The sequence below is a fragment of the Rhodobacterales bacterium HKCCA1288 genome (assembly GCA_015693905.1).
In the GTDB taxonomy this organism is placed as follows: Bacteria; Pseudomonadota; Alphaproteobacteria; order Rhodobacterales; family Rhodobacteraceae; genus M30B80.
In genome coordinates, this window is sequence record CP065161.1 from 57672 (window position 1) to 170951 (window position 113280).

The 113280-nt window shown below is 56.7% G+C and carries 115 protein-coding genes, 2 tRNA genes and 1 pseudogene (2 of these 118 running past the window's edge); 54 read left to right on the forward strand and 64 right to left on the reverse strand.

What is annotated here, in order from left to right:
* From ctaD to I3V23_00295, 3 genes are all read right to left on the reverse strand, one after another.
* Positions 1–1596 carry the 5' portion of a cytochrome c oxidase subunit I gene (ctaD, locus tag I3V23_00285; GenBank protein ID QPI85499.1) on the reverse strand. It extends 69 nt beyond the left edge of the window, so 1596 of the gene's 1665 nt are visible here — the first part of the coding sequence; it begins with the start codon at positions 1594–1596; its stop codon lies off the left edge, out of view.
* Positions 1597–1800: 204 nt separating this feature from the next.
* The gene (lipB, locus tag I3V23_00290; GenBank protein QPI85500.1) at positions 1801–2487 is read right to left on the reverse strand and encodes a lipoyl(octanoyl) transferase LipB; all 687 of its coding nucleotides are present in this window, start codon (positions 2485–2487) and stop codon (positions 1801–1803) included.
* A gap of 11 nt (positions 2488–2498) precedes the next feature.
* Positions 2499–3272 carry a LytTR family transcriptional regulator gene (locus tag I3V23_00295; protein QPI85501.1) on the reverse strand — a complete coding sequence of 258 codons (774 nt, stop codon included), beginning with the start codon at positions 3270–3272 and terminating at the stop codon, positions 2499–2501.
* A 104-nt stretch (positions 3273–3376) separates the two neighbouring features.
* Between I3V23_00295 and I3V23_00300 the strand changes: the two genes are divergently transcribed.
* From I3V23_00300 to I3V23_00310, 3 genes are all read left to right on the forward strand, one after another.
* Positions 3377–3910, forward strand: a complete 534-nt coding sequence (locus tag I3V23_00300; protein ID QPI85502.1) for a DUF2306 domain-containing protein — start codon at positions 3377–3379, stop codon at positions 3908–3910.
* A gap of 27 nt (positions 3911–3937) precedes the next feature.
* A tRNA-Leu gene (locus I3V23_00305) sits at positions 3938–4024 on the forward strand.
* A gap of 99 nt (positions 4025–4123) precedes the next feature.
* On the forward strand, positions 4124–5308 hold the full coding sequence (locus I3V23_00310) for a tyrosine-type recombinase/integrase (GenBank protein ID QPI86606.1): 1185 nt from the start codon (positions 4124–4126) through the stop codon (positions 5306–5308).
* A gap of 1373 nt (positions 5309–6681) precedes the next feature.
* On the opposite strand, the gene I3V23_00315 is transcribed toward I3V23_00310, so the two are convergent.
* On the reverse strand, positions 6682–7314 hold the full coding sequence (locus I3V23_00315) for a hypothetical protein (GenBank protein QPI85503.1): 633 nt from the start codon (positions 7312–7314) through the stop codon (positions 6682–6684).
* 225 nt (positions 7315–7539) lie between these two features.
* Between I3V23_00315 and I3V23_00320 the strand changes: the two genes are divergently transcribed.
* Positions 7540–10572, forward strand: a complete 3033-nt coding sequence (locus I3V23_00320; GenBank protein QPI85504.1) for a VCBS repeat-containing protein — start codon at positions 7540–7542, stop codon at positions 10570–10572.
* A gap of 1334 nt (positions 10573–11906) precedes the next feature.
* On the opposite strand, the gene I3V23_00325 is transcribed toward I3V23_00320, so the two are convergent.
* The gene (locus I3V23_00325; GenBank protein ID QPI85505.1) at positions 11907–13382 is read right to left on the reverse strand and encodes a glycosyltransferase family 4 protein; all 1476 of its coding nucleotides are present in this window, start codon (positions 13380–13382) and stop codon (positions 11907–11909) included.
* Between the two features lie 104 nt (positions 13383–13486).
* Between I3V23_00325 and I3V23_00330 the strand changes: the two genes are divergently transcribed.
* Positions 13487–14548: an IS630 family transposase gene (locus I3V23_00330; GenBank protein QPI86607.1), complete on the forward strand. Its 1062-nt coding sequence runs from the start codon at positions 13487–13489 to the stop codon at positions 14546–14548.
* Here I3V23_00330 and I3V23_00335 read toward each other — a convergent pair.
* From I3V23_00335 to glmU, 5 genes are all read right to left on the reverse strand, one after another.
* A complete protein-coding gene (locus tag I3V23_00335) occupies positions 14498–14713 on the reverse strand; it encodes a hypothetical protein (protein ID QPI85506.1) in 216 nt (71 codons plus the stop codon). The two genes, I3V23_00330 and I3V23_00335, sit on opposite strands and share 51 nt — an antisense overlap.
* On the reverse strand, positions 14706–15569 hold the full coding sequence (locus I3V23_00340) for a hypothetical protein (GenBank protein QPI85507.1): 864 nt from the start codon (positions 15567–15569) through the stop codon (positions 14706–14708). Before I3V23_00340 ends, I3V23_00335 begins: the two co-directional genes overlap by 8 nt.
* A 145-nt stretch (positions 15570–15714) precedes the next feature.
* Positions 15715–16953: an aspartate kinase gene (locus I3V23_00345; GenBank protein QPI85508.1), complete on the reverse strand. Its 1239-nt coding sequence runs from the start codon at positions 16951–16953 to the stop codon at positions 15715–15717.
* 68 nt (positions 16954–17021) lie between these two features.
* Entirely contained in the window at positions 17022–18830 is a 1809-nt protein-coding gene (gene glmS, locus I3V23_00350; GenBank protein QPI85509.1) for a glutamine--fructose-6-phosphate transaminase (isomerizing), read from the reverse strand.
* Between the two features lie 5 nt (positions 18831–18835).
* Complete coding sequence (gene glmU, locus I3V23_00355) at positions 18836–20188, reverse strand: bifunctional UDP-N-acetylglucosamine diphosphorylase/glucosamine-1-phosphate N-acetyltransferase GlmU (protein QPI85510.1); 1353 nt, start codon at positions 20186–20188, stop codon at positions 18836–18838.
* A gap of 174 nt (positions 20189–20362) precedes the next feature.
* Between glmU and I3V23_00360 the strand changes: the two genes are divergently transcribed.
* Together I3V23_00360 and I3V23_00365 are read left to right on the forward strand one after the other, a co-directional pair.
* Entirely contained in the window at positions 20363–21091 is a 729-nt protein-coding gene (locus tag I3V23_00360) for an HAD hydrolase-like protein (protein ID QPI85511.1), read from the forward strand.
* 41 nt (positions 21092–21132) lie between these two features.
* Positions 21133–22332 carry a DegT/DnrJ/EryC1/StrS family aminotransferase gene (locus tag I3V23_00365; GenBank protein QPI85512.1) on the forward strand — a complete coding sequence of 400 codons (1200 nt, stop codon included), beginning with the start codon at positions 21133–21135 and terminating at the stop codon, positions 22330–22332.
* Positions 22333–22336: 4 nt separating this feature from the next.
* Here I3V23_00365 and I3V23_00370 read toward each other — a convergent pair whose 3' ends face one another.
* Positions 22337–23707, reverse strand: coding sequence for a diguanylate cyclase (locus tag I3V23_00370; GenBank protein ID QPI85513.1), 1371 nt, complete (start codon positions 23705–23707; stop codon positions 22337–22339).
* Positions 23708–23867: 160 nt separating this feature from the next.
* On the opposite strand from I3V23_00370, the gene I3V23_00375 reads away from it, so the two are divergent.
* Positions 23868–24152 (forward strand): DUF3572 family protein, encoded by a 285-nt coding sequence (locus tag I3V23_00375; protein ID QPI85514.1) that lies wholly within the window; start codon positions 23868–23870, stop codon positions 24150–24152.
* 2 nt (positions 24153–24154) lie between these two features.
* Here I3V23_00375 and I3V23_00380 read toward each other — a convergent pair whose 3' ends face one another.
* Positions 24155–24616 carry a MarR family transcriptional regulator gene (locus I3V23_00380; protein QPI85515.1) on the reverse strand — a complete coding sequence of 154 codons (462 nt, stop codon included), beginning with the start codon at positions 24614–24616 and terminating at the stop codon, positions 24155–24157.
* Positions 24617–24720: 104 nt separating this feature from the next.
* Here I3V23_00380 and I3V23_00385 point away from each other — a divergent pair, with 104 nt between their 5' ends.
* The 4 genes from I3V23_00385 to I3V23_00400 all read left to right on the forward strand — a co-directional run bounded on the left by I3V23_00385 (position 24721) and on the right by I3V23_00400 (position 28852).
* Positions 24721–25422: an HAD family hydrolase gene (locus I3V23_00385; GenBank protein QPI85516.1), complete on the forward strand. Its 702-nt coding sequence runs from the start codon at positions 24721–24723 to the stop codon at positions 25420–25422.
* Between the two features lie 123 nt (positions 25423–25545).
* Positions 25546–27108, forward strand: coding sequence for a trimethylamine methyltransferase family protein (locus I3V23_00390; GenBank protein ID QPI85517.1), 1563 nt, complete (start codon positions 25546–25548; stop codon positions 27106–27108).
* 95 nt (positions 27109–27203) lie between these two features.
* Entirely contained in the window at positions 27204–27803 is a 600-nt protein-coding gene (locus I3V23_00395; GenBank protein ID QPI85518.1) for a heme NO-binding domain-containing protein, read from the forward strand.
* Positions 27800–28852: a diguanylate cyclase gene (locus I3V23_00400; protein QPI85519.1), complete on the forward strand. Its 1053-nt coding sequence runs from the start codon at positions 27800–27802 to the stop codon at positions 28850–28852. The genes I3V23_00395 and I3V23_00400 overlap by 4 nt, the downstream gene beginning before the upstream one ends.
* Here the strand turns inward: I3V23_00400 and I3V23_00405 are convergent.
* On the reverse strand, positions 28807–29403 hold the full coding sequence (locus I3V23_00405; protein ID QPI85520.1) for a peptidoglycan-binding protein: 597 nt from the start codon (positions 29401–29403) through the stop codon (positions 28807–28809). The two genes, I3V23_00400 and I3V23_00405, sit on opposite strands and share 46 nt — an antisense overlap.
* Positions 29404–29491: 88 nt before the next feature.
* Positions 29492–29854, reverse strand: coding sequence for a hypothetical protein (locus I3V23_00410; GenBank protein ID QPI85521.1), 363 nt, complete (start codon positions 29852–29854; stop codon positions 29492–29494).
* A gap of 147 nt (positions 29855–30001) precedes the next feature.
* Here I3V23_00410 and I3V23_00415 point away from each other — a divergent pair, with 147 nt between their 5' ends.
* From I3V23_00415 to I3V23_00425, 3 genes are all read left to right on the forward strand, one after another.
* On the forward strand, positions 30002–30325 hold the full coding sequence (locus I3V23_00415) for a 2Fe-2S iron-sulfur cluster binding domain-containing protein (protein QPI85522.1): 324 nt from the start codon (positions 30002–30004) through the stop codon (positions 30323–30325).
* Positions 30326–30474: 149 nt separating this feature from the next.
* Positions 30475–32253, forward strand: coding sequence for an aspartate--tRNA ligase (gene aspS / locus I3V23_00420; protein ID QPI85523.1), 1779 nt, complete (start codon positions 30475–30477; stop codon positions 32251–32253).
* A gap of 66 nt (positions 32254–32319) precedes the next feature.
* Complete coding sequence (locus I3V23_00425) at positions 32320–33030, forward strand: GNAT family N-acetyltransferase (GenBank protein QPI86608.1); 711 nt, start codon at positions 32320–32322, stop codon at positions 33028–33030.
* On the opposite strand, the gene I3V23_00430 is transcribed toward I3V23_00425, so the two are convergent.
* On the reverse strand, positions 33025–33720 hold the full coding sequence (locus tag I3V23_00430; GenBank protein ID QPI85524.1) for a response regulator: 696 nt from the start codon (positions 33718–33720) through the stop codon (positions 33025–33027). The genes I3V23_00425 and I3V23_00430 overlap by 6 nt on opposite strands.
* Positions 33721–33864: 144 nt before the next feature.
* Here I3V23_00430 and mce point away from each other — a divergent pair, with 144 nt between their 5' ends.
* Positions 33865–34269 (forward strand): methylmalonyl-CoA epimerase, encoded by a 405-nt coding sequence (gene mce / locus I3V23_00435; GenBank protein QPI85525.1) that lies wholly within the window; start codon positions 33865–33867, stop codon positions 34267–34269.
* On the forward strand, positions 34269–34556 hold the full coding sequence (locus I3V23_00440; GenBank protein QPI85526.1) for a DUF1467 family protein: 288 nt from the start codon (positions 34269–34271) through the stop codon (positions 34554–34556). Before mce ends, I3V23_00440 begins: the two co-directional genes overlap by 1 nt.
* Here the strand turns inward: I3V23_00440 and I3V23_00445 are convergent.
* The 5 genes from I3V23_00445 to tldD all read right to left on the reverse strand — a co-directional run bounded on the left by I3V23_00445 (position 34550) and on the right by tldD (position 41362).
* Positions 34550–35251 (reverse strand): EI24 domain-containing protein, encoded by a 702-nt coding sequence (locus tag I3V23_00445; protein QPI85527.1) that lies wholly within the window; start codon positions 35249–35251, stop codon positions 34550–34552. The two genes, I3V23_00440 and I3V23_00445, sit on opposite strands and share 7 nt — an antisense overlap.
* A gap of 78 nt (positions 35252–35329) precedes the next feature.
* Positions 35330–35923, reverse strand: a complete 594-nt coding sequence (locus I3V23_00450) for a nitroreductase (protein QPI85528.1) — start codon at positions 35921–35923, stop codon at positions 35330–35332.
* Positions 35920–38601, reverse strand: a complete 2682-nt coding sequence (gene topA, locus I3V23_00455) for a type I DNA topoisomerase (GenBank protein ID QPI85529.1) — start codon at positions 38599–38601, stop codon at positions 35920–35922. The genes I3V23_00450 and topA overlap by 4 nt, the downstream gene beginning before the upstream one ends.
* Positions 38602–38715: 114 nt before the next feature.
* The gene (dprA, locus tag I3V23_00460; GenBank protein ID QPI85530.1) at positions 38716–39891 is read right to left on the reverse strand and encodes a DNA-protecting protein DprA; all 1176 of its coding nucleotides are present in this window, start codon (positions 39889–39891) and stop codon (positions 38716–38718) included.
* A 46-nt stretch (positions 39892–39937) separates the two neighbouring features.
* On the reverse strand, positions 39938–41362 hold the full coding sequence (tldD, locus tag I3V23_00465; protein QPI85531.1) for a metalloprotease TldD: 1425 nt from the start codon (positions 41360–41362) through the stop codon (positions 39938–39940).
* A 227-nt stretch (positions 41363–41589) separates the two neighbouring features.
* Between tldD and coxB the strand changes: the two genes are divergently transcribed.
* From coxB to I3V23_00515, 10 genes are all read left to right on the forward strand, one after another.
* Positions 41590–42474 (forward strand): cytochrome c oxidase subunit II, encoded by an 885-nt coding sequence (gene coxB / locus I3V23_00470; protein QPI85532.1) that lies wholly within the window; start codon positions 41590–41592, stop codon positions 42472–42474.
* An 85-nt stretch (positions 42475–42559) separates the two neighbouring features.
* A complete protein-coding gene (locus I3V23_00475) occupies positions 42560–43528 on the forward strand; it encodes a protoheme IX farnesyltransferase (GenBank protein QPI85533.1) in 969 nt (322 codons plus the stop codon).
* Positions 43529–43531: 3 nt separating this feature from the next.
* Positions 43532–43741, forward strand: a complete 210-nt coding sequence (locus I3V23_00480) for a hypothetical protein (protein ID QPI85534.1) — start codon at positions 43532–43534, stop codon at positions 43739–43741.
* Positions 43738–44295: a cytochrome c oxidase assembly protein gene (locus I3V23_00485; GenBank protein ID QPI85535.1), complete on the forward strand. Its 558-nt coding sequence runs from the start codon at positions 43738–43740 to the stop codon at positions 44293–44295. Before I3V23_00480 ends, I3V23_00485 begins: the two co-directional genes overlap by 4 nt.
* A 23-nt stretch (positions 44296–44318) precedes the next feature.
* Positions 44319–45128 carry a cytochrome c oxidase subunit 3 gene (locus tag I3V23_00490; protein QPI85536.1) on the forward strand — a complete coding sequence of 270 codons (810 nt, stop codon included), beginning with the start codon at positions 44319–44321 and terminating at the stop codon, positions 45126–45128.
* Positions 45129–45219: 91 nt separating this feature from the next.
* Complete coding sequence (locus tag I3V23_00495; GenBank protein QPI85537.1) at positions 45220–45918, forward strand: SURF1 family protein; 699 nt, start codon at positions 45220–45222, stop codon at positions 45916–45918.
* A gap of 13 nt (positions 45919–45931) precedes the next feature.
* Positions 45932–47320: a threonine synthase gene (locus I3V23_00500; GenBank protein QPI85538.1), complete on the forward strand. Its 1389-nt coding sequence runs from the start codon at positions 45932–45934 to the stop codon at positions 47318–47320.
* Positions 47317–48579: an insulinase family protein gene (locus I3V23_00505; protein QPI85539.1), complete on the forward strand. Its 1263-nt coding sequence runs from the start codon at positions 47317–47319 to the stop codon at positions 48577–48579. The genes I3V23_00500 and I3V23_00505 overlap by 4 nt, the downstream gene beginning before the upstream one ends.
* Positions 48579–49163 carry a GNAT family N-acetyltransferase gene (locus I3V23_00510; GenBank protein QPI85540.1) on the forward strand — a complete coding sequence of 195 codons (585 nt, stop codon included), beginning with the start codon at positions 48579–48581 and terminating at the stop codon, positions 49161–49163. The genes I3V23_00505 and I3V23_00510 overlap by 1 nt, the downstream gene beginning before the upstream one ends.
* Before the next feature lie 27 nt (positions 49164–49190).
* Positions 49191–50603: an FAD-binding oxidoreductase gene (locus I3V23_00515; protein ID QPI85541.1), complete on the forward strand. Its 1413-nt coding sequence runs from the start codon at positions 49191–49193 to the stop codon at positions 50601–50603.
* Positions 50604–50609: 6 nt separating this feature from the next.
* Here I3V23_00515 and I3V23_00520 read toward each other — a convergent pair whose 3' ends face one another.
* A complete protein-coding gene (locus I3V23_00520) occupies positions 50610–51758 on the reverse strand; it encodes a flagellar motor switch protein FliG (protein QPI85542.1) in 1149 nt (382 codons plus the stop codon).
* Between the two features lie 174 nt (positions 51759–51932).
* Positions 51933–53234, reverse strand: a complete 1302-nt coding sequence (locus I3V23_00525; GenBank protein QPI85543.1) for an adenylosuccinate lyase — start codon at positions 53232–53234, stop codon at positions 51933–51935.
* A gap of 109 nt (positions 53235–53343) precedes the next feature.
* Between I3V23_00525 and I3V23_00530 the strand changes: the two genes are divergently transcribed.
* The gene (locus I3V23_00530) at positions 53344–53775 is read left to right on the forward strand and encodes a hypothetical protein (protein ID QPI85544.1); all 432 of its coding nucleotides are present in this window, start codon (positions 53344–53346) and stop codon (positions 53773–53775) included.
* Here I3V23_00530 and I3V23_00535 read toward each other — a convergent pair.
* Positions 53763–54170 (reverse strand): hypothetical protein, encoded by a 408-nt coding sequence (locus I3V23_00535; GenBank protein ID QPI85545.1) that lies wholly within the window; start codon positions 54168–54170, stop codon positions 53763–53765. The two genes, I3V23_00530 and I3V23_00535, sit on opposite strands and share 13 nt — an antisense overlap.
* A gap of 174 nt (positions 54171–54344) precedes the next feature.
* A complete protein-coding gene (locus I3V23_00540; protein ID QPI85546.1) occupies positions 54345–55547 on the reverse strand; it encodes a pyridoxal phosphate-dependent aminotransferase in 1203 nt (400 codons plus the stop codon).
* A 236-nt stretch (positions 55548–55783) separates the two neighbouring features.
* Between I3V23_00540 and I3V23_00545 the strand changes: the two genes are divergently transcribed.
* The 3 genes from I3V23_00545 to I3V23_00555 are packed head-to-tail and all read left to right on the forward strand — an operon-like array spanning position 55784 to position 57095.
* A complete protein-coding gene (locus tag I3V23_00545) occupies positions 55784–56212 on the forward strand; it encodes a helix-turn-helix transcriptional regulator (protein QPI85547.1) in 429 nt (142 codons plus the stop codon).
* A gap of 36 nt (positions 56213–56248) precedes the next feature.
* Entirely contained in the window at positions 56249–56539 is a 291-nt protein-coding gene (locus I3V23_00550) for a succinate dehydrogenase assembly factor 2 (GenBank protein QPI85548.1), read from the forward strand.
* 58 nt (positions 56540–56597) lie between these two features.
* Entirely contained in the window at positions 56598–57095 is a 498-nt protein-coding gene (locus I3V23_00555; protein ID QPI85549.1) for a MarR family transcriptional regulator, read from the forward strand.
* Here the strand turns inward: I3V23_00555 and I3V23_00560 are convergent, their stop codons facing one another.
* Genes I3V23_00560 through ccmA form a run of 5 tightly spaced genes read right to left on the reverse strand, consistent with a single transcriptional unit; the run spans position 57096 to position 59942 of the window.
* Positions 57096–57692 (reverse strand): DsbE family thiol:disulfide interchange protein, encoded by a 597-nt coding sequence (locus tag I3V23_00560; protein QPI85550.1) that lies wholly within the window; start codon positions 57690–57692, stop codon positions 57096–57098.
* On the reverse strand, positions 57692–57871 hold the full coding sequence (gene ccmD, locus I3V23_00565; GenBank protein QPI86609.1) for a heme exporter protein CcmD: 180 nt from the start codon (positions 57869–57871) through the stop codon (positions 57692–57694). Before ccmD ends, I3V23_00560 begins: the two co-directional genes overlap by 1 nt.
* 8 nt (positions 57872–57879) lie before the next feature.
* Positions 57880–58608, reverse strand: a complete 729-nt coding sequence (locus I3V23_00570; protein ID QPI85551.1) for a heme ABC transporter permease — start codon at positions 58606–58608, stop codon at positions 57880–57882.
* A 57-nt stretch (positions 58609–58665) separates the two neighbouring features.
* Positions 58666–59322, reverse strand: a complete 657-nt coding sequence (gene ccmB, locus I3V23_00575) for a heme exporter protein CcmB (protein QPI85552.1) — start codon at positions 59320–59322, stop codon at positions 58666–58668.
* Complete coding sequence (gene ccmA, locus I3V23_00580) at positions 59319–59942, reverse strand: heme ABC exporter ATP-binding protein CcmA (GenBank protein QPI85553.1); 624 nt, start codon at positions 59940–59942, stop codon at positions 59319–59321. Before ccmA ends, ccmB begins: the two co-directional genes overlap by 4 nt.
* A gap of 179 nt (positions 59943–60121) precedes the next feature.
* On the opposite strand from ccmA, the gene acnA reads away from it, so the two are divergent.
* Entirely contained in the window at positions 60122–62809 is a 2688-nt protein-coding gene (gene acnA / locus I3V23_00585; GenBank protein QPI85554.1) for an aconitate hydratase AcnA, read from the forward strand.
* A 48-nt stretch (positions 62810–62857) separates the two neighbouring features.
* On the opposite strand, the gene I3V23_00590 is transcribed toward acnA, so the two are convergent.
* Positions 62858–63712: a glycosyltransferase family 25 protein gene (locus I3V23_00590; protein QPI85555.1), complete on the reverse strand. Its 855-nt coding sequence runs from the start codon at positions 63710–63712 to the stop codon at positions 62858–62860.
* On the opposite strand from I3V23_00590, the gene I3V23_00595 reads away from it, so the two are divergent.
* From I3V23_00595 to I3V23_00620, 6 genes are all read left to right on the forward strand, one after another.
* Entirely contained in the window at positions 63711–64571 is an 861-nt protein-coding gene (locus tag I3V23_00595) for a glycosyltransferase family 25 protein (GenBank protein QPI85556.1), read from the forward strand. The genes I3V23_00590 and I3V23_00595 overlap by 2 nt on opposite strands.
* Positions 64572–64575: 4 nt before the next feature.
* Complete coding sequence (locus I3V23_00600; protein ID QPI85557.1) at positions 64576–65619, forward strand: glycosyltransferase; 1044 nt, start codon at positions 64576–64578, stop codon at positions 65617–65619.
* On the forward strand, positions 65616–66668 hold the full coding sequence (locus tag I3V23_00605; protein ID QPI85558.1) for a glycosyltransferase: 1053 nt from the start codon (positions 65616–65618) through the stop codon (positions 66666–66668). Before I3V23_00600 ends, I3V23_00605 begins: the two co-directional genes overlap by 4 nt.
* Positions 66665–67447: a glycosyltransferase family 25 protein gene (locus I3V23_00610; GenBank protein QPI85559.1), complete on the forward strand. Its 783-nt coding sequence runs from the start codon at positions 66665–66667 to the stop codon at positions 67445–67447. Before I3V23_00605 ends, I3V23_00610 begins: the two co-directional genes overlap by 4 nt.
* Positions 67444–67902: an isoprenylcysteine carboxylmethyltransferase family protein gene (locus I3V23_00615; protein QPI85560.1), complete on the forward strand. Its 459-nt coding sequence runs from the start codon at positions 67444–67446 to the stop codon at positions 67900–67902. The genes I3V23_00610 and I3V23_00615 overlap by 4 nt, the downstream gene beginning before the upstream one ends.
* A gap of 232 nt (positions 67903–68134) precedes the next feature.
* Positions 68135–68818, forward strand: coding sequence for a DUF1223 domain-containing protein (locus I3V23_00620; protein QPI86610.1), 684 nt, complete (start codon positions 68135–68137; stop codon positions 68816–68818).
* Positions 68819–68826: 8 nt separating this feature from the next.
* On the opposite strand, the gene I3V23_00625 is transcribed toward I3V23_00620, so the two are convergent.
* Entirely contained in the window at positions 68827–69768 is a 942-nt protein-coding gene (locus I3V23_00625; GenBank protein QPI85561.1) for a lysophospholipid acyltransferase family protein, read from the reverse strand.
* An 18-nt stretch (positions 69769–69786) separates the two neighbouring features.
* Positions 69787–70224 (reverse strand): TIGR01244 family phosphatase, encoded by a 438-nt coding sequence (locus I3V23_00630; protein ID QPI85562.1) that lies wholly within the window; start codon positions 70222–70224, stop codon positions 69787–69789.
* A gap of 155 nt (positions 70225–70379) precedes the next feature.
* Here I3V23_00630 and I3V23_00635 point away from each other — a divergent pair, with 155 nt between their 5' ends.
* A complete protein-coding gene (locus tag I3V23_00635) occupies positions 70380–70727 on the forward strand; it encodes a TraR/DksA family transcriptional regulator (protein ID QPI85563.1) in 348 nt (115 codons plus the stop codon).
* 10 nt (positions 70728–70737) lie between these two features.
* Here I3V23_00635 and I3V23_00640 read toward each other — a convergent pair whose 3' ends face one another.
* Positions 70738–70953, reverse strand: coding sequence for a hypothetical protein (locus I3V23_00640; GenBank protein QPI85564.1), 216 nt, complete (start codon positions 70951–70953; stop codon positions 70738–70740).
* A gap of 160 nt (positions 70954–71113) precedes the next feature.
* Between I3V23_00640 and I3V23_00645 the strand changes: the two genes are divergently transcribed.
* Positions 71114–71401, forward strand: coding sequence for a DUF2312 domain-containing protein (locus tag I3V23_00645; GenBank protein QPI85565.1), 288 nt, complete (start codon positions 71114–71116; stop codon positions 71399–71401).
* Here the strand turns inward: I3V23_00645 and I3V23_00650 are convergent.
* Positions 71398–72273: a hypothetical protein gene (locus I3V23_00650; protein QPI85566.1), complete on the reverse strand. Its 876-nt coding sequence runs from the start codon at positions 72271–72273 to the stop codon at positions 71398–71400. The genes I3V23_00645 and I3V23_00650 overlap by 4 nt on opposite strands.
* Before the next feature lie 165 nt (positions 72274–72438).
* Between I3V23_00650 and I3V23_00655 the strand changes: the two genes are divergently transcribed.
* Positions 72439–72514, forward strand: a tRNA-Thr gene (locus I3V23_00655).
* 152 nt (positions 72515–72666) lie between these two features.
* Here I3V23_00655 and iolB read toward each other — a convergent pair.
* The 13 genes from iolB to I3V23_00720 form a co-directional block, all read right to left on the reverse strand.
* A complete protein-coding gene (gene iolB / locus I3V23_00660) occupies positions 72667–73467 on the reverse strand; it encodes a 5-deoxy-glucuronate isomerase (protein ID QPI85567.1) in 801 nt (266 codons plus the stop codon).
* 26 nt (positions 73468–73493) lie between these two features.
* Entirely contained in the window at positions 73494–74378 is an 885-nt protein-coding gene (purU, locus tag I3V23_00665; GenBank protein ID QPI85568.1) for a formyltetrahydrofolate deformylase, read from the reverse strand.
* Between the two features lie 15 nt (positions 74379–74393).
* Positions 74394–75389, reverse strand: coding sequence for an inositol 2-dehydrogenase (gene iolG / locus I3V23_00670; protein QPI85569.1), 996 nt, complete (start codon positions 75387–75389; stop codon positions 74394–74396).
* A gap of 85 nt (positions 75390–75474) precedes the next feature.
* The gene (locus I3V23_00675) at positions 75475–76293 is read right to left on the reverse strand and encodes a 3-methyl-2-oxobutanoate hydroxymethyltransferase (protein QPI85570.1); all 819 of its coding nucleotides are present in this window, start codon (positions 76291–76293) and stop codon (positions 75475–75477) included.
* A 15-nt stretch (positions 76294–76308) separates the two neighbouring features.
* Positions 76309–77094, reverse strand: a complete 786-nt coding sequence (locus tag I3V23_00680; protein ID QPI85571.1) for a TIM barrel protein — start codon at positions 77092–77094, stop codon at positions 76309–76311.
* Positions 77095–77097: 3 nt separating this feature from the next.
* On the reverse strand, positions 77098–77409 hold the full coding sequence (locus I3V23_00685) for a Rieske 2Fe-2S domain-containing protein (GenBank protein ID QPI85572.1): 312 nt from the start codon (positions 77407–77409) through the stop codon (positions 77098–77100).
* Positions 77410–77460: 51 nt separating this feature from the next.
* Positions 77461–78420, reverse strand: coding sequence for a sugar phosphate isomerase/epimerase (locus I3V23_00690; GenBank protein ID QPI85573.1), 960 nt, complete (start codon positions 78418–78420; stop codon positions 77461–77463).
* Positions 78417–79421 (reverse strand): Gfo/Idh/MocA family oxidoreductase, encoded by a 1005-nt coding sequence (locus I3V23_00695; GenBank protein ID QPI85574.1) that lies wholly within the window; start codon positions 79419–79421, stop codon positions 78417–78419. The genes I3V23_00690 and I3V23_00695 overlap by 4 nt, the downstream gene beginning before the upstream one ends.
* 19 nt (positions 79422–79440) lie before the next feature.
* Complete coding sequence (locus tag I3V23_00700; GenBank protein ID QPI85575.1) at positions 79441–80229, reverse strand: sugar ABC transporter ATP-binding protein; 789 nt, start codon at positions 80227–80229, stop codon at positions 79441–79443.
* 25 nt (positions 80230–80254) lie between these two features.
* Positions 80255–81277, reverse strand: a complete 1023-nt coding sequence (locus I3V23_00705) for an ABC transporter permease (protein ID QPI85576.1) — start codon at positions 81275–81277, stop codon at positions 80255–80257.
* Positions 81278–81286: 9 nt separating this feature from the next.
* The gene (locus I3V23_00710; GenBank protein ID QPI85577.1) at positions 81287–82297 is read right to left on the reverse strand and encodes an ABC transporter permease; all 1011 of its coding nucleotides are present in this window, start codon (positions 82295–82297) and stop codon (positions 81287–81289) included.
* Positions 82298–82389: 92 nt separating this feature from the next.
* A complete protein-coding gene (locus tag I3V23_00715) occupies positions 82390–83361 on the reverse strand; it encodes a substrate-binding domain-containing protein (protein QPI85578.1) in 972 nt (323 codons plus the stop codon).
* 94 nt (positions 83362–83455) lie between these two features.
* Entirely contained in the window at positions 83456–84484 is a 1029-nt protein-coding gene (locus I3V23_00720; protein ID QPI85579.1) for a sterol desaturase family protein, read from the reverse strand.
* Between the two features lie 170 nt (positions 84485–84654).
* On the opposite strand from I3V23_00720, the gene I3V23_00725 reads away from it, so the two are divergent.
* On the forward strand, positions 84655–85689 hold the full coding sequence (locus I3V23_00725; GenBank protein QPI85580.1) for a LacI family DNA-binding transcriptional regulator: 1035 nt from the start codon (positions 84655–84657) through the stop codon (positions 85687–85689).
* Between the two features lie 6 nt (positions 85690–85695).
* Here the strand turns inward: I3V23_00725 and I3V23_00730 are convergent, their stop codons facing one another.
* The 5 genes and pseudogenes from I3V23_00730 to I3V23_00750 all read right to left on the reverse strand — a co-directional run bounded on the left by I3V23_00730 (position 85696) and on the right by I3V23_00750 (position 89634).
* Positions 85696–86382 (reverse strand): D-lyxose/D-mannose family sugar isomerase, encoded by a 687-nt coding sequence (locus tag I3V23_00730; protein ID QPI85581.1) that lies wholly within the window; start codon positions 86380–86382, stop codon positions 85696–85698.
* Positions 86379–87515 carry an N-acetylglucosamine-6-phosphate deacetylase gene (gene nagA, locus I3V23_00735; GenBank protein ID QPI85582.1) on the reverse strand — a complete coding sequence of 379 codons (1137 nt, stop codon included), beginning with the start codon at positions 87513–87515 and terminating at the stop codon, positions 86379–86381. Before nagA ends, I3V23_00730 begins: the two co-directional genes overlap by 4 nt.
* Positions 87512–88390: an ATPase gene (locus tag I3V23_00740; GenBank protein QPI86611.1), complete on the reverse strand. Its 879-nt coding sequence runs from the start codon at positions 88388–88390 to the stop codon at positions 87512–87514. Before I3V23_00740 ends, nagA begins: the two co-directional genes overlap by 4 nt.
* A 69-nt stretch (positions 88391–88459) precedes the next feature.
* Positions 88460–89065, reverse strand: coding sequence for an amino acid transporter (locus I3V23_00745; GenBank protein QPI85583.1), 606 nt, complete (start codon positions 89063–89065; stop codon positions 88460–88462).
* 110 nt (positions 89066–89175) lie between these two features.
* Positions 89176–89634: pseudogene (locus I3V23_00750) on the reverse strand (IS630 family transposase).
* On the opposite strand from I3V23_00750, the gene I3V23_00755 reads away from it, so the two are divergent.
* The gene (locus tag I3V23_00755) at positions 89608–90186 is read left to right on the forward strand and encodes an aminotransferase class I/II-fold pyridoxal phosphate-dependent enzyme (protein QPI86612.1); all 579 of its coding nucleotides are present in this window, start codon (positions 89608–89610) and stop codon (positions 90184–90186) included. The pseudogene I3V23_00750 and the gene I3V23_00755 overlap by 27 nt on opposite strands.
* Positions 90187–90261: 75 nt before the next feature.
* Positions 90262–91326, forward strand: a complete 1065-nt coding sequence (locus tag I3V23_00760; GenBank protein QPI85584.1) for a YeeE/YedE family protein — start codon at positions 90262–90264, stop codon at positions 91324–91326.
* Between the two features lie 5 nt (positions 91327–91331).
* Here I3V23_00760 and I3V23_00765 read toward each other — a convergent pair whose 3' ends face one another.
* The 7 genes from I3V23_00765 to I3V23_00795 all read right to left on the reverse strand — a co-directional run bounded on the left by I3V23_00765 (position 91332) and on the right by I3V23_00795 (position 99568).
* The gene (locus tag I3V23_00765) at positions 91332–92381 is read right to left on the reverse strand and encodes a betaine/proline/choline family ABC transporter ATP-binding protein (protein QPI85585.1); all 1050 of its coding nucleotides are present in this window, start codon (positions 92379–92381) and stop codon (positions 91332–91334) included.
* 25 nt (positions 92382–92406) lie between these two features.
* The gene (locus tag I3V23_00770) at positions 92407–93414 is read right to left on the reverse strand and encodes an ABC transporter permease subunit (GenBank protein QPI85586.1); all 1008 of its coding nucleotides are present in this window, start codon (positions 93412–93414) and stop codon (positions 92407–92409) included.
* 69 nt (positions 93415–93483) lie between these two features.
* Positions 93484–94449, reverse strand: coding sequence for a glycine/betaine ABC transporter substrate-binding protein (locus I3V23_00775; GenBank protein QPI85587.1), 966 nt, complete (start codon positions 94447–94449; stop codon positions 93484–93486).
* Between the two features lie 284 nt (positions 94450–94733).
* Positions 94734–95396 carry a DUF3726 domain-containing protein gene (locus tag I3V23_00780; protein ID QPI85588.1) on the reverse strand — a complete coding sequence of 221 codons (663 nt, stop codon included), beginning with the start codon at positions 95394–95396 and terminating at the stop codon, positions 94734–94736.
* Positions 95386–97059 (reverse strand): hypothetical protein, encoded by a 1674-nt coding sequence (locus tag I3V23_00785; protein QPI86613.1) that lies wholly within the window; start codon positions 97057–97059, stop codon positions 95386–95388. Before I3V23_00785 ends, I3V23_00780 begins: the two co-directional genes overlap by 11 nt.
* A gap of 23 nt (positions 97060–97082) precedes the next feature.
* Positions 97083–98105, reverse strand: coding sequence for a membrane dipeptidase (locus tag I3V23_00790; GenBank protein ID QPI86614.1), 1023 nt, complete (start codon positions 98103–98105; stop codon positions 97083–97085).
* A gap of 14 nt (positions 98106–98119) precedes the next feature.
* Positions 98120–99568, reverse strand: coding sequence for an aldehyde dehydrogenase family protein (locus I3V23_00795; protein ID QPI85589.1), 1449 nt, complete (start codon positions 99566–99568; stop codon positions 98120–98122).
* Positions 99569–99663: 95 nt separating this feature from the next.
* Between I3V23_00795 and I3V23_00800 the strand changes: the two genes are divergently transcribed.
* The 5 genes from I3V23_00800 (at position 99664) to I3V23_00820 (ending at position 104043) form a co-directional block, all read left to right on the forward strand.
* Positions 99664–100551, forward strand: coding sequence for a LysR family transcriptional regulator (locus tag I3V23_00800; protein QPI85590.1), 888 nt, complete (start codon positions 99664–99666; stop codon positions 100549–100551).
* Positions 100552–100583: 32 nt separating this feature from the next.
* Complete coding sequence (locus I3V23_00805) at positions 100584–101564, forward strand: Ldh family oxidoreductase (GenBank protein QPI85591.1); 981 nt, start codon at positions 100584–100586, stop codon at positions 101562–101564.
* A 26-nt stretch (positions 101565–101590) separates the two neighbouring features.
* Entirely contained in the window at positions 101591–102040 is a 450-nt protein-coding gene (locus I3V23_00810; GenBank protein ID QPI85592.1) for a YtoQ family protein, read from the forward strand.
* A gap of 111 nt (positions 102041–102151) precedes the next feature.
* Positions 102152–102979 carry a sulfite exporter TauE/SafE family protein gene (locus I3V23_00815; GenBank protein ID QPI85593.1) on the forward strand — a complete coding sequence of 276 codons (828 nt, stop codon included), beginning with the start codon at positions 102152–102154 and terminating at the stop codon, positions 102977–102979.
* Between the two features lie 293 nt (positions 102980–103272).
* On the forward strand, positions 103273–104043 hold the full coding sequence (locus tag I3V23_00820; GenBank protein QPI85594.1) for an aspartate/glutamate racemase family protein: 771 nt from the start codon (positions 103273–103275) through the stop codon (positions 104041–104043).
* Here I3V23_00820 and I3V23_00825 read toward each other — a convergent pair.
* Both I3V23_00825 and katG read right to left on the reverse strand, forming a co-directional pair.
* On the reverse strand, positions 104020–105201 hold the full coding sequence (locus I3V23_00825) for a hypothetical protein (GenBank protein ID QPI85595.1): 1182 nt from the start codon (positions 105199–105201) through the stop codon (positions 104020–104022). The genes I3V23_00820 and I3V23_00825 overlap by 24 nt on opposite strands.
* 93 nt (positions 105202–105294) lie before the next feature.
* The gene (gene katG, locus I3V23_00830) at positions 105295–107457 is read right to left on the reverse strand and encodes a catalase/peroxidase HPI (GenBank protein ID QPI85596.1); all 2163 of its coding nucleotides are present in this window, start codon (positions 107455–107457) and stop codon (positions 105295–105297) included.
* Between the two features lie 173 nt (positions 107458–107630).
* Here katG and I3V23_00835 point away from each other — a divergent pair, with 173 nt between their 5' ends.
* Complete coding sequence (locus I3V23_00835) at positions 107631–108566, forward strand: LysR family transcriptional regulator (GenBank protein ID QPI85597.1); 936 nt, start codon at positions 107631–107633, stop codon at positions 108564–108566.
* 63 nt (positions 108567–108629) lie between these two features.
* On the opposite strand, the gene I3V23_00840 is transcribed toward I3V23_00835, so the two are convergent.
* A complete protein-coding gene (locus tag I3V23_00840; GenBank protein QPI86615.1) occupies positions 108630–108836 on the reverse strand; it encodes a cold-shock protein in 207 nt (68 codons plus the stop codon).
* A gap of 175 nt (positions 108837–109011) precedes the next feature.
* On the opposite strand from I3V23_00840, the gene I3V23_00845 reads away from it, so the two are divergent.
* From I3V23_00845 to I3V23_00860, 4 genes are all read left to right on the forward strand, one after another.
* A complete protein-coding gene (locus tag I3V23_00845; GenBank protein QPI85598.1) occupies positions 109012–109467 on the forward strand; it encodes a DUF1499 domain-containing protein in 456 nt (151 codons plus the stop codon).
* Positions 109468–109512: 45 nt separating this feature from the next.
* Complete coding sequence (gene prfA / locus I3V23_00850; protein QPI85599.1) at positions 109513–110568, forward strand: peptide chain release factor 1; 1056 nt, start codon at positions 109513–109515, stop codon at positions 110566–110568.
* A 35-nt stretch (positions 110569–110603) separates the two neighbouring features.
* A complete protein-coding gene (prmC, locus tag I3V23_00855; GenBank protein ID QPI86616.1) occupies positions 110604–111416 on the forward strand; it encodes a peptide chain release factor N(5)-glutamine methyltransferase in 813 nt (270 codons plus the stop codon).
* A gap of 238 nt (positions 111417–111654) precedes the next feature.
* Positions 111655–112215 (forward strand): DUF4167 domain-containing protein, encoded by a 561-nt coding sequence (locus tag I3V23_00860; GenBank protein QPI85600.1) that lies wholly within the window; start codon positions 111655–111657, stop codon positions 112213–112215.
* A gap of 65 nt (positions 112216–112280) precedes the next feature.
* On the opposite strand, the gene rsmA is transcribed toward I3V23_00860, so the two are convergent.
* Both rsmA and pdxA read right to left on the reverse strand, forming a co-directional pair.
* On the reverse strand, positions 112281–113117 hold the full coding sequence (rsmA, locus tag I3V23_00865) for a 16S rRNA (adenine(1518)-N(6)/adenine(1519)-N(6))-dimethyltransferase RsmA (GenBank protein ID QPI85601.1): 837 nt from the start codon (positions 113115–113117) through the stop codon (positions 112281–112283).
* A protein-coding gene (pdxA, locus tag I3V23_00870; GenBank protein QPI85602.1) for a 4-hydroxythreonine-4-phosphate dehydrogenase PdxA crosses the window boundary here: on the reverse strand, positions 113114–113280 show its end. 820 nt of this gene lie beyond the right edge of the window; 167 of the gene's 987 nt are visible here — the last part of the coding sequence; its start codon lies beyond the right edge, outside the window; it ends in the stop codon at positions 113114–113116. The genes rsmA and pdxA overlap by 4 nt, the downstream gene beginning before the upstream one ends.

Consider the following 113280-nt stretch of genomic DNA (forward strand, 5'->3'; position numbering starts at 1 on the left):
GTTTGGCAATGTCCATTCCAAAGTATCGGCATGCTCGCCCCAGTAGGCAGGTTCGCTCAGTTTGCGGCCTGCAAGCAGGGTGTAGGCGACAATGCCAAGGAAGAAGAGGAAGGACGCGAATGCGATGAACGCACCGATCGAGCTGACATAGTTCCAGGTTGCAAATGCATCAGGATAATCGATGTAGCGGCGTGGCATGCCCTGACGACCCAAGAAGTGCTGTGGGAAGAAGGTCAGGTTTGCGCCGATGAAGAACAACCAGAAATGCAGCTTGCCCGCCCATTCAGGGTATTGGCGACCGGACATTTTGCCGATCCAGTAATAGATGCCTGCGAAGATACCGAAAACGGCACCCAAGCTCATCACATAGTGGAAATGCGCCACAACGTAGTAGGTGTCGTGATAAGCGCGGTCAACGCCCGCTTGGCTGAGCACAATCCCCGTTACACCGCCAACGGTGAACAGGAAGATAAAGCCAATCGCAAACAGCATTGGGGTTTCAAACGTCATCGACCCTTGCCACATCGTTGCAATCCACGAGAAGATTTTGACGCCTGTTGGCACCGCAATCACCATGGTTGCGACCATGAAATAGGCCTGCTGGTTCAGCGTCATGCCCGTTGTATACATGTGGTGCGCCCACACAACGAAGCCCAAGCCACCGATTGCGATCAACGCCCAAACCATCGGCAGATAGCCAAAGACGGGCTTGCGCGAGAAGGTCGAGATCACATGGCTGACAACGCCAAAGGCGGGCAGGATCACGATGTAAACCTCGGGGTGGCCGAAGAACCAGAAGATGTGCTGGAACAAGAGCGGGTCACCGCCGCCTGCCACATCAAAGAAGGTTGTGCCAAAGTTGCGGTCGGTCAGCAGCATGGTGATTGCGCCTGCCAAAACGGGCAAGGACAGCAAGAGCAACCAAGCGGTCACAAAAATCGACCATGCAAAAAGCGGCACTTTGAACAGGCTCATGCCAGGGGCGCGCATGTTGAGGAAAGTCGTGATAATGTTGATCGACCCCAAGATCGAGCTTGCACCCGAGACGTGAACCGCGAAGATCGCGAAATCCACCGCGCGGCTTGTGGGGGCATCTTGCCACGACAAGGGCGGGTAGAATGTCCAACCTGGGCCTGCACCACCATCCACGAACACTGCGCAGAAGGCCAAAGCCGTGCCTGCAACATAAAGCCAGTAGGACAGGTTGTTCAGACGGGGGAAGGCCATATCAGGCGCGCCGATCATCAGCGGCATGAAGAAGTTACCAAAACCACCGAACAGGGCAGGAATGACGACAAAGAACATCATCAATACGCCATGGCCCGTGATCAACACGTTCCACAAATGCCCATCAGGGGTACATTCGCCCGCTGCAGCTTGGCTCAAGACGCGTGCGCCTTCGGCACACATGTATTGAACGCCAGGCTCCATCAACTCGAGGCGCATGTAAACGGTGAAAGCAACCGATACGAGACCCACCAAACCTGCAGTGATGAGGTAGAGAATCCCGATATCTTTATGGTTTGTGGACATGAACCAGCGGGTAAAGAAGCCCGGCCGTTCGTGATCATGTCCAGAAATGGCTGCATCGGCCATGTCTGTCTCCTGTTCATAATTATGAGGGGCAGGGGTCTGGCCACCTGTCCCTTTGACGTTCCACTGACCCCCGTTCTAGTGCGCCTCGCGCGCGCGATCAATTGCGATCACGCCTTTGAGGTGGGAAAAATTGCCTCATGCCAGATCAGCAAGTTTCGCGCCGAAATCTTACGAAAATGGAAAAGGGGGCGGTTGCAATGATCTTTAGGGGTTAGCCGGGTCAGCCAGATCCGCGTCCTGCGTTGGCCCAAAGCGCCGTTCAAATTCTTGGCGCAAAGCGACATCAAGGTCATCCAAGCTCACGGGCGGGCCTAAATCCGCAAGGCTTGTCACGCCGTGATCACGGATCCCGCAAGGCACGATTCCCTCAAAATGGCTCAGGTCAGGATCGTGATTGATCGAGATGCCATGAAAGGACACCCATTTGCGCAAGCGAATCCCGATGGCTGCAATCTTGTCCTCACGCGGGCTGCCATCGGGCAGGGGGGCTTTGTCGGGCCGTGCAACCCAGACCCCAACACGCCCGTCCCGTATTTCGCCTCGCAGGTTAAAACTTGCGAGCGTGTCGATCACCCAATGTTCCAAATCTTCGACAAAACGGCGCACATCGCGGCCACGTTTGTTGAGGTCTAGCATAACGTAGATCACCCGCTGGCCTGGGCCGTGATAGGTATATTGCCCCCCGCGCCGAGCCGCATAGACAGGAAAACGATCGGGGTCCGTCAAATCTTCGGGCTTGGCCGAAGTGCCTGCGGTATATAGCGGCGGATGCTCCAACAGCCAAATTGCCTCGGCTGCAGTGCCTGCCGCAATTCTTTCAACCCGCGCCTCCATCATGCGGAGCGCGTCCTCATAGGGGGTCAGCCCATCCGATATGATCCAATCGACCATTGCGGCCTCCGTTAGCGCGGCAAAAGTCCCGCTTGTTTGATCGCAGCTATATGCGCGCGGCTGACGGGGATGTCATCCCCCATGCTGAGCTGCAAGAGAGTGCGCGCGCCAGTGCGGCGCACAGCTACCACCTGATCAAGCGCCACCCAATGCGAGCGATGCACTTGTAAACCTTGCGCAGGCGCAGCTTCGCGGATGGAATCCGCCAAGCGCAGCAAAGCCAATTTCTCCCCCTTGGTGGTGCGAATGCGGGTATAGTGATCCTCGGAGGAGAGGGCGACCAAGGCCCCGCGCTTGTCCAAAGGCAGGCGTGCAAGAATATTTGGCACACGCGGCTCTGATGGAGGCGCTTTTGAGACTTGACCTGAAATTGTTTGAAAAATGATCGTGATACTCAGCGCGATTGCCAAGAACTGTGCAAGCAATATTGGCCATTGCTCAAGCGCAGGCCAAAACCCGAAGCTGATCAGATTAAGCAAGGTGATCATAGGCGTTATCGCAAGGCCAGTGGCCAAGCCCACCACGACCAAGCAGATGGGTTTCGGCAGCCTTGAGGCCAGGCGGGGCCAGAGGGCGGCGTTGACCAAGAAACCGATTGAATAGGTCGTGCTTGCCATCATCACCCAATAGACAAAGCGCGGCACAAGGCCGAGCATTTCGCCCGTATTAAACGGCCCTAATATCGCCAATAAGGCCGCCACCGATCCCAGCGTCACAAGGGTCGGCAGTTTGGAAAACTGCGCCGCCCATTCACGAAGCGCGGATGACACTAGGGTGTTATTCACGAAGCAGACCTTGCGTTTGACGAAGCTTGGATTGAGGCGCACGCAGCCTTGGGTCAGTCATAGCCAATCGAAATGAATAAGCCAATATTTCAAAGGAAATCGCCATGACACTTGCCCCGTTTTTTGACGCGCCCATTTATATCCAACTTCATGCCAGCACCGCTGCGCTGGCGCTTATCCTTGGCCCTTTTGTGATCCTGCGCACCGCCCGTGACCGCCTGCACAAGGTGGGCGGCTACATTTGGGTTCTGGCGATGTTTGTGGTGGCGGTTTCCTCCTTTTGGATCACGGAATTTGGCCTTATCGGCCCCTTCAGCCCGATCCATCTTTTGTCGGCCTTTACGCTGTGGTCGCTTTGGGCGGGGATGCGCTATGCATTCGCGGGACGGATGGATTTGCATCGCAGGGTGTTTCAAAATCTCTATTGGCGCGGGCTGGTGATTGCGGGGCTGTTTAATTTTCTTCCGGGTCGTGCATTAAATCGGTCGGTCTTGCCCGATAGGGCCGATGCAGGCTGGCTTGTGATCGGGTTTGGCATGACCCTGATCTTGGGCGATATGGCCCTCCGCCATCGGCGCGCAATTTCTCTTGAGAGAAACGCGAAATTTGCCCTTGAGAAGCCCGCGCCCTTGGTCTAGAGAGCGTTTCACCAAGCCTCAGACAGTGCGGTCGTGGCGGAATTGGTAGACGCGCAGCGTTGAGGTCGCTGTGGGGTAACTCCCGTGGAAGTTCGAGTCTTCTCGACCGCACCATTCTCTTCACGTTCCACGCGAAGATCATGCGGCAACCATCAGATAACATTACGTAATCTTCAAGATGCCCGCTTGGGTGTTGTCTGAGTGTTGACCAAAATGCAGACCAAAAGAGTCCGTTACACATACAATCGTAAAGGCTATTTCTACTTCTCTCGTAGAGTGCCAGATGACCTCCTTCAGCATTACGATTGCCGCCGCATTGTTCAGTCTTTGAGAACCAAGCAGCCGTCAGAAGCGCGATCTCGTGCGGCATTGTTGGCGTCTAAGCTTGATGCATACTGGGCGCAGATGCGCTTGATGAATGCTGATATGCCCGGCAAGCACCGCCTCAGGCAGGCTGTGGTAAACTCTGCGCCTGTGTCACGTGTGGGGCCGCCTGTGGCCTCCAGTGTTTCCCTCAATGAGGCCTTGGATATTTACTTGAAGCAAAAAGGTGCCGGAAAAGGCAAAACCTTCCACATGGCCGCAGAGCGAGCTTGCGGGTATCTGATCGATGCTGCTGGTCTCAAACATTTGCATGAATACACGAGAGCGGATGGCTTGGCGTTTAGAGACTTTCTGGTGAAGCGGGGTTTGGTAGGGTCAAGTGTCTCTCGTGTCTTCAACTCTATCTCAGCGGTCTTTAATTTTACCTCATCTGAATTGGGCTTGGATCTCAGGAACCCCTTCCAAGGGATCTATCACGACCGAACGGCGGGTGTGAGTAAGCGTCTTCCCGTTCCTGTTGACGCAATCCGTAAGATCCAAAGGGCATGTGCCAATATAGATGATGACTGTCGTTGGCTTGTTGCTCTTGTAAGTGACACTGGACTTCGATTGTCTGAGGCTGCGGGGCTAAGACTGTCCGATATCAACCTAGATGCACCTGTGCCTCACGTGGTTGTTGAGGGGAACCAATATAGAGGTCTTAAAACACGCGGGAGTGAACGGAAGGTGCCGCTTGTGGGGGCTTCTTTATGGGCAGCGCAGCAGATCCTCGCTTATAGCGATGAACAATCTTCCGAAGCTGCGGCATTCCCTCGTTACACCAGAGGTGGGTTTGCGCAAGCAAACTCAGCCAGTGCTGCCTTGAACAAATGGCTCAGACCATATGTCCCGAAGGGATGCACCATGCACAGCTTCCGTCATGCGATGCGGGATCGTCTTCGGGCGGTAGACTGTCCATCTGAGATGATCGATCAGATCGGAGGTTGGGCGCATGTCAGTGTCGGTCAAGGCTATGGATCAGGCTATCCTCTGGAAAACCTAGAGCGTTATCTGGATGCAATTGTCTTAAGGTAGACCCCAGACAACACCCAAGCGGGCATCTTGAAGATTACGTAATGTTATCTGATGGTTGCCGCATGATCTTCGCGTGGAACGTGAAGAGAATGGTGCGGTCGAGAGGTTGTTGGTTCCTGATCCAAGCCCCAACCATCGTGTAACGCCTATGTTTTATTGATACCGTATGAGTGAAGTTCACTTCAATACGGCATTTAATGGTCTACAGTTTGGTCAGCGGTGGCGGTGGTCATCATCACTTCACCATCTTCACAGACATCCATCCGAAAAAAATAAGGGAATGCATTCAGCATTACCCTGTCTGCCCCTAGAGGCATCTTACGGTTCTCCTAGAGACCACCTTGCAGATCATAGCAGACCCCACCACCCCACGGGGGAAGATCACCGGAGGGTCTATGAGAATACCCTGAGATATATTTTTACCTAAAAAGTAGAGGCTATAAATAACCGAGGTATAAGTATTGGTAGTAGTCGGTGGTGGTCGTATCCCAGCTTCCCCCCAGAGGTCATCTGAGAGACCTCTAAGACCATCTCGAACCAAAGCTGGCGGTCATCTTAAAGATATCTTCGAGGTAATCTCTAAGAGGTCTCTAGGGTTATCTTATAGGTGAGTATCTAATAGGTATATCTGGGAGGGGGGTCTCCCCTAGAGACAGTAATTAATCCTTAAGGCCTTATTTTGTGGAGCCTGCAGGTGGCACCGGACAATTAATTACTGTTACCAGAATATCGCCATTTGAAGCGTGTTCTGTAAACGCAACCAAATCCGGAAAATCCCATGACATATCATTACCCTCATCGGGCGTCTGCTGGCGCTCGTCTTTCTTCTGCTGCGCAATCCAATGGTTCCAATGAAGATCACTCGATCGATGGAGTAATCGCGACCCTCTACGGAGATTATGAGTTGATCATCGATGGCTGCCTCGGGGGAGACCCTGAGTTAAAGCGCAAGGTCGCTCGTGCAGACCGTAATGGTCGAGGCGGCCTACCGATCCTCTTGAATGCCATTGCGAACCGCAGGGTAACTCTGTCTCCATGGCACCAAGAGGTTCTCGCACGATGCAAGGCTGATCAGGAATACTATGTGGCTCAACAAGAGGACCTTGATTGTATCGATGAACGAAATGGCAGTTACCGAGTGCGTGTGACTGTAGAACACAACCGATACACAGAGACTTTTGAGAGCCTGTGTGATGCTCAGGTCTGGAGGGATCTGATGAAGGTCCTCCGTGCCAAAATAAAGCACCTTTAAGTAGCTTATTTTATTGATGTCGCTTGGACCAAAATCGGGGGGTCAGCTAGGGTAACCACCAAACCCACTATTTTGGTCCAAGAACAGAAAGGTAAGCTAGCAGTTCACTCAAGTCTTATAGTTAATCGCGTGAATTGTCGCGCGGGCGCGTGACGATGCATAAGCTTCCCAAACCAATTAGAAGAATACTGCAAATTGAACCTGTTATCATAGACATGTTACCATATAGGGCGGGAACACCAAGAGCGTAGCCAATCCAAGCCACAACGAGGATCACCGCCGCTATACCCATCGACGCCAACATCACCTTCAATCTGGGCGTTCTGAACCCCCAAAGCGCTACGAAATAGCAAGTAAAGAATAACGCTGTATTCCAACTTGTGACGTTCGGCAGCTCCCGATTGATAGGGAACTCCGAGAGTATAACCGAATTGATCCAAACCTGAAGGTAGTTGGTTCCCAATGACGCTTCAAATAACCTTACTACAGAGATCAGAAGACCAAGATATATCACTGTAAAAAACACAGGCTGTGGATGAGAGGCTCGAATGACCCCATGAGTTGCCGATGCCGCAAATACCATCAGCACTATGGTCAGGATGTTTGAAGCAGGGCCATTATTCAATGGGCGAATAAGAGCTTCATAGCCAAATGCGTAACCGCAGAGGATCAAAAATGCACTGATCCAAGCGATGTCGGCACTCACCAATGGGACATAAGCAAGCTTACGACATTTGTGCGCTACCATGGTCATTGCATATTCCCTGAGTTTAAGCACTATTGCACAAAAAATAACCGAATAATTGCGATTGTCGACATCGATTTTATACAAGCGTCGCCGTTTACATTACCAAGAATCTCTCTGGATCAGAGCTATTTCATGCACCAGCATCTGCCAATGCTTGCCACCAAATAAGTTTAAATCAGTTGAATTGCAGTGTGTCACACGAAATACTCCTGCCTAATCTTGGGAGTAGTTATGCAAAAGTTTGTCATTTCTTGTGCAATAGCACTGACCGCTGCATCGCAAGCAGTAGATGCGCAACAAGCAGGAACTACAGGTTTCGAACAGCATCCAGTTTTCACAGCGCAATTCATATTGAACCAGCTTGGATATGACGCTGGTCGTGTTGATGGCGACTATGGCCCTAGAACAGCTGCCGCAATTTCTGAATTTTATCGGGAAACAAATCTCGATGATGACGACCCCACCGTGGTCGATACCTCGGACTTGCTTGCTCTCATCAGTGTTGCGGAAGAAGCAGGCCTAAGAACAGCGCCTTTTGCTGGCTTTGAACACGAGAATTCAAATTCTGAATTTCTCTATCCGCCTCTTAGCCCGGCGATCACTAGAGAACGATATTGGTTTGGGCATTTTTGGTCGAACTACGACTTCAACAACGATGGGCTACTCGATTTCATCTACACGGGAACCATGAACCCAGAAAACGTCGAGGTGACTGGCGAAAATACAGCTGGATTGTGCGGAGGAAGTGATTGCGAAGGCGAGATGCCTGGACCTACGTTATTTCTACAAAATGAAAGCGGAGCATTTATCGACCGTAGTGATCTGTTTGTAGACTTGCGCAGTGTTCCTGGTCAGTCTTTGGCACGACAAAACTTAGTTGCTGACTTTAACGGTGACGATATTGCAGACCTTTTCATTGCAGATCATGCAATTGGTCATCACGATGGCATTAGGGATAGCTATTTTTTGAGCCAGCCTAATGGAACTTGGCTGGAAAGCTCCAACACACATCTGAGTGATCCAAACTACCAGATTTTTGACCACGGTGGCGCGGTTGGAGACATAGATGCAGATGGAGACGTAGACATTGTCCTTACCGAACTTGCAAATAAGCTGACATGTTGGATCAATGATGGCTCTGGATCCATGTCTAGACGGACATGTGGCGATGTTAACGCGTTCGCTATCGAGCTAGGCGATATGGATGGAGATGGTGACCTCGATTTGGTTCATGCTGGCCATGAATATGGAGGCTCTTCCCCAACAGGTATTGCTATGAACGATGGTCGCGGCAATTTCATTCGTTCTGTTCGGTTGCCCACAATTGAGAGTTGGGGAACGGTTCCTGAAGTGGGCCTATGGGATCTAGACACGGATGGCGATCTCGACATCGTCTTGTCACGTGCGGGTATCTTATACGTTGGCACCGGTGTGCAAGTAATCGAGAACCTCGGCGACGGCTCCTATGGCTCCTCCTTCTATCCAATTGTTACTGCGCCAGATGGTTATGTTGCAGAACATGAAGGCAATGTATGGAACAATTTCATTGAAAACTTCCGCTTTCATGATGTCGATGCGGATGGCCTTGTCGACGTGGCATTCATTGGCGGTGGGGGCGATGATCAACAAAATTCTCACATGGTCAGAGGGGCGTATCTCAAAAATCTTGGTGGATTGGCGTTTTCACATATTCCGGCAAGTGATCCCGCCAACCATGTGCTTCGTGTTCCTGAGAGCCTATTTAATGGAGCGGGCAGCCGAGGCAGAATTCTGAGTAATGCTGGTATTCCTTTCGGCAATATCTACGCCGCGGCATTTAATGACTTTGTTGGTGACCATTCTGATCAATCATTCTCCATGGATGATTTTTTCGTCTTAGCGTCACCAATCCAGTTGCCAACGTCTGGCGCTGTCATAACGGCAATGGGTAATTTAGAGATTCATGATCGTGTTCTAGCTGGCAAATACGATGTTGTTATCGAGTGGGCTGGTCGAGAATTCGTCGCGACATTCTGCCAAGAATATTACGCTCAATTCGACTTTCTTGCGAACCGGCTGGTGTTGGGAGCGGATCAGGGTTTTGGTGGTTTTGACGAATTAGCGCAGTTCGCAACCAACTCATGTGCGTTCTATCAAGGACGTGTCGCTGTTGGTGCTTGGGAAGCTGACCCTGCCATTTCTGTGACCGGCTTGGATGCCGTTTTAAACGACCTAAACCTTCAAGAAGTTGGGTTAGAGTTGATAGTCAAAATGCCAATGCTAACCGACGAGCAGCGCAATGAAGTTCTCACCACCGTGGGTGGCCAAGTTGTGGATATGCTTGGAAATGAACAAAGCATCGAGGTGGTGGAGGATAACGGTCAGTCCGGCTCAGATGAAACATCAAGCTCGGTTTTCTATACCAACTCTGCCGAGGCAGTTTGTAGTAACGGTGAACAGGCAGCATTTCATGTTTATCGCACTGGGTCGGATCAATGGTTCGTATACTTGCAGGGTGGTGGCCTAGCATCAAACGCTGAGGAGTATTTGTCTCGCGTTCCAACCTGGACGACACCCCGCACTCAACAGGGCTATCTTCAAGACATGCCCGCCATCGAAGATTTTCGAAACAAAGGCTACAATGTCGCAGTAATCCCCTATTGCTCGAATGACCTATACCAAGGTTCTCACACGCACACTATCCGTGGTGAAACGGTGTATTTCCGGGGACGAGCAATAGTAGAGGATGTCATCGACCAATTGGCTCCTGACCTGTCAGCTGCATCTCGTGTAGTGTTTGGTGGCTCGAGTGCCGGAGCTATTGGATTGGGTTACAATGCTGACTTGATTGCTCAATTTGAAAACCCATACCTGCTAGTGGACAGTTTTTGGCTTGATACTGAATCCAGAGCAGTCCGAGATAGTTGGAGTGGGCCTAATTGGGATGCTATCGAACAGTTTGTATATGCCAACATGCCACAACACTGTGGATCACAATGGGCCAGTTGTTTTCCACAAAGGACACATTTTGATCGATATGGGTTTGAGAACGTGTTCTTCATTTGGAATATGGGCGATCCCTACATGAGAGGCGATACAAACGCCAATCGAGCGAGCATAGAAAGTGATCTTGCCCACTACGGACAAGGCCTATCCATACAGAACGGCGAAGCTTTACATCCTGACTATGCCGATTGGGTTCACGGCATGCTGTTCAATGACTTCTATGACTTCCCGTTAGATGGTGGCTCTCTGCAAGAGCGGATATGGGCGTGGTTAGATTGAGCAACCTCGCCCTTACATGATGAGGTGCTGTCTTGGACCAAAATAGTGGGTTTGGTGGTTACCCTAGCTGACCCCCCGATTTTGGTCCAAGCGACATCAATAAAATAAGCTACTTAAAGGTGCTTTATTTTGGCACGGAGGACCTTCATCAGATCCCTCCAGACCTGAGCATCACACAGGCTCTCAAAAGTCTCTGTGTATCGGTTGTGTTCTACAGTCACACGCACTCGGTAACTGCCATTTCGTTCATCGATACAATCAAGGTCCTCTTGTTGAGCCACATAGTATTCCTGATCAGCCTTGCATCGTGCGAGAACCTCTTGGTGCCATGGAGACAGAGTTACCCTGCGGTTCGCAATGGCATTCAAGAGGATCGGTAGGCCGCCTCGACCATTACGGTCTGCACGAGCGACCTTGCGCTTTAACTCAGGGTCTCCCCCGAGGCAGCCATCGATGATCAACTCATAATCTCCGTAGAGGGTCGCGATTACTCCATCGATCGAGTGATCTTCATTGGAACCATTGGATTGCGCAGCAGAAGAAAGACGAGCGCCAGCAGACGCCCGATGAGGGTAATGATATGTCATGGGATTTTCCGGATTTGGTTGCGTTTACAGAACACGCTTCAAATGGCGATATTCTGGTAACAGTAATTAATTGTCCGGTGCCACCTGCAGGCTCCACAAAATAAGGCCTTAAGGATTAATTACTGTCTCTAGGGGAGACCCCCCTCCCAGATATACCTATTAGATACTCACCTATAAGATAACCCTAGAGACCTCTTAGAGATTACCTCGAAGATATCTTTAAGATGACCGCCAGCTTTGGTTCGAGATGGTCTTAGAGGTCTCTCAGATGACCTCTGGGGGGAAGCTGGGATACGACCACCACCGACTACTACCAATACTTATACCTCGGTTATTTATAGCCTCTACTTTTTAGGTAAAAATATATCTCAGGGTATTCTCATAGACCCTCCGGTGATCTTCCCCCGTGGGGTGGTGGGGTCTGCTATGATCTGCAAGGTGGTCTCTAGGAGAACCGTAAGATGCCTCTAGGGGCAGACAGGGTAATGCTGAATGCATTCCCTTATTTTTTTCGGATGGATGTCTGTGAAGATGGTGAAGTGATGATGACCACCGCCACCGCTGACCAAACTGTAGACCATTAAATGCCGTATTGAAGTGAACTTCACTCATACGGTATCAATAAAACATAGGCGTTACACGATGGTTGGGGCTTGGATCAGGAACCAACAACCTCTCGACCGCACCATTCTCTCTCCCGTTATCAGTGAACCATCGTGACCTGTCCGGCTTTGTGCCCGCTGTGGTTTAGGGAATTCTGACCAAATCATATTTCAGAAAGAACATCACAGACCGCTCAATGGTTGCGGGTGGCCAGCCTGTGCTGTGGCATAATTCGGGCAGGGTGATCCCTGCATCCCCCGCCTCGTGAATGAGGGTAAAAATGCGCTCAAGCGTGCTTTGTTTCTCAAAGGGGCTGCCGATCTTCTCATAGCGCCTGAGGGCGTAAATCTCTATCAATCGCGGCAGGGGCGCATTGGCCACGACCCGCATCCCGCCATCGGGCGCGCGCAGGCTTGGGTAGCCTGCGAAGAGGGCGGCGGGTGGTGGGCTCAGGGTCAATGCTTCGGGCGGCAGTGGGGCGTGGGCGCGGCGTCTGGCGTTTTGTTCGGCCCATAGGTCTTGATAGGCAGGAATGATCTGCGCCCAATCAAACAGCGCGCGCGCGCGGGCAAGGCCCGCTTGGCCAAGCCGTTTGCGCAATCCCTCATCACGGGCAAGCGCGAGAATGGCTGCGCGCATCGCGGATTGATCCAGAACTGTCATAGCCGAAAGGTTATTGCCGTATTGGCCATAGTTCAGCCGTCCAAGAAAATGACCATGGCCCTCGGGTAGGCTGGCAGGCCCGCTGATCATGCGGGTGGGGATCAAGATGCCCGTGTCGCTGGTGACTGTGTCTCGGATTCCGTCCCAGTCTGAGGCCAGAATAGGCAGGCCCGCCGCCATGCCCTCAACAGGGGCGAGGCCAAAGGTTTCCTGAATATTATCAATGGGAAAGCTAAATACATCGCCGCCTGACAGCGCCTCGGCACGGGCAGTGGCATCGGCCCCGTCTAAATGGGTAAAACTGACATCGGGCATCAGGGTGCGGGCGCATTCCTCAAACACCGATTGCGAATGCGTGTCGCCATAGATCCCGCACATGACGACATGCAGCGTGCGAGTTTTGCCAAGCTCGGCTTGGGCGGCTTGCAGGGCGATGAAATAGGGGGCGGGGTCAAATTTGCCATAGGGCAAAAGCCGCGCAAGGGTCGTAAAGACCACATCTTTCTTGCCCCACCCCATACGGGTGCGCAAAGATTTGCGCGCGGCCTCATCGCGCGCATAAGATGCCACATCAAGCCCAAGCGGGATCACAGGCATGAGGGGGAGGGCGCGGCGCACGGCCCCCGCACCCAAGGTTTTGCTCAAATAATCATCCACATGTTCCAGGTTATAGAGACACGCGGCCTTAACTGCTCGTGAGGTGCAAATCACCGCATCCCAGGGTTGATAGGGGCTTGTGCGGAGGTGAAAAAACCCTGCCATCACAGCAAGCGTTGAGGTCGTGTGGGTGATGCCGCAAAGGCCATAGGCGCTATGGCCAAAGGCCTGACGTTGAAAGGCCAGCGCGCTAAAGTCAGGCGCGGGGTAAAACATCACCCCTAAAGGGGCGATTTGTGCGGCGCTATGTTGTGCAACATGGCGCAATGGATGCTGCACTGCCCCTGATGTGGCCTGCATCAAGCTGGCAAATGCCGCCCCGTCTTTTTGGCTATACTGGGAGTCATTGAAGAACCGAGATTTGAAGGGTTGACGTTCGAGTGGGCAACGATTCAGATATGCGCATGATCCGTCCCGGTTTTCTCTCCTCTTCAGAACGGCGTGAACTTGAGGTTTGCGTGCGTAGCCAGCGCGAAGATCACGGCGTTGCACGGCGCGCCAATGCAATCCTGCTCCTTGATGACGGTAAGTCCTGTCAGGCTATCGCGGAGTTTCTGTATCTGGACGATGATACCATTCGGGGCTGGTACAAGACCTACCGAGAGGGCGGCTGGGACGCGCTTTCGACCGACGGCTGGAAGGGTGGTCAGTCCCGCATGACGACAGCTCAAGAGACGGAGCTTTGCACCTGGCTGGACGACCGCTTCTGTCGATCGACTGTCGAGATCAGGGCGTACATCGCGGCACAATATGGCGTGGACTATTCCCACTCGGGCTGCATCAAGCTTCTGTCGCGGCTGGGCTATGAATACCGGAAGCCGAAAGGGCTGCCACGCGTTGCATCTGAAGAGAAACAAGCCGAATTCATTGCGCTATACGAGCAGCTGCTGAACGGGTTGGGCGCCGATGAAGCCGTGTATTTCGCCGATGCGGTGCATCCCGAATATCAGACAAAGCCTGCGTTTGGCTGGGTCAAGGCAGGATCAAAGCCCACCGTGACAACCACCGCGGGACGCGGGCGGGTTAATATCCATGGCGCGCTCAACCTTGAGAATTTTGATGCGCCCTTTGTCGAACCAACCACCGTAGACGGGGTCAGTGCCGCCCAGCTTCTGGCCAAGATTGAGGAACGCAATCCTCTCTCGCGGATCATCTATGTCATCTGGGATAATGCGGCTTACCATAAGGGCCCGGACGTGCGCGAATTCCTCAAACGACCAGACTGCCGCATACGACTGATCCAGCTACCGCCTTATTGCCCGCACCTAAATCCGATAGAACGATTATGGGCGGTCATGCACCAATACGTCACTCACAATCGCTACTACCCCACACAAAAGAAGTTCGCAGATGCGATCCTGAGGTTCTTTCGAGAGACCCTGCCCAAAGAGTGGAAAACATTCCGTGATCAGGTGTCAGATAGCTTCAGGGTCGTCACTCACGAGGATTTTCGGGTTTTGGAGTAAGCGCGGTATATCAGAGACAGACACGACCTGATCGACATCGGCATGACGAAAATAGCCTTGCAGAAAGGATTGCCCTGCAACGCGGCGGCCATTGATCCCTTTGCCTGCCACATCATAGCCGTCACTCAGGGCATAAAGCGCGGCGTTGCGGTCGGGATCAGCCATGGCGCGTCATCCAAAGCCATGGGGTGGGGCCAACGCGCCATTCCCATAACGCAATAGCACGATCCAAATCCCCAAGCTGCGCCATCCAATCAGGCAGCGCCTCGGGCGCAAGGCCGCGTTCAATGCGGGTGATGTGATGGGTTGTGGCGAAGCGCTGCGTGATCTCGGCGGTCAGGCCGCGATGCCAACATTCATGCACCTCAACCAGAATGTCGCAATCGCGCAATTTAGGGTGCTGAATGGGATCAAGAAGCGTTCTCTCGCCCCCCTCGATATCGCAGATCAGCACCGTGTTTGGCGTGATGTGTCTGTGCAAAAACGCACCATCCACTTCGCCCCCGATTTTGATGCGGGCTGCAACCCCATTGACATGTGCAAGTTCGGCGCAGCGCTTTTGGCTTTGCGGGTTGGTGTCACGCGCTAAAATCTCGGCCCGCGGCATTCGCCGCGCTAGACCCACCGCATAATATCCTTCGGCGCAACCAATATCGATGATGCGGGCATAGTCGCGGGCGATGATCCGTTCGATGATTGGGTGCAGGCTTGCCTCATAGGCCCCGATCCGGCGCGCCAGTGCCGCGCCCTCGGTCGCAGCCCCTGCATAGGACATGCCCGCAAATGGCCCATAGGCGATTTGCACAGCGCCGCCCGATCTGGCGCAATGGGTCGCGTCTAAAAGGGCCGCGCGCCATTTTGCTAAATCCCGCAAGGCCGCCGAAAGGGCGGCCTGCGAAGGCGGGCCCTCAAGATGTTGGCGCAGCCTGTTGGTGATGGCCTTTGTCAAGGCAGAGGCCGCATCAGGGGTAACACCCTGATCCGCCCCCTGATCCGCCATAGGCGTCTTGGGTTGGGTCATAGCAGCCGATCTTGCGCGAAATCCCCGCGCGGTTTTGTTTAGCAGTCACAGGTAGTGTTGCGGCAGAGGGCGCACAAAGTCAACAAAACGAAGCCCGCCAAAAGGCGGGCCCGCGCAAACAGCGTAAAATCAGCCTAAGGTGAAATCAGGCCGCGCGATCTAGATCAAAGGCGTCATGCAGGGCCTGCACCGCCAATTCCAGATATTTGCGATCAACAAGAACCGAGACTTTAATTTCGGATGTGGTGATGACTTTGATATTGATGCCTTCATCGCGCAAAGTCGCAAACATCTTCGCGGCCACGCCTGCATGGCTGCGCATCCCGATCCCTACGATTGATACTTTGCAAACATCGCTGTCGATCAGCAATTCGGAAAAGCCGATTTCATTGCGGGCTTTCGCCTCCTCAAGGGCCTTTTGCGCGCGTTTGACCTGATCAATCGGCAGCGAGAAGGTCATATCGGTTTTGCCTTCTTCCGAGATATTTTGCACGATCATGTCCACATTGACCGCGGCCTCGGCGAGGGGGCCGAAAATAGCGGCTGCAATGCCTGGGCGATCTTCGACCTCGGTCAGGGTCACCTTTGCTTCATCGCGCGAATAGGCCACGCCCGCCACAGCTTTGCTTTCCACGATTTCCTCCTCGTCACAGACCAATGTGCCCGCGCTGTCATCCATTTCTTCAAAACTCGACAAAACCCGCAAGCGCACCTTATAGCGCATCGCCAGTTCAACCGAGCGCGTTTGCAGAACCTTCGCACCGAGGCTTGCAAGCTCAAGCATCTCTTCAAATGAGATTTTCTCAAGTTTGCGCGCCTTGTTGGTGATGCGCGGGTCGGTCGTGTAGACCCCGTCAACATCAGTGTAGATATCGCAGCGCTCGGCCTCGAAAGCAGCGGCAAAGGCCACGGCAGTCGTGTCTGATCCGCCACGGCCCAATGTGGTGATGCGCCCTTCAGGGCTGATGCCTTGGAACCCCGCAACCACGGCAACCTTCATCCCTTCGCCAAATTTGGCCATGATGTTATCGGTTGGGATTTCTTCAATCCGCGCACTGGCATGGGCGGAGGTGGTTTTGACGGGCACCTGCCATCCTTGCCACGAGCGCGCAGGAATATCCATTTCTTGCAAGGTCAGCGCCATCAGGCCGGCTGTAACATTCTCGCCCGAAGAGACGACCGCATCATATTCGCGCGCGTCATAGAGCGGCGAGGTCTCGCCCACATATCCTACAAGCTTGTTGGTCTCGCCCGACATGGCCGAGACAATCACGATCACATCATACCCATTGGCCACCTCGCGCCCCACACGTTTTGCGGCGCGGCGGATGCGATCAAGGGTGGCCACCGATGTGCCCCCGAATTTCATGACCAAAAGCGGCATAGCACTTCCCACTTATAAAGTTGCGCCGAGGCTTTACGCGCCAACGCAAGCGGGCGCAAGTGGAAGCGCTATTCCACCGTGACCGATTTCGCCAAATTGCGCGGTTGATCCACATCGGTGCCTTTGGCGATTGCGCTGTGATAGGCCAAAAGCTGCGCAGGCAGGGCGTAGAGGATGGGTGCGCTCAGCGGCGTGGTCGCGGGCAGGGCCAATGTGGCCGCGGTGCCCTCAGCGGCGGCTTTGCGCCCCGCCTCATCGGTGATCAGTGTCACTTGGCCGTGGCGCGCCATAACCTCCTGCATGTTTGAGATGGTTTTATCAAACAGTGCGTCATGCGGTGCGAATACCACCACAGGCAGGCTGCGATCAATCAGGGCGATCGGGCCATGTTTTAGTTCACCTGAAGCATAAGCTTCGGCGTGTATGTAGCTGAGTTCCTTTAATTTTAAGGCCGCCTCAAGGGCTGTGGCATACATCACGCCACGGCCTAGAAACAGCGCAGATTTTGCATCACTCAAGCCTTCGGCGAGATCGGCAATCTCGCCCTCCTTCGTCAGAACTTGGCGCATTTGATCGGGCAGTTTTTCCAAGCTTTGGATGTGATCCCGCACTTCTTGGGGGGACAGCGCACCGCGCTGCGCCGCGGCCTGCACCGCCATCAGCGCAAGGATGGTTAATTGGTTCACATAGGCCTTGGTTGACGCCACCGAGACCTCGACCCCTGCTAGAATGGCCAAGGCCAGATCGCTTTCGCGGGCGATGGAGGATGTGCCAACATTGACAAGGCTTGCCACCATGGCAGCGCGTCCGCGCATATATCGTAGGGCCGCCAATGTGTCAGCCGTCTCGCCAGATTGACTGACGAAAAGCGCAAGGGTGCGGGGCGCCACGGGCGGTTCACGATAACGGAATTCCGATGCGATATCGACATCGCAAGGCATCCCTGCCACCTGTTCGAACCAATATTTGGCGGTCAGGCAGGAATAATAGCCTGTCCCGCAGGCCACCATCACAACGCGGTCGAATTGGGTGAAATCTAAGGCTTCGGGGAAGGCAGGCACACCTTTGGGGGCATAGCGCCCCAAGGCCTCGCTCATGGTTTGGGGCTGTTCATGGATTTCTTTTGCCATGAAATGCTTATAACCCGCCTTGTCGATCACGGCGGCCCCTTGTTCGATACGGGTTTTGGCGCGGCTGACAGCGTGGCCCGCCTCATCAAAAATCTCGATGCTGCTGCGGGTCAGGATGGCGCAATCGCCCTCCTCAAGATAGGTAATTTCATGGGTGAGGGGGCCAAGCGCGATTGCGTCTGAACCGACATAGGTTTCACCATCGCCATGACCAATGGCCAAGGGCGACCCTTTGCGCGCGGCGATCATCAGATCATCTTCGCCCTCAAAGAGGAAACAAAGCGCAAACGCGCCTTCAAGCCGTGACAAAGTTTTTCGTGCGGCCTCAGCAGGGCTTAGACCTTGGGCAAGGTAATGCGCGCAGAGCTGAGAGACGGTTTCTGTATCGGTTTCGCTTTCAAAATTGCGGTCTTTTAATTCAGCCCGTAATTCGCGGAAATTCTCGATAATGCCATTATGCACCACCGCAACTTGCCCCGATTTATGCGGATGCGCATTGGTTACAGTGGGCGCGCCATGCGTGGCCCAACGGGTGTGCCCGATACCAGACTTGCCTGCCAAAGGGTGATGCACCAATTCATCCGACAGGTTCACAAGCTTACCCACCGCGCGGCGGCGATCAAGCGCACCGTTTTGCACAGTCGCAATGCCTGCGCTGTCATAGCCGCGATATTCCAGACGTTTAAGCGCCTCAACCAATGTGGGCGCAACCTCGTGGCTGCCCAAAATGCCAACGATCCCGCACATAGCCCTTACCCCTTTTTGGTCTTTTCTTTCAGCGCCAGCAGCCGCGCACGCAGGCGTGTGGCAAGCCCCGCTTTGTTTTCCTGCCGTCCACGCGCCACCGCCAAAGCCCCCTCTGGCACGTTTTCGGTGATCACCGAACCTGATGCGGTCAGTGCATCCGCACCAATGGTAACAGGGGCCACAAGCATCGTGTTTGACCCAATAAAGGCCCGCGCGCCCACTTCGGTGTGATGTTTGAACACGCCATCATAATTGCAGGTGATGGTTCCTGCGCCGATATTGGCCCCTTCGCCGATAGTCGCATCCCCGATATAGGACAGGTGGTTGACCTTAGCCCCTTCTTGGATTTGTGCTGATTTTACCTCAACGAAATTGCCGATCCGCGCGCCATTGTCGATTTCAGCACCAGGGCGCAGGCGGGCGTAAGGCCCCACAACGGCCCCTTGCGAGACATGTGCGCCCTCAAGATGACTAAAGGCGCGGATATGCGCGCCCGATTCAACAGTCACATTGGGGCCGAAGACCACATATGGCTCGATCACCGCATCGCGGCCAATATAAGTGTCATGGGCAAAATAGACTGTTTCGGGCGCGTGCATGGTGACGCCCAACTCTAGCATCTCGGCGCGGCGGGTTGCTTGAAAAATCCCTTCGGCGCGCGCCAGTTCCGCACGGCTATTGATCCCCAAGGTTTCCGCTTCTGGGCACGTCACATAGCCTGCTTTCAGGCCCGCCTTATGTGCCAAAGCAGGCACATCTGTCAGGTAATACTCGCCCGCCGCATTCGCGTTATCGACCTGTTCCAAAAGGTCGAATAATTGCGCGGCATCTGCGGCCATGAGGCCAGAATTACACAAGGTTATAGCAAGCTCGTCTCGGGTCGCATCCTTGGCCTCGACAATTTTATGCAAGGCCGTGCCCTTGGTCACCAAGCGGCCATAGCGCGCAGGGGTGTCTGCCTCAAATCCCAAAACGACCACATCATGGTCAGCGCGGGCCGCGATCAATTTGGTCAGGCTGTCCTCGCTGACAAAGGGCGTATCGCCGAACAACACCACCGCATCGCCCGCGAAATCCGCCAAAGCGGCGCGGGCCTGCGCCACGGCATGACCTGTGCCCAATTGTTCATTTTGGCGAATGCAGGTCACAGGGTGGTCGGCCAAGGCCGCCTCAACTTGATCCGCGCCATGACCTGTTATCACCACAACCCGCGCGGGCTCGAGGCTGAGGCCGCTGGCAAGGCTGTGTTCAATCATCGGAACGCCGCCCAAAGGATGCAGCACCTTGGGCAGGTCGGAATTCATCCGCGTCCCTTGGCCTGCGGCCAGAATGATCAGGGCAACGGGGCGTGTGCTCATGAGGGTGCCTTTTGGGATTTATGCCTGTTTGGTGTTCTCTTAACCTTCTTCACTTGATCTGCAAAGCCCGCAGGCGGTCACTTCCTCTTTCGATTTGTTACGATGTGCCATCGGCCCTTGGCGAAAATCCGCCTTTAGGTCATAAGCGGGGCACATCTGAGGCATGAGGACAGAATGGGCGCGCATATTATCGTTTTCGATTTGGATGGCACTTTGGCTGATACCAGCGCTGATCTTCTTGCTGCGGCCAATCAGGCGGTGGCAGAGGCGGGATGGCCCGCGATGTTGTCTCATCCAAAAGACGCGCTTTGTGCCTTTCGGGGCGGGCGGGCGATGTTGAAGCTTTCCCATGCGCGGCTTGCGGCGCAGGGCGGGTCTGACCTGCCACAGGAGGAGGCCTTCATCGAGGCGGGCTATCCCCGTCTGCTTGCGGCTTATGGGGCCGCGATTGACACGCATACAAGGCTTTATGAAGGTGCGGTTCAGGCGGTGCAGGCGTTGCGTGCCGCAGGCCATGCAACGGCGATTTGCACCAATAAGCCCGAGGCGCTGGCCGTGGATTTGGTCGCGAAATTGGGTGTTTCTGATCTTTTTGATGCTTTGGTCGGGGCCGATACATTGCCCACACGAAAGCCAGATGTGGCGCCCTATCATGAAACGCTGCGCCGTGCGGCCAAGCGGCGCTTTGGCGTGGATTTGGGGGCGGATGTGCGCGATTTTCCGCAATCCTGTTTGATAGGGGATACAGTCACTGACCGCGAAACGGCGCGCGCGGCAGGGGTGCCTTCAATTCTCGTGGGCTTCGGGCCAGAGGGGGGCGATATTGCACGCCTCAGCCCTGAGGCGATTTTGGATCATTACAGCGATCTGCCTGCGCTGATTGAGCGGGTCTTATCGGCGTGAATTCAATTGACCTGCCGCGTGAGAACCCTAACCTGTGCGCTATGAGCGACAAACCCATTTTCATCCGGTCTTTCACCCAACAAGAGCCAATCCCAGAGGCGGCGATTGAGGCGGCTAATCGGGTTTTGCGGACGGGCAGGTTGCACCGCTACAACACCGCCCCTGATGAGATTGCCGAAACTGCCCTTTTGGAGGAGGAATTCGCGGCGATGACGGGGGCCAAATATGCGCTTGCCGTGGCATCGGGTGGCTATGCAGTGGGGGCGGCCTTGCGTGCAATTGGCGTGGGGCAGGGGGATTTGGTTCTCTCAAACGGATTTACGCTTGCGCCTGTGCCCGGTGCCATCGCCTCGGTGGGCGCTGTGCCTGTCTTTGTAGAGGTGACCAAAAACTTAACCATTGATCTTGAGGATTTGAACACCAAAGCCCAAGCCAGCGGTGCGCGCGTGTTGCTGTTGTCGCATATGCGCGGGCATATCTGCGATATGGGCCGCCTCATGGAAATATGCGATGCGGCGGGCATCACCGTGATTGAGGATTGCGCCCATACAATGGGGGCCGCATGGGATGGTCTGGCCTCAGGGCGGCATGGCAAAATCGCCTGCTATTCCACCCAGACCTATAAACATATCAACTCAGGCGAAGGTGGGTTCCTCACCAGTGATGATGCCGATGTCATGGCGCGGGCCATTCTGCTGTCGGGCAGTTACATGCTTTACACGCGCCACCGCGCCGCCCCCCCGCCCGAGGCTTTTGCCCAAGCGCGTTTTGAGACGCCCAATGTTTCGGGGCGGATGGATAATTTGCGCGCCGCCATCCTGCGCCCGCAATTGGCCGATCTGCCGCGCCAAGTGGCGCGTTGGCGCGAGCTTTACGAGCGGATGGAGGCGGGGCTTGCCAATCTGCCCCATCTGCGCTTGACCGAGCGCGATCCGCGCGAGGATTACGTTGGATCCTCGTTTCAATTCCTTTTGCCCGATTGGTCGCCCGATAAAATCACGGCATTCGTCCAAGCGGCCGCGCGGCGGGGTGTTGAACTGAAATGGTTCGGCGCGGCAGAACCTGTTGCCTTTACCTCGCGCTATGACAGTTGGCGCTATGCACCTGCGCAAACCCTGCCCAAAACGGATCACATTTTGGCGGGGTTGATTGACTTAAGGCTGCCTTTGACCTTTGCGCCCGAAGATGTGGATCTTCTCGCCGAGATTTTGCGCGATGAGGTGATCGCGCATGCCCCCTGATGCCTCAGGCGGGTTTGGCAAGGCTTGTGCGATTTCGACCATCGGCCTTTGAGGCGTAAAGCGCCGCATCTGCGGCCTCAATCAGGCGGGGCGCGGTTTGGTTATTCTGTGGATGGGCCACTGCAAGACCGATACTTGCGGTAATGGTCAGCGGGCTTTCCATCGTATCAATCACAAACCCTTGCCCCGAGATCACCTCGCGCAGCGTGTCGGCGAGATGATAGGCCGCGCTGCCATCGCGCACGGGTGTGGCGACCAAGAATTCTTCCCCGCCCATGCGGGCGATGACGCAGCCATCGGGAAGGAATGATTTCATACGCAGGGCCAAATCCGTCAGGATTGCATCCCCTGCGGCGTGACCAAAGCGATCATTCACCGATTTGAAATGGTCAATATCAATCACCATCACCGCCAGATTGCCGCTTATATCGCACAGCAATCGGTCAAGCTGAAACATGGCGTAACGCCGATTGAACAATCCTGTCAGCGGGTCTGTGGTGGCCATTTGCATCCCTGCAGAGAGGCCCGCGCGCAAACGGTCTGCTTGGCGTTTGCGGCGCAATTGCGTTTTCAGACGCACCGCCATTTCTGCGGGATCAAAGGGGTCATAGATGATGTCGCCCGCCCCCAAATCCAACGCAATCGCGGCGCGTTCGGCGTCATTGGCAGGCAGAACCATCATCATGCCCGCATGGCGCGTGGCAGGGCGCGAGCGCAGATCAGACAATAGGCGCAACCCCTCGTTGCGATGGGATAGGTCTGTGGCAATGACAAAAATATCAGGAACGGATTGACTGGCCGAAAGATCAGAGAGCGCTTCACTGCGTGTCATGATGCGAATGTTAAGGCCCCGAAACCCAGCCAAACCTGCACGCCAAAACAGTCCCGTTTCAGGGCGGGGTGCAATCAGGGCGATTGTGTTTTCTGTGTCATTCGGGGCGGGGGTCGCCTCAAGCGCCAGATCAAGGGCGCTTGCCCCTTGTTGGCGCAGTTCCGCTGTGCCGTTCGTTTCGCGCAAAAGCGACCGCACCCGCGCCAGAAGTTGGTTTTCATCAACGGGCTTGGTGAGATAGTCATCCGCCCCCGAATTCAGCCCCTCAAGTTTTGAGGCGTGATCAAGGCGCGAGGTGATCAAGATGATTGGAATATCGCGCGTGGCGGGGTCACGTTTGAGGCGCGCACAAACCGAAAGCCCGTCAAGATCGGGCATCATCACATCCAACAAGATTAGGTCAGGGGCCGCATGGCGGGCCATGCGCAGCGCCTCATGGCCAGAGCTTGCCTGCAAAACCTCGTAACAGGCGCTGCGCAGCTTCACTTTCAGCACGATGCGATTGGTCGCGACATCGTCCACGATCAAAATACGCTCGCCCATATAACCTCTATCCTCGTTAGATCGCGCGGGGTTTGCCCGCGCCTATGTTTTGACCTTCATCATCAGGTCTTGTCTTGGGTTATGCATGGCCCAAGTGATATGTGCAGTGATACAAGAGGAATGGTTAACAAATTCTTTCTATGCGCGAGGAATGCAAAGAATGAAGAAAGAAATCGCACAGGAAAAGGCGATTGCAGCCCTTGTGTGGCTTTCGTCCGATGACGCGCTGACGGGGCAGTTCTTGGGCGCATCTGGCCTGTCGGTCGAAGATATGCGGGCCGCTATCGCCAAAGGTGATCACGGGTTCTTATCCGCCGTGGTCGAATTCATCTCGCAAGACGATGCTTGGGTGGTTGAGGCTGCGGGGGCAATTGGCCTCACGCCAGATGAATTTGTCACCTTGCGGCAGGTGATGCTTGGGCGCTCTGCCACCCATTGGACATAAGTTTATCTGCCCCCTTTGGGGGCTTCATTCCCGTTGAGCTTGCATAAGAGATAGCGCAGCTGATCCAGCTCTTCTGGGGTTAATCGCCCCTCAATCATCTGCAAATGATCGCGGCAGGAGGGGTGGTAATAAGCCATAATTTCCACCCCGCGCTTTGTCAGTTTGACTTGGGTCATACGGCGATCAGAATGATCGATGCTGCGCTTGATTGTGCCCAACTCCTCTAATTGCCGCAGAGCCCGCGAGGTGGCAGTGCGATCAATTCCGACAAAGTCGGAAATTTCCGAGGGGCTTGTCAAATTATGTTCATGCAGGGCCAATAAAATGCACCAATTCACCCGCGACAGACCACTGTGGCGTAGGGATAGTTCGATGCATTTTTCAAATACACGCGCCGTTCGCTGTAGTTTAAAACCGATACTAGAATGCAAACGCCCCGTGGGCGTCTCATCAGTCATTTGCATGGCGGCTACCATATGTTCTGGGTCTGACAGAAGTTATTATTAAGTAGTCATTTATCTCATTTTAGCCGAATTTATGGGAAAATAAACAAGGGGGCAGCAAAAATATGCAAGAAAATTACTTCCAATTGTTAATATTTGACAAAGATGGAACACTGTTTGACTTTGCTAAATCTTGGGAAAATTGGGCAAAATCGGCTCTGCTTGCGCTCGCGGGGGGTGATGAAATTTTATTTCGCGCCCTTGCAGATCGCTTGTCTTTTGATGCGGAGCGTGGCGTGTTCTTGCCCGATAGTGTCGCTATTGCAGGCACGCTGGACGAGACTGCGCACCACTTGGCCCCGCTTTTGGGGGCTGATTTTACCCCGCAGCAGATCGCGGCGCGTCTGAATCACCTTGCACAATCTGCTGTCATGGTCGAGGCGGCCCCGTTGACGCCGCTGCTCACGGGCTTGCGGCAGGCGGGCTACATCTTGGCTGTGGCGACCAATGGGCAAAAGGACGAGGCCGAGGCCCATTTGGCGGCACATGATATCCGCCCCTATTTTGCCGAAGTCATCGGGTGCGACAGTGGGCATGGTGCGAAACCTGACCCAGCCATGTGCGCCCATATCGCACAGGCCTGTGGTGTTGCGCCTGCGCGCGCGGTAATGGTGGGCGATAGCCTGCATGATCTACGGGCGGGCCGCGCCGCTGGCATGGCGACAGTGGGCGTTCTCACAGGACTTGCCGATCATGGCACGCTCGTGCCGCATGCTGATGCCGTGTTGCCAGACATTGGCCATCTTCCCGCTTGGCTGGGGCATTGAAGCTGCGTTTGTCTGTTCGCGTCAAAATGGCGAGGGGTTTGGTCGGAATTTGTCGGGTTTTTCCCGCCCTCGCGCGGGCAGTCTAAAGGGGCTTTGATCTCCCTATTTGTAAGATCCGATCCTATGACCGAAACCACAGTTGATCCAAAACGCCGCCGTTCCGGGGGCACGCGCGCCAAACATCAAGGTGTCAGCCAACATGCGATTGCGCAAAGGCCGTGGCGTATTCCGCAAAATATAGATCAACCAACCGAACCCTTGCCGCCTGAGGGTGTCTTGGCCATCCACAACAACGCTCTGCGGATTCTGTCCGAGCTTGGGCTTGAGATGCTGCATCCTGAGGCGCGGCAAATATTGGTGCAGGCAGGCTGCCGCCAAGAGGGCGAGACGATCTTTTTTGATCCTGATTTTGTGACCGAGATGGTCGCGCGTGCGCCCCAAAGCTTTACAGTGACGCCGCGAAACCCTGCGCGTCAGCTGACCATTGGCGAGGGGCATATTCTCTTTGGCAATGTGTCCTCCCCCCCCAATGCATGGGATATGGCACGCGGCAAACGGGCGGGCGATTTTGCGACCTTCCGCGAATTCATCAAATTGACGCAATATTTTAACTGCATCCATTTTGCAGGCGGCTACCCCGTTGAGCCGATAGATATTCATCCCTCAATCCGCCATTTGGATTGTTTGCACGAAAAGCTCATCGCGACTGACAAGGTGGTGCATACCTACTGCCTTGGCAAAGAGCGGGTTGAAGACGCTATGGAGATGGTGCGGATCGCCGCGGGTCTCAGCCACGAGGAATTCGAGGCGACACCGCGGTTTTACACCAATATCAACTCGGTCAGCCCGCTGAAACATGACTATCCAATGTTGGACGGGGCGATGCGTATGGCGCGGCGCGGGCAGCCTGTGGTTGTTACCCCCTTTACCTTAGCGGGGGCGATGGCGCCTGTGACCCTTGCGGGGGCTGTGTCCTTGTCCATTGCCGAGGCTTTGGGGGCGATTGCCTTGTTGCAATATATCGCGCCGCACGCGCCTGTGGTGATTGGAACCTTCACCTCAAATGTTGATATGAAATCAGGCGCGCCTGCCTTTGGCACACCTGAATATATCCGTGCCACCCAAATGACTGGGCAGATGGCCCGTTTTTATGGGCTGCCTCTGCGTTCCAGCGGGGTTTGCGCCGCCAATGTGCCCGATGGGCAGGCCCAAGCCGAAACCCTGCAAAGCTTGTGGGCCGCGGTGCAATCTGGCACAAATATGGTCTATCACGCCGCAGGTTGGCTGGAAGGGGGGCTGATCGCAAGCCCCGAGAAATTCGTGATGGATTGCGAATTGCTGCAACAGTTCCAACGCTATTTTGACCCCGTTCTGACCCAGACCAATGCGGATGATCTGGCCTTTGAGGCCGTGCGCGATGTTGGGGCGGGGGGGCATTATTTTGGCACGGCGCATACCCAAGCCCGTTTTAGCACGGCCTTTTATCAGCCGTTTCATTCTGATTGGCGCAATTTCGAGGCGTGGGAAAAAGATGGTGCCGTTTGGAGCGCCGAGCGCGCGCATGGAATTTACAAGGCAATCTTGGCCGAGGCGACAGACCCACCCCTTGATCCGAGTATCCGCGAAGAACTCGATGCCTTTGTCGCCAAGCGCAAGGAGGAGGGCGGCGCGCCCACCGATTTCTAACGCGCAGATCCCGCTGCATGCATCAGCATCTTGTTAATCTTTTGCGCTTAAGCGTGGAAAGAGTGATGTTTGATTTTGCAAGGTAAATCGGTGCGATGCAGGGCTTTGTAAACCGCGCATTTCAGCAATATGTGCAAGATATGCACGGCGCTGCCGCGTGGGAGGAAATACGGGTCATTGCCGGCGCCCCCCTTGATGGGTTCGAGCCCATGTTGCCCAGTGATGCGCAATCCACGCGGTATCTTTTGGATGCTATGACAGGTCATTTGGGCCATAGCGAAGACGCGCTTTGGGAGGAGTTGGGTCTTTACCTCGTCACCCACCCCCGAATGGAGGGGCTGCGCCGCCTTCTGCGCTTTGGGGGGCGGGATTTTGTCGAATTTATTTGGTCTTTGGCAGATTTACATGATCGCGGGCAGCTTGCCTTGGGCCTGCTTGATTTGCCCAAGATCAATATCCGCAGCATGGATGGCCCAAACCAGATGCGCTTTGATCTCGACATCACATGGATGATGGAGGGGGGGGTGTTCTTGATCTATGGCGCATTGCAGGCCATGGCAGATGATTACGGGGCCTTGGCCGTGATCCGACCCAATCCGGGCTGCATTACGATTGAGCTGCACGATTTGGGCTTTGGCCCTGCGCGCAGCTTTGCCCTGATCGGTGAGCCGCCCCTGTCCGAGGCGCGGGCATGATGGCGCGTGCCCCTTCATCACTTGCGCCGCATGGCCCCGATGCCTTGCCTTGGGCGGGCTTGGCCCCGCTTTTGCCGATGCATCTGGCCTGCGATGATCAGGCGCGGATTGTCTCGGTCGGGCCAACTGTGTCGAAAATGTTAGAGGTTCCGCCTGATCAGCTTATTGGGCAGCCTTTGTTTGACTTGGTTCAGATCAAATCCCCGCAATTGGCCAATAGTTTTGAGGAGCTGTGCGCCATAACGGGGCAGCGTTTGCAGCTATGTCTTTGCAGCGCGCCCGAGATTATGTTGCGCGGCGTGATAAGCGCGTGGGGGCAGGGCGCAGTTCTCAGCCTGTCATTGGGGCTGAATTTCACCCAAGGCATCGCGCGCTGGGCCTTGCATATGTCGGATTTTCCGCACACGGATCAGACCGTGGAATTGCTCTATTTGCAGGAGGCCAATACCGCTGTCGCGGCCGAAAGCCGCGCGTTGACAGAGCGCCTTTTTACCGCCCGCGCGTTGGCCGAGCGCGAGGCATTAACAGATCCGCTCACGGGGCTTGCCAATCGCCGTGCCTTGGAACGCGCGCTGCCGCGCCTCTTGTCGCGCATCGAGCGGCCCTTTGCCCTGCTGCATATTGATTTGGATTATTTCAAGGCGGTGAATGATCAATATGGTCATGCGGCAGGTGATCTGGTGCTGACCCAAGTTGGGCGTATCTTGCGCAGTGACATCCGCGCGGGTGATTTCGCCGCGCGTTTGGGGGGCGATGAATTTGTGGTGATGATCGCCAATGCCATTGATCCCACGATCCTTGCAGATCTCGCAGCGCGGCTGATTACCCATCTTGAGGCCCCCATCACAGTCGAAGGCGGGGTTGCCCGCATCTCGGCCTCTGTCGGGATCGCGATTTCAACGGATTTTGCGCAAGATGCCCGCGCCATGCTGCAGGCGGCTGATGAGGCGCTCTATAACGCCAAGGCCGCAGGGCGGGCAGGATTTGCCTTTGCTGCCCCGCCTCAGCTGGGGGTGGCATCGCCTGTGGCTATTGCCTCATCGGGTTGATCCAGTAATTCGGGATACCAAACCGCCAACCCCAATTGTCGCGCTGCGGGCAGGGATAAAATCGGGCTGTCGAGGCCTTGCCCGCGTTGAAAGGCGCGAATGGCGGCCTTGGTTGGGGCGTCTAATTGCCCTGTGATTGCGCCTTGATACTGCCCGCGCGCCTGCAGCGCGCGCTGTAGGGCGGTCAAAAGCTCAGGGTTGCGCTCAAGATCGCAAATGGTTTCAAACCATCTCTCGCGCCGTTCCTCAACAATCACCTGACGGGTTTCTGTGCGATAGGTTGCAGGGGTCACCACCTGACCCTCCGCACCAAGGCGTGCGGGGCGGGTGATGATCTGCTCGGTCACAGTTTCAATCACTGCAGGCGTCACCTGTAGCCCATAACAGGCCTCGGGGCGGGCATCAGGTGGGCCTGATCCGCGCTGCACTTCTGCAATATGGGGGGCAATTTGACCACGCTGTTCAGGGTCAATCTCGAAAGGCGCGCCCACGACACAGCCCGAGAGGCCAAATGCCACCCCAATCATGCCGCAAAGAACACTGCGCGCCATAAATTTATGCCTCAAGGTTATTCTTATTTTTCCATAACAATAGGCAAACTGGCTCAAAGGGCAATGGCTTTGCGCAGGCTGTGACGCTCTAGGGGGCGGTATGGTGCAAAACAATCTCATCCAGCAGGGGCGATATATCTTCGATCTGTTCGGCGATGATATGGGTGATGCCCGCCTGCCGTTGCAGCCGCCCCGTCACGCGCATCAGCCGCGCTGCGATGACCGCACGGCGAAATTGCTGATATATTTTCTGCCAGATGATCACATTGCAGGTGCCAAACTCATCTTCCAAGGTGATGAAAATCACACCTTTGGCCGTGCCTGGTCTTTGGCGCAGCACCACCAAGCCCGCCACCGCAACCCGCGCCCCCTCATGGGGCAGATGCAGCAAATGATGGGGCAGGCAATCGGGCGGTTTGGGCCAAACGCGTGGGGCGAGATCGGGTTCCATGGCAGATATCCTGTTTTAGAACAAAAATAGAACATTTGCCTAAAGATGCAAGCGCGACTGCATGACATAAATTTCGGGGCTAGAAAGCGGCAGCAAGGAACGCTACCTAGGCAAGATCCGAGGTTAACAGCAAGAAAGTGCGCGTTTATGGCTAAGATCACTTATATCGAACATAACGGAACCGAGCATGTCGTTGATGTGCCAAACGGGTTGACCGTGATGGAAGGCGCGCGCGACAATGGCATTCCTGGCATTGAGGCTGATTGCGGCGGCGCCTGCGCCTGTTCGACCTGCCATGTCTATGTGCATCCTGATTGGGTCGCAAAACTGCCAAGCATGGACGCGATGGAACAGGATATGCTGGAATTCGCCTATAAACCTGACGAGGGGCGTTCGCGCCTGACCTGCCAGTTGAAGGTGACAGATGCGCTTGATGGTCTGGTTGTGCAGATGCCAGAAAAACAAATTTGAGCCAACAGGCCTCAAAATGACACCAAAGCCCGCGCTGTGCAGTCGCGGGCTTTTCGCTGCTTGGGGTTGACTTCGCGCCCCGCTCCATGTGTATCGGCGGCACAGAGATGACAGGCCAAAAACAAGGCCAATATATAGGATATTTCGTGATGCACGCTTTCCGCAGCCATACCTGCGCAGACCTGACTAAGGAAAATGTCGGTCAAACGATCCGCCTCTCGGGCTGGGTTCATCGGGTGCGCGATCATGGTGGGGTTTTGTTCATTGACCTGCGCGACCATTATGGGATGACACAAGTGCTCTGTGATCCCGACAGCCCTGTGTTTGCCGAGGTTGAAAAACTGCGTGCGGAATGGTGTATCCGCATTGATGGCGAGGTGAAGGCCCGTGATGCCAGCCTTGTGAACCCAAAAATTCCTACAGGCGAAATCGAAGTTTTCATTCGGGATCTCGAGGTTCTGGGTGCGGCGAATGAATTGCCCCTGACGGTGTTTGGCTATCAGGAATATCCTGAGGAAACCCGCCTGCGCTATCGCTATCTCGATTTGCGCCGCGAGGTCATGCAAAAGAATATGACCTTGCGTTCTGATGTTGTGGCCTCAATTCGCAAGCGGATGTGGGACAAAGGCTTTCGCGAATTCCAGACCCCAATTATCACGGCCTCTAGCCCTGAGGGCGCGCGCGATTTCCTTGTGCCTTCGCGTCTGCATCCTGGCAAGTTTTACGCGCTGCCACAGGCACCACAGCAGTTTAAGCAGCTGTTGATGGTGTCGGGCTTTGATAAATATTTCCAAATCGCCCCTTGTTTCCGCGATGAAGACCCGCGCGCGGATCGCTCGCCGACTGATTTCTATCAGCTCGACATGGAAATGAGCTTTGTTACACAGCAAGATGTGTTTGATACGATCCAGCCCGTGCTCAAAGGCCTGTTCGAGGAATTTGGTGGCGGCAAGAAGGTCGATCAAGACTGGCCACTGATTTCCTATAAAGATGCCGCGCTGTGGTATGGCACCGATAAGCCGGACCTGCGCAACCCGATCAAAATGGAAGTTGTGAGCGAGCATTTCAAAGACTCGGGCTTTGCGATTTTTGCAAAAATCCTCGAGCAGGACGGCACCGAAGTGCGCGCCATTCCTGCCCCCACAGGCGGCAGCCGCAAATTCTGTGACCGCATGAATTCATGGGCGCAAGGTCAAGGCCTGCCTGGCATGGGCTATATGTTCTGGCGCGAAGGCGAGGATGGCACGATGGAGGCCGCAGGCCCCTTGGCCAAAAACATTGGCCCTGAACGCACCGAGGCCATCCGCACGCAATTGGGCCTTGGTGTCGGTGATGCGGTGTTCTTTATGGCAGGCAAGCCCGCGGATTTCGAGGCCGTTGCGGGGCGCGCGCGCACCGAAGTGGGCCGCGAATTGGGGCTGATTGATGAGAACCGCTTCGCCTTTGCATGGATCGTGGATTTCCCGATGTATGAAAAAGACGAGGAAACGGGCAAAATCGATTTCAGCCATAACCCGTTCTCGATGCCCCAAGGCGGGATTGACGCACTTGCGGGTGACCCGCTTGAGGTGTTGGGATATCAATATGACCTAGCCTGTAACGGCTATGAATTGGTGTCGGGTGCGATCCGAAACCACAAGCTTGAGATCATGTTCAAGGCGTTTGAACTTGCAGGCTATGGTGAGGACGAAGTCCGCCGCCGTTTTGGTGGTATGGTCAATGCGTTCCAATTCGGCGCGCCGCCTCATGGCGGCTGTGCGGCGGGGATTGACCGCATCGTGATGCTCTTGGCGGAAACGGCGAATATCCGCGAGGTGATCCTCTTCCCGATGAACCAACGCGCGGAAGATGTGATGATGAATGCACCCTCCGAGCCGATGGCAGATCAGCTGATGGAATTGGGTCTGCGGGTTTTGCCGCGCGACTGATCCCGTTTCACCCTTGCCAATTTTTGCGGCCTCTGCCCTGATGGGCGGGGGCCTTTTCGCGTTTTGATGGGGGTTACGATGCAGGATTTGTCAAAATATGTGCCGCCCGCGCGGCCCGAATTCCAACAGCGGCAAGGGCGCTATGCGCGACTTGAACGGCTCAGGGCGCATTTGCACGCGGATGAGCTGTTCCGGGCCTATGACGGGGCAGAAGAATTGTGGCAGTTTCTGCCCTATGGCCCTTTCATTTCTGCCGCCGCCTATCATCGCTTTTTGCGCGGCTTTGAGGCGGGCGAAGATCCTGTGTTTTACGCAATCCGCGACATGGCGCGGGGGCAGGTGATGGGCGTGGCCTCTTATTTGCGTATCGCGCCTGAGAAAGGATCAATTGAATTGGGGCATATATGCCTTGGCCCCGCCTTGCAAAAAAGCCCCGCCGCGACCGAAGCGTTTTTTATGATGATGTCATGGGCCTTTGATGCGGGGTATCGGCGTTTTGAGTGGAAATGCGATGCGCGCAATATCCCCTCGCGCCGCGCGGCACAGCGTTTGGGGCTGAGTTACGAAGGGGTGTTTCGCCAAGACAATATCGTCAAAGGCAAAAATCGTGACACCGCATGGTTTGCCGCCATTGATGCGGAATATCCCGCGCTGAAAGAGGCCTTTACCGCATGGCTTTTGCCGCAGAATTTCGATGCGACAGGGCGCCAGATCGAACGTCTTTCTGACCTGACGGGATTGGTGCGGGTGGCGCGCGACCCCGCGCTTGGCTCATAGTCGTGGGCTGATTTCCGCGATTTTTTGTGTCAGCGCATGGCGCAGCGCCGCGCGGGTGTCGCGCATCAGACCGCGCGCGGCTTCGGCCAATTCACGATCGCCCGCCTCCTGCGCGATGCCCATCAAGAAGGGGCGCAGATAGGGCAGGGGTGGGTCGGGCTGATCCAAGAGATCAATCGCATGGGTCAAATCCTCGCGATAGGCGATGGGGTCAGGGATCACGGTGTCGCCTGCCACAGCATGGGGGGTTTTGGGGGCCAAATCGGGGGGCAAATGGCGCAAGATTGTTTCTTGGAAATGCGCGAGGGTTTCGATGGGTTTGGCTAAAAACCCATCGGCACCTGCGGCCTTTGCCTCGGCGGCGCTGTCATGGGGATCAGCGGCGGAACAGGCCAAGATCACGGGCAAGCGGGGGCTTGCCATGGCCAAATCTTGGATCAAATCCAAGCCAGACCCATCTGGTAGACCGAGGTCGATAATGGCCACGCTGGGGCGATAGACCTGCAGGTGACGCCGCGCGGAGGACAGGCAATCGGCCCGCCTGATCCGCGCGCCCGAACGCAGGCTCAGCAATCGCAGCGATTCCGAGGCGTATCGGCTATCCTCAACGATTAAAATGGTCAGCCCCATCAGCGGATTTAGCGCCTGCATTTTCGCCTGACGGGTTGGCGGCAATTTGAACTCATCCATTTCAGGCACCTCGAATTTGTGATTCCCTTCCTCGATTACAGCCTGTCGCGGTTACCGAAGGGTAAACGGGGCGCGACCACACGCCTCTTGCCCACAGGATTTTGCGCAGGCATATCGTGGGGCGAGTGACCCAAGGAGATGAAAATGATCGGTAGATTGAACCATGTGGCCATTGCTGTGCCTGATCTCGAGGCCGCATCAGCGCAATATCGTGATACGCTTGGCGCAAAAGTTGGCGCGCCGCAGGATGAACCCGATCACGGGGTGACGGTGGTCTTCATCGAATTGCCCAATACCAAGATCGAGTTGCTCTACCCTTTGGGTGAAAATTCCCCCATCGCGGGCTTTCTTGAGAAAAACCCCTCAGGCGGCATTCACCATATTTGCTACGAGGTCGAAGATATTTTGGCGGCGCGCGATAAGCTTCAGGCCAGTGGCGCGCGCGTTTTGGGCACGGGGGAGCCGAAAATTGGGGCACATGGCAAGCCCGTGTTATTCCTCCACCCCAAAGATTTCACAGGCACATTGGTTGAATTGGAGCAGGTCTAATGGGTATTGTCACAGGCCTCGTGGTTTATGCGATTGTATGGTTCATGTCGCTGTTTCTGACCTTGCCGTTTTTCGTGCGCACCCAAGGGGATGAGGGCGAGGCCGCGCGCGGCACATCGCAATCTGCCCCCGCCTCAAGCTTTAACCTGCGCCGCAACCTGTTGATCAATACAGCCATTGCCACGCTGATCTGGGCCGTGATCGCGGGTATCATTTTATCGGGTCGTGTCTCTATCGAAGATATTAACCTCTTTGCCCTCTTTGGCATGGGCGACAGCGCTTATTGACGCGCCCCCGTCAGGCCCACCCGATGGGCCATATGGGTAAAGGTCGCAGCCCCCAATATGGGCACGATGAGGTTCAAGATTGGCACGCTTAAGGGGAGTGCCATCATGACCCCGCCTGCAAAAAATGTCAGGCGATTTTTGCGCCGAAATTCAATCGCCGATACGCGATCGAGGCGGCGCTGTGCCACCATCTGCGAATATTCACGCCCCAAGAGAAACCCGTTCAACCCCCAGAATACAAAGGGGGCGAAGGGCGTGAAATAAAGAACCAAGGCCAATGTGTTGGCCAATAGGATCACGCCCAAGAATCGTAGGCTGTCACCGATGGCTTCGGCCAATTTCACATGGCGGGCGGGCGGCAGCTGGGGGTAATGTTCTGCTTCAACCGCATCTGCGATTTCGTCTAAGAAAAACCCCGTAAAGGCCGAGGCCACAGGCACCATCATCACCGATGACAGCAAGATCAAAAATGGCACGGCCGCCCATGAGAGTGCCGCCCCAAAGAAACTGATTGTGCCAATCCAAGGCAGGGTGATTGCATCAGGCAAGAGCCATCCCAAAAAGATCAGAACCGCCGCTGAGATCGCAACCAGCAATGCAATGGTCAACGCCACGCCAATCAACAAAACGCGCAAAAAGCGCCTGTCGCGGAATTGCAAAACGGATTTTAGGAAATCAGCAAGTAATGCGGCCATGTTGAGATGGCTCCTTTTGGGGCAGGTCTGTTCTTAGGTGGGGCAGGCCCCATCATGGCGCAAGGGCAAGGTCACGCCCTAATCGCGATATGTGACGATATCGCCCATCTCGGGGCGGGGGCGTTCTGGGGCCTTGGCGCTTGGCGTTCCAAGATGAATGAACCCTGCCACGAATTGCGGCGCAGTAATGCCATAGGCACGGGATAAAAATTCGGGATCAAAGGCCATCCAACCGCTCAGCCAATTTGCGCCAAACCCGTGGGCCATCGCGGCATGCATCATTTCAAGACAAACCGCACCTGCCGACAGTTGCTGTTCCAAGAGGGGGATTGCATCATGCGCAACGGGGTGAGACAGAACCGCGACCACAAGAGGGGATTGGTCAAATGCCGCGGCGGATTTTTCGACCTTTTCGGGCACGCGGCCTGCGCCATGGCCCAATTCGCGGGTGAGCGCGGCCAAGCCCGCACGGCTTTCTGGCCCGTGCACAACGATGCGCCACGGGGCCAATTTTCCGTGATCTGGCACCCGCATCGCGGATGTGAGGATATCTTCCAACACCGCCCCTTCAGGCGCGGGGGCATTGAGAAGCTGCGCAGGGGTAGATCTGCGCAGGCGCAAAAATTCAGCCAATTCTGGCCAATGCGGGGGCTGATAGGGGGCGTCCGTCATGATTTTTTTGCCGCAGCTTTTTTCGGGGCTGCCTTCTTTTTGGCAGCGGCTTTAGGCGCGGCTTTCTTGGCGGCGGTCTTGCGCGGGGTTTTCCCGCCTTTGGCGGCCTTGGCCGCGATCAGCGCCAAGGCCTCCTCCATCGTGACGGCTTCGGGTTCGGTACCCTTGGGCAGGGTCGCATTGATTTTGGCCCATTTCACATATGGCCCATAGCGGCCATTCATCACCTGAACCGCGCCGCCATCAGGATGCTCGCCCAACTCTTTGAGAGGGGCGGCCGTGGCCCCACGGCCTGCACCGCGCGAGGCGGCCTTGGCGGCCAAAACCTCAACCGCGCGGTTCATGCCGATCTCGAACACCTCATCCACCTCGGGCAGGTTGGCGTAAAGGCTGCCATGTTTGACATAAGGCCCGTAACGGCCAATGCCTGCCTCGACCAAAACGCCATCCTCAGGATGCGCACCAATCGCGCGAGGCAATGACAAGAGGCGCAGCCCTTTCTCCAAATCCATGGCCGCAGGGGGCCATGTTTTGGGCAGTGAGGCGCGCGGAGGTTTGGGGCTGTCTTCGGTCGCTTCGCCCAATTGAACATAAGGGCCAAACCGCCCTGCTTTCAGCCAAACGGCCTGTCCGCTTTCGGGTTCGACCCCCAGCATTTTATCACCCTCGCTTTCCTCGCCATTGGGGGCGAGGGGGCGGGTATAGCGACATTCAGGGTAATTGGAGCAGCCGATAAACGCCCCGCCAGAGCGCGCTGTGCGCAAGGATAGACGCCCTTCACCACATGCCTGACATTGGCGTGGATCACCACCATCGGGGCGCTGTGGGAAGAGGTGCGGTTCCAACACCTCGTTGATTTTTTCCAAAACATCGGTGATCCGCAACTCGGCGGTTTCATCGACCGCCGCCTTGAAATCGCGCCAGAAACGGGTCAGCAAATCGCGCCAATCGCGCTCGCCTGCACTGACCTCATCCAGTTGGTTTTCCAAATCCGCGGTGAAATCATAGCCCACATATTTTTGGAAATAATTGCTGAGGAATATGGTGACTAAGCGCCCCTTATCCTCGGGGATCAGGCGCCCCTTATCTTTGAGCACATAGCCGCGATCTTGGATCGTGGTGACGATAGAGGCATAGGTGGACGGGCGGCCAATGCCCAATTCTTCCATGCGCTTGACCAAGGTGGCCTCGGTGTAGCGGGGTGGCGGTTGGGTAAAGTGACGCTGTCCAAACACCGCGCCTGAAGTGTCGATGATGCCCCCTTCCGAAAGGCGCAAGCCGCCGCTTTCACTGGCTGTGGCCCCATCCAAGGCCTTGGTGAAATCACCCATCAAACTGCTTTGATCAAAGTCAAGCTTGTCGCCAACCGCCATATTGGGCAGGCGATTTGCGTCTTCCTCATCGCTGTCATCACGCCCTTCGACATAAACCTTGAGGAAACCCTCAAACTGGATGACCTGACCGCTTGCGCGCAGCACGACATTCTCATCGCTTGAGGAAATATCAACCGTGGTGCGCTCGAGGCGGGCGGCCTCCATCTGGCTTGCGATGGTGCGTTTCCAGATCAGTTCATAGAGTTTTTTCTGATCCGCATCCGTGATGCGCAGCTTTTCTGGCCCCATGGACATATCGGTGGGGCGGATACATTCATGCGCCTCTTGGGCGTTTTTGGCCTTGTTCTTATACATCCGTGGGGATTTTGGCAGGAAGTCTTCGCCAAATCGTGCGCGGATTGTGTCGCGGGCGGACATCACCGCCTCGGGGGCCATGTCGATCCCGTCTGTTCGCATATAGGTGATATGCCCCGCCTCATAGAGGCGCTGTGCCGCGCTCATGGTTTGGCGCGCGCCCATCCCAAATTTGCGGCTGGCCTCTTGTTGCAGGGTCGAGGTCATAAAGGGCGGGCTTGGATTGCGGGTGGCAGGTTTCGCCTCGACACTGGTCACAGTGAGCGCGCGGCTTGCTACCGCGCTGACCGCCATCTGGGTCGAGGATTGCGTGGCCAAGTCGAATTTATCCAACTTCTTGCCCCCAAAATGGGTCAAGCGCGCCTCAAACCCCTGTCCGCGCGGCGTCACAAGGCCCGCGCGCACTGACCAATATTCTTGGGCGCGGAACGCCTCGATTTCCATTTCGCGCTCAACGATCAGACGCAGGCAGACGGATTGCACACGGCCTGCTGATTTTGATCCGGGCAATTTGCGCCACAAAACGGGGCTAAGGGTGAACCCCACCAAATAATCCAACGCTCGCCGTGCCAAATAGGCATCGACCAATTCCATATCGACCTCGCGCGGGGCCTCCATCGCTTGGGTCACAGCGGTTTTCGTGATTGCGTTGAACACAACACGGCGCACGGGCGTGTCTTTCTTAAGTGCCTTTTTCTGCGTCAACGCCTCAAGCAAGTGCCAAGAAATCGCTTCACCCTCGCGGTCAGGGTCGGTGGCAAGGATCAAATCGGGGTCAGATTTCAGCGCATCGACAATCGCCTTGATGTGCTTTTTGCTATCTGTGGCGACCTCCCATTTCATCTCAAACCCTGCGTCAGGATCGACTGAGCCATCCTTGGGGGGCAGGTCGCGCACATGGCCGTAGGAGGCCAAAACTGTATAATTCGCGCCCAGATATTTATTGATCGTCTTGGCCTTGGCGGGCGATTCGACAACGACAACGGGCATGAGTGGCAACCTAACTTTTTATGGAAATGTAATCGGTCTTAGGTCGCGCAACATTTGGTCTTGTGCAGGGTTTGTCAATGCACCCCTGTCACAATCACCCTATTTTTGTGGCATCTAGGCTGCGGTTTGGTGTCTCTGTGCGGCAGGTTCTGCGGCGCTATGATCACTGCGCGCCACCATGCCGCCTGCGCTGCGGGTGATCTCACCTGCAAGCTCCAACTCGGTCAAATGGCGGGCGAGATCGGCGCTGGGCATTGCGCTCACACGCGCCAGATGATCCTCGCTGACCGCGCCTGCGCCGATGAACGACAGGATCATTGCGTGGGGGCTGTCGTGATGGGTGATGTCGCGCGCTGCTGCAGGGTCGGGCGGCTCTGCGCTGGCAGGGGCGGGGGCAAAAGCCCCGTCCAGATCAAGCGCCACGAGGACATCGCGGGCCTCGCGGATGAGATGCGCCCCTTCGCGCAGCAAAAGATTACACCCCGATGCGCGGGTGTCGAGCGGATGCCCAGGCACGGCCATCACCTCGCGCCCCTGTTCAGCGGCCATACGCGCGGTGATCATCGACCCTGATCTTAATGCGGCCTCAATCACCACAATGCCCCGCGATAGCCCTGAAATGATGCGATTACGCCTTGGGAAATGGCGCGCTTGGGGCGCGCGGCCCATCGGCATCTCAGACAGGCGCAAACCGATTTGCGCCGCAAGTTTGGCGTTTTCGGGCGGATAGATCACATCCACCCCGCCTGCCATGACCGCGACCGTGCCTGTGCTGAGGCTTGCGTGATGCACGGCTGTATCAATGCCGCGGGCAAGGCCTGAGGCGGTCACAATCCCCGCTTGGCCCAAGTCGCGTGCCACCGCGCGCGCCATCCGCAACCCAAGCGCTGACGCATTGCGCGTGCCCACCATGCCGACCATTGGGCGGGTGAGCAGGTCAAGATCGCCAATGGCCCACAGAAAAGGCGGGGCATCGGACAGTGCGGCGAGGGTTGCAGGATAGGCCGCCTCACCCAGAAACAGGGCGCGGGCCGCACAGCTTTGCGCTGCGCGAATTTCGGCCTGTGCCGCAGATTTGGAATAGACCGCATAGCCTGACACACCCGCCTTGGCCGCAATCTGTGGCAGGGCCGCCAAGGCATCGGCCCCCGATCCATATTCGGCAATCAATCGGCGATAGGTCACTGGCCCAACTTTTGGCGAGCGGATCAACCGCAGCCGCGCCAAGCGTTCGGCCGTGTCATCGGACGGTGCAGGGAGAGGGGCAGAAGGGGCGGCATGATCTGTCATGCCGCAACCCTAGACGCAGCTTGGTTGAGAAGGCGTTAATGCAGGATCAGGCCGAACCGCCGACTGTCAGACCGCCAATCATCAATGTGGGTTGACCGACCCCCACAGGCACCCATTGCCCCGCTTTGCCGCAATTCCCCATGCCCGGATCTAGGGCCATATCATTGCCAATCGCGCGGATTTGCTTCAGCGCAGTGGCCCCATCCCCGATGAGCGTGGCCCCTTTGACAGGCGCCCCGATCTGGCCGTTTTGCACGCGATAGGCCTCGGTGCAGGAAAAAACGAATTTGCCATTGGTGATGTCAACCTGCCCGCCGCCAAAGCCAACCGCATAAATCCCGTCTTTCAAATCCGCCAAAATATCGGCAGGCGCGCTGTCGCCGCCAAGCATATAGGTGTTGGTCATCCGCGTCATCGGGGGGTGGGCATAAGATTCGCGCCGCCCATTCCCTGTCGCAGCTACACCCATCAGGCGGGCGGATTGGCGGTCTTGCATGTAGCCAACCAAAATCCCGTCCTCAATGAGCGGGGTGGCTTGGCTTTGCGTACCCTCATCATCAATCGAAATGGATCCACGCCGATCAGGCAGCGTGCCATCGTCCAAAACAGTCACGCCTTTGGCCGCCACTTGCTGCCCCATCAGGCCTGCGAAGGCGGATTGGCCTTTGCGGTTGAAGTCCCCCTCTAGCCCATGACCCACAGCCTCGTGCAGTAGGATACCTGGCCAGCCTGGCCCCAGCACCACATCAATCACGCCCGCAGGGGCAGGGACGCTGTCGAGGTTCACGCAGGCCACGCGCAGGGCCTCACGTGCAACCGATTGCCAATGCGCAGGGGCCATGACGCGGTCAATCGCAAACCGCCCCCCACCGCCTGCCGAGCCACTTTCACGGCGGCCCTTTGCCTCGACAATGACCGAGATATTCAGGCGCACCAAAGGCCGTGCATCGCGCAACACCTGTCCCTCAGGGCGCAGGATTTCGACCTCTTGATGCGAGGCGGCAAGCGATACAGACACTTGCACAACGCGCGGATCAAGGGCGCGGGTATAGGCGTCAATCTCGCCCAATAGATCAATGCGGGCCTCAAAGCTGCTGCCATCCATCGGGTCATTGGGCATATAGAGGTGGCGGTTGGTGCCTTGTGGGGGGGCGGCCATGATCCCGCCGCTTTGGCGAATGGCCATGCGGGCAGTGTCACTGGCGCGGGACAGGGCCGCTTCGCTTAACTCGGTCGCATGGGCATAGGCCGAAACCTCCCCCAAGACCGCGCGTAGCCCGAATCCCTCGCTTGCGTCATAAGACGCGGTCTTGATCCGCCCGTCATCGAAAACCAAGGCCTCAGATCGTTTTCTTTCGAGAAATAACTCTCCGTCTTCGGCCCCTGTCAGGGTTGCGCGCAACAGTCGCAGGGCGGCCTCTTGGTCGAGGGATGTCTCGAAGGGACGGAAGCTACTGGCACGATCAGACACGCAAATTCCTTTCAAAATTGGGCACTTGGCCCGCGTTCCGCCGCCGCGGCGGCAGCATAATCACCCCATTTGAGCCGTGAAAATGATCCAAATCAACTTTCCCAAGGGTGAGACATTTTTATCCAATGTCTTGTAATGTAACCCTCTATATGGTTCTTGCAGCTTTGAACGCAACGGGATGTCACAGACCTTAAACGGGCATCACGAAAAAACAGGACGACATGACAATGGCACTTCGTACCAAGCTCTCAAGCTTTTGGGCCGCAGCAGCGGCAACATTTGCCCTGACGGGTGGTGCATCTGCGCAGGCGTTGCGCGATGGTTTGGAGATTATCGGCGCACCCCATCTAGGTGGTGTGAATATGCAAACAGGCGTGACCGAATTGGCGCATGACGTTCGCATGTTGGATGGTCTGCTTTTGGTGATTATCACCGCGATTGTTATCTTCGTGACCGCATTGATGGTCTATTCCATCCTGCGCCACAATCGCCGTGCGAACCCAAAACCTGCAACCTTCACCCATAACCGCAAGATCGAGATCATCTGGACAGTCGTGCCAATGATCATCTTGTTTGTGATCGGCGGCTTCTCACTGCCTGTGTTGTTCAAGCAGCAGACCATTCCTGATGGCGAAGTGGTGATCAAGGCAACGGGCTATCAGTGGTATTGGGGCTACGAATACCCGCAGCATGACATTGTTTTTGACAGCTTCATGTTGGCCGAAGATGAATTGGCCGATTATGGTTACACAAGCGATGAATATTTGCTCGCCACCAACACAGCGATGGTTGTGCCAACAGGCCGCGATGTTGTGGTTCAGGTCACGGGCGCGGATGTGATCCATTCTTGGACAATTCCCGCCTTCGGTGTGAAGCAGGACGGGATCCCTGGCCGCCTTGCGCAGCTGTGGTTCAATGTTGAGCCTGGCCGTGAAGGCATCTATTTCGGGCAGTGTTCTGAGCTGTGCGGCGTGAACCATGCCTTTATGCCAATCACCGTCTTCGCAGTGACCCCTGAGGAATATGACGCATGGACACGCGGCGAGATCAGCGATTTCGCCTCCGTAGATGCGCGTGCGCCACAGGTTGTGGAACTGGCCGCGGCGCAATAAGCGCAGCAAAGCTTCTGCCAAGCCACCCGCGCAATCAGGTGGCTTGGCGATCTCGCAAATAACCCCCCAAAGGACGCGCCCGCAGATGAGCGATGCATTCATTGATATCACCACCAAACCGGCGAAACCCGCTGAACTGGAACCCAAAGAAGCAAGCTTTGGGGATTATGTGCTGCTGCTTAAGCCGCGTGTGATGTCTTTGGTGGTGTTCACCGCTTTTGTTGGCATTGTCGCGGCCCCCGAGGCGCAGTCTTTGTTCATCTCTTTCTGCGCCATTTTGTTCATCGCCATTGGTGCGGGGGCGTCTGGCGCGCTGAATATGTGGTATGATGCCGATATTGACCGCGTTATGAAGCGCACCGCCTCGCGCCCTGTGCCGTCTGGGCGTGTCACCGCGCAAGAGGCGTTTCAGATCGGTCTTGCGCTCTCGGTCATGTCGGTTGTGTTCCTTGGCCTTGCGACCAATTGGGTTGCAGCGGGGCTCTTGGCCTTTACCATCTTTTTCTACGTTGTGATTTACACGATGTGGCTGAAACGCGCGACCCCGCAGAATATTGTCATTGGTGGCGCGGCAGGGGCCTTTCCCCCAATGGTGGGCTGGGCCGCTGTTACGGGAGATGTTTCGCTGGCCTCTTTGCTGATGTTTGGCTTGATCTTCATGTGGACGCCGCCGCATTTCTGGGCCTTGGCCTTGTTTATGAAATCGGATTACCACAAGGCCGATGTGCCGATGCTGACGGTGACCCATGGGCGCGCGGCGACCCGCCGCCATATCTGGATTTACACTGTGCTCTTGGCGCCTGTGGCGCTTGGCATTGGTGTGACGCAAATCGGCGGCCCGCTCTACATGGCGGCAGCGGTGGTTCTGAACCTGATCTTCTTGAAGGGCGCATGGGATATCCGTGCCCGCAGCGAAGATGTGGCAGAGGCCGATGGCTATGCGACTGAAAAGAAATTCTTCCGCTTTTCCCTCTATTACCTTTTCCTGCATTTCTGCGCGATCTTGGGCGATATTGCCCTGCGCGCCGCAGGTCTGTCATTGGGGGGGTGGTAAGCCATGGCGATCCGTGAACAAAGCGATATGCACAAGCGCCGCCTGAGCCGCAATATCGGCGTGGGGCTGAGCCTTGTTGCCTTTTGCGTGATCGTCTTTGGGATGACGGTGGCAAAAATCCGTGAAGGCTCGAAGATGGAGGCCTTTGATCATCAACCGCGCGTGTCGATGACCCCTGCGCAAGAGGGGCAATCAGGAGGCACGCAGCAATGACACAAAACCGTAAAACTGTTTACAGCCTGCTGGGTGTCATCGTCTTTATGGGGGCGATGGCATGGGCGGCAGTGCCTCTTTACGATCTCTTCTGCCGTGTCACAGGCTATGGCGGCACCACGCAAGTTGCGGATACTGAAAGCGCGGTGGTGTCTGATCGCATCGTCACTGTGCGCTTTGATGCAAGCACCGCGCGCGACATGCCGTGGGAATTCCGCCCCATGCAGCGCGAAATTGATGTCCGCCTAGGCGAAACAGCCTTGGTGTTTTACGAGGCCTATAACCCGACCGATGAAGTGGTGGCAGGCACTGCGAGCTACAACGTGCTGCCCTACACGGCGGGCGCTTATTTTGCGAAAATCGCCTGTTTCTGTTTCACCGAGCAGGTGCTGCAACCAGGTGAGCGGGTCGAAATGCCTGTGACCTTTTTCGTAGACCCCGAAATCCTTGAGGATGACGAGGCCTATGACACACAAGAAATTACCCTGTCCTATACATTTCATGTTATGGATATAACCGAAGACCTTGCCGCGCTGAGCGGCACAACTGAATGACCGAAAGCGAAGGACCAAAACAGATGGCCCATGCAAAGAACCATGATTATCATATCATTTCGCCCTCGCTCTGGCCGCTGATTGCTGCCGTTGGGGCTTTTGTAATGCTTACGGGCAGCGTGCTGTGGATGCACGGCTCTGGCCCGTGGATGTTCCTGATGGGCCTTGTGGCCGTCCTTTACGTGATGTTCGGCTGGTGGTCGGATGTGGTCGCGGAAAGCAACCAAGGCGATCACACCCCCGTTGTGCGGATCGGCCTGCGCTATGGCTTTATCATGTTCATCATGTCCGAAGCCATGTTCTTTGTCGCATGGTTCTGGGCGTTCTTTAAGCACGCGATTTACCCGATGAATGAATATGTCGGGTCGCAATATGTGCAGCCAAGTTTCTATCAGATGGATGTCTGGCACTTGCCTTTGATCAACACGCTGGTGTTGCTTCTGTCGGGCGCGGCGGTGACTTGGGCGCACCACGCGTTGGTGCACAATGAAAGCCGCAAGGATGTCGAATGGGGCCTTTTGATCGGTGTTGTGCTGGGCCTGTTCTTCACGGCGCTTCAGGCCTATGAATACTGGGAATTGCTGGTTCACAAAGACTGGACATTCGGCGGGGATAAGTTCTTCTCGACCTTCTTCCTTGCAACGGGTTTCCACGGGATGCACGTGATTATCGGCACAATCTTCCTGTTCATCTGCTATCTGCGCGTGCGCAGCGGCCATTTCACCGCAGAGAAACATATCGGCTTTGAAGCGGCTGCATGGTACTGGCACTTTGTTGATGTGGTCTGGTTGTTCTTGTTTGCCGCAGTCTATATTTGGGGCATTGGCGGCTGAGCTGATCCCGCGTGATCACCTGATTTTGGAACGGCCCGCCACCACAAAGGCGGGCCGTTTCTCGTTCGATCTGCCATCTATGAGAGGTGCTATGACACATTCGCGCGTTGCGATTTTCTCGGTTCTGTCATTCGGGGTTGCGGGGGCCGCTATCCTGATTGCGCTTGGCGTGTGGCAGACCCAACGTTTGTCTTGGAAACAGGGCGTGTTGGCCGATATCGAGGCGCGGATTGTTGCCGAAGCAGTGACCTTGCCTGACGCGCCAGATGCGATCCGTGATCGGTATATGCCTGTGATGCTTGAGGGGCAGTTTATCCGCGGGGCAGAGGACACGCTGCGCGTCTTGGTCAGCCGCAAGGGCGTGGGGGCGGGTTATCGCCTGATCTCAGGGTTTGAGGATGATCTGACGGGGCGCCGTGTCCTGGTGGATCGTGGGTTTTTGCCCGTAGCCGCCGAGATGCGTTCTGCGCCAGAAGGCCGCTTTGCCCTTACGGGCAACCTGCATTGGCCAGATGACCGCAACAGCTCGACCCCCGATAATGACCGCGCCGCAAATATCTGGTTCGCGCGCGATTTGGCGGATATGGCCGCGGTGCTTGGCACAGACCCCTATCTTGTGGTGCTGCGTGACGGCACCCCGCCAGAGGCAGACCTGACACCGATGCCCGTGGACACATCCGCCATCCCCAATGACCATTTGCAATATGCGGTGACATGGTTTTCGCTTGCAGCGGTATGGTTGGGGATGACAGCCTATCTTCTGTGGCGTATCAGGCACAGAACGCTTTGAAGGGACAATAACCATGCGCTACATCTCGACACGCGGCACAGCGCCTGAACTGACATTTGAGGACGCCATGTTGACGGGGCTTGCCCGTGATGGGGGGCTGTATGTGCCTGCAAGCGTCCCACAGTTGAGCCATGCGGAGATCGCCGCAATGGCGGGTCTGCCTTATGAGGAGGTCGCCTTTCGCGTGATGCGCCCCTTTGTGGGCGATACATTCAGCGATAGTGAATTTGGCGATATCATCACCCGCGCCTATCAGGGCTTTCGCCACGCAAGCCGCGCCCCGCTCAAGGAATTGGCACCCAATCATTTCCTGATGGAATTGTTCCACGGCCCCACCTTGGCGTTCAAAGATTTTGCGATGCAGCTTATTGGGCAAATGTTTGAGCATAGCCTGACCAAACGCGGGCAGCATGTGACCATTGTGGGGGCAACGTCAGGCGATACAGGCTCTGCCGCGATGGAGGCATTTCGCGGGCTTGATGCGGTGTCGGTGTTCATCCTGTTCCCCCATGGCCGTGTGTCCGAGGTGCAGCGCCGCCAAATGACCACGGTCACCGAGGCCAATGCCCATGCTTTGGCTATTGACGGCACATTTGACGATGCGCAGGCGCGGCTCAAAGATATGTTCAATGATCTCACCTTTCGCGATGAGGTGCGCTTGGCAGGGGTGAACTCGATCAACTGGGCGCGTGTCATGGCGCAGGTTGTTTATTATTTCACCGCCGCAGTCAGCCTTGGCGCGCCACATCGTGCCGTCAGCTTTACCGTGCCGACTGGCAATTTCGGCGATATTTTCGCGGGCTATATCGCGCGCCAAATGGGTCTGCCGATTGATCGTCTTGTGGTGGCGACCAATAGCAATGACATTTTGGATCGCGCCTTGCGCACGGGCGGCTATCATATGGGCGGTGTGCAGGCCACAATCAGCCCTTCGATGGATATCGAAGTGTCGTCCAACTTTGAGCGGGCATTGTTTGATGCATATGGTCGTGACGCAGGCGCGGTTGTGCAATCCATGGCTGCGTTGAAATCCGAAGGCGGGTTTGACATCAGCCAAGGCGCGCTTGAGGCTTTGCGGGACATCTTTGCCTCGGGTCGTGCGAGCGAGGATGAGACATCCGCGATGATCACATCTTGCCTGTCAACATCGGGCGAGCTGCTTTGCCCCCATTCCGCAGTCGGGGTTCATGTGGCCCAAGATCACCTTGGGACGACCCCGATGGTTACATTGGCCACAGCGCATCCTGCGAAATTCCCCGATGCGGTCGAGGCGGCAACAGGCATCCGCCCCGCATTGCCGCCCCATATGGCAGATTTGTTCGAGCGTTCCGAACGGGTGCAGCGCGTGCCAAATGACCTTGCCGCCCTTGAGGCGCTGATCCGCGAAAAGGTGGCCGCATGAGTGTTGAGATGCACCAACTCTCCAACGGGTTGCGGGTGATCACCGAACGGATGGAGGGGCTGCAATCCGCAGCAATCGGGGTTTGGGTGTCCGCAGGCGGGCGCCATGAGCGGGTCGAGCAAAACGGCATCGCGCATTTCCTTGAACATATGGCGTTTAAGGGCACGAAACGGCGCAGCGCGCTGCAAATCGCCGAGGAGATCGAAGATGTAGGCGGCTATATCAACGCCTATACCTCGCGCGAAGTCACCGCCTATTACGCGCGCGTGTTGGAGCAAGATGTGCCCCTTGCCCTTGATATGATTGCCGATATCGTGCTGAACCCTGTGTTTGATCCCCGCGAGATCGAGGTTGAGCGGGGCGTCATCCTGCAAGAAATCGGTCAGGCGAATGACACGCCTGATGATGTAATTTTCGACTGGCTTCAGGAAACGGCCTATCCCAACCAACCGCTTGGGCGCACCATTCTTGGCCCCAGTGAGCGGGTACGCGGCTTTGGTCGCGAGGATTTCGGCCAATTCGTGACCGAACATTATGGCCCCGATCAGATGATCCTATCGGCCGCAGGGGCGGTGGATCATGCGCAGATCGTGCGACTGGCCGAAGAGAATTTTGGCCATTTACCCTCACGCCGCGCGGCCCCAGCACCTTTGGCGCAATTTGCAGGCGGAGAATTCCGCAAGGTCAAGAAACTGGAACAGGCCCATATTGCGATGGCCTTTGAAACACCTGGATATCGGTCTGACGACATCTATACCGCGCAGATTTACGCAAGCGCGCTTGGCGGGGGCATGTCCTCGCGCCTTTTCCAAGAACTGCGCGAAAAGCGTGGCCTGTGCTATTCGATTTTTGCCCAAGTGGGGGCCTTTGATGAAACGGGCCTTCTTACCATTTACGCAGGCACGGGCGGTAAGGATGTGGGGGATTTGGCGCTTTTGAGCATGGATGAGATCAAGCGCGCCGCGAGTGATTTGAACCAAGCCGAGCTTGATCGTGCGCGCGCGCAGATGAAAGCGGGGCTTTTGATGGGGCTTGAAAGCCCATCTTCCCGCGCTGAACGTCTGGCACGGGTTTTGGCCATCTGGGATCGTGTGCCGCCCCTAGAGGAAACTGTGGCGCGGATTGATGCGGTCAGCCTTGCGCATATTTGTGACTTTGGCGCAGGGATTGCCGAAAGCGGCGCGCTTGCCTTGGCGCTTTATGGGCCCGTCAGCAAAGCGCCTGATTACGCGCAATTGACGCAGCGTTTGGCGGCTTGATGCTGAGGCGGCGGCCGAAACTTGCCATTGAAACCGAGCGCATGACCCTGCGCCTGCCTCTGCATGAGGATTATCGCCATTGGGCGGGATTGCGTGAAGCGTCAGCCGCCTTTCTGCAGCCATGGGAGCCTGCTTGGTCATCGGATCATCTGACCCGAAAAAGCTTTTCTGCGCGGGTCTATTGGGCACAGCGTGCCTCATCGGAAGAAAGCGCGCTGCCGCTGTTTTTGATCCGCCGCGAAGACCAACGCCTGCTTGGCGCGGTCACATTGGACAATATTCGCCGTGGCCCCGCGCAGGCGGGAACGATTGGCTATTGGATTGGGCAGCCATATGCGCGCAACGGATATATGCGCGAGGCGGTGGTGGCCTTGATCCACTATGCTTTTACCCGTCTTGATCTGTCCCGTATCGAAAGCGCCTGTTTGCCTGAAAACACCCCTTCCCGTGGTCTTTTGGAGAAATGCGGCTATAAATATGAGGGGGTCGCGCAAAGCTATTTGCAGATCAATGGGCGCTGGCGCAATCATGTGCTTTACGCCAATTTGCGCAGTGACCGCCGTGGCCGCACCGAAGTGGGCTAAGGCTTTGTGGGTGTAAGGGGGACAGGCGTGACAGCTTCATCAAAACTTGACGCGGTGAAGGGCGATTTGCCCGCAGATATCTGGCGCGAGGCGACCCCGAACTATCTCGAAGAACCGCGAGGGCGGTGGCAGGGCAAAGCTGCGGCTGTTTTGGCACCGCGCTCTACCGAGGAGGTTGCTTTGGCCCTGCGCGCCTGTGCGGCGCATCGGGTGGCGGTGATCCCCTATGGCGGCGGCACGGGCTTGGTCGGTGGGCAGCTGTCTGAAAATTTTGATCATGGCGTGATTTTATCACTCGAGCGGATGCGCGCGATCCGCGCGATGGACGAAGATGGGCGCAGCCTAACCGTTGAGGCGGGTGTTATCTTGGCTGATATTCACGCGACCGCGCAAAAGGCGGGGCTGCTTTTCCCCTTAAGCCTTGCAAGCCAAGGATCGGCGCGCATAGGCGGCCTTTTGGCGACCAATGCGGGCGGGGTGAATGTTCTGCGTTATGGCAATGCACGGGATTTGGTTTTGGGCATTGAGGCGGTGATGCCCGATGGCAGCATTTTTCACGGGCTGTCGCCTCTGCGTAAAGATAACACGGGCTATGATCTGCGCCATTTGTTGATTGGCTCTGAGGGCACATTGGGCATCATTACAGCGGCCAGTTTGCGGCTTTTCCCTGAGCCTGCGGCACAAGGCGCGGCCCTGATGGCGGTGCCCGATCCACGCGCGGCCCTGTCTTTGTTGCGAATGACGCAGGATATGGTGGGCGAGGGGCTTTCGGCCTTTGAATTGATGCACCGCCAAGGGTTTGATTTCTTGGCCGAGGTCGGGCCAGATTTGCGTCAACCTTTTGATGACATCCCCGAATGGTGCGTCTTGATCGATTTGGGCCTTGGCGCGGGGCAAGATCCCGCCGCGCTTTTGGAGGGGCTATTTGCCCGTGCTTTTGAGGCGGATTTGGTCAGTGATGGGGTGATTGCCCAATCCATGGCGCAGCGGGATGATTTCTGGGCCTTGCGCGAAAACATACCCGAGGCCAATCGGCGCATCGGCGCGGTCAGTTCCCATGACATCTCTTTGCCCGTGGGGCTGGTGCCGCAATTCATTGCTGACATTCCTGCGCGCATCGCCGAGATCGGGGATTTCCGCCATAATTGCTTTGGCCATATGGGGGATGGGAATTTGCATTACAACATCTTCCCCATGCCAGGCAAAACGCGTGCGGATCATCTGGCCGAGCGCGATGTGATCAAGCGCGCCATGCATGATCTGGTGCATGAGATGGGCGGATCCGTATCTGCCGAACATGGGATCGGGCGGCTTAAGGTCGATGACCTTGAACGCTATGGCGACCCTGCCAAATTGGCCGCCATGCGCGCGATCAAGGCCGCGCTTGACCCGCAAGGCATCATGAACCCTGGTGCCGTGCTGCGCAGCAACGCAGGCTAAGGGCGTTTATTCCTCGGGCGGGATTAGGCGCAATTCGCCTGCCTCCTCCAAGTCACGGATCGCGGCAATGACGCTGTTCATTGCGGCCTCCCCTTCCTCAAGGCGCGGGGTCTCGCGGGCATTGGCATCTTCGCGGATTTGTTCGGCCAAGCGCTTGGACATATTGCCAAGCAAGAACTCCACCACTGCAGGGCAGGATTTCAAACCAGCGGCCAAGGCGGTCAGCATGGTTTCACCATCCACTCTACGCATAACCTTGGCCACATCTTTGGCATCCAAACGGCGTGGAATATGCTCGAAGGTAAAGATGGCGCGCTTCACATCCTCGCCGAAGGCGGCGTCGCGTTCCATCAACCCTTTGAGGATCGCCTCGCGCGCTGTGCCGCGCGCAGCGTTGAGCATGGCCCCAACACGTTCGACTGCGGATGCCTTGAACACTGAACGTGGCTGAGATTGCATTTGTTTTAATAGGGCCTTGCCAATTTTCTCAACCATCGTTGGGGTCACAGTCGAGGTGAGGGAGATTGCATGGGCCACTTGTGGCGCGCGATCCTCGGGCAGGCCTGCCAGAATTTCGGCGGCCTTAGCCACGCCAATTTTTGAAAGCAAAATGGCGCAAACCTCGGCGCTTTCATGCACCAAAAGCGGGGCAAGCCGTTCGGCGGGCATGGCGGCCAAAATGGGCCACGGGTCTGACCCATCCCCTGCGGCAGCTTTGGATTTCAGATTCTCTGCGGCATTGGGGGAGAGGTGCTGTTCCAACAGTTGCACGGCATCGGGCAGGGCACTGGGAAAGGTCAGCGCCAGATCATCCAAGGCTTCGGCAAATTCGCGGATCACGGCATAAAGCGTGTCGCGGTTGATCGGCCCCAAACGCGACATGGTCAATGCAAGGGTTTCTTGGTGTTCTGGGGGCAGGCGGTCAATCGAGGGGGTTAGTCCCTGCGACAGAAGCAGACGCACAATCACCGCCGCCTTTTGCGAGGGTTTCAGCGGCCGCACCCGCGCGGCGCGCGAAGGCAGGCCTTGGATAGCCATCGCGGCAGGCCCAAGGATTTCTTCCTCCTGCGTTTCTGAAAAACTTGCACCGCTCAAGGGGTCTTTGACCCGCCCGGCAACGGCCATATTCTCTGTATCATCCGACAGCATATCCATGCGCATCACCCAGATCTCGCTTCACCCATGGGCGAATGTGGCGGCAAATCCTTAATCATTGCCTAGCATGCGGAGGTCAAAACGTGATGTTATGTGCAAGATTTTACACGATTTAAAAGGAAAACCCCGCCTTTGAGGGGCGGGGTTTGTTGCGGGTGCTGCCGTCTTTGGCCCTTAGCCAAAAACGCGCTTGAAAATCGTGTCTACGTGTTTGGTGTGATAGCCGAGGTCGAATTTCTCTTCGATTTCTGCGGCGCTCAGTGCGGCGGTCACTTCGGCATCTGCGAGAAGTTCGGTTTTGAAATCAGCCCCTTGCTCCCAAACTTTCATCGCGTTGCGTTGGACAAGGCGATAGGCGTCCTCGCGGCTGACGCCCGCTTGGGTCAACGCCAAAAGCACGCGCTGCGACATCACCAAACCCTTAAACTTGTTCATATTGGCAAGCATGGTTTCGGGATAGATCACCAGTTTTTCGACAACGCCCGCCAAGCGGTTTAATGCGAAGTCCAAGGTGATGGTGGCATCAGGGGCAATCCCGCGCTCTACTGAACTGTGCGAGATATCCCGCTCGTGCCAAAGCGCGACATTTTCCATTGCGGGGATCACCGCCATTCGCACAAGCCGCGCAAGCCCTGTCAGGTTTTCGGTCAAGACAGGGTTGCGCTTATGCGGCATTGCCGAGGAGCCCTTTTGCCCCGCAGAGAAGAATTCTTCTGCTTCAAGCACTTCAGTGCGTTGCATATGACGGATTTCGATTGCGATATTTTCAATGCTGCTTGCAATGACGCCAAGCGTGGCAAAGAACATCGCGTGACGATCGCGAGGGATCACTTGGGTTGAAATCGGCTCAGGCGAAAGGCCCATCATTTTGCAGACATGTTCCTCAACGGCGGGGTCGATATTGGCGAATGTGCCAACCGCGCCTGAAATCGCACCCGTGGCGATCTCGGCACGCGCGGCTTGCAGGCGGGCCTTGTTGCGATCCATTTCCGCATAGAAGCGGGCAAAGGTCAGGCCCATTGTGGTGGGTTCTGCGTGAATGCCGTGGCTGCGGCCAATCCGAACGGTGTCTTTATGCTCTATCGCGCGGGTTTTGAGCGCGGCTAAGACCTTCTCCAGATCCGCCAGCAAAATATCCGCCGCGCGCACAAGCTGCACGTTCAGGGTGGTGTCCAGAACGTCTGATGAGGTCATGCCCTGATGCACGAACCGCGCATCCTCAGACCCGATATGCTCGGCCAAATGGGTAAGAAAGGCGATCACATCATGCTTGGTGACAGCTTCAATCTCGTCAATGCGGGCCACATCGAATTCTACATCCTTGGCCTTCCAAACGGCGGCGGCGTTTTCGCGGGGGATCACGCCAAGCTCGGCCTGCGCATCGCAGGCATGGGCTTCGATCTCATACCAGATGCGGAATTTGGTTTCGGGCGACCAAATGGCAACCATTTCAGGGCGGGCATAGCGGGGGATCATGGGCGAACCTTCTGTAATGCAGTTTCAAAGGGGTTGCGCGCCTTCTAATCTAAATGTCACAGAAGGGGAAACCGCTTTTCGACCGCCTGCGACCATGAGGGAGGCCAAATTGGATCATTGCGCCCTAATACCAGAAAGTGACGCGCTGGCAGGCGCGTGGCGGGTCGCGCGCGAGATCCACGATCACCGCGCAGAAATGCACGGTCATTTCGAAGGGCATGCGCGGTTCACCCCCGCTGAGGATGGTGTCCTGCGCTATCACGAGGCAGGGCGTTTGAACTATGGCGCGGGTCAAATCTTTGAGGCGGAGCGGCGCTATATTTGGCGGCGCGTCCCAGAGGGTTGGCAAGTGGATTTTGACGATACCCGCCCCTTTCACCTCATTCGCGCCGCGGATCACCCTGCGCGCCATGACTGTGCCCCTGATCTCTACATCTTGCGCTATCAGTTTGAGGCACTTCCGCGGCAGTGGCAGTGCCAATGTCGTATTACGGGGCCGCGCAAAGATTTGGATTTGGTGACGAATTATTATCGCGACTGATCGCGATTGACCCGTTCGGCCTTCTTGCGCACCAAAACGCTGCGCAGATCATGCATCGCCAAAAGCAAGCGATCAGTGAAATCCTCGAGATCCTCATCATCGGCGCGGGATTGCGCCCAATGTGCCGTTTCGTTGAGATGGTCGATGGTGCGGTGAATGTCATCGAGGTCACGGCGCTTGAGCAGGGCGCGGCGCGCCTCCATCCATTGGGTTATTGCGGTGGTCTCGTCTGCGGTTAACTCATGCGCGCCATGCGCTTTGATATTGCCATTGCGGATATTCACCATGGCAATCTCGTGCATTTCAATACGGCGGTGGCGGTTTTCGGTATCAACCCGAAACACCGATGCCCCGTTTTCACGCACGCGGAAATAAAATTCAGGCAGCTCGGCCATGGCCCCCCAACGACACAGATACCCCAGTTATACAGCCGTATGACCCTGCGCGGCTTTGGTCAAAAGGTCAAGTGACCTTGCGCTGTGGCGTTGATTTATGGGGGATTTGTGTGCCACCCGCAGCAGGCGCTTGCGGCGCTGCTGCGGGTGGGGGAGTTGTTCACAGAACAAAGATTATTTCAGGCTTGCGCAGAAGCGTTGGATGCGGCTGCACGCCTCGCGTAGATTGTCATCCGATGTCGCATAGGACACGCGGAAATTGGGCGATAGGCCAAAGGCCCCCCCAAAGACCACAGCCACGCCCTCTTCCTCGAGAAGGGCTGTTGCGAAATCCTCATCCGTTTCGATCTTTTTGCCAGCGGGGCTGGTCTTGCTGATGCAGCCTGCAATGGACGGATAGACATAAAATGCCCCGTCTGGTGTTGGGCAGGTGATGCCCTCTGCCGCGTTCAGCATCTCAACCACCAGATTGCGGCGGCGCAAGAACAGCGCCACGTTATCCGCCAAGAAATCCTGCGGGCCATTGAGCGCCTCAACAGCGGCCCATTGGCTGACCGATGAGGGGTTCGAGGTGGACTGACTTTGAATTTTGCGCATCGCGCCAATCAGGTTCTCGGGGCCTGCCGCATAGCCGATCCGCCACCCTGTCATCGCATAGGCCTTGGAGACGCCGTTACAGGTCAAGGTGCGCTCATAAAGGGCGGGCTCCACTTCGGCCGGGGTGCAGAATTCAAAGCCGTCAAAGACCAGATGCTCATACATATCATCCGACATGATCCAGACATGAGGATGGCGCAGCAACACATCGGTCAGCGCCTTCAACTCGGCGCGGGTATATCCCGCACCTGTGGGGTTCGAGGGGCTGTTGAAAATGAACCATTTGGTCTTGGGGGTAATGGCCGCCTCAAGCGCCTCGGGTGTCAGTTTGAAATTCGTTTCAATCGTGGCCGTTGCGATGACAGGGGTGCCGCCTGCAAGCAGAACCATATCGGGGTAGCTCACCCAATAGGGGGCAGGGATGATCACCTCATCGCCGGGGTTTAAAGTGGCCATCAGCGCATTATACAAAATTTGCTTGCCGCCCGTGCCCACCGACACTTGCGAGGGTTTATAGCTTAGGCCATTTTCCCGCTCGAATTTCTTGCAGATCGCCTGCTTGAGTTCGGCAATACCATCCACCGCAGTATATTTGGTCCGACCCGCATCAATCGCGGCTTTGGCCGCGTCTTTGATGTTTTGGGGGGTGTCAAAATCAGGCTCACCTGCGCCAAGCCCAATCACATCTTTGCCTTGCGCCTTCAACTCTGCGGCGAGGTTGGAGACGGCGATTGTGGGGGAGGGTTTGACCCGCGAAAGCGTGTCGGACAAAAAGGCCATTGGATTTCTCCAGTTCTGCGGCGCACGCATCAAAGGCGGGGGCCTGCGGTTTACTTCACTGCGGCACAGCTTTAGGGTTTGGCGCAAGGCTGTTCAAGCGCGGAATTGTTGGGCGAAGTGCCGCATATATGCATTTCCTGCGCCTTTATCCCTTTTAGGTTGAACAGTGAGAGCTGCGCGCGCCCGCGCTGTGCAGCGTGAAAATAAGTTGGCCGATTTGAAAAGGAGCCTCCGCAATGAGCGATGATGTGATCACCCATGAGCCCCAGACAGATGCAAGCTGGTATGACGAAGATACAGCCACATTTGGGGATCGTATGGCAGGGGCGCGCGAAGCGGCAAATATGGGTCAAGCAGAACTGGCGCGGCGCATGGGGGTCAAAGCCAAGACGATCCGTGCATGGGAAAATGACCAAGCCGAACCGCGCGCCAATAAGTTGCAGATGTTGGCAGGGGTTTTGGGCGTGTCGATTATGTGGCTGTTGACAGGGCGCGGCGATGGGATTGATGGCCCGTTTGAGGCATCTGCCCTGAGCGAAGACACCAGTGCGATCCTAAAAGACCTGCGCCGCATTCGTGCCGAGCAAGCCCAACTCTCCGAAGCCTTGGGTCGGTTGGAAAAAAGATTGCGTCAAACTCTGGTGCAAGAGGCAGGTGGGCAGTAGAGAGGGGTAAATTTGCCCCCAGCGAAGAGGCCGCCTATGTCCCAATCAGCCCCCCAAGAGACCCGCGAAATCCGTCTCAAGCGTCTTCGGATGCGGGCATGGCATCGGGGTATCAAAGAGATGGATTTGATCTTGGGGGGATGGGCAGATGCGCATTTGCCCTCTGCTGATGATGCCACGCTCGATCTGTTCGAGGCGGTGCTCGAGGAGGCGGATCAAGACCTGTATCAATGGGTTTCTGGGCAAAGACCCGCGCCTGATCATATCGCAGAATTCCTCGAACAAATCAGCCGTGAGTTTCGCGCCACATTAAACCGCAGCACTTAACGGTTTTTTTGTTTTTTGCCGTCATCTGTTGGGTCGTGACTGAATCACGGAGTAGCAGATGAGTATTGAGACCCCCATTGTTCCCGCAGGATCGCGTGCTTTGGCCGCGGGCTATCTTGAATCCCTCGCCTTGGTGGAGCGGCTTCATCGTCTGCTTCTCGATGTGATCAAAGACGAATTTGAGCGTCTGGGGATGTTGGAGGTCAATTCCGTTCAAGCCCTGCTTTTGTTCAATATCGGCGAGCATGAGGTGACAGCGGGCGAGTTGAAAAGCCGTGGCTATTATCAAGGCTCGAACGTGTCGTATAACCTCAAGAAACTGGTTGATATGGGGTTCATGCACCACCAGCGCTGCGATATTGACCGCCGTTCCGTGCGGGTGCGCCTGACGCCAAAAGGGCGCGAAGTGCGCAATGCCGTGGCCGAACTTTTTGAGCGGCATGCAGGGCAATTAGAGGCGCAAGGCTTTCTCATGGCGGATGGTGTTGGGCAAATCAACCATTCGCTAAAACGATTGGAGCGGTTCTGGACGGATCAAATCCGCTATATCTATTGATTAGCCCTCAGTGGCCTCGAACCCTTCGGGTATGACCAGATCATAACCTTTGTCCTGCAAAGAGGGCAGCACTTGATTGGCCAAGACCCGTTGCGTGATCGGGCCTCGGAAATGTAGCACCACTACACCTTCGGAATTGATAAAGAAGGTTTCAGGCATCGCAACCACGCCCCAATCGCGCCCATTTCGCGCTTCTTCATCGCGACCGATGCGGTCATAGGGATTGCCCAATTCAGATAAAAAAGCACGCGCTTGGCCCAATTGATCGCGATAATTTACGCCAAATAGCGGGTTTCCTGCTTCGGCCAATGCGGTAAGGGTCGGATGCTCGGCGCGGCAGGGTGGGCACCAACTGGCAAAGAAATTCAGAATGATAAGCCCGTTGCCCTCAAGATCGGCACGGGTCAGAAGCGGCGTGTCGTCAAGCGCCGTCAGATCAAGATGCGGGGCCACGCGGCCTTCACGCGTGGAGGGGAGGGCGGCCGTGTCAACGCCGATGCTGCGCGCGTCCTCCGTGCGGCTTAGCTGCACCGCCGCAAGCCCGAAAAACCCAAGCGTTACGGCCAAAGGCACAATCATCATCGGACGAAATTTCATCACAGGTTTTCCGTAGATTTTGGACGCTTGGCCGTGCGGCGCGCTTCGAATTCCTCAAGCCTGATCCGCGTTTTGCGCCCCTGCCAAACAGAGCCTGCCACCAAGATCAACAAAAGCGCCAATGTCCCTGCATAGGCAGATAAGACCTCGACCGCATATGGCCCCAGATCGGGAAAGATGAAAGCTGTCATGCCATCCGCTCCTGCGCGATCAGGGCGCTGAGGCGGCGGGCGCGAATTTCAGTGCGCGTGCGCAACAGCACAAGGCAGATAAACAAAAGGCCAAAGCCGATAATGCAAATCCAAAGCGGATAGGCAAAGACATCGGCGACATTTTCCTCGGCATCCATAGACAGCGAGGCGCCTTGATGCAGGCCTTGGTTCCAGAACAAAATCGCATAGCGCGAAATCACCGCAAAGACCGTGCCAACAAGGCAAAGAACGGCGGTCAGGTCTGCGGCCGTATCGGGGTTTTCGACCGCCGCCCACAGCGCCATATAGCCCAGATAGAACAGGAAAAGGATCAAAAATGCGGTCAATCTTGGGTCCCATTCCCACCATGTGCCCCACATGGGTTGCCCCCAGACCGCGCCTGTGAACAGGCCGATCAGCGTAAACACCATCCCAACGGGGGCCGCGGCCTTGGCCGCGAGGGCGCTGACATGGTGGCGGCGAATGACCCAAACCAACGAGGCGGCCAACATCATAAACCATGTGCCCGAACCCATAATCGCGGCAGGCACATGGATATAGATGATTTTGACAGTCGCGCCTTGGCGAAAATCATTCGGGGTGAAGAAAAACCCCCAGATCAGCCCACCCACCACCATGGCAACGGCAAGGGCCGTCACCCATGGCAGAACCGCGCCCGACAGCGACATAAATTTTCGCGGATTTGCGTATTCCCATATGCTCATGAGCGCAGAGATTAGTCGCAGCGCCGCAAGGCCACAAGGGGCTGAAAGAGCGGCAGCCTAGCGCAGATTGACGCGGAGGACAGAGGCCGAAGCAAAGGGCAAAATCGCCAAACTGCCCAGACTGATGGCCGCCAATAGGGCCAAAGGGGTGCCAACCGCCTCGCCAGAGGCCCCGTATGAGACGACCATCGACCCAAAAAGCAAACTGGGCACATAGAGCGGCAGCACCAATAGCGACAGCAACAACCCGCCCCGCCGCATCCCCACCGTCAAAGCCGCGCCAAATGTGCCAATGGCCGAAAGGGCGGGCGTTCCTACCAAAAGCGAGATGACAAGCCACAGAAACCCGTCTTCGGGCAAATTCAACAACAGCCCCAAAAGCGGCGCCACCAAGGCCAAGGGCAGCCCCGTGGTGATCCAATGCGCCGCAGATTTGGTGATTGCGACCATCTCAAGGGGCAGGGGGGAGGTTGCCAGAAGTTCAAGACTGCCATCTTCCCAATCAAGGGCAAAGATCCGATCCAGTGATAAAAGGCAGGCCAAAAGTGCGCCAAGCCACAAAACGCCCCCCGACACCTCGCGCAGCAAACCCGTTTCTGGCCCGATCCCGAACGGCACCAGAACCGAAACGATCAAGAAAAAAGCAAGCGCAAGGCCAAAGCCGCCCCCCGCTTTTACGGCCAACCGCAAGTCGCGTATCAAAAGACCGATCATGCCGCCCCCCAATCCGAAAACGGGTCAGTCTCGGCTAACTTTTTGCACATGAAAGGTTTGATGTCGAAAATTCGCGCCTCGGCCAGCCCGAGATCAATATGGGTGGCAATCAATGCGGCCCCGCCACGGGCCAAATGCGCCTGCACGGCGGCAGCAAAGCGCGCGACATTTTCTTGGTCAAGCGACACTGTCGGCTCATCAAGGCACCAAATGGGGCGCCCCGTCACTAAGAGCCGCGCAAGGCTGAGGCGGCGTTTTTGACCTGCACTCATTTCGCCTGCAGGGCGGTCACGCAGATCATGCAGATCAAACGCATCAAGCGCAGGCGTGATGTCACGTTGTCCAAAAACACCTGCCCAAAAATTCAGGTTTTGCGCCACGGTTAGACTGGTTTTGATCCCGTCTGCGTGACCGCTATAGGCGATGCTATCGCTGGCGCAACTGATCTGTCCCGACAGGGCGGGGGCTAGCCCCGCGATGATCCGCAACAGCGTGGTTTTACCTGCCCCATTCGGCCCGCGCAGCACCACGGCCTCGCCCGCAGAGAGGGTGAGGTCGACATTTTGCAACACTTGCACAGCGCCACGCGCGCAGGCCAGAGAGGTGATTTCCAACATCATAGCTTCACAGCTAAACGGAATTTAAGAATTTGGAAAGCGCGCAAACAGGAATGCTTGCGCCTGCCTGTGAAAAAATGTATGCAACGGCATACAAACGCGACCAACCCCCATTGCCACATCCAAAAGCAAGGGCTAAGGCCGTGACCGTTCAACCCGTTTTTTCGATGAGGGAGGCAAATATGCCCATCACCGTAGGCCACGATAGCGCCGCGACCCGCAAGACCCTGACGGCAGGGGGAAAAACCTATGCCTATTATTCCATCGCCGCCGCTGAGGCCGCGGGGCTTGGCGATTTCTCGAAATTGCCTGCCGCGTTGAAAGTGGTGCTGGAGAATATGCTACGATTCGAAGATGGTAAGACGGTCAGTGTCGATGACATCAAGGCCTTTGCTGAATGGGCCAAGTTGGGTGGTCAAAACCCGCGCGAGATCGCCTATCGCCCCGCCCGCGTTTTGATGCAGGATTTCACAGGCGTGCCTGCGGTGGTGGATCTGGCCGCGATGCGGGACGGGATCAAGGCGCTTGGCGGCAACCCTGACAAGATTAACCCGCTGAACCCCGTGGATTTGGTCATTGACCACTCCGTGATGATTGACGAGTTTGGCAATCCGCGCGCCTTCCAGATGAATGTGGATCGCGAATATGAGCGCAACATGGAGCGTTACACCTTCCTCAAATGGGGCCAGAACGCATTCAACAATTTCCGCGTTGTGCCTCCTGGAACGGGGATTTGTCACCAAGTGAACCTTGAATATCTGGCCAAAACGGTTTGGTCGGATGTGGATCAGAACGGCGATTTGGTCGCCTATCCTGATACGCTTGTTGGCACAGACAGCCACACCACCATGGTCAATGGCGCGGCTGTTTTGGGATGGGGCGTTGGCGGTATCGAGGCAGAGGCCGCAATGCTTGGTCAACCGATCTCGATGCTGATCCCCGAAGTGATTGGCTTTAAATTGACGGGCGCAATGGTGGAAGGCACGACAGGCACTGACCTTGTGCTGAAAGTTGTGGAAATGCTGCGCAAGAAAGGCGTGGTTGGCAAATTCGTTGAATTCTACGGCGAAGGTTTGGATCGCCTGCCTTTGGCGGATCGCGCGACCATCGCCAACATGGCGCCGGAATATGGCGCGACATGTGGCTTCTTCCCAATTGATGATGAAACCCTGCGTTACCTGCGCAACACGGGCCGCGAGGAAGAGGTTATCGCCTTGGTCGAAACCTATGCCAAGGAAAACGGGTTCTGGCGCGATGCGAATTACGCGCCCGTTTATACCGACACGTTGGAATTGGACATGGGCACGATCGTGCCTGCCATTTCTGGCCCAAAACGCCCACAAGATTATGTGGCGCTGTCGAGCGCAAAATCCGCCTTCCGCAAGGAAATGGAAGAAACGTTCAAGCGTCCTTTGGGCAAGCAGGTCGCCGTCAAAGGCGAAGATTACAGCATGGAATCAGGCAAGGTTGTAATTGCTTCGATCACCTCCTGCACCAACACATCGAACCCTTATGTGATGATTGGCGCAGGTCTTGTGGCGCGCAAAGCCGCTGAATTGGGCCTGACCCGTAAACCATGGGTCAAGACATCGCTTGCGCCAGGCAGCCAGGTTGTATCTGCCTATCTAGAGGCCGCAGGCCTGCAAGAAGATCTTGATAAGGTCGGCTTTAACCTTGTGGGCTATGGCTGCACCACCTGTATCGGTAACTCTGGCCCGCTGCAGAAAGAGATTTTCGAGGCGATTGCCGAGGGTGATTTGGTCGCCACCGCGGTGCTGTCAGGGAACCGTAATTTCGAGGGCCGTATCAGCCCTGATGTGCGCGCAAACTATCTCGCCTCGCCGCCGCTGGTCGTGGCTTATGCGATTGCGGGCACGATGGATATTGATCTGGTCAATGACCCGATTGCCCAGACCCCAGATGGCCGTGATGTTTATCTCAAGGATATTTGGCCAACCACGCAAGAAGTGGCAGAAACAGTTGAGCGCACTGTGACGCGCGAAGCGTTCCAAGCCAAATACGCCGATGTGTTCAAAGGCGATGAGAAATGGCAGGGGGTCAAAACCACCGATCAGCAGACCTATGATTGGCCTGCGACCTCGACCTATGTTCAGAACCCGCCTTATTTCCAAGGCATCACGATGGACACCAAAAAGATCGAGAATATCGAAGGGGCCAAGGTTCTGGCGCTTTTGGGCGATATGATCACCACAGACCACATCAGCCCTGCAGGATCGTTCAAGGACACCACCCCTGCGGGTCAATATCTGATCGAGCGTCAGGTGCCTGTACGCGAGTTCAACTCTTACGGCGCGCGCCGTGGCAATCACGAGATCATGATGCGCGGCACATTCGCCAATATCCGCATCAAGAATGAGATGTTGGATGGCGTTGAAGGCGGCTATACCAAAGGCCCAGATGGCGCGCAGACCTCGATCTTTGACGCGGCAATGGCCTATCAAGAGCAAGGCACGCCCTTGGTGATCTTTGGGGGCGAGCAATATGGCGCGGGCTCAAGCCGTGACTGGGCTGCAAAAGGCACCGCCCTTTTGGGTGTCAAAGCCGTGATCGCAGAAAGCTTTGAGCGCATCCACCGCTCCAACCTCGTTGGTATGGGGGTAATCCCGTTCGAATTCACAGGCGGCGACACCCGCAAGACCTTGGGTCTGACGGGCGATGAAACCGTGGCAATCAAGGGCTTGGATACAATCACACCCTTGGCCGAAGTGCCCTGTGATATCACCTATGCCGATGGCAGCGTGAAAACGATCACGCTGAAATGTCGGATCGATACGGCGGTTGAGATCGAATATATCGAGAATGGCGGCGTCTTGCATTACGTTCTACGCAACCTCGCCCGCGCTGCGTAAGCCTCGCCACAGTGAAACCAAAAGCCCCGCGCATCGCGCGGGGCTTTTTTATTTGGGTGGGTTTTCGGCGAATTCTACCTCGACAATCCGCGCTTGCCCCGTGGCCCATTGCCAGATTTGGCGGGGGGCTTGGTTTATTTCGGCGCTGCCGCGTTTGAGTTTGCGCCATGTTTTGGCCCATCCTTTGGGGCGCACGGCTTTGCCAAGGCCTGAGATATCAGAATTATAGGCATAGGCGCGCTGTGTCGCCATCGCGGGCACAATGATGCTGGCGGCCAAAGCACGGCGAATGGGGCTGACCGTGTCATTGAACAGGAAATGGTCAATCGGCACCCGCATCTTGCCGCGCCAAGACAGGGCCAGCTCCGCCCCCCGCCGCGACAGGATATAGGCCCCACCCCCGACATGACGCGAACGCATCGGGTGGATTGCGCGGCCTGAGGGGGTTTGACCAATTTGCGCGCCAAGCAATAGTTTGGATATGCCTTCGTTGAATTTCTCAAGTTTGACCGCCTCAGTGCCGCGCGGGATCCAATCAGAGGTCATTACCGCAGAGGCCAGATCAGCGGCGAGATAGATGTCATCCTCTAAAAAGAGGGCGAATTGCGCGTCTGTTTGCAGAAAGGCGGCCCAAGCCTCGGTGTGGCTGACGGTGCAGGCGCGGTCACCCAAACCAAGCCGACCCAAGGGGCCATATTCGGCAATCACAGCATCTATGCGGGCGGCATCCGCGCTTTGTGCATCACAGGCGGAATGACGAATGAAGGTCACGCCGCGCGCGCGCAGATGATCCCCGATCCGCTCGAGCCGATCAGGGCGGCGGTCGAGATTAACGACATAGATTGGGATATTTTGCGCCATGCGCGCCTCTGGGGTGATTTCTGCTTGCGGCGCATTTGTCATGAAAGCGGCTGTTGGGGCAAGCAATGATGCGCGGCGCTTGTGTTCAAACCCGTGGCTGGGCTATGCCATTCCCAAGGATAAAGGAGCGGCGCGCGTGCAAGACTGGCCTGTTTACGTCATCAATATGGACAGCAATGAAACGCGGCTCGCCCGTGTCGGCGCAGAGTTGGACGGCGCGGGTGTCGCATGGACGCGCCTGCCTGCGGTGAATGGTCGGGCGCTGTCCGAAGGCGAGTTGGCCCGCGTCTATGATGTGCGCGCCAATCGCCGCTACGCGCGGCATGATTTGGTGGCGCCTGAAATTGGCTGTTACCTCAGCCATATCAAGGCCGCTGAGTGGCTGTTGGAAAGCGGGGCTGAGGCCGCGGTGGTTCTAGAGGATGACCTGCGCATCACGGGTGACTTTGCCGCGACCCTATCCGCCTTGCAGGATGATCTGCAAAAGCGCCCCGCGGCATGGGATATGGTAAAGCTCTTTTCGTTCAAGCCTGTGCGCCTTGATCAGGCGCAGGCGATTGGGCTGGGCTTTACGCTGGGTCGCCCTGATCGCGTTCCCTCTACCACTTTGGGCTATGTTCTGACGCGGGCGGGGGCCGAAAAAATATTGGCCAAAGTGCCGCCGATTTTCCGCCCTGTCGATGAAGATCATAAGCATTTTTGGGAGTTTGATTTGCGCGTGGCGATGATTGCGCCGCAAACGATTGCCATAGGCGCGCAAGAGACGAGCGATGGCACAGTCGGCGATAGCCGCAAAAAAATGGCGCAGAAGGATCCGATTTGGATCAGGTTGTGGCGCTTTGGGCGGTATCGCGTGAATTACCGCCTGCACTTGGCGCGCGCACGGGCCAAGGGATTATAGGCGCGTGGTCAAACGGATCTTCCATATCATGATGGGGCGCGATGGTGGCACAGAGCGCTTCTTCCTTCGCCTGACCCAAGGGTTTCATGAGGCGGGGATCGAACAAGAATTTGCCGTGCGGCCCGCGCAAATCTGGCTGCCCGAATTGGCCCCGCGCGGGCGCGTGCATCAGGCGACCTATTTGCGCCGTGATCCGATCTCGCTCCTGCGTCTTTGGGGCTTGCATCGCCAAATTGCGCGGTTCGCGCCTGATGTGGTGATGGCATGGCGCGCCCCCGTTGCGCGCCTGATCCCCGATGGCCCATGGGTCAAGGTGCTGCGCCTTGGCGATTTTCCGTTCAATATCAATTATTTCCCGCGTCTTGACGCAGTAATTGCCAACACGCCCGACATTATCACCCATATTCGCGGCCAAGGGTGGCAGGGCGCAGCACACGTGATTTCAAACTTTCCGCCCGCGCCGAAAACTACATCGGGGGCGCATGTGCCCCAAGCCCCCCGCGCCAAAGGCGGGCGGGTCGTGGCGATTGGCCGCTTTGTCGGGATCAAGGGGTTTGACACGCTGATCCGCGCAATGAGCCACGCACCTGACGCAGAATTGTGGCTGATCGGTGATGGCCCACTAGAGGCGGATTTGCGCGCCTTGGTTGCCGATCTTGGTCTTGTGTCCCGCGTCCATTTCTTGGGGTGGCAAGGGGATATTCTGCCTTTTGTGCAGGCCTGCGATATCTTGGCCATGCCGAGCCGTGATGAGGCTTTGGGCAATGTCATCCTCGAGGCATGGGCGGCAGGGCTGCCCGTGGTCGCCACGCGCAGTCAGGGGCCGCTCTGGTATGGGGTGGATGGCGAGAATATGGATTTGGTTGATATTGATGATGCGCCTGCGATGGGGGCCGCGATTGCACGGCTGGGGGCAGATCCTGCGCGGCGCGCGCGATTGGCCGAAGCGGGCGCTGCAACCCTTGCAGCACGCTTTTCCAAAGAGGCAGTGATCGCGCAATATGTAACCCTTTTTCAAAATCTGGCCGAAGAAAAGGCGCTGCGATGACCGGACGCCGCGTGATCCATATGCATTTTGGCACCGATGGCGGGGCGGAGCGGTTCTTTGTCAATCTGTGTCAGGCTTTGGCTGAAGCGGGGGTTGAGCAGCGTTTTGTGATCCGCCCCAATCGGGCTTGGGCCGAGGATCTTCGCCCGCTTGGCGCGATTTATGAAACCAATTTTCGGCTTCTCAGCCCTCAATCCCTTTGGCTGCGGTGGCGCTTGCGCCAGATGCGCGCGGCGTGGCGGCCAGATGCGACATTTGCATGGATGTCGCGCGCCTCGAAACTCTTGCCCCAATCGGGTGGGGGGGTGCGGATCACGCGCTTGGGGGATTATCCGCGCCATTTGAAAAACTTCGCACGCAATGATGTGATCGTTGCGAATACGCCCGGTATTGCGCAGGCTTGCCGCGATTTGGGTTGGCAGCGTCCCCTTGGGGTGATTTCCAATTTCGTGCGCGAGGTGACACCGCGTGCGATCGCGCGCACCACCTATGACACGCCTGACGATGCCTTTTTGATTGTCGGGTCGGGGCGTTTCATTCATCGCAAGGGGTTTGACACGCTGATCCGTGCCTTCGCACAGGTGGAGGGCGCGTATTTATGGCTCGCGGGTGAGGGCGAAAAACGCCCCGCGCTCGAGGCGCTTGCCCGTGATCTTGGGGTGATAGATCGCGTTCGCTTTTTGGGTTGGGTCGAGGAGCCGATGCATCTTGTGGCCAGCGCAGATGCCTATGTCATGCCTTCGCGCCATGAACCGCTTGGGAATGTCATTCTCGAGGCATGGCGCAGTGCCACCCCTGTTGTCGCCACGCGCAGCGAGGGGCCATCATGGTTTTGTGAGGATGGCAAGAATGCGCTGCTTGTTGACATTGACGATGTTGATGCAATGGCACAGGCGCTCTTGCGATTGCGGGCGGAGCCAGACTTGGCCGCGCAATTGGTGACAGCGGGCCAAGCGCAATTATCCGAGAAATTCACCAAATCCCGCGTTGTGGCGCAATATTTGGCGCTGATTGACGGGGATTTGTCTGCAATGGATTTTGGCCGATGAAGGTGTTGATCATCAATATGGCAACGGCCACGGATCGTATGGCGTTTATGGCCGCGCAGATGGATCATTTCGGTCTGGACTGGGCGCGGATTGAGGCGATCACCCCCGACACGTTAACCCCGCCTGCCGATGATCCTGTATGGCATCGGTGGCAGCGCCCCTTGCGGGTGACAGAAATGGCGCTTTGCGCTTCGCATATGGCCGCGTGGCGCGCTGTGATTGCGGCGGATGTCCCGCATTTGATTTTAGAGGATGACGCGACCTTGGCCGCGGATTTGCCCGCCTTCCTCGCGGGTGTTGCGGGGTTGACCGATGTCGATCACATCTCGCTTGAGACGCGCGGTCGCAAAAAGGTTTTGGGCCGTGTCTTGCATTCTGCGGCCCCGATGCTGCGCCTGTGGCAGGATCGAACGGGTTCTGCGGCCTATATCGCCTATCCTAAGGGGGCAAAGCTGATGCTTGATCACGCGCTGCGTGTGGGTGGGCCATCGGATGCGATTATTTCCTCCACATATGGGATGCGCAGCTATCAGGCTGTTCCTGCTTTGGCGGTGCAATTGGATATTTGTGCGCAATATGGGGTGCCGCAGGCGCTTGAAACTCGATCATTGATTGATGCCGTTGAAAAGCCGCGCTTGCCGGTGTCAGGCATGGCGGCGCTTGGGTTTCGGACACGGCGGATTTGGGGGCAGATCGTCATGGGATGGCGCCAGTTGCGGTATCGGGGCACAAGGCTGCATGTTGCGCCTGCGCGCGATTGGCCAAAGATCACGCTATGAGGGCGTTACGGGCCTATATTGATATTCCACCGATATGGCTGTTCCTTGCCGCAGCGGTGGCGTGGATCTTGGCGCGAGAATTGCCCCTGATCATGGCCTTTGGCCCCGTGTTTCGTGTCGGCGGGGGTTTGACCATCGCTGTGGGGGTCGCCGTGATCTTATGGGCGGCTTGGTTTTTCTATCGGGCCAAAACACCGATTGAACCGCGCCATACCCCAAAGGCTTTGATCACATCTGGCCCGTTCAAATATAGCCGCAACCCGATCTATTTAGGCATGGTGTTGATTTTAATCGGGTGGGTATTGGTTTTGGGTGCGCTATCGCCTGTCTTGATCCCCTATCTCTATTTTTGGATGGTGGATCAACGATTTGCTGCCCCTGAGGAGGAGGGGTTGCGCCACGCGTTCGGCGTTGAGGGACTGCGCTATATTCAAACCACGCCGCGTTGGATTTAACGCTTCTTTGGTTTCCTTCGATAACAATCGCGGCCATAGTTGTGGCATGGGTGGAATATTACCGTGGCTCGCAAAGGCTTGATTGGCGCAGTCGCGAAAAGCGGCCTATGTGAAAGGGGACAGTGCAAGAGGGATGATGATGACAGGCTCGCTGCTGCAAATGGTTCTAGGTCGGATGGTCATTGGCCTGCGCCCCATGGTGCAGGCGCTCTGTTTTGCGATTTTAGCCATCATGGCCCTTTCCCCCAAAATGGCCGAGGCGCAATTATCCGCAACAGGCCCTGTTGTTGTGGAATTGTTCACCTCGCAAGGCTGTTCCTCTTGCCCGCCTGCGGATGCCTTGCTCAATGAATTGGCCACGCGGGGCGATGTTTTGCCCTTGGGTCTGCATGTGGATTATTGGGATTATATCGGTTGGCCCGACACATTCGCCCAACCTCAATTCTCGCGGCGCCAAGAGGCCTATGTGCGCGCCGCAGGGGGGCGGCGGGTTTATACGCCGCATATGGTCGTGGGGGGGCATGATCATCTGGTGGGGGCGCAGCCGATGGAATTGGCCGATTTGATCCGCGCCCATGCCGCGCAGGGCTATCCTGTTGCGGTCGAGCTTATTCGCAGTGCAGACGGCTATCGCCTGACGGCGCAAACCACGCAGACTGCGCCAATGGTGGTGCAGGTGATCCGCTATACCCCGCGTGCTGAGGTGGATATCACCCGTGGCGAGAATGCGGGGCGTGATGCCCATTACAGCAATGTGGTGCGGGGTTTGGAAATCTTGGGCGATTGGGATGGCCGCGCCCCGTTTGTGCGCACGATCACGGCAGAGGCAGAGACGGATTTGGCCGTGGTGGTGCAGGCCCGTCTTGGCGCTGGTGCGCTTGGCCCTGTGATGGGGGCTGCACGGGCGCCTCAATAAACGGGGCGCTACAAATCGCGGCGCAGCGCCTCTTCCTCTTCGGGATCTAGATCAAAATAACGCAATTGGCGTTCCGGCTTCCAGCGGCGATGCACCCACAGCCATTGTTCGGGTGTTTCGCGGATGCGCCGCGATATTGCATCTGAAATGGCCTGCGTCATGGCCTCGGCTGTGTCATGCGGGATGGGCGCATCGACCAGAATATCGAAATCCAAGCCATTTTCACAGCGGCGTGCAAAAATTGGCACAACCAGCGCGTCATGGCGCAACGCCATTTCCGCCCCCGTCAGGGCCGTTGGTGCAGGTTTGCCTAAGAAATCAACGCGCACCCCGTCTGCAAAATATTGATCCAACAAGATGGCGCATTGCCCTCCCCCCTTAATGTGGCGCAGGAATTGCGCCACGCCCCGCCGCCCGCGGGGAAAGGCGGGGCCGCCGAATGCGCGCATCGTATCTTCGTAATGGGCATTCACATAGCCATTGTTCATTGGGCGATAGAGCCCGCCCATGTGATAGCCGCGTTGGTTCATGGCGCTGCGAAAGGCTTGGTAATTGCCGAAATGGCCTGAGACAAACAGGATCGGGCGCCCCGCCTGTCGCGCGGCTTCGGCCGCCTGCCATCCCGCGCCATGAGGCTGCCAGTGCCCTGCACGGGCAATCAGGTCGGGTGCGGAATATTGCTCGATCACCGAACGGCCCAGATTATCTAAACTGGCATCGGCAATATCCGCGCGCCGTTTCTCGGGCAGATCAGGCCAGATATAGGCCAGATGCCCCATCGCGCGGCGGCGAAACCCCGCAAGCGGCCCCAACACGCGCCGCGTCAGCCATCCGATCAAGGCCACACGCTGCGCATAGGGCAGGGCGCGTGCCGCCGCCAGAACCGCTTGGAACAGGGCGTTTACGACCCAATCAACAGGGGTGCGGCGATCTCGGTCATAGGCGGCCATGGCGGCTGTATCTTTCCCTCAGCCATCCGCGCGGGTGGATGCCACATGGTCAATCTGCGGGCCGAGATGGGGCATCGGATAGCCCGCAGTGGCAATCGCGTCCAAAATATCATCCCGCGCCATGGTGCCTGCAAGGGCAAAGGCCGACAAAACCGCCGAACGCGTGCCAGAGGCGCAATAGGCCAAAATCTTGCCGCTGCTGCCCTCAATCGCATCGGCCTGTTCGTCAATCATGTCCATGCTTAACCCCGCAGCCCCCATTGGGTTATAGACAAATTCCAAGCCCGCCGCTTCGGCCGCGGTCTCAAATGCCGCTGCTTGGAGGGCTTCGGGGTTCTCGGCATCGGGGCGGTTGCAGATCAAGGCTGTGAACCCTTCTGCTTTGAGGGCGGCCAAATCCTCGGGTGCGACTTGCGGCGAGACAAAGATTTTATCGGTGATTTGGCGCAGTTCCATTTCGGGGCATCCTTTGGTTGGGCGGCTATCTCGCCCAATCTAGGCAGGGTTGGGGCCAAGGGCAATTGCAGAAGTTGACACAAATCAAAGCGGCGCTGCCTGCCTCGCGGCACTGTTGGGGGGTGAACAGGCAAGTTTTAGGAAAGGATAGGGTTATGAGTGGCCATCTGAGTAAAACTGCGATTGCCGCAAAGCGTGATCAATTACAGACACGTTTGGCGCAATTGGATCAGCGCATTCACACTGTGGAGGATGCGCTTGACGCCCCCCATTCGCGCGATTGGCCCGAAGCCGCCAAAGAGCGCGAAGATGACGAGGCCCTTGAGGCGCTTGGCCTTGAAGCACAGCATGAGATTGCGATGATAAACGCGGCAATCGCGCGCATAGATGCAGGGCAATATGGGATATGCACCTCTTGCGATTTGCCAATAGCCGAAGACAGGCTAGAGGTTCTGCCCTTTACGCCGTTTTGCCGTGATTGTGCCGCACAGGCGGCCCATTGAGCCGCGCGTTTCAGGCGAGGAAAATTCCAACCACCACGGACATCAGCCCGAGCGCTGAGAGCAAAAGCGCGCCCATATTGATCACCACGATCCGTTGCAATTTTGCGCGCAACTCAGCCTCAGGCAGGCCCGCGCGTTTGGCGGCCATGGCCGCGAAAATGCAATAGGCCAAAAAGCCAAGACCGATCAGTGTTAGCCCCGTCCCGATCCAAACAAGCCATTCCATCGCGCATATTCCCTTGGGCTTAGACTTCACCGCCTGCGGGCTAACGCGATTGCGGCCTTCGCGCAATCCCTTTGCGCCAAACGCGCTTGCGAAAGCCAAGGACAGGCGCTAGGTCATGGGCCGCAGAATTGCGCTGACCCGCCCTAAGGAGAGATGTGTCATGGATGACCAAATTGCCCCAAGCCCCGCTGCCCCCTCCTCCTCGGATGCGACCTATCGGGTCACCGCAGATGAGCTGCGCGCCTTTATCGAGCGGTTCGAGCGTCTCGAAGCCGAGAAAAAAGACATCGCCGATCAACAAAAAGAGGTGATGGCCGAGGCCAAAGGGCGCGGTTACGACACCAAAGTCATCCGCAAGCTGATTACATTGCGCAAGCGTGAACCTGACGATATCGCCGAAGAAGAAGCCGTGCTTGAAATGTATAAAGAGGCGCTTGGGATGCGCTAAGGCGCAATCATCCTCACCCCTTCGATCTGTGCCACGCTGAGGAAATCCGCCTCATAGGCCGCACTCATTCGGTCGAGCAGGGTTTGATCCCAATCTGGGATTGTGCAGGCCTCAACCATGAGATCTTCTTTCGCGTATCGCTCTAGGAATGCCAGATGGATACGGCGTAAATGCGCGGTCGACTGGGGCGGGTTTGTCATCAAGTAAAGCTCCATCTGCGCGGCCACAGATTTATCAAGCAAAGACGCGACCAAATCGCTTTCGCCCTTGAGGCGGGTGTCGGGCGGTAGGCCCGCCAAGGCACGCATCACATCGCCCCAAATCAAGGGCGTATCTTCGTTGGCCCAAACTGTCAGCTGTGCATCAGGTTGAGCCGCGCGCAGCCGTTGCAGCATCTCTGACCACCGCAGGGCTTCGGGCTGTATATCCGCCGCAAATTCGTTGAAGTCATCATAACGCGATGCCCGAAATAATGCGGGCAAAAGCGTGCTTGGATCTCGCAACGCAATAAAGAATTCGATCTCGGCCTCGGGGAAAAGGGCGCGCATATTGTCAGTCTGCCGCTCAATCGCGGGCCAAAATTGTGCACCTTGCGCAACAAGACGATTGATCGAGACAAGCCTTGGGTCAGATAACACCAAACGCTTGGGCGTTCCCGCACCCAGTATCGCATCTAAAAGCGCCTCGGTGATCTCGCGCGAAGCGGCCTTGCCTTTGAGTGCGCGCATGGTGTCGCGCAGCACGGTGCGGAATTGCCCCGCCTCAGGGATTGCAACCCCTAAGGCCGCCAATTCGGCGGTGTTTTTGTTTAGCGCAGCCAATAACATATCGTCATCCGTGCATGGCGCACCGAGATGAAAAGCAACCTGCATAAAAGGCCCAGTCCTTATTATCGCTCGTAACCCTAAGGTGCAAATTACAGAAGGGTCAGGATTTGCGCAAATCCTAATGCCGCAGAGAGGCTGAATGTTTCTTTCGGAAATTTTTCAAGCAGCCTCTTGCGTCCGCCCGCATAAAGCCCTATTTCCCCGCGCAGTGCCCCTATAGCTCAGCTGGTAGAGCATCTGATTTGTAATCAGAGGGTCCGCGGTTCGAGTCCGTGTGGGGGCACCATTTCATATTAAAACACTAGATTTAAGTGCGGTGTTCCGATGGGCCGTTTGCGCGCTGCTATGCGCTGCTATGCGGCGCAGTGACCCCTGTGCAAGCGAAGGGCGCTGTCCGTTTTAGGATGGTGGCGGTGCGGCAGGCGGCTTTTGTCTGCGTTATTTTGGCATCAAAAAATCAACAGCGGGATCGGCCTGAAAGCGCCATTTGCGCAACGGGCCTGCCATGACGTTGAGGTAATAAAGTTCAAACCCGTGCGGTGCGCCGCAGGGGTGGTGGCCGCGTGGCACCAGAACCACATCGTGATCTTGCACGGCCATCACCTCGTCCAAGCTGCCATCTTCGGTATAGACGCGCTGCAGCGCGAAACCTTGGGCAGGGTTGATGCGGTGGTAATAGGTTTCCTCAAGATAGGTGATATTGGGATAATCATCCTCATCATGGCGATGACTGGGATAGGATGACCAATTCCCTGCGGGGGTAAATACCTCGGTCACCAGCAGGCTGTCGCAGTAATCTTCTGCTTCCATCGCGATATTGTTGATGAAGCGGGTGTTGTTGCCTTCGCCCCGCTGCGTCAGCGTGATCCCGTCAGGGCCAATCTTGCGCGGCCCGTGGCCCGATTTCCCAGGCGCGGCACAAACCGCGACCGTGCAATCAGTCTGCGCCACCAAAGACCAATCGCTGTCATTTGGCACATAAAGGCAATGGGGCGGGGTTTTTTCGAACACATCCATCCGATCCCCCAACACGCCCCAATCTTGCCCTGCGGCGGTGATCTGCGCCTTGCCTTCGACCATGACCAAAATCACCTCATTCGCCCCCGTGAGTTCAGCGGCCTTTTCGCCTGCACGCAGGCGATAGAGCGAAAATCCCACATAACGCCACCCCGCGCTTGCGGGGGTAATCTCATGGGTTTTGCCATGGCTGCCAAAGGGTTTGAGCTGCAATTGGGGCATGGTTTTGGGCCTTTCTTCTGCGGGGTTTATCCCATCCGCTCCGAGGCGTAGGAGCCAGGTGAGGGCGGGAAAACCACGGTCTTGTCGCCGTTGAGGAACACGCGCCCTTTGACATGGGCATGGATCGCGCGGGCGAATACTTGCGCCTCAACATCACGGCCAAGCGAGACATAATCCTCGGCCGATTGGGCATGGGTGACGCGGATGATATCTTGCTCGATAATCGGGCCTTCATCAAGGTCAGCGGTCACATAATGCGAGGTCGCGCCGATCAGTTTTACCCCTCGTTCAAACGCTTGCTTATAGGGGTTCGCGCCTTTGAAAGAGGGCAAGAAGGAATGGTGGATATTGATAATCCGCCCAGACATTTTGCGGCACAGATCATCTGACAAAATCTGCATATAGCGCGCGAGGACGACCAATTCTGCCCCCGTTTCTTCGACCACGGCCATAATGCGCGCCTCGGCATCTGGTTTGTTTTCCTTGGTCACTTTGATGCAGTGAAACGGGATGTCGTGGTTCACCACCAGTTTTTGATAATCCATGTGGTTCGAGATCACCGCAACAATCTCAACGGGCAAGGCGCCGATGCGCCACCGATAGAGCAGATCGTTCAAACAATGACCAAAGCGGGAAACCATGATGACCATCTTGCGCTTGACGGCCTCGTCAAAAAATTCGGCCTCCATGCCAAAGGCCGCGGCGATTGGGGCAAATGCATCCTGCAACCCGTCTAGCCCCTGACCTTGTTCCGAGCGGAAACTGACGCGCATAAAGAAATTACCCGTTTCGGTGTCGTCAAATTGGGCGCTGTCGGTGATGTTGCAGCCTTGATCGGCGAGGAATGTGGAAATCGCGGCCACAATACCCCGCCTGCTGCTGCATTGCACCCGAAGGGCGTAACTGCTCATGGAATGCGCCCCGCCTTAGATGTCAGCCAGAAGAACGGGCTGCCCCGTTTTCGCGGATTTTGTTGCCGCCTCGGCCATTGCAAGGGCCAAAACCCCATCGGCCAAGGTGACGGGCAGGGCGGCCCCTTCGGTGATCGCCGCAACAAAGGCCGACCATTCAGCCTTGTAGGCCTGCATATAGCGTTCAAGGAAGAAATAGGTGGGCTTGGCCCCCGTTACGCCATCGGTGCCTGATTTTACGACCGTATTTTCAAGCATATTTTGCGCCTGCAAGAGGCCCTCTGACCCAAGCAGCTCCACGCGTTGATCATAACCATAAACCGCGCGGCGCGAGTTTTTGATGACGGCCAATTCGCCGCCTGCATAGCGCAAGGTCACAATCGCCGTGTCAAAATCACCTGCCGCGCCGATGTCTGGATCCACGATTGAGGAGGCCGTGGCACTGATCGAAACAGGGGCAGAGCCCATGATGAAATTCGCCATGTCAAAATCATGGATCATCATATCGCGGAAAATCCCGCCAGAGACTTTGATATAAGCAACAGGTGGGGGGGCGGGATCAAAAGAGGTGATCGAGAGCAATTCCGCCTTGCCAATCTCGCCGCCCGCAAGCGCGGCTTTAAGCGCGCCAAAATTTGTGTCAAAGCGGCGGTTGAACCCGATCATCACGGGGCGGCCTGTGGCATCGACCACGTTTTGGCAGGCGCGCGCGCGCTCAAGGCTGAGGTCAACGGGCTTTTCGCACAGCACGGCCTTGCCCGCGCGGGTGGCAGCCTCCATCAAATCGGAATGGGTGTCGGTTGAGGTTGCAATCAGCACAGCGTCAATCGCGGGGTCTGCGATGATCTCATCCGTGCTGCGCGCCACAGCCCCGTATTGCGCCGCCAATTTTTCAGCCGCCTCAGGATAGAAATCTGATACCGCGACCAACTCGCTTTGGGGGTGTGAGGTAATGGCTGTGGCATGCACGCCCGCGATGCGGCCCGCGCCGAGAAGTCCAACTTTCAACATGATCTGTGCCTTTTCTTCGGGTCAAAACCCGTGGGAGTGTGAGTCTCAAGTGTTAGCGCCAAATGTGAGGATGCCCGCGTCCGCGTCAAGCGCCGAGTTTGGCAAGAAAAGCATCATATTCAGAATCCGCTATCGCCACGCTATGCCCTGCTTCGGGGTATCCGCCTTGGTCGACATCTGCCTTGAATTCACGAAAGGCTGCGATGCGCTCTTGCTGAAGGCGTTCAAATTCAGGGGCGAAATTGCGATACATTTTGCCGTGCCGCGGTTTGTGGTTTTTGCCATAGCCGCAGACATCTTCGGTAAAGAGATATTGCGCATCCGCATATTTGCCTGCCCCCATGCCCAGCATCACGAGAGATGAATTCTCGGTCAGATATTGCGCGACACGATCAGGCACGACTTCAAGCTCAGCGGCAAAAACGCCGATTTCTTCAAGCTTTTTGGTATGGCGCCAAAGCGCGGCGGCCTCGTCTGCGGTTTTTCCAACAGCACGCCATCCTGTCCAGGTTATGTAACTTGGGATTAGACCGATATGCCCCACAACGGGCAAGTGATTGTCGCACAACACCTTTTGAATGTCATAGGAGGCGGCGCAGTAATAGGCATCGCCGCCCAGCCCCGCGTAATGAAAGGCCGCGCGCAGGTAATCTTCGGCGGTCGCAATGGGCCGCCCTTCGAAACGCCCCCAACCGCCATAGGGCAGGCCGACCTGAACGAAACAATCGCCGGCCGCTTCGCGCATCTCTGCATCAAAAAAGCGCCCCTCAATCGAGAGCATGTGAATACCCGCTGCATGGGCTGCGGCGGCCTCCTCAGGCGTGGTGACGAATAACATAGAAATTTTTTCACCGCGCTTTTTCATGGCGCGAATATCTTCGACATGGGGGCGATTGTGATACATGGGATGTCTCGCTGATTAAAACTGTGGCGATAGGGTAAAGGCTGTGCGGAACGCGTCTAACGCCTCCTCAGGGGTGCGGGAGGCAAAGGCCTCCATGCCCACGGGGCCGTTGTAGCCCATTTTCTGAAGGGCGCGGGCAATGTTTGGCCAATGCATTTCACCTGTTCCAGGCTCGCAGCGGCCAGGGTTGTCGGCCACTTGCACCTCGCCGATCCAAGGCAGGCAGGCCTCAGCCCATCGGATCACATCGCCTTCGCCAATTTGCGTGTGGTAAAGATCAAGATTGATCCGCAGTTCTGGGCGATTAATGCTCGACACCAGTTCTAAGACGTCATTCGTGCTTGAAAACGGGCATCCTGGATGGTCGCGCAGATTGAGGTTTTCGAGCGTAAACACCACGCCCTCGCGCGCGGCAAGATCACAGATGCGATGCAACGTGTCGCGTGCGCGTTGCCACATACCAGGCGCGACATGGGCAAGCTGCGGGATTGGCAGGCCCTGATCGCCCAGACCCGTGCCATGCAAATTATACCGCGCCACACCAAGCCTTTTGCCTTGTTCAACCGCCTCGGCCGCAGAGGCCAAAAGCATATCTGCGCCCTCTGCATCGGCCAATCGACCCTGCAGGTAGCCGTTCATTATCGTGAAAGTCGCACCAGTGCGGGCGAGGGCATCAATATCCCAAGCGGGCCAATTCCACAGGCCCACGCCAAACCCCATCTCATGCAGGCGCGCCGCCCGCCATGAGATCGGTTTATCCTGCCACAACATTTCGGCACATGCGGCGAGTTCAAAGGCCATCTTTTAGATCTCCACAAACACGCGGCCCGCTTCGACCTTGGTTTTATAGGTGTGCAAATTCTCGCAGGCGGGGGGTGTTTCAACTTCGCCTGTGCTGACATCAAAAATCGAGGAATGTTTTGGACATTCAATCGTGGCTTCTACGACCAAGCCCTCGCACAGATGCACATCTTCATGGGTGCAGAGCCCGTCTGTGCAATAGTAATTATCCTCGTGATCGCGCACGATGATAAAAGTACGATCCCCGTGATCAAAGCGGATCACATCTTCTTCGGCGATGTCAGTGGCGGCGCAGGCGTCAATCCATTCGGCCATGGTCAGTCCTTTCTTCTGTGTCAGTCAACCTCTGCCCTAGCGGGCATACGGTTAAATATCCTGTAGTTTAAAATCTGCGGGTTTGTCGGGCATCACGGCGTGCAGCAACGCCACTGATTTTTCCAAACCCTCGAGCGAATTGAGCAGCACGTCCTCATGTTCAATGGACAGCCACCCATCATAGCCGCCCATTTTAAGCCGATAACAAAATTGCCGCCACCAATGCGCGCCATGACCGTAGCCCAAGGTGATGTATGACCAACTGCGCGCAGGGATATCCAACAACGAGCCATTTTCAAGCAAGCTGGTTGTGGCTTGCACAGGGGGGTTTAGGAAGGTGTCTTTCGCATGCACATGATACACTGCAGCACCCAAAGCCTCAGCCGAGATGAGCGGGTCTGCCCCCATCCAAAACAAGTGCGAGGGATCAAGATTGGCCCCAATAATCGGCCCAATTTCCGCGCGCAGTTTCAGCAAAGACGGCACATTGTAGACGCATTGATTGCCATGCAATTCGAGCGCAATCTGGCGCACCCCTTCGGCTTCGGCAGTTTTGGCGATGTCAGTCCAAAACGGGATCAGTTTTTCGTGCCACTGATAGGTCAAGATCGTCTGCGTTTCAGGGGGCCAGCTTGAGACAACCCAATTGGGCATCGTATCACCCGGCGCACCTGCGGGCAGCCCCGACATTGTGCAAACTTTGGCTACCCCCATCTGGCCGGCCAGTCGTAACGTGCGGCGCAGATCGGCCCCTTGTTTGGGGTCGGTCGGGTGCAATGGATTGCCATTGGCATTAAACGCAATGATCTCAAGGCCTCGATCGGCAAAAGCCTTAAGGAAGGTTTTCTGCGCGGCGCTGTTATCAAGCAGGTCGTCAAGACTGCAATGGGGTGCGGTTGACCAACCGCAAGTATTGACCTCAACCCCGCTGACACCAAGGCGCGCTGCATGATCAAGCATATCCTCAAAAGACAACCCGCCGAGACTGTCGGATACAAAGCCAAGCTTCATTTATAAAACTCCGGTTTTGGGGCCATGGTGACGGGGTGCTTGCACCCTTCGGCCAAGGCACGCGTGCCTGCCATCGCGACTACGGCGGCGGCATAGCCATCCCAACAATCTGCCGCGCGGGAAGGGAATTGACCGCTGTCTACAAAGGTCAAGAAATCGCGGTTTTGGCGCAGATAGGCCTCGTGGTAGCGGCCACGCCAATCGCTTTCATATCGGGTAGCGGCCTGCAGCCCTGCATCGAGCCGCGTATAGGCGATGGGGGCCATGGTGATGCTGCCTGTCTCCCCAACCAATTCGGCCCGCACATCATACCCATAGGCCGCATTGTTGTTGATCTCGATGGTGACCAGTTGATCATCATCCGTCTCAAGCACCATAATCACAGGGGCCACGACATCATCTGAACGGCGCGGTTGATACGCGCTGATGGATGTATATTCACAGCCCAAAACATGACGGACCACATCAAATTCATGGGGCGCAGAATTGGTGATCGCCATAGCCCCTGTAAATTCTGCATTCGGCGTTTCCACATTGCGGTGGAAATTATGCATCATCAAGGCGCGGCCAAGTGCCCCTTGGGTTAAGGCATCGCGCATCTCGATATAGGATTGGTCATAGCGGCGCATGAAGCCCAACATCACATGGCGGTGGCCAGCTGTGATTTCAGCCTCCATCACCGCGAGGCATTCGGCGACATCTTGACTGAGGGGTTTTTCGCATAAAACAGGCTTACCTGCTTGGGTGGCCCGCAAAGAGAGGGGCGCGTGAGTAAAATCGGGCGAGGCGATCACAAGCGCATCGACATCTGCGCGCGCAATCACCGCAGCGGGGTCTGTAGATATATCCCGCGCGCCGCAGCGATCCGCAACAGAGCGCGCGCGGGTTTCGTCCATATCGCAGATCACCTCAAGCGTGGCATTGGGCAATTCTTCGGCGATGATCTGTGCGTGATCCGCCCCCATTAGCCCCGCCCCGATAACAGCAAGTCTAATACTCAATTTTTGTCTCCGATCACAGTTAGATCTGCGCTTCGATGGTGGCTTCAAGGTCTGCCATAGATTCCCCGCCCGCCATCAAATCAGCGATTTCTTCACGGGTTTTCTCGCCTTTGCGGAAATCAGCGGCGACCGCGCCACGAATGAGAACGGCAAAGTGATCGCCAACGGCCATGGCATGCATGACCTGATGGGTGATGAAAATCACCGCAAGCCCGCGCTTTTTGGCTTCGTTGACGATACGCAGCACATGGGCCGCTTGTTTGACCCCAAGGGCCGCTGTCGGTTCATCAAGGATCAAAACCCGTGCCCCGAAATAGACCGCGCGCGCAATCGCAAGCGATTGCCGCTCGCCCCCTGAGAGGCCGCCGACCAACCGGTCACCATCATCAATGCGGGTGATGCCAAATTTCTGCACCTGTTCCACCGCAATGCGATTGGCGGTTTTTCGATCAAAAATCTTGAACGGGCCAAAGCCGATTGTTGGTTCTGCCCCTGCAAAAAAATTCCGTCCAATCGACATCAGAGGATAGGTTCCGCCGAATTGATGCACCGTTGCAATGCCCATGTCCTGCGCATCTTTGGGGCCAGTGAAGTTCACGGGTTTTCCATCCATGAACATCTCGCCGCGGGTGGGCTGATGCACCCCTGATAAAGTTTTGATCAGGGTCGATTTGCCCGCGCCATTATCGCCCAAGAGACATAAAACTTCGCCCTCATGCACCTTGAGGCTGATCTCATGCAGGACATCAATCGGGCCAAAGCTTTTGTCGACCTTGCGCATCTCTAGAACTGGGTGGTGTTGTGTCACAGGTTTGATCTCCCGATGGGTTCGGTTAAGGCGCTGGGGTCGCTGGTTTTGGGCGGCGTTTGGATTTTGCCCCAACAAGGCCAAAGGCCATTTGCCGAAAGCTGGTGTTCATCGCGACCGCGATCAAAAGCATCACGCCGATGATGAAGTTTGACCAATTGCGGTCAATATCTGTGAAATCGATGCCTTTGTTGACGATGGCAAAGGTGAGGGTGCCTACGAAAATTCCTGTGATCGAGCCAAACCCACCGCTCAGCAATACACCACCCACAACAACGCTGACGATGATGTTGAAAATATCATTCATGCCGCCCGATACTTGGGCGGAATTGAACAAAATGGCCTGACACATTCCCACAAAGGCGGCGGAGGTGGCGCTCATCACGAAAAGCGCGATGGTCATGCGATCTACGGGGATGCCCGCATTTCGCGCGCTTTCACGATCCCCACCAATGGCAAAAATCCAATTGCCAAAGCGGCTGTGATGCAAAAACACCCAAGCCAAAACCGCACATCCGATCCACCATAAAATAAGCACCTGATGTGCGCCGCCAAAAATGAAATCCCCAAACAGGGTCTTGGCCCAATCAGGGGCATTCAGCGGCACAGAGGCGCTGCCCGTCAAAATTTTAGAACCTGCCAAGACCACCCCTTGCATTCCGACCAGCGTGGCCAAGGTGATGATGAGGGTCGGCACATTGGTGCGCACGGCTAGGATACCATTGATAAAGCCCACGATTAGTCCAATCCCAAGGGCGCCTGCGATACCATAGGCAATGGGAAGGCCGTAATGGCCAGAAATAATCGCAACGCTCATCGCACCCGCAGGGATCATGGCGCCGATGGAGATGTCAATCTCGCCAGAGATCATCAACAATCCCACGGGTAAGGCCACAATCCCAATCCGCGCTGCGTAATTGGCCCAACTGGCCGCACCGAATAATGTCTCAAGATTGACGCCGCCAATCAGCACGTAAAACAGCAAAACGGCAAAGAGGCTGAGAACCGATGCGCTTGCGGGGCGTGCCAAAAGTGAAAGACCGATCATGCCCCCCTCCTATTTCGCTGTGCGGCTTGCTTGGGCGGCAAGCCTACGGAACGTGTCGTTGGACAGAACAGCCACCAACAACAGCGCGCCTACAATGATCGAGCCAATATTGGGGTCGAGCGCTGCAAAAAACACGCCTTGATTGACCACTGCGAAGGTGATGGTGCCAAGGAATATCCCAAGAATTGAGCCCGCACCGCCTGTCAGCAGGACGCCACCGATCACCACGCACATGATCGAGTTAAAGATAAACGCCTGACCGCCTGCCACTTGTGCTTGTTGATATGTCATGACCTGAGCAACGCCTACAAAGGCCGCGCAAAACCCAGAGGCCATGAACATACCTATCGTCAACTTGCGTGTCGGAATGCCGGCATTGCGCGCGCTTTCGCGGTCGCCGCCAAGGGCGAATATCCAATTTCCAAGCGGTGACATATGCAAAACGAAATAGGCAAGGGCGACAAATCCAAGCCACCAGAAAATTGCCACGTTGAACATGCCGTTTATGAATTGTCCGAGCATCGCTTTGGCAAGTGGGGCAGGGACATAAGAGACGCTGGTGGAACCCTTGATCATCACGGCGATGCCTAGGGTTAGCCCCATGACCGCAAACATAACGCCAATGGTCACAATTAGGGAGGGGATCGCGCTGCGCGTGACGATGATACCATTGATAAAGCCGACCCCCAACCCCACGGCTAAGCCGCCGAAAATCGCCACGAGCGCAGGAAAGTCGTAATGCCCTGCAAGCATGGCCGTTGTCATAGAGGCTGCGGGGACAACCGACCCGACCGACAAATCAAATTCCCCCGCGATCATCAATAAACCGACAGGCAGGGCAATAATGCCAACTTCGGCGGCGATATTCAGCCAACTTGACCAACCCGGCGCACCAATGAAAACGGGGCCGCCCATGATTGCAAAAAAGACATAGACCGCAAGAAAACCCAATGCTGTCCCCATTTCAGGCCGTTTGAAAAAGGCGCTGAGGCGCAGATCTAGGCGAGGGGCAGGTTGCATTGCTAAGGCTTTCTTGTGCTGCAAAGAGAGGCGCGCGCCACCCCTTGGGAGTTAGGCAGCGCACGCGAAGTTTTCTTGAAAGACGCTTGGCTTTAGCGCGCGCCCGCCTGAACGCCCGCGATCACCAGATCCACGTTATTTGCATCGACAATGCCAGGCCCTGTGAGGATTTCACGGGTCGGGATCGTGGTGCCATATTGCACGTGGTTGGTCAGGATCGACACGGCGAAAAAGCCTTGCTGATAGCCTTGCTGATCAATCGCGCATGCCTGAGTGCCCGATTGAATATTCGCAAGGATCGAGTCGTTGAAGTTCATGCCGCACACATGAACTGACCCGGTCTTTCCAGCCTGCTGAATGCCGCTGATCGTGGCGTTTGTGTCTTGGTCGCCAATGGCGAACATTGCTGTGATATCGGGGTTTTGCAAAAGATGCGCCCGCACAGCCTGCGCTACGGCGGTCGAGTCACCAAAGGCGGTCGCTGGCAATTGCAACACGGAACCCGTGCCGCCGCCTGCAACGATGCCATCGTTAAAGCCGTTGCAGAAAGCTTCGATATTCGCGGCACCGGGCAGGGTGTTCACGCATGCGCCGTTGGTATGTCCTGCCGCCGCGAGATATTCACCCCCCGCATAGCCAGAATTGTAATCAACCGCACCAACATAGTTCATTGCGCCAAGGCGATCTGCCGCCTCAATGCCGCCTGCGTTATAGATCACAAGAGGAATTCCTGCTGCGACAACGGCCTCGAATGCGGGATCCATCGCTTCGGGCACCCAGTTTGGGCCGACAACCGCATCGGCACCCTGGTCGATGGCTTGACGGATCAATTCAGCGGCATCAGGGCCCAGATTGTCATAGTTTTGTGGGCCAAGCCATGTCACCGAGCCGCCATGCGCTTCGGCGACCAAACCCGCATGTTCCGCACCCAGTTTCACGCGCGACCAGAATGGATCGTCTGGCTTTCCGCCAATCACGAAAATATTGGGGCCACCATCGGCCATCGCGAATGTCGCAGACATTGCAAGACCTGCGGCTGCGAGTATGTATTTTGATAGTTTCATTTCTAGTTTCCTCCCTATTTTTGCCGCGATACGGCAATCTTAAAAACCGCAGCCCCTGCCATCCGAGGCGTCCTCCGCCTCGGGTGTTGTGGGATTATTCTGCGGGTGTTTGTGGTGCCTGTTTTGCCTTGAGCCGCTCTTTTTTGCGGCGGAAGCGGGCCTTCATTTGCTCGTCCGCTTCTTTTGATCCGTCATGCCAAAGCCCGAACCACTTATCGAGGGGCACAAGACCATCCGCGCCGTAATTTACCTCGAAATATTTGTGATGCAGGTGATGGGCATAGGCATGGCTGTCGATTTGGACATCATCGGTAATTTCGAGTTTGTCGAAGCCAATATGCCCGTTCAGTGCGCCATAGCCGACCGCGTGGCTGTTGAACATCATCACAATCGGATTGGACGGGATAATCAGATGCCAGAAAATCTCGCCAAAATAGAACAGGTGCTCGACAGGGTGCATCGACAAGGATGACCACGGGCTGGGGTTGATCGAGTTATGATGCACCGAATGCACGTGTTTATAGAGAAACGGCGTGTGGATCAGGCGGTGGATGCAGAAAAAATGAATCTCATGGATCGCAGGAACCAGAAGGGTCAGCGCGATCAACCACAGCCAATTGTCTTGGAAATCCACCCAACCAAAGAGATGGATGCCATTGGCAAAGCACAGTAGCATCACCACTTCAATCGCTGTCCAAATCGGGATGCCGACCAGAAAGCTGCGCAGGAAATTGTCAAGGTTTTGGCTTTTGAACCAAAACACATCTGACGGGTTCTCGGATGGGAATTTAGCGTTGTATTTAAACCGCGTCTCTTGCTTGCGTTTGATATAGAAAAACAGCTCAATGCTGCCATAAAGGACAAAAATCCCGCCTGCATTGACCGCAAAGAGATACAGCGCCCAATCCCAGGAAAAGCTTTTCATCACCTCGACATCAGGCAATACAAACGCCCAATAGAGCAGGGCGGTTGCCATGTGAAACGCGTTCCAAGGCCAGAAATAATCGCGGATGAAATGTGCCATCTTTCCCCATTTCCCAGTCCAGAAAGGGGCGATTTCTAATGTTGCATTCGGTGTCCAGTTGCCGCGTTTGTCGCGGGTTCCATAATCCAAATCGTTCATAACTTGCCCTTCGCAAATGGGGTCGTTTCACAGCGCAAACTGCGCCAGTCCTTTGCTGCGCAATTTGTGAGAAATTGATCTGGATCAAATCAATCATATCTTTACATCTCAGAAATTTTCATGCCAAATAATATCAAATTGGCGTGAATTTGAGATGAAATGAGATTTTTATGACGGCGCGGCGCCCCACCATTCCTGATCTTGCAGCGGCCGCGGGCGTTTCTGTGTCGACTGTGAACCGCGTCTTGAATCAGCCAGAATCGGTGCGAAAGCCAACACGCGATAGGGTTTTGGCCGCGGCACATGACATCGGATTTTATGGGCTTGGCACGCTGCGCCATTCTGTGGCTGGCCTGCGCAAGACCCATCGCTTGGGCGTTTTGCTGCATCAAAAAGGGCGTAGGTTTTACGATAATTTGGCCCGTGCCATTCGTGAGGCTGCCGAAGGGCGCGCCGAAGATCAGGTGGAATTGACGCTTGAGCATCTCGATGATCTGTCGCCTGAGAAGATCGCGGAACGTCTGTTGCGGATGTCGCAAAGCTGTGAGGCGATTGCGGTTGTGGCCGCTCAGCACCCTTTGGTGTCAAACGCGCTTGATGAAGTGATCGAGAAAGGTGTGGCCGTGGCGGCGCTGATTGCACCGCTTTCAGCGCGCAATAATGTCAGCTATGTCGGCTTGGACAATTGGAAGGTCGGGCGCACAGCCGCTTGGGCCTTTGATAAAATCAGCCGCGAACCAGGCAAGATTGGTATCCTTTTGGGCAACCACCGCTATCGTAACCAAGAAATGAATGAAAGCGGGTTTCGATCCTATTTCCGCGAGCATAACACCGCCTTCACAGTGCTTGAGCCGCTTGCGACCTATGAATCCGCGACCGCCGCCCGTGATTTGGTTGATCAGCTATTCCACGAGCATCCTGATCTATGCGGGCTTTATGTGTCAGGCGGCGGGATCACGGGGGCGATGACGGCCCTGCGTGCGCAAGAAAAGCGTGAGGGGTTTGTGACAGTTGGCTACGAATTGTTTGACGAGACCCGCGCCGCCCTCAGTGATGGCACGCTGACGATGGTCATTTCCCACCCAATGGCGCGTCTGGCACAAGAAACGCTCAACACATTGATCATGGCGAAGTCAGCGGGCCCCCGCGGCGGCGCGCAACGTGTGGCCTTGGAATTTGATATTTATACATCAGAAAATCTGTAACAGGGGTCAGCCCAACCATCGCGCATAGTCGCTGACCAGAAGATGGGTGGGGGGCTGATCTTCTTCGATCTCAGCAAAACGCCCGATCGGGTCGCGGAATATGTTATCGGTTTCATCATCATTGACAGTTGAAACCTCGCCGATCAAAACATCGCCCCCTTCGCCCCAGAAGGCGTGCCAATCACCGGGGCGCAACGTGACGCTTTGACCAGGGGCAAGGATCAGCTTTTGCCCCGCATCATACTCCACCCGCAGACCATCACAAAAGACAGTGCCACCCCGATCCTCGGCGAAATTGCCGTGATCATCTGATCCGTAAAGTTCGACCACCAATTTTGCGCCGCCGCGGTTGATGATGTCTTCGGCCTTTAGGATATGGCTGTGCATCGGGCTGAGTTGATCTTGCTTTGAAATCAACAGCTTTTCTGCATAGCACATTCCGCCCCCCTGTCGCAGATCATCGAGAAGACCATTGCGCAAGGTGAACAAGAACAGACCCATGCGATCATAATCGCCCGCACCGTAATCGGTGATGTCCCATCCACAGCGCGAGGTGATGAGGTGGGCGGCTTGATCTTTGCGGGCCACGAATTCTTCAGCTGTCCAATAGGCAAAGGGCGGCAGCACAAAGCCGAATTGGCGGATCATCTCATCGGCATCCGCCATGATGGCATTGATGGCAGAGCGTTTCATGTCAGATCCTTTTCCAAGGGGGTGAGCGTCCATGTGTCAGTCGAAAGGCGCATCATGCGGGGCAGGCCCCCCTGTCCATAGCGGAGGCCGATGAGTGCTGCGGGTATAGAGGTTGCAGCGCGCAAGGCCTCAATAAGGGGGATGCCGACATTCTCAACCATCACCTGCACTGCACGGGTCAGGTCTAAATCCGCGCCTGCAAGCGTGCCATCGGCCAAGGTCAAAACCCCGTTCTTTCGGGTGATGCGCCGACCGCCGAGGTCAAATTCCGTGATGTCGCTACCTGCCACCGCCATTGCATCGGTGACAAGGAATAGCCCGCATGGCCCCTTTTTTGCGTCCCATGCCGCGCGCAAGGATTGTGGATGCACATGCACCCCATCCGCAATCACACCTGCGCTGACGCTGCCCGTGCCCAAGGTCGCCCCGACCAAGCCAGGCGCACGGCTGTTGAGCTGGCTCATGGCATTGAACAAATGCGTTGTGGCCCGCACCCCCGCCTTAAAATAGCGCAGGCAGGTATCGTAATCTGCATCCGTGTGGCCCAAGGACAAAATGACGCGTGCGCGCGCCAATTGGGCCACTTGGTCTTCTGTGACGTTTTCAGGGGCGATGGTCAGTTTCAAACAGGGCAGGGATGCCGCCGCGTCAAGATAGAGCGCCAGATCCTGCTCGGTCATCGGGCGTATCAGGCCGCCCGCATGCGCCCCTTTGCGCGCCAGTGACAGATGCGGCCCCTCAAGGTGCAAACCCGCAATCCCATCGACCTGTGCCGCGACAGCATCTTGGGTGGCGGCGATGGCCGCACGGGTGACTTCGGGGGTATCGGTGATGAGGGTCGGCAAAAAGGCAGTGGTGCCCAAGCGGCGATGCGCCTTGGCGATGCGCCGCAATCCGTCACAATGAGGGGCAGAATTGAACAAGATCCCATCCCCGCCATTGACCTGCAAATCCACATAGCCTGCAAATAAAATATCGCCGCCCAGATCAATCTCTGCGGCCCCTTGCAGGTGGTGATCCGTGCCAAACGCCCCTGCAAAATCATCGCCGTCAAACTGTGCTGTGGCGGGGCCCGTCAGGGTGGCGCCATCAAAATAGCGGGCGTTGCGGATCAGGTGGTGTCGCGCGCTCATGCAACCCCCTCGCGGGCAAAATCCGAGGCAAGGGCGAGGGCGCCGATAATGGGTGCGGCCGCAGGCGCGGTGATGCGGGCCTGTAAGGCGGGTGGCAAATAGGGGTGATACTCGCCCCCAAGCCCCCCTGTGAGGCAAAGATCTAGCCCCTCATGCCATCCCAAGGCCGTTAGGCTTTGCGTGATTTCTTGCGCCCCTGCCTGCATCAGGGCGAGGGCGAGAGGGTCATCTTGGGCGGCGGCGCTGCACACCAAGGGCGCGAGTGCCGCGATCTCCTCAGGGCGGGCATGGGTGGCAAAGCGCACAATCCCTGCCGCCCCATCATATTGGGCGAGCAGGGATTGCGAAAAATCAGTGGCGCACCGCCGCTCGTCCACGGTTTCTAGCGTGGCGCTGAGGGCCGCGCGCCCCAACCAATGGCCCGAGGCCTCATCCCCCAAAACATAGCCCCAACCGCCTGCGAATTTTTGCGCCCCGCCCAGTTGAACCCCCCAAAATGATCCTGTGCCACAATGGGCAATCGCGCCATCTTTTGCCCCAAGAGCGCCGCGCAGGGCAGGGGGTCGGTCATCGGTCACTTGGACATGAGAAAAGGGCAGCGCCTTGCGCAGGCGCGCGGCCATCTGTGGCCCAGTCACCCCGGCAACCCCGATATAGCAGGGGCAGGCGATAAGATCCGCAACGGGCATTTGCAATTTGGCACAAAGCGCCTCAACCCCGCCAAGGATCGTGTTCACTGCGCCCTCAAAATCACTCGACACATTGGCCGCGCCCATATCCACCAAGCTGTGATTTTCACAGCTGCCATAGGCGATACGGCAATGCGTGCCGCCACCATCAATGGCCAGAACATTCGCGTCAGGGGCATTTTTCATAGCCTCTGCGATAGCATAGGATTTGTCGCTCAAGAAAGCTTATTCCTGCATCTACGTCAGTTTGATGCTCTAGGCTGAAAGAAGTAGCCCTGCCGCAATGGCCCACATGATGCTGCCAATGACGGCCTCAAGAATGCGCCAGGCTTTGGCGGACTGAAACAAGGGTCGCGCAAGCCGTGCGCCGAAGCCAAGGCTGAAGAAAAAGCAAAAAGAGGCCAGAACGGCCCCCGCTGCAAAAATGGGTTTCTGCCCGATAAATTGGGCAGAAACCGCGCCCAAAAGAACCATGGTGTCGAGATAGACATGCGGGTTGAGCCATGTGATGGCCAAACAGGCGGTCAGACTTGCCCAAAGGCGTGTTGGCGGGGCGGCCTTGCTCAGGTCGATTGCGTCCGTGCCTGCAAATGCAGCGCGAAATCGCAACGCGCCATAGGTGAACAGAAAGAGCGCCCCGCCATAGGTGAGGGCAGGCGCAATCCAAGGCGCTGCCGCGGTCGCCCGTTCAAAGCCTGCAACCCCAAGGCTGATCAAAATCGCGTCTGACAGCGCACAGGTGAGGCAAACCCAAAACACATGACGCCCCAACAGCCCTGTGCGCAACACAAAGGCATTTTGCGCCCCAATGGCCAAAATCAAGGTCAGGCTGGTGAAAAATCCTGTGATGAAGGCGGTCATAATCTGCGCATGGGTGAATTGGTGTCGGGTTGAAATGTTTTCATAATACAGGACTTTTTTCTATTGATCCTTTGGTGTTTCAACGTCCTAAATTTCTACTTATACCGCGCTTACTCCAAAACCCGAAAATCCTCGTGAGTGACGACCCTGAAGCTATCTGACACCTGATCACGGAATGTTTTCCACTCTTTGGGCAGGGTCTCTCGAAAGAACCTCAGGATCGCATCTGCGAACTTCTTTTGTGTGGGGTAGTAGCGATTGTGAGTGACGTATTGGTGCATGACCGCCCATAATCGTTCTATCGGATTTAGGTGCGGGCAATAAGGCGGTAGCTGGATCAGTCGTATGCGGCAGTCTGGTCGTTTGAGGAATTCGCGCACGTCCGGGCCCTTATGGTAAGCCGCATTATCCCAGATGACATAGATGATCCGCGAGAGAGGATTGCGTTCCTCAATCTTGGCCAGAAGCTGGGCGGCACTGACCCCGTCTACGGTGGTTGGTTCGACAAAGGGCGCATCAAAATTCTCAAGGTTGAGCGCGCCATGGATATTAACCCGCCCGCGTCCCGCGGCGGCGGGATTGCCGAAGCGCTGGGGTTAATGGATCGTCTGACTGTGATTGAGGGCACGCTTGGAAAGGCTTACGGCGTGATGGGGGGGTATATTGCGGCCAGTGCCGCATTGGTTGATTTCATCCGCAGTTTTGCCAGCGGCTTTATCTTTACCACCGCCTTGCCGCCTGCGGTTGCGGCAGGGGCCTGTGCCGCTGTGCGCCACCTGAAAACAAGCCAGACAGAACGCGCCGCCCATCAGGAACGGGTCGCAGAATTGCGCGCGCGCCTTGATGGGGCGGGCATTCCCCATTTGGCCAATGACAGTCACATCATTCCCGTCATGGTCGGTGATCCTGTGAAATGTCGCTATATCTCAGATAGGCTCTTGGATGAGCATGGCATCTATATCCAGCCAATCAACTATCCCACAGTTCCCAAAGGCACGGAGCGTCTGCGCATCACCCCAAGCCCTGTTCATGATGCAGAAGCGATGGATCATCTGGTCAAGGCGCTGTCAGAGCTTTGGGCGGAATGCAAATTGGCGCAAACCGCACGCGCCGCGCAATAGTTGACCTAGATCATCGCAGGCGGCGCAGGCCCTGTGGTCTGCTGCGCGTGTGGATAAAACCAATGAGGCGCTTTTATGATTGAGAACCTGCTCATCGCATGGGGCGAAGGCCCTGTTCTGGCGCTTGCAGGGGTGGGGGTGGGCCTTGTGTTTGGCGCGGCGGCTGAGCGGTCGCAATTCTGTCTGCGTGCCTCAACTGTTGAAGTGGCCGAAGGCCATGCAGGCCCACGGTTTTCGATTTGGCTCATTGCCTTTTTTGCCGCGCTGACCCTCACCCAAGGGCTGATTGCAGCGGGGGCTTTGGATGTGACAGCGGCACGACAATTGGCCGCCACAGGCAGTATGAGCGGGGCGATTATCGGCGGATTGATGTTTGGGGTGGGAATGGTTCTTGCCCGTGGCTGTGCCTCGCGGCTGTTGGTCTTATCTGCCACAGGAAATCTGCGCGCGCTGATCACAGGGCTGGTTGTGACCTTGGTCGCGCAAGCGGCCTATAGCGGGGCGCTTGCCCCTCTGCGCGAGGCAGTTGTTGGCCTTTGGACAGTTCAAGGCAATGGCGCGCGAAATTTGGCAAGTGCGATTGGCCTTGGCGCCCCTGCAGCGGCCTTTTTGGGGAGTGTCGCCTTGAGTGCTGCCATCGCTTTTGCGCGCCGCCATGCAATGTCTTATGCCCGTATCATCGGGGCTGCGATGGTGGGGGCGGCGGTGACCTTGGGGTGGTTTGCGACCTATATGATCGCGCAAAATTCCTTTGAGATCGTCCCGATTTCCTCGGTTACTTTCACAGGGCCTGCGACCGATACATTGATGGCTTTGGTGGCCGAGCGAAATATCGCGCTTAGCTTTGGCATTGGCCTTGTGCCAGGTGTGTTTCTTGGCGCGGGCGCAACATCCCTTTTGGCGGGCGCGTGGAAATTGCAACGCTTCGGCCCCGATAGCCCGATGGAGCGGCATTTGATTGGCGCTGTTTTGATGGGGTTTGGCGCTATGGCCGCAGGGGGCTGCGCGGTTGGGGCAGGGGTGTCAGGTGGCGCAATCCTATCTCTGACCGCATGGGTTGCGGTGGCCGCCATGTGGGCGGGGGCCATGACCACAGTTTGGATCATGAAGGCAGGGCAAAGCCGCCCCGCCGTGACCTGATCCCCTTAATCATGCTGCATCTGCGGTCGCACCAAAGCCCGATAGATATCCTCCATCTTCACCTTGCCGATGATCTTGGTGGGATCGTTCGGGTCAGAGACGGCAAAGGTGCCATCAATGCGGCCCTTATGGGCGTTGATGACCGCCTCTAGCGTATCATCGCCCTGCACGACATCACTACAGCCGCGCTTTGTTTTGGCGGGGCTCATGATGGATTTCACCTTCAAAACGCGAGCGCGGTTGATGTCTTGGATGAATTCCTCAATGTAGCGTGCGGCGGGGCGCAGCAATATCTCCTGCGGATCGCCTTGCTGCACGATATAGCCATCTTTCAAAACCACCAAGTGATCGGCCAGTTTCAGCGCCTCGTCCAAATCATGGGTGATGAAGATGATGGTCTTGTGCAGATCGCGTTGCAATTCCAACAGCAAATCTTGCATCGAGGTGCGGATCAGCGGGTCAAGCGCGGAAAATGCCTCGTCCATCAGCATCACATCGGCGTTTGAGGTCAAGGCGCGGGCCAGACCCACGCGCTGCTGCATCCCGCCTGAAAGCTGGCTTGGATAGCTGTCTTCCATCCCTTCAAGACCCACACGCGCCAACCATTTGCGCGCCTCATCCTCGGCTTGCTTAATATTCTCGCCGCGCGCCTCGGGCGCAAGGACTGTGTTGGCCAAGACGGTGCGATGAGGCAAAAGCGCGAATTTCTGGAACACCATCGACATAGACCGCCGCCGCAAATTGCGCAGCGCCTCCTCGTCCATGGCCAGAACATCTGTGCCATCGAGAAAGATCTGCCCTGAGGTCGGTTCGATCAATCGGTTCAGGTGGCGGATCAGCGTGGATTTGCCAGAGCCAGACAGGCCCATCACAACGGTAATTTGCCCCTCGCGCATATCCACGTTGATATTATTCAACGCCAGAACATGCCCCGTTTCTTGCATGAAGGCGGATTTGTCGATGCCATCATAAACCTTGTCCTGCACGGCGCGCGGATTGTGGCCGTAGATTTTGAACAGGTTTTGCACCGAGATTTTTACGTCACCCAAAGCCATGGTTTCTTAGTCCCTTCTGCGGTGCTTATGATTTGTTCGACTTGTCGATGCGTGCCAAGGCGGCCTTGGAGACGCGATCAAGCATAATCGCGATCAACACGATGCCAAAACCTGCCAAGAAGCCAACACCGAGGCGCAGGTTGTTGATGCCATCGAGAACCAATGTTCCCAGACCTGGGGCCGATACGAGCGAGGCAATCACCACCATCGCAAGGCTCATCATGATCGTTTGGTTCACACCCGCCATAATATTGGGCAGGGCCAACGGAATTTGCACGCGATAAAGTTTCTGGCGATCCGTTAAGCCAAAGGCCGTGACCGCCTCCATCACATCGCGATCCACAAGGCGAATGCCCAAATTGGTCAGGCGCACCACGGGCACAATCGCATAGAGGATAATCGCAAGCCCATAGAGCTTGGGTTCGGTGATATTGAACAAGAAAATGAGGGGGATCAGATATACAAAGGTCGGCAAGGTTTGCAGCATATCCAAAATCGGGATCATCGCGTTTTGAAACCTGTCCGAGCGCGACATGGCAATGCCAAGCGGCACCCCGAAGGCCACACACAGCACCGTGCACACAAAAATGATCGACAGCGTTTGAATGGCGAATTCGTAGTAATCGACAAAGAGCAAAAACAAGAAAGACGCCGCCACAATGCCCGCCACCTTGTAGGAATTCGACAAAAGCTTGGCCACCAAGATCAAAAGCGGCACCAAAATCCACCACGGCATTTCCACAAACAGGGTCAAGGCACCATCAAGCGCCCATGACAGGGGCTGTGTCAGCGGATCAAGCACAGCGCGCAGGGCGGGGCGAATATAAAGGAACCCATCCTCCAACGCGGCGGTGAAATCGCGGGTTTTGGGAAAGGCTGCACAGGCTTCGTTCAGCGTATCAAGCGAGGGAAAAGGCAAATCCCATGGGCTTGGGGCTTCGTTGCGCAAAGATGACAGTGATAAAAGCGGCCCGCTATCGGTTTTGCAGGCGTCTGTCATGCCAAGCGCGCTGAATATCCAATCATATGCCATAGGTTTCCCTCCTCGCAAAATGAGAGAGGCCAGCGCCCTGCGGCGCTGACCTTTGTCATTGGTTGTGGATTATTGCAGAAGCGCTGAAACGCGCGAAGCTGCATCCTCGGACATCCAGCCAAGGATCATGTCGCTGTGGTTGGTCAAAACCCAAGCCGCAGCTTCATCCGCGGAGGCGCCATTGTCCTCAGCCCATGCAAGCATAGAGCTGACAACATCATTTGGCATTTCCATATTGCGAACGAAATCAGCAACCTCGGGTGCACGCTCTGCCAAATCGGCGGTCACAGCGTTCACAACAGTTGCAGCAGGGAAATCCGATGGGCCCCAAGTGGCAGGGTCAGCATCGGCATTTTGGTTGATCGCATGCTGTGGCCCGTCAACAGGGCCAAGGTCGATCTTGGTCAGGTCGTATTTGCCCAAGATTGCAGTCGGGCCCCAGTAATAGCCGAACCATGGCTCACCCGCCTCGTCAGCGGCGGCGATGGAGGCGGCAAGGTTCGCGCCCGAGCCGTGATCAAATACTTCGATCCCGTTGCCCTCAAGGTCAAATACAACTTTCAGCGCATCATTCACGATACGGCAGCCCCACCCAACAGGGCAGTTGTTAAAGCGTCCGCCAACCAGTTCTGGATTGGCCAAGACACCTTGAATTGTTGCCAATTCAGGATGGGCTTCAACCGCACTTGTGGAGATCCACCAACCTTCTTCGCCGCCATTGGAGAATGTGTTTGAGGCAGTGATAACTTTGCCTTGCGCTTCAAGATCGGCATAGACAGTGGCCGAGTTCACCCAGACCTCAGGCACGATGTCTGGCTCGCCATTTTCGGCCAAAGATGTGACTGCGGGCACGGTGTCTGTTGGCACGATGGTGACTTCGCAACCATAGCCTTGCTCAAGGACAAAGCCCGTCAGCGCCGCCAAGGCCTCGCCCGAGGCCCAACCCATTGCGCCAACGCTGACCTGACCACAGGCAAATGCGCCGCTTGTGGACAGCATGAGGGCCGCCACGGATGTATAAGCAAACTTCTTCATCTTTCATTACCTCCCAGATGGTGTTCCAAGTTCACAACGAACTTGTAGGTTTTCAGGTTCTTCAACCGACATTTTGCGCGCAATTGCGACATTCTCGGTTTTAGTGTCCGACCTCGGCGCAAGATCAGCGCCGAACCCGATTTCTGGCATGGGCTTAGCATGCCGGTCTCGGCACGAGGGTCAACCAGGTGAGGCTGAAATTTTCGTGCAAACTGAATATTTTTTGGCAAGAGCGTCTTGGTCTTTTTGCCACCTCCGCGGTGGGCTGTTTGGTATCCTTCTGATCAATCATTGTCGCTCAAGCCCGCACCTGCGCCCGTCTCGCGCGATTGCGCCGTGGCGGGCACGGTTGTCGCAAGCGCAAAGCGATCAAGGCTTGCGTAGGCCTCTGGCGTGATTTCGGGGGGATGGGGCGCGCGCAGCACAGATGCGCCATAGGGGCTTGGTTTGGCGCAGAGGGTCAGGGTGTGACCGCGCGCGTGATCTGCAAATTCGGTGATGTCGCGCGCAGCCAAAGGGACAAGCCCGCCAAAAACAAGCGCGGCTTTGGGTGTTGTAATTTGCACCGCGCGGCCCGCGCGCGCAGCCAGCCCATCCACGAGCGGCAGCAGCATCAGCGGCTCGGCCACAGCGGCAAGCGTCACGGGGTTTGGGCCAAAAAGACCCCGCGGGCTCGTCCCGAGATCACAAATCAGCGCGCCCGTTGTGACAGGGCAAAGCGGTGTGCCAGATTGCCCCCAAACGCGCCCGTCAATCTCGGTCATCTGTGGCAGACCCAAAACCGCCTGCGCGGCACATAACGCAAGGGCAGGGCCTGCGCCGTTGATGCCCCATTGCGCTAAAGTCGCCAAACTTGCGCCGAATTCCTCGGCCAAGCCCCAAGAATAGCCCGCGCCGCGCGCGGCCTTCATGCCCAAGCTCGCCCATTCCCCCGCGCTAAGCTGCATCTGCCCCCCCATGCGCGGGTGCGCAGATATGTTCAGGGAAAACTTGCCCCGCAAAGAGGCTGATGCGCAGCCATTTATCCGAGCGCGGATCAAAGTGATTGGCCCCAAAAAAGGCCAGCTTATAGCGCATCATATCAATGGGCAGGATGTCAGCGCCGATGAGGTTTTCGCGAATCTCGCCATAATCGCGCCCCGCCAACCATTGTAGGCGGCGCAGAATTTGGCGATGTTCGGGATGGGCCAAAAGAAACGCATAGGCGGGCGTGGCATCAGGGTAGGCGGCCATCGCGTCATAGGCCTGACGGATCAAATAGGCGATGCCAAGCGGGGCTTCACGGGTTGCGCCCTCTTCCTCGAAGCGCGCGCCAAGGCGGGGTTCAAGCTTTTCTTCCGAGACATACCAGAACCGCGCTCGTGCTTCTTGGGTTGAGAAATCATAGGACAAGGCCCAATCGTAACGGCCCTCAATCGCGCGGCGCAGATCGCCAAGCCGCGCTTGCCCCTCAATCGGGGGGGCAGGTGGCTCGTCTGCGCGCAGCGACATTTCCAAATCGTCAATCAGCGCGCCGCAGGGTTCAAGCAGGATCGACAAGAGCATTTCTTGCCCCTCAAGGCTTAGATGCGCTTCCCCCCAGTGCCATATCGCATTCCATGGCAGATCTTTCGCGCAATGTCCGCGACCTGTGGTGAGATGATGATGCAGCTTTTCCAAATCCCCCCGCAGATCTGCCAATTTGGCCAGTTGCACAGGGTGACTTGAACGCCATGTCGCGGCTGTGTCGCGCGCAGCCTCGCAGCCCGCGATCAGCGCACGCAAATCTGCCTCTGACATCCGTCTTTGGCCGCGCACCCGTGCAAGCGCCGTTTCGCGCACCCGCACCCAAGCGTCCAAAAGGGCAGGGTGACGGACTAAGAACGGGGCCATGCCAAGACCTGTAGAATTTCCCACCCCAAGACTGCGGGCCAATGCGGGCGCAAGCGTTGTGGCCTCTGCCCCGCCTTTGGCGCGGGCCAGATGATTGACAAGGTCGATGGTAAAGCTGCGGGTCAGCCAAACCGACATCATCTCAGCTTGGAACGGCGCGCATAATTCTGGCCGCGTGGCAATATCGGCATTTTCCGCCGCCCCGAATTTGGACGAGCCATAAACGGCGGTTGTGCGCATTAAATAGCCCACCTCATCAAGCGCATCGCGTTCTGGCTGTTGGCCCGTGGCCAAGCGGGCCACAACATGATCAAACAACCTGACCGACCGATTGGCGCGGCTGAGGGATAATTCCCGCGGGCTGATGCGCCCTGCCTCTTGCAGGGGCACATTGGCGCTCAGCCGCGTGATATCATCTGCGGTGGGGATACCATCAAAGAGGGTAAAGGTGGCATCCCACGCAGTCGCAATCACCCGATCCGAGCGTTGATCTGCGGGCAGATCGTGGGCAAAGGCCACAAGGCTATAACTGCGCTTAGGCCCGTGTAGGCAATAGACGGCATACCCAACACCGTTTTCGTCAAGATCAAAAATACGCCGCTCAAACCGCCACCCTTCGGTTTCAATGCGGCGCAGCAACATGCGCAGAAATGACAGCCGCGTGGGGTGGGCTGATCCCATCCGCGCGAGGCGCATGACCGTATCAGGCGCCCGCAGCGCAATCGGCGCAAGGCCCATGATATGGGGCGCCGCCCGATCCATCATTGCGCGGCCTTTGTATTGGGGACAGCCTGCACTGCGGGGGTGAAACTTTCGCTGAAAAAGCGCTGCCAATTTCCACCCATGATTGCCGCGACATTGCCCGCGTCAAACCCCGCTGCGCGCAGCCCTGCGGCCAAACGGCCAAAATCGCGATTGTCGGCAAAGAAATCAGGCATGGGCGGGAACCCCGCCTGCGCGGCACTGCCTTCGCCATAGTCGATATTTTTCGTCCAACGCCCGACCCGCATCCATTCGACCACGCTGTCGGGTTGATCTTGGCATAGATCCGTTCCAATGCCGATCTGCGAGACGCCCATCAAATCGGCAGCCCGCGCAACCATGTCGCAGAAATTTTGCAAGCTACAGGCAGACCCGCCCTTCAGGTGATGGGGATAGATCGAAAAACCAAGCATCCCCCCCGATTGGCCAAGGGCGCGTAAGAGATCATCGGATTTATTGCGCAAGGCAGGGTGCCAACTGGCCAGATTTGCATGGGTGATTGCAATCGGGCGGGTGGAGTGTTCCATCGCCTCAAAGGTCGAGCGCTCGCCCGAATGGCTCATGTCGATGACCAGACCCACGCGGTTCATCTCGGCCACCACCTCGCGCCCCATGCGGGTGAGGCCTGTATCCTCGGCCTCATAGCAGCCCGTGGCAAGCAGGGATTGGTTGTTATAGGTCAATTGCATGAACCGTAGACCTAAGCGATGCAGCACCTCGACCAACCCAATGTCATCTTCGATGCAGGAGGGGTTTTGCGAGCCAAAGAAAATTGCCGTGCGCCCCGAGGCGCGCGCGCGGGCAATATCGCTCGCGTCAAAGCCTTGAAAAATCAGGTCTGGATAGGTTTCGAACCAGCGGTTCCATTTTTCGATATTGAGAACCGTTTCACGGAAATTCTCGTGATAGGTGATGGTGACATGCACCGCATCCACCCCGCCTTCGCGCATCTGGCGAAAGACTTTTTCCGACCAATTGGCATATTGCAGCCCGTCAATCAGCGGGTTTTGCACGGGATGCATCGCACCTGTTCCACTCATTCCAAATCCCCCGTGACCCCAAGGTAAGAGGTTTTGACTGTCGTGTAAAACTCTGCGGCATAGCGGCCTTGTTCGCGTGGCCCGTAGGAGGATGCCCCCCGCCCCCCGAAAGGCACATGGTAATCTGTGCCTGCGGTGGGAAGGTTCACCATCACGCAGCCCGCCCGCATATGCGCGCGGAAATGGGCGGCGCGGGCAAGGCTTTTGGTCATGATCCCTGCGGTGAGGCCAAATTCGCTGTCATTGGCAACGTCTAGCCCTTCGGCATAGCTGCCCACCTTAATCACCGATGTGATGGGGGCGAACATTTCTTCGCGGTTGATCCGCATATCATTGCGGGTCTTGGCGAAGACCGCAGGGCGCATGAAATAGCCTGTGGTATCCGCCTCAGCGCGGGTTCCGCCACATAAAAGCTCTGCCCCTTCGGATTGACCGAGGGCGATATAATCAAGATTGCTCTTAAGCTGGGCTTCGCTCACCACAGGGCCGATTTGCGTGGCGCTGTCTAGGGCGGGGCCAACCACGAGCTTATTTGTGGCCGCGACCAATTTTTCGACAAAAGCATCGTGGATTTTCTCATGCACGATCAAACGCGAGGCGGCGGTGCATTTTTGACCCGTGCCCCCGAAAGCCGCATTCACACTATGGGCCACAGCCAGATCAAGGTCGCAATCCTCCATCACGAGCATAGGGTTCTTTGATCCCATTTCCATTTGCAACTTGGTCATATTGGGAATGGCTGATGCGGCAATGGCGCGGCCCACAGGAACCGAGCCTGTAAAGCTGATGGCATCCACTGCGGCACTTTCCACCAAAGCCTGTCCAATCGTGCCCCCTGCGCCCATAACCAAGTTGAACAGGCCTTTGGGAATGTTTTGGCGAGCGATGATCTCGGTCAGCATCACGGCGCTTGCAGGGGTTAGGTTGGCAGGCTTCCAGATCACGGCATTGCCAAAGGCCAATGCAGGCGCGATTTTCCACGCGGGCGTTGCGATTGGAAAATTCCAGGGGCTGATGATCGCCACAACGCCTACAGGTTCGCGGCGCACATCCACCTCAATGCCGCCGCGCACGCTTTCGGCATGGTCGCCTTGATTGCGCAGCGCCTCTGCTGCGAAATAGGTAAAGAATTGGCCTGCGCGATAGGCCTCACCGCGACCTTCGGCGCGCGGTTTTCCCTCCTCGCGGGAAATCATCTCGCCCAGTTCATCGGCCCGTGCCATCATCTCTGTGCCAATGGCCATCAGCACATTGTGCCGCGCCTCAATGCCCATGGCCCACCATTCGGCCTGTGCACGCCGCGCCGCGGCCAAGCTTTCTGTCAAATCTTCATGGCTGGCTTGGGCGAAATGGCCAATCACATCGCTGGTGTCAGATGGGTTGATATTCGCAATCTGCGCCACGCCATCGCGCCACATACCATTGATGAAATTCTGACCCTGCATAAACCTGTCCCTTGTTACCGCGCATTCAGCCTAGACAGGGGGGTATACTTCAGGCAATCTCAAATTATTGAAATAAATTTCAAGAATCCTGAAATATGATCAAGTTAGAGATGTTGCGCGTGTTTTTGGCCGTGGCCGAAGAGGGGGCCTTGGCGCTTGCGGCGCAGAAATTGGGGCGCACGCCATCGGCCCTGTCGATGGCCCTATCACAGCTTGAGGCCCAAGTGGGCGCGCCCCTCTTTGAAACGGATCGCAAAAATCGCCTCACCCCTTTGGGACGTTTGGTGTTGGAGGAGGCGCGGCGCGCCACCAATTCCTATACCCGCAGTCTCGATGCCATAGCGCGCCATGCGCGATCTTTGGCGGGAACTGTGCGGGTCATGGCGGTGCCTTCTGCGACCATCACGCTTTTGCCGCGGGCGGTTTTGGCCTTTTCGCAGGCCCGCCCTGATGTGCGCCTTGATATTCGCGACAGCGACACCGCCAGTGTGATTGCACAAGTGGCGATGGGCGAGGTGGATATTGGGATAATCTCGCAATCCCCGCGTGCCAATGCCGCGCCATCCGTTGAGGCAGAGGTCATTTTGAGCGACCCTTTAGGGATTGTCGCGCGCCATGACGGGCGATTTGCACAGATGACCAAGGGGCGCGGCGTGCGGTGGCAAGATTTGATCCACGAGCCGCTGATTGCCAATCCGCTTTGCGATTTGGTGGATCACCCAAGCGTGACCGAAGGATTGCAAGATTGCCGCATTGAGGCGCGCAATACCACCGCACTTTTGGCCTTTGTGCGGGCGGGTATCGGGATTACGATTTTGCCCCAAACCGCGATGACCGAGGCCGACCCCGCGTTGCGCTTCTTTGCCCCAAATGATCCGCATAGCCGCCGTGAGCTGTGTAAAATAAGGAACCGCGCCGCCCATCTTAGCCCTGTGGCGCAGTCATTTTGGGACTTGCTTGCACCGCTTGCGTCAAGCCCTTAGCCTTTGACAAAACGACCACAGGGAGGGCGGCCATGGCGCAAGTGGCGATCAGCGAGATTGAAACCGTGACCAAAGCCGCGCTTATGGCCCATGGGGCAGGCGCATGGCAGGCGGGGGAGGTGGCCCGTGCCACTGCCCATTCCGAGGCGCATGGCAATGTGATTTGCGGCCTGCAATATGTCGAAAGCTATTGTGTGCAATTGGCCTCTGGGCGTGTTGATGGGCAGGTCATGCCTGTTGTCAGCCGTCCCAAGGCGGCTGCGATCTTGTCAGATGCAAAACTTGGTTTTGCCCAACCAGCCTTTGCCGCGGCCAAAGATCAATTCTGCGATCTTGTGGATGAAACAGGCGTGGCCATGCTGGCCGTGGCGCAAAGCCATACCTGCACCTCGCTTGGTTATTTTACCGAACAAATCGCGCAAGCGGGAAAGCTTTGCATCGGCTTTACCAACGCCTCGCCCGTGGTGGCAGCGCCAAATGGCAAGCGGCGCGTCATCGGCACCAACCCCATCGCCATGTCTGTGCCTGATGGGCAAGGGGGGCTGTCGGTGCATTTTGATTTCTCAACCTCGGCCGTGGCTTTGGGGAAAATCACCATGGCGAAATATGCAGGGGAGGAGATCCCATTGGGTTGGGCCGTAGATGCCGAAGGCCGCCCCACAACCGACCCCGAAGCGGCCTTGCAAGGTGCCTTGTTAAGTGCAGGTGGCTATAAAGGGTGGGGGTTTGGCATTATGGCCGAGGTCTTGGCGGCCGCGATGACGGGCTCGGTCAATTCGCTCGATGTGGGGGGGCTGAAATTGCCAGATGGCCCGCCGCATCGTTTGGGGCAATTCTATCTGGCCATGGATACGGGAACATTTAGCGATCAGTTTGGCGCGCGGATCACGCGACTGTTGGAGGCCGTGGCCGAAGATGAGGGTGCGCGTGTTCCGGGCCAAGGGCGGGTGCGGGAGACATCGGTGGATGTGCCTCAGGCCCTTTGGGATAAGATTACAGGATTGGCGGCCTAACGCGCCGCGAGACAGGAAGAGAACCCATGGATTTAACAGTTTACCTTTCGGGCGAGATTCACACGACATGGCGCGAGGAGATCATCGCCGCCTGTGCCGAAGCAGGCCTTTCGGTTCGCTTTACCGCGCCCGTGACCGATCATGCCGCCAGTGATGATTGCGGCGTGGCTATTTTGGGGGCTGAGGATCAGAAATTCTGGCATGATCACAAGGGCGCAAAGATCAATGCCATTCGCACCCGTAAGGCGATTGCAGATGCAGATATCGTGGTTGTGCGCTTTGGCGAGAAATACAAGCAATGGAATGCGGCCTTTGACGCGGGATATGCGGCGGCCTTGGGAAAGTCGCTGATTGTGATGCATGGGGCAGATCATCAACATGCGCTCAAAGAGGTTGATGCGGCGGCCCTTGCTGTAACCGAGACGCCCGCGCAGGTTGCAAAAATTCTAGCCTATGTGATTGACGGCACCCTTTAGGGGGTTATCTGCGCTTGGCAGTGCTGCGGGGCTTTCGTATGAAAGGGCCAAAGCGGCGCGCGTGCCGCGCATATCCCGTGACGGGGAGTGCGCATTTTCTGGAGGGACAAGATGGATTTCATGACGGCGGAATTCGCCATGGTGGCAGTGATGCTGCTTGCGGCGGGTGCAGTGACGGGCGTTCTCGCGGGGCTGTTCGGCGTGGGCGGCGGCGCATTGATTGTGCCTGTGCTTTACGAGGTCTTCGGCTTCTTGGGTCTCTCAGATGAGGTGCGGATGCCGTTGGCGGTTGGCACCTCATTGGCCATCATTATTCCCACCTCAATCCGCTCTTATATGGGCCACCGCGCCCGCGGGGCTGTGGACGAGGCGCTGTTGAAATCATGGGCGCTGCCCATTCTGGCAGGTGTGCTGATCGGCGCGGGTTTGGCCCGTTTTGCACCGCCATTCGTCTTTCAGATCGTTTTTGTCGTGGTGGCGGGGGCCAATGCGATCAAGATGATCTCTGGTGCAAAGAAATGGGATTTGGGCGCTGATTTGCCCACGGGGGCAGGGCTTTATTCCTATGGGGGTTTGATTGGCCTTTTGTCAGCCCTGATGGGGATTGGTGGGGGTCAGATTTCAAATATGATCATGACATTGCATGGCCGCCCCATTCATCAGGCGGTGGCCACATCGGCAGGGATTGGGGTTTTGATCTCGGTCCCCGGCGCGATTGGCTATATGATCGCGGGCCTCGGCCAAGAGGGGTTACCGATGGATGCCATCGGATATGTCTCGTTTTTGGGGATGATCCTATTTGTGCCAACCACTATTCTGACTGCGAATTTGGGGGTGAAATTGGCGCATAGCCTGTCGCGGCGGCATTTGGAATTGGCCTTTGGCCTCTTCCTGGCCTTGGTCTGTTTGCGCTTTGTCTACGCGATTGTAACGGGTTAGTCGGGTGCCACCAAGGGCAGCAGCAATGCAGCATAAAGACGCGTCTATCGGATAGGTCGCAGATCTCATGCCCCTTGGTGGCATTGAAAACGCTATCATATTCAATGAGTTGTGTATGAATGATTTCACTTGATAGGAAAATCCTATCTTGGTCTTTCGCATTTCATACATGGCTTGGCCAAAGGGACGAAAGCGGCGCAAATAGGCCATGAGAGGTCGCAGGGCGCGCATGATTTATAACAAAACCCCCGCAGCATAGAGGGCAATCGCGATCACGCATGGGGCCCTTGGCCATGGAAGATGTGTTTGACTACACTGTTGCACCTATTTTGGGGCGCCGTGCCGTGTTGGGCATGGTCGTGTTGCAATCCGATGAAACGCTAGAGCACGACCTGCGCCGTATCTTGCCGCAAGAGGATGTGGCCCTCTATATCAGCCGCGTTCCCAGTGCGGAAACGGTCAGTTCAGACAGTCTTGCCGCGATGGAGGGGCATCTAAGCGATGCCGCCGCCCTGATGCCGCCCCCTTTGGACTTTGATGTGTTGGGATATGGTTGCACCTCGGCGACATCGGTGATCGGGGCGGGGCGGGTGGCTGAATTGCTGCGCAAAGGATGCCCCGCGACCCATGTGACCGACCCGCTTTCGGCGCTCGTGGCGGCCTGCCGTCATATGGGGATCACGCGCTTGGCGTTTTTGTCACCCTATGTGCCCGAGGTCTCAAGCCGCCTGCGCGCCGCAGTTGCGGCACAAGGGGTAAAAAGCCCAGTGTTCGGAACCTTTAACGAGGCGCGCGAACATGCAGTTGCGCTCATCGATGGCCCGTCTGTCACCCGCGCGGCAACGGCGTTGCTGCACCGGGGTGGGGCCGAGGCGGTGTTTTTATCCTGCACGAATTTGCGCACCTTAGATGTCATTGATGCCATCGAGGCCGAGACAGGTGCCGTTGCCCTGTCGTCCAACCAAGTGATGGCATGGCATATGTGCCATCTCGCGGGGATTGCGCCCGCCTTGCGCGTTGGGCGCTTGATGGCCGAGCCTCTATTCGACCGAAGTGCCGAATAGGGTGATCGCCCCACCTAGGAGGGCCATCGCAAAAAAGAATAGGCGCTTTGGCCAATTGCCCGCGCCTGCCGCCGCAATCGCGGCTTGTAGCGCGTAATAAAAGGCAAAGGCGCGGGACGCGTAGCCGATGATGGAAAACACATCGCCCACCCATGTAAGGATCAGCGCGACTGCGCCCAAAATGACATAGCCTTGGCGCGCATCGATGCGGTCGCGGGTCAATTCTGCGAGCAGCCCGCCTGATCCGCCCGTATCGGCCAAAGCGGCGCTGAACTGGGCACTCAGCGCCGCAATCATCAAAAGCGGCGCAAGGATTGGGGCCAAACGGCCCATCATGTCGATAATGGCTGTTTCGCTGACGGCTTGCGGGTCGGGCGTAAAGATTAGGCTGAGGGGCAGAAGATAGGCCATATAGATCAGCGTGGCGATAAGCAGCGCCATATGCATGGCGCGGATCCGTAACGCGGGGTCATACTCCGCCCCCATATACCGCACCGTTTCGAAACCTTGCACGGTCACAATCAGCCCAAACACCAAAAACAGGGCTGCGGGGCCCGTTTCTGTCGCGGGGGTTAGGATCACACCCTGCCCATCGAGCATATCTGTGCCAAGCGCCAACCATAGCGCGCCAAGAAGCCCCGCAATCACCGCCAATTTGATCCCAACCGAGATTTGTTCGACCCGTTCAAGGGCATGAAAGCCGTGAGCAAGCCCCAAGATCACGATGAACCCGAGCGCGCCTGTGGTGATCCATCGCGCGGCATGCGGATCGGTCACGGGGGTCAGGCGGGCTGCAAAAGCGCCAAACAGATTTAGGTAATAGGCCACCGACACCATATAGGCAAACGCCAAGGCCCATGACGCGGCGCGATCTAGCCAGATCTCTATGGGCCTGCGTGATCCTTCAGCCAATCGCAGGATATTATGAGCAATGGCCCGACTAAACCCCCAAGCCAGCGCACATAAAACGGCCATTGCAAGCGCGGCATAGGCGCCAAATGCGTGGTGCAAAACGGGCCCAAGAACCAAAAACCCGCTGCCGATAATTGAGGCCAATGGGGTGATTGCGGCGCGCCAGAGTGTCGATTTTGCCAAGGGTGGCCAGATCAACAGACCCGCAACAGCCAAAGCAATGATCAATATAAGTGCCGTTTGCATGCGCCTAGGGCTAGCAGGCAGGTCTGGTCTGTGAAAGATAAAAAAACGCGCGCCCTTTTGGGGCGCGCGCCTGTCTTTGCTTAGCTGCGTGTTTTATGCGGCCGCGTCAAAGCGGTCTGCATTCATCACCTTTGTCCACGCAGCAGCGAAATCATGCACGAATTTCGCGGCATTATCGTCTTGTGCGTAAAGTTCAGCATAAGCGCGCAGGATTGAGTTGGAGCCAAAAACCAAATCCACACGGGTGGCTGTCCATTTTGTTTCGCCTGTTTTGCGAGACACGATGTTGTAGAGGTTCGGCCCTGCAGGTTCCCACTTATAGGCCATGTCGGTCAGCGCCGTGAAGAAATCGGTCGACAATGTGCCAACACGATCCGTAAACACCCCATGCGCGCTGCCGCCATGGTTGGTGCCAAGCACACGCATACCGCCAATCAATGCGGTCATTTGGGGCGCTGTCAGACCCAAAAGCTGCGCACGATCCAACATCAGCTCCTCTGGTTGCACGGTGTAATCCGCTTTCAACCAGTTGCGGAACGCGTCATGGACGGGCTCTAGCACTTCGAAGCTGTCAATATCGGTTTGCTCTTGGGTGGCGTCACCACGGCCTGGCGTGAAGGGCAGGGTGATCTCGACACCTGCGGCTTTGGCCGCCTGCTCGACACCGACATTACCCGCCAGAACGATCACATCCGCAAGGCTTGCGCCTGTTTCCGCGGCGATGGGTTCCAATGCGGCCAGCACCTTTTGCAGGCGGGCCGGCTCGTTGCCTTCCCAATCCTTTTGTGGGGCCAGACGAATGCGCGCGCCATTGGCACCGCCGCGCATATCAGACCCACGGAAGGTGCGCGCGCTGTCCCATGCGGTCGCGACCATCTCGGAGATGGAAAGGCCCGTTGCCGCGATTTTCGCCTTGACCGCTTCAACATCATAACTCGTGGAGCCCGCAGGGATCGGGTCTTGCCAGATCAGATCTTCGGCAGGCACATCTGGCCCGAAATAACGCGCCTTTGGCCCCATATCGCGGTGGGTCAGCTTGAACCATGCGCGGGCGAAGGTTTCTGAGAAATATTCAGGATCGGCATAGAACTTTTCCGAAATCTTGCGATATTCGGGATCCATCTTCATCGCCATATCCGCATCCGTCATGATCGGGTTGTAGCGGATAGATGGGTCTTCGACATCAACGGGCTTGTCCTCTTCCTTGATGTTTACAGGTTCCCATTGCCATGCCCCTGCGGGGGATTTCTTCAATTCCCAGTCATAGTTCAGCAGCAGATGGAAATAGCCGTTATCCCATTTCGTGGGGTGGGTTGTCCAAGCGCCCTCGATGCCCGAGGTGACAGTGTCGCGGCCCACGCCACGGGTGGTGTGGTTGTTCCAGCCAAGGCCCTGCTCATGCACATCGGCACCTTCAGGGTCAGCACCCAAATTGGCCGCATCGCCATTGCCATGCGCTTTGCCCACTGTATGGCCGCCTGCGGTCAGGGCCACTGTTTCTTCGTCATTCATCGCCATACGGGCAAAGGTCACGCGCACGTCATGCGCGGTGCGCAGCGGATCGGGCTGACCATTCACACCTTCTGGGTTCACATAGATGAGGCCCATTTGAACCGCCGCAAGCGGGTTTTCCAATGTCTCAGACCCGCGATCTTCGGCATAACGCTCAGACCCCAGCCAATCTTTTTCTGCGCCCCAATAGATGTCTTTTTCAGGATGCCAAATATCGGCGCGGCCAAAGGAGTAGCCAAAGGTTTTGAGGCCCATGGATTCATAAGCAATATTGCCTGCGAGGATAAACAAATCCGCCCAAGATACGGAATTTCCGTATTTTTTCTTGATTGGCCACAGCAGGCGGCGAGCTTTGTCGAGGTTGGTGTTGTCGGGCCAAGAGTTCAAAGGCGCGAAACGCTGGTTGCCAGTGCCGCCACCGCCGCGACCGTCAGCGGTGCGATAGCTGCCCGCCGCGTGCCATGCCATGCGGATCATCAAGCCACCATAATGGCCCCAATCTGCAGGCCACCAATCTTGGCTGTCGGTCATCAGCGCGTGCATGTCTTTCTTCAGCGCATCGATATCGAGCTTTTCCAATTCTTTGCGGTAATCGAAAGCCTCGCCCATCGGATCGGTCTTGCGATCATGTTGGTGCAAAATGTCGAGGTTCAACGCATTTGGCCACCAATCGGTAACAGTTGTGCCAAGCGCGGTTTGCGCGCCATGCATCACGGGGCATTTGCCAATGTTATTTCCATCCATGAGGGCAGTCTCCTTTTGGGTTGTCTCATGCAGGCCCCATCATCGGGGTGCGGTTCTCGGTGATCAGAGGGCCGTTGCACGGATTCGCATGCAAACGGCGCTTAGGCTTGTTTTAGCATCAGTGAGCGATTAGTTTAATTTTGATTTTCTGATGTGAGCGATCAGGTTTTGTTATGGCTAATATCACCTTGAAACAGTTGCGATATGCGGTGGCCGTGGCCGAGCATGGTCATTTTGGACATGCGGCCGCCGCATCCGCGATTTCGCAGCCCGCTTTGTCTATGCAAATTCAAGCCTTAGAGGATGGTTTGGGTCTGGCCCTGTTCGAGCGCGCCGCCCGCCATGTGCGACCCACGCCCTTTGGGGTTGGGTTCTTGGCGCGTGCGCAGCGAATATTGGCCGAGGTTGACGATTTGGGCGATAGCGCGCGTGCGGCGCGGGGCGATGATTTGGGGCGCCTGCGTCTTGGTGTGATCCCCACCATTGCGCCATATCTTTTGCCCCGTGTGGTGGGCTTGATGGGGCAGTATTACCCGCAGGCCAATTTGGCATTGCGCGAAACGATCACCCCGCGCTTGATCTCGGAATTGTCCGAAGGGCGGTTGGACGCGGCGATTGTGGCCCTGCCCATATCTGAGCCGAGCTTTGAGGAGGTGGAGGTGTTTCAAGAAGATTTCATTCTTGTGCGCCCGCCCGAAGATGCGGGCAAGCCTGTGCCCGATGCCAATTCCCTGCGCGAAATGAAACTGCTTTTGTTGGAGGAGGGGCATTGCTTCCGCGACCAAGCCCTGTCTTTTTGCGCACTTGGCGCAAATACCCCGCGCGAGGTGATGGATGGCTCATCACTGTCAACGCTTGTGCAGATGGTGGGGGCGGGGATTGGCGTGACGCTTATCCCTGAAATGGCTGTGCCTGTTGAGACGCGCTCTGCGAGCGTGGCCTTGGCGCGGTTTCGCACCCCTGCGCCTGCGCGCAAAATCGGGGTTATTTGGCGGCGCACAAGCCCGCTTTCCAATCAGTTGCGCAAATTGGCCAATGTGGTGCGCGAGGCGGCAGAAACGGGCGCGTCCGATGCCATGACAGGCGGGCTTATGCCCAAAATCGCGTAACCAAAAAGAAAAAGGCGGGCCAAAGCCCACCTTTTCCAATCCAAACTGGATGAGGCTTATGCCTTAGACCAGCGTGATATTTACGGCGCTTTCGCGGCCATCACGGCCTTTTTCCAGCTCGTAAGTCACTTTCTGGTTGTCGTTGAGGCCTTTGAGGCCAGAACGCTCAACACCAGAGATGTGAACGAATACGTCTTTGCCGCCTTCATCAGGTGCGATGAAGCCGAAACCTTTGGTTGCATTGAACCATTTCACGGTGCCATTGGCCATTTCCGTGTCTCCTGTCATTATGCTGCCCACACCATGTGGCAGCTTGGCAATCGTCATGCGAGATAGGCTGCACTGTTGCCTTTAAAGAGGGACAGAAGAGCGATATCAGATAACTAGCGCGGCCCGTGTCGCATGAAATGGGCTTCGCGTAAAGATAAATCGTTGGGGGTAAAAGATGCTGTTCAAATTGTTCATATCGGTTGCAACGCTTTTTGGCATCGTAATTTTTGCGGCGGTGGCCTTTCGCGTGATGCCAATGGATGCCGCGCGCTATCATATTCGCCCCGCTTTGGCTGTGCCGCCATCAACCCCCAATTTCGCCCTGATGGTGGGGGATGAGGCCTTGGTGTTGCCGCGCAATCTGGCGGATGTGGCGGCAGATGTCGCACTGAAGGCCGCCAGCGATGGCGCCGTTCTGTTGGCAGGCCAACCAGAGGATGGCTTTGTCACCTATGTCTATCGCAGCCGTTTGATGGGCTTTCCTGACGCGCTCAGCCTAACGCTTGATCCCACTGATGAGGGGGGGACGCGGGTTCAGATCTTCTCGCGGTCGCGCTTTGGTTATAGTGATTTGGGGGTGAATGCGGCACGCGTGGCCGATTGGGTCGCTGCGTTGCAGGCCGCGCGCTGATCAATCAGGCTTGACGCGCCCGCGCCGCTTCGCCAAACCCTGCCTATGTTGCCAGCAGAACCCCTTCGCCAAATTGTCGAGCGCTTCGAGTATCTCGAGGCGCAATTAAACGCAGGCCCCGCCGCTGATGCGATTGCCGCAATCAGTCGCGAATATGCGCAGCTGAAACCTGTGGTCACGCAGATTGACGAATATCAGCAGATCAAATCTGACCTTCAGGGGGCCGAGGCGATGTTGGCCGATCCTGAGATGCGCGCCTTGGCTGAAGAAGAATTGGCACGGCTGAAAATCGCGCTGCCTGAGGTTGAATATGCCTTGCGCATTGCGCTTTTGCCCAAAGATGCGGCCGATGCCCGCCCTGCCATTCTTGAAATTCGTCCAGGAACGGGCGGCGATGAGGCGGCCCTTTTTGCGGGTGATTTGCTGCGGATGTATCAACGCTACGCCGAAGTGCGGGGGTGGCAATTTGAATTGATCGAGCAGCAGCTCTCCGAGCTTGGCGGTGTGCGTGAAGTGACCGCACGGATCGTGGGCGAGGGTGTTTTTGCACGAATGAAATACGAGTCTGGCGTTCATCGCGTGCAGCGGGTGCCAGAAACGGAATCAGGCGGGCGTATCCATACATCCGCCGCGACTGTGGCTGTTCTGCCCGAGGCCGAAGATGTTGATATCGATATCCCCGCAACCGATATCCGTATTGATACAATGCGCGCCTCAGGCGCGGGTGGTCAGCATGTGAACACCACCGACAGCGCCGTGCGCATCACCCATTTGCCCACGGGGATCATCGTCACCTCATCGGAGAAGTCACAACACCGCAACCGCGAGATTGCAATGCAGGTCTTGCGCGCGCGGCTTTATGATCTGGAACGGCAAAAGGCCGATGATGCCCGCGCCGCTTCGCGCAAAAGTCAGGTGGGAACGGGCGATCGTTCCGAGCGTATCCGCACCTATAATTTCCCCCAAGGGCGCATGACAGATCATCGGATCAATCTGACCTTGTATAAGTTGGATCAGGTCTTGTCGGGTGATTTGGACGAGATCATTGACGCGCTGACCGCCCATGATCAAGCCGCCCTATTGGCTGAGATGGACGGGTGAGCGCGCGCTATCGGGATCTTTACGCCGCCGCGCGCGTGCGTTTGTCTTTGCGCTTGCCCCGAGATGAGGCTGAGCGCGATGCACGCCTTTTATTGGCGCATGCCGCAGGCCTGTCAGCGGCGGGGTTGTCAGCCTGTCTCAATGATCTGGCCGCCCAAAATCACATCACTGATTTTGAGGCAGTGGTGGAGGCCCGCCTTGCTGGACAATCTGTGGCCCATATCATCGGGAAATCTGCATTCATGGGATTGGATTTCGTGGTTGGGGCAGGGGATTTGGCCCCGCGGCCTGACACGGAAACCTTGGTAGAGGCTGCACTCGCGCATGGCTTTACGCGCTTGCTTGATCTGGGCACAGGCACAGGGGTGATTGCAATCAGCCTGCTTGCCGCGCGGCCAGAGGCGCAAGGGGTTGCAACCGATTTGGACGAGGGCGCATTGGCCCGCGCGCGACAAAATGCAAAGACCCATGGCGTGGCGGGGCGGTTGCAGTTTTTCACAGGCCCATGGTTCGCGGCGCTGCCAGAGCCCGCGATATTTGATCTGATCCTATCCAATCCGCCCTATATTGATCAGGCAACTTATGCATGTCTACCCGAAGAGCTGCGCTTGCATGAGCGCGCTGCGGCGCTGACCGATGGTCATGATGGGCTGAGCGCATATCGCGTGATCGCGGCGGAGGCAGGCGCCTATCTTGCGCGCGATGGGGCGGTCATGGTCGAAATCGGCTATGATCAAGGCGAAACGGTGCCGCAAATCTTTGCTCAAGCAGGGTTTCGGTCTGTGCGCGTCATCCATGACTTGGCAGGCAAGCCGCGTGTTGTGGTGGCGCAAGCGATGCGTTCCTAGGCGAAAAAGCTGATAATTTCACCGTTTTTGCAACTTTCCGCTTGTAAGCGCCCCTCAGCCATGGCAAGCGGAGGTCACGGGAGAGGAATTATTAAGACATTCCCCCGAAATAACAGCCACGATATTCTGGACAAAGGCACAGATTGCACAGGCTGATCGTGGATATTGGCACGGACTTGGCACTAGGCCGCCTGACACCCTGCCGTGGATGGCTTCAACACTGGACTATATAAGAACAATGAGATCATCAAAGAACCGCTCGCGGTCAAAGGGCAATCGCAACCGCTCTGTTGGCAATATCATCAATCGGGTGTTTGACAGCTCTGGCCCAGAGGGCAAGGTGCGCGGCACACCGCAGCAGATCATCGACAAATATCAGCAATTGGCCCGTGATGCGCAGTTGAGCAATGACCGCGTGGCCGCTGAGAATTTCTTGCAGCACTCCGAGCACTATTCCCGCCTCCTAAGCGAGGCGCAGCGCGAGATGGACGCGCGCCGCGAAGAGCAGCAAAGCAATAATGGCGGCCAGAATGGCCATGATCGCCGTGGGTATTCGAACGAGGACGAGGCCGAGACTTCGCAGGATGCAGGCCAAGAGGTCGTGCCCAGTGAGACGGATGGTTTGGCGATTGCCGCCGATGGCGATGGGGAAGAGGCCAGCACCTTGGTCGACACGCCCGAAAGCAAACCTCGCGCGAAACGCGCGCCGCGTGGCCCCCGCCGCCCGCGCAAATCTGACGAGGCGGGCAGCGATGCCGCCCCAATGGTTGCAGCCCCAAGCGAGGCGCAAGGCGAATAATCGCGCCTGACCTTGTCGCATGACATTGCCCCCGTGCCATCCTTGGCGCGGGGGTTTTTCTTGCCTTAATCGGCTGCGACAGCGCGGGCGAGGGCGCAAAACCCCTCAAGGCTGACTGTTTCTGCGCGGTCAGTCGGGCGCAGCCCTGCGGCCAAGATGCGATCCTCAATATCAGGGCAAAGCCCCTTCAGCGCGGCGCGCAGCATTTTGCGGCGTTGATTAAAGGCTTTAGCAACCACGCGCTCCAGCACCTTTTGATCGGCGGGAAATTTCGGTGCCTCAAGTGCTGTTAAATGCACCACCGCAGAGCTGACCTTTGGGGGTGGGGTGAAGGCCTCGGGCGGCAGGTTCAGCGCAATCCGCGCCTCACAGCGCCATTGCGCCAAGACGGCCAAGCGGCCATAGGCCTTGCTGCCCTCGCGTGCCACAATACGTTCGGCCACTTCGCGTTGGAACATCAAGGTCAGGCTTGACCATTGTGGCGGCCAAACAGGCGGGATCAGCCAACGGATGAGCAATTCGGTGCCCACATTATAGGGCAGATTGGCGATGATACGGATCGGCGGTTTCAGATGCGCCGCCCAATCCACGGCCAAAGCATCCTCATTGAGAACGCTCAGGCGGTCGGGATAGGCGGCGGCGATTTCTGCCAACGCAGGAAGGCAACGCGCGTCTTTTTCAATCGCCACAACGCGCCGCGCCCCTTCGGCCAAAAGGCCACGGGTCAAACCACCAGGGCCAGGGCCGATTTCCAGAACATCACATTCGCTTAAATCCCCTGCAATGCGGGCGATTTTTGCGGTCAGATTCAGATCAAGCAGGAAATTCTGCCCCAAGGATTTCTTGGCGCGCAGATCATGGGTTGCGATCACCTCGCGCAGGGGGGGGAGGGTATCAATCATGCCGCGCGCACCTGTGCCATTTGATCCGCCATGCGCAACGCGGCGACCAAGCTTGTGGCATCTGCGCGGCCCGTGCCCGCGATGTCAAAGGCCGTGCCATGATCGGGCGAGGTGCGGATAAAGGGCAGGCCAAGCGTCACATTCACCCCGCCTGAGAAATCAA

What these genes read in the sequence shown, in the direction of transcription:
- lipB (QPI85500.1), bottom strand. Translation starts at nt 2,487, where the DNA reads ATGGTCGATTGGATCATATCGGATGGGCTGACCCCCTATGAGGACGCG.
- I3V23_00300 (QPI85502.1), top strand. Translation starts at nt 3,377, where the DNA reads ATGACACTTGCCCCGTTTTTTGACGCGCCCATTTATATCCAACTTCAT.
- I3V23_00310 (QPI86606.1), top strand. Translation starts at nt 4,124, where the DNA reads ATGCAGACCAAAAGAGTCCGTTACACATACAATCGTAAAGGCTATTTC.
- I3V23_00315 (QPI85503.1), bottom strand. Translation starts at nt 7,314, where the DNA reads ATGACCATGGTAGCGCACAAATGTCGTAAGCTTGCTTATGTCCCATTG.
- I3V23_00320 (QPI85504.1), top strand. Translation starts at nt 7,540, where the DNA reads ATGCAAAAGTTTGTCATTTCTTGTGCAATAGCACTGACCGCTGCATCG.
- I3V23_00325 (QPI85505.1), bottom strand. Translation starts at nt 13,382, where the DNA reads ATGCAGGCCACATCAGGGGCAGTGCAGCATCCATTGCGCCATGTTGCA.
- I3V23_00330 (QPI86607.1), top strand. Translation starts at nt 13,487, where the DNA reads ATGATCCGTCCCGGTTTTCTCTCCTCTTCAGAACGGCGTGAACTTGAG.
- I3V23_00335 (QPI85506.1), bottom strand. Translation starts at nt 14,713, where the DNA reads ATGGCTGATCCCGACCGCAACGCCGCGCTTTATGCCCTGAGTGACGGC.
- I3V23_00340 (QPI85507.1), bottom strand. Translation starts at nt 15,569, where the DNA reads ATGACCCAACCCAAGACGCCTATGGCGGATCAGGGGGCGGATCAGGGT.
- I3V23_00345 (QPI85508.1), bottom strand. Translation starts at nt 16,953, where the DNA reads ATGCCGCTTTTGGTCATGAAATTCGGGGGCACATCGGTGGCCACCCTT.
- glmS (QPI85509.1), bottom strand. Translation starts at nt 18,830, where the DNA reads ATGTGCGGGATCGTTGGCATTTTGGGCAGCCACGAGGTTGCGCCCACA.
- glmU (QPI85510.1), bottom strand. Translation starts at nt 20,188, where the DNA reads ATGAGCACACGCCCCGTTGCCCTGATCATTCTGGCCGCAGGCCAAGGG.
- I3V23_00360 (QPI85511.1), top strand. Translation starts at nt 20,363, where the DNA reads ATGGGCGCGCATATTATCGTTTTCGATTTGGATGGCACTTTGGCTGAT.
- I3V23_00365 (QPI85512.1), top strand. Translation starts at nt 21,133, where the DNA reads ATGAGCGACAAACCCATTTTCATCCGGTCTTTCACCCAACAAGAGCCA.
- I3V23_00370 (QPI85513.1), bottom strand. Translation starts at nt 23,707, where the DNA reads ATGGGCGAGCGTATTTTGATCGTGGACGATGTCGCGACCAATCGCATC.
- I3V23_00375 (QPI85514.1), top strand. Translation starts at nt 23,868, where the DNA reads ATGAAGAAAGAAATCGCACAGGAAAAGGCGATTGCAGCCCTTGTGTGG.
- I3V23_00380 (QPI85515.1), bottom strand. Translation starts at nt 24,616, where the DNA reads ATGCAAATGACTGATGAGACGCCCACGGGGCGTTTGCATTCTAGTATC.
- I3V23_00385 (QPI85516.1), top strand. Translation starts at nt 24,721, where the DNA reads ATGCAAGAAAATTACTTCCAATTGTTAATATTTGACAAAGATGGAACA.
- I3V23_00390 (QPI85517.1), top strand. Translation starts at nt 25,546, where the DNA reads ATGACCGAAACCACAGTTGATCCAAAACGCCGCCGTTCCGGGGGCACG.
- I3V23_00395 (QPI85518.1), top strand. Translation starts at nt 27,204, where the DNA reads ATGCAGGGCTTTGTAAACCGCGCATTTCAGCAATATGTGCAAGATATG.
- I3V23_00400 (QPI85519.1), top strand. Translation starts at nt 27,800, where the DNA reads ATGATGGCGCGTGCCCCTTCATCACTTGCGCCGCATGGCCCCGATGCC.
- I3V23_00405 (QPI85520.1), bottom strand. Translation starts at nt 29,403, where the DNA reads ATGGCGCGCAGTGTTCTTTGCGGCATGATTGGGGTGGCATTTGGCCTC.
- I3V23_00410 (QPI85521.1), bottom strand. Translation starts at nt 29,854, where the DNA reads ATGGAACCCGATCTCGCCCCACGCGTTTGGCCCAAACCGCCCGATTGC.
- I3V23_00415 (QPI85522.1), top strand. Translation starts at nt 30,002, where the DNA reads ATGGCTAAGATCACTTATATCGAACATAACGGAACCGAGCATGTCGTT.
- aspS (QPI85523.1), top strand. Translation starts at nt 30,475, where the DNA reads ATGCACGCTTTCCGCAGCCATACCTGCGCAGACCTGACTAAGGAAAAT.
- I3V23_00425 (QPI86608.1), top strand. Translation starts at nt 32,320, where the DNA reads ATGGGGGTTACGATGCAGGATTTGTCAAAATATGTGCCGCCCGCGCGG.
- I3V23_00430 (QPI85524.1), bottom strand. Translation starts at nt 33,720, where the DNA reads ATGGATGAGTTCAAATTGCCGCCAACCCGTCAGGCGAAAATGCAGGCG.
- mce (QPI85525.1), top strand. Translation starts at nt 33,865, where the DNA reads ATGATCGGTAGATTGAACCATGTGGCCATTGCTGTGCCTGATCTCGAG.
- I3V23_00440 (QPI85526.1), top strand. Translation starts at nt 34,269, where the DNA reads ATGGGTATTGTCACAGGCCTCGTGGTTTATGCGATTGTATGGTTCATG.
- I3V23_00445 (QPI85527.1), bottom strand. Translation starts at nt 35,251, where the DNA reads ATGGCCGCATTACTTGCTGATTTCCTAAAATCCGTTTTGCAATTCCGC.
- I3V23_00450 (QPI85528.1), bottom strand. Translation starts at nt 35,923, where the DNA reads ATGACGGACGCCCCCTATCAGCCCCCGCATTGGCCAGAATTGGCTGAA.
- topA (QPI85529.1), bottom strand. Translation starts at nt 38,601, where the DNA reads ATGCCCGTTGTCGTTGTCGAATCGCCCGCCAAGGCCAAGACGATCAAT.
- dprA (QPI85530.1), bottom strand. Translation starts at nt 39,891, where the DNA reads ATGACAGATCATGCCGCCCCTTCTGCCCCTCTCCCTGCACCGTCCGAT.
- coxB (QPI85532.1), top strand. Translation starts at nt 41,590, where the DNA reads ATGGCACTTCGTACCAAGCTCTCAAGCTTTTGGGCCGCAGCAGCGGCA.
- I3V23_00475 (QPI85533.1), top strand. Translation starts at nt 42,560, where the DNA reads ATGAGCGATGCATTCATTGATATCACCACCAAACCGGCGAAACCCGCT.
- I3V23_00480 (QPI85534.1), top strand. Translation starts at nt 43,532, where the DNA reads ATGGCGATCCGTGAACAAAGCGATATGCACAAGCGCCGCCTGAGCCGC.
- I3V23_00485 (QPI85535.1), top strand. Translation starts at nt 43,738, where the DNA reads ATGACACAAAACCGTAAAACTGTTTACAGCCTGCTGGGTGTCATCGTC.
- I3V23_00490 (QPI85536.1), top strand. Translation starts at nt 44,319, where the DNA reads ATGGCCCATGCAAAGAACCATGATTATCATATCATTTCGCCCTCGCTC.
- I3V23_00495 (QPI85537.1), top strand. Translation starts at nt 45,220, where the DNA reads ATGACACATTCGCGCGTTGCGATTTTCTCGGTTCTGTCATTCGGGGTT.
- I3V23_00500 (QPI85538.1), top strand. Translation starts at nt 45,932, where the DNA reads ATGCGCTACATCTCGACACGCGGCACAGCGCCTGAACTGACATTTGAG.
- I3V23_00505 (QPI85539.1), top strand. Translation starts at nt 47,317, where the DNA reads ATGAGTGTTGAGATGCACCAACTCTCCAACGGGTTGCGGGTGATCACC.
- I3V23_00510 (QPI85540.1), top strand. Translation starts at nt 48,579, where the DNA reads ATGCTGAGGCGGCGGCCGAAACTTGCCATTGAAACCGAGCGCATGACC.
- I3V23_00520 (QPI85542.1), bottom strand. Translation starts at nt 51,758, where the DNA reads ATGGATATGCTGTCGGATGATACAGAGAATATGGCCGTTGCCGGGCGG.
- I3V23_00525 (QPI85543.1), bottom strand. Translation starts at nt 53,234, where the DNA reads ATGATCCCCCGCTATGCCCGCCCTGAAATGGTTGCCATTTGGTCGCCC.
- I3V23_00535 (QPI85545.1), bottom strand. Translation starts at nt 54,170, where the DNA reads ATGGCCGAGCTGCCTGAATTTTATTTCCGCGTGCGTGAAAACGGGGCA.
- I3V23_00540 (QPI85546.1), bottom strand. Translation starts at nt 55,547, where the DNA reads ATGGCCTTTTTGTCCGACACGCTTTCGCGGGTCAAACCCTCCCCCACA.
- I3V23_00545 (QPI85547.1), top strand. Translation starts at nt 55,784, where the DNA reads ATGAGCGATGATGTGATCACCCATGAGCCCCAGACAGATGCAAGCTGG.
- I3V23_00550 (QPI85548.1), top strand. Translation starts at nt 56,249, where the DNA reads ATGTCCCAATCAGCCCCCCAAGAGACCCGCGAAATCCGTCTCAAGCGT.
- I3V23_00555 (QPI85549.1), top strand. Translation starts at nt 56,598, where the DNA reads ATGAGTATTGAGACCCCCATTGTTCCCGCAGGATCGCGTGCTTTGGCC.
- I3V23_00560 (QPI85550.1), bottom strand. Translation starts at nt 57,692, where the DNA reads ATGAAATTTCGTCCGATGATGATTGTGCCTTTGGCCGTAACGCTTGGG.
- I3V23_00570 (QPI85551.1), bottom strand. Translation starts at nt 58,608, where the DNA reads ATGAGCATATGGGAATACGCAAATCCGCGAAAATTTATGTCGCTGTCG.
- ccmB (QPI85552.1), bottom strand. Translation starts at nt 59,322, where the DNA reads ATGATCGGTCTTTTGATACGCGACTTGCGGTTGGCCGTAAAAGCGGGG.
- ccmA (QPI85553.1), bottom strand. Translation starts at nt 59,942, where the DNA reads ATGATGTTGGAAATCACCTCTCTGGCCTGCGCGCGTGGCGCTGTGCAA.
- acnA (QPI85554.1), top strand. Translation starts at nt 60,122, where the DNA reads ATGCCCATCACCGTAGGCCACGATAGCGCCGCGACCCGCAAGACCCTG.
- I3V23_00595 (QPI85556.1), top strand. Translation starts at nt 63,711, where the DNA reads ATGAAAGCGGCTGTTGGGGCAAGCAATGATGCGCGGCGCTTGTGTTCA.
- I3V23_00590 (QPI85555.1), bottom strand. Translation starts at nt 63,712, where the DNA reads ATGACAAATGCGCCGCAAGCAGAAATCACCCCAGAGGCGCGCATGGCG.
- I3V23_00605 (QPI85558.1), top strand. Translation starts at nt 65,616, where the DNA reads ATGACCGGACGCCGCGTGATCCATATGCATTTTGGCACCGATGGCGGG.
- I3V23_00610 (QPI85559.1), top strand. Translation starts at nt 66,665, where the DNA reads ATGAAGGTGTTGATCATCAATATGGCAACGGCCACGGATCGTATGGCG.
- I3V23_00615 (QPI85560.1), top strand. Translation starts at nt 67,444, where the DNA reads ATGAGGGCGTTACGGGCCTATATTGATATTCCACCGATATGGCTGTTC.
- I3V23_00620 (QPI86610.1), top strand. Translation starts at nt 68,135, where the DNA reads ATGGCCCTTTCCCCCAAAATGGCCGAGGCGCAATTATCCGCAACAGGC.
- I3V23_00625 (QPI85561.1), bottom strand. Translation starts at nt 69,768, where the DNA reads ATGGCCGCCTATGACCGAGATCGCCGCACCCCTGTTGATTGGGTCGTA.
- I3V23_00630 (QPI85562.1), bottom strand. Translation starts at nt 70,224, where the DNA reads ATGGAACTGCGCCAAATCACCGATAAAATCTTTGTCTCGCCGCAAGTC.
- I3V23_00635 (QPI85563.1), top strand. Translation starts at nt 70,380, where the DNA reads ATGAGTGGCCATCTGAGTAAAACTGCGATTGCCGCAAAGCGTGATCAA.
- I3V23_00640 (QPI85564.1), bottom strand. Translation starts at nt 70,953, where the DNA reads ATGGAATGGCTTGTTTGGATCGGGACGGGGCTAACACTGATCGGTCTT.
- I3V23_00645 (QPI85565.1), top strand. Translation starts at nt 71,114, where the DNA reads ATGGATGACCAAATTGCCCCAAGCCCCGCTGCCCCCTCCTCCTCGGAT.
- I3V23_00650 (QPI85566.1), bottom strand. Translation starts at nt 72,273, where the DNA reads ATGCAGGTTGCTTTTCATCTCGGTGCGCCATGCACGGATGACGATATG.
- iolB (QPI85567.1), bottom strand. Translation starts at nt 73,467, where the DNA reads ATGCCCCAATTGCAGCTCAAACCCTTTGGCAGCCATGGCAAAACCCAT.
- purU (QPI85568.1), bottom strand. Translation starts at nt 74,378, where the DNA reads ATGAGCAGTTACGCCCTTCGGGTGCAATGCAGCAGCAGGCGGGGTATT.
- iolG (QPI85569.1), bottom strand. Translation starts at nt 75,389, where the DNA reads ATGTTGAAAGTTGGACTTCTCGGCGCGGGCCGCATCGCGGGCGTGCAT.
- I3V23_00675 (QPI85570.1), bottom strand. Translation starts at nt 76,293, where the DNA reads ATGTATCACAATCGCCCCCATGTCGAAGATATTCGCGCCATGAAAAAG.
- I3V23_00680 (QPI85571.1), bottom strand. Translation starts at nt 77,094, where the DNA reads ATGGCCTTTGAACTCGCCGCATGTGCCGAAATGTTGTGGCAGGATAAA.
- I3V23_00685 (QPI85572.1), bottom strand. Translation starts at nt 77,409, where the DNA reads ATGGCCGAATGGATTGACGCCTGCGCCGCCACTGACATCGCCGAAGAA.
- I3V23_00690 (QPI85573.1), bottom strand. Translation starts at nt 78,420, where the DNA reads ATGAAGCTTGGCTTTGTATCCGACAGTCTCGGCGGGTTGTCTTTTGAG.
- I3V23_00705 (QPI85576.1), bottom strand. Translation starts at nt 81,277, where the DNA reads ATGATCGGTCTTTCACTTTTGGCACGCCCCGCAAGCGCATCGGTTCTC.
- I3V23_00710 (QPI85577.1), bottom strand. Translation starts at nt 82,297, where the DNA reads ATGCAACCTGCCCCTCGCCTAGATCTGCGCCTCAGCGCCTTTTTCAAA.
- I3V23_00715 (QPI85578.1), bottom strand. Translation starts at nt 83,361, where the DNA reads ATGAAACTATCAAAATACATACTCGCAGCCGCAGGTCTTGCAATGTCT.
- I3V23_00720 (QPI85579.1), bottom strand. Translation starts at nt 84,484, where the DNA reads ATGAACGATTTGGATTATGGAACCCGCGACAAACGCGGCAACTGGACA.
- I3V23_00725 (QPI85580.1), top strand. Translation starts at nt 84,655, where the DNA reads ATGACGGCGCGGCGCCCCACCATTCCTGATCTTGCAGCGGCCGCGGGC.
- I3V23_00730 (QPI85581.1), bottom strand. Translation starts at nt 86,382, where the DNA reads ATGAAACGCTCTGCCATCAATGCCATCATGGCGGATGCCGATGAGATG.
- nagA (QPI85582.1), bottom strand. Translation starts at nt 87,515, where the DNA reads ATGAGCGCGCGACACCACCTGATCCGCAACGCCCGCTATTTTGATGGC.
- I3V23_00740 (QPI86611.1), bottom strand. Translation starts at nt 88,390, where the DNA reads ATGAAAAATGCCCCTGACGCGAATGTTCTGGCCATTGATGGTGGCGGC.
- I3V23_00745 (QPI85583.1), bottom strand. Translation starts at nt 89,065, where the DNA reads ATGACCGCCTTCATCACAGGATTTTTCACCAGCCTGACCTTGATTTTG.
- I3V23_00755 (QPI86612.1), top strand. Translation starts at nt 89,608, where the DNA reads ATGGATATTAACCCGCCCGCGTCCCGCGGCGGCGGGATTGCCGAAGCG.
- I3V23_00760 (QPI85584.1), top strand. Translation starts at nt 90,262, where the DNA reads ATGATTGAGAACCTGCTCATCGCATGGGGCGAAGGCCCTGTTCTGGCG.
- I3V23_00765 (QPI85585.1), bottom strand. Translation starts at nt 92,381, where the DNA reads ATGGCTTTGGGTGACGTAAAAATCTCGGTGCAAAACCTGTTCAAAATC.
- I3V23_00770 (QPI85586.1), bottom strand. Translation starts at nt 93,414, where the DNA reads ATGGCATATGATTGGATATTCAGCGCGCTTGGCATGACAGACGCCTGC.
- I3V23_00775 (QPI85587.1), bottom strand. Translation starts at nt 94,449, where the DNA reads ATGAAGAAGTTTGCTTATACATCCGTGGCGGCCCTCATGCTGTCCACA.
- I3V23_00780 (QPI85588.1), bottom strand. Translation starts at nt 95,396, where the DNA reads ATGCAGCTTAGCGCGGGGGAATGGGCGAGCTTGGGCATGAAGGCCGCG.
- I3V23_00785 (QPI86613.1), bottom strand. Translation starts at nt 97,059, where the DNA reads ATGGGCCTTGCGCCGATTGCGCTGCGGGCGCCTGATACGGTCATGCGC.
- I3V23_00790 (QPI86614.1), bottom strand. Translation starts at nt 98,105, where the DNA reads ATGCATCCCGTGCAAAACCCGCTGATTGACGGGCTGCAATATGCCAAT.
- I3V23_00795 (QPI85589.1), bottom strand. Translation starts at nt 99,568, where the DNA reads ATGCAGGGTCAGAATTTCATCAATGGTATGTGGCGCGATGGCGTGGCG.
- I3V23_00800 (QPI85590.1), top strand. Translation starts at nt 99,664, where the DNA reads ATGATCAAGTTAGAGATGTTGCGCGTGTTTTTGGCCGTGGCCGAAGAG.
- I3V23_00805 (QPI85591.1), top strand. Translation starts at nt 100,584, where the DNA reads ATGGCGCAAGTGGCGATCAGCGAGATTGAAACCGTGACCAAAGCCGCG.
- I3V23_00810 (QPI85592.1), top strand. Translation starts at nt 101,591, where the DNA reads ATGGATTTAACAGTTTACCTTTCGGGCGAGATTCACACGACATGGCGC.
- I3V23_00815 (QPI85593.1), top strand. Translation starts at nt 102,152, where the DNA reads ATGGATTTCATGACGGCGGAATTCGCCATGGTGGCAGTGATGCTGCTT.
- I3V23_00820 (QPI85594.1), top strand. Translation starts at nt 103,273, where the DNA reads ATGGAAGATGTGTTTGACTACACTGTTGCACCTATTTTGGGGCGCCGT.
- I3V23_00825 (QPI85595.1), bottom strand. Translation starts at nt 105,201, where the DNA reads ATGCAAACGGCACTTATATTGATCATTGCTTTGGCTGTTGCGGGTCTG.
- katG (QPI85596.1), bottom strand. Translation starts at nt 107,457, where the DNA reads ATGGATGGAAATAACATTGGCAAATGCCCCGTGATGCATGGCGCGCAA.
- I3V23_00835 (QPI85597.1), top strand. Translation starts at nt 107,631, where the DNA reads ATGGCTAATATCACCTTGAAACAGTTGCGATATGCGGTGGCCGTGGCC.
- I3V23_00840 (QPI86615.1), bottom strand. Translation starts at nt 108,836, where the DNA reads ATGGCCAATGGCACCGTGAAATGGTTCAATGCAACCAAAGGTTTCGGC.
- I3V23_00845 (QPI85598.1), top strand. Translation starts at nt 109,012, where the DNA reads ATGCTGTTCAAATTGTTCATATCGGTTGCAACGCTTTTTGGCATCGTA.
- prfA (QPI85599.1), top strand. Translation starts at nt 109,513, where the DNA reads ATGTTGCCAGCAGAACCCCTTCGCCAAATTGTCGAGCGCTTCGAGTAT.
- I3V23_00860 (QPI85600.1), top strand. Translation starts at nt 111,655, where the DNA reads ATGAGATCATCAAAGAACCGCTCGCGGTCAAAGGGCAATCGCAACCGC.
- rsmA (QPI85601.1), bottom strand. Translation starts at nt 113,117, where the DNA reads ATGATTGATACCCTCCCCCCCCTGCGCGAGGTGATCGCAACCCATGAT.